This is a genomic window from Streptomyces sp. CA-210063, assembly GCF_024612015.1.
GTDB lineage: Bacteria > Actinomycetota > Actinomycetes > Streptomycetales > Streptomycetaceae > Streptomyces.
The window spans coordinates 8,273,674-8,388,003 of sequence record NZ_CP102512.1 but is presented as its reverse complement, the minus strand read 5'-3'; the positions used below and the strand labels follow the sequence as shown (position 1 = coordinate 8,388,003).

General features: G+C 70.3%; 104 protein-coding genes, 3 rRNA genes, 1 pseudogene and 1 riboswitch (2 of these 109 cut by a window edge). Of the genes and pseudogenes, 47 read left to right on the top strand and 61 right to left on the bottom strand.

Annotated features, from left to right (window positions below):
• The 3 genes in view from JIX56_RS36675 to JIX56_RS36665 are tightly spaced (at most 7 nt apart) and all read right to left on the bottom strand, a layout consistent with a single transcriptional unit that may run on beyond the window.
• Positions 1–665 carry the 5' portion of an NAD kinase gene (locus tag JIX56_RS36675; RefSeq protein ID WP_257547052.1) on the bottom strand. It extends 241 nt beyond the left edge of the window, so only the first 665 of its 906 coding nucleotides appear in the window; it begins with the start codon at positions 663–665; its stop codon lies beyond the left edge, outside the window.
• Positions 662–1,477 carry a TlyA family RNA methyltransferase gene (locus JIX56_RS36670; protein ID WP_257547050.1) on the bottom strand — a complete coding sequence of 272 codons (816 nt, stop codon included), beginning with the start codon at positions 1,475–1,477 and terminating at the stop codon, positions 662–664. Before JIX56_RS36670 ends, JIX56_RS36675 begins: the two co-directional genes overlap by 4 nt.
• 7 nt (positions 1,478–1,484) lie before the next feature.
• On the bottom strand, positions 1,485–1,877 hold the full coding sequence (locus tag JIX56_RS36665; RefSeq protein WP_257547048.1) for a hypothetical protein: 393 nt from the start codon (positions 1,875–1,877) through the stop codon (positions 1,485–1,487).
• A gap of 42 nt (positions 1,878–1,919) precedes the next feature.
• Here JIX56_RS36665 and JIX56_RS36660 point away from each other — a divergent pair, with 42 nt between their 5' ends.
• A complete protein-coding gene (locus JIX56_RS36660; protein ID WP_257547046.1) occupies positions 1,920–2,267 on the top strand; it encodes an SCP2 sterol-binding domain-containing protein in 348 nt (115 codons plus the stop codon).
• On the opposite strand, the gene JIX56_RS36655 is transcribed toward JIX56_RS36660, so the two are convergent.
• Positions 2,251–3,075: an ABC transporter ATP-binding protein gene (locus JIX56_RS36655; RefSeq protein WP_257547045.1), complete on the bottom strand. Its 825-nt coding sequence runs from the start codon at positions 3,073–3,075 to the stop codon at positions 2,251–2,253. The two genes, JIX56_RS36660 and JIX56_RS36655, sit on opposite strands and share 17 nt — an antisense overlap.
• Positions 3,076–3,085: 10 nt before the next feature.
• On the opposite strand from JIX56_RS36655, the gene JIX56_RS36650 reads away from it, so the two are divergent.
• The gene (locus JIX56_RS36650) at positions 3,086–3,229 is read left to right on the top strand and encodes a hypothetical protein (RefSeq protein ID WP_257547043.1); all 144 of its coding nucleotides are present in this window, start codon (positions 3,086–3,088) and stop codon (positions 3,227–3,229) included.
• Here the strand turns inward: JIX56_RS36650 and JIX56_RS36645 are convergent.
• The 3 genes from JIX56_RS36645 to JIX56_RS36635 form a co-directional block, all read right to left on the bottom strand.
• Positions 3,201–4,250 (bottom strand): FecCD family ABC transporter permease, encoded by a 1,050-nt coding sequence (locus JIX56_RS36645; RefSeq protein ID WP_257547041.1) that lies wholly within the window; start codon positions 4,248–4,250, stop codon positions 3,201–3,203. The genes JIX56_RS36650 and JIX56_RS36645 overlap by 29 nt on opposite strands.
• 47 nt (positions 4,251–4,297) lie before the next feature.
• Positions 4,298–5,341: a FecCD family ABC transporter permease gene (locus JIX56_RS36640; protein WP_257547039.1), complete on the bottom strand. Its 1,044-nt coding sequence runs from the start codon at positions 5,339–5,341 to the stop codon at positions 4,298–4,300.
• 142 nt (positions 5,342–5,483) lie between these two features.
• Positions 5,484–6,512, bottom strand: coding sequence for an HAD hydrolase-like protein (locus tag JIX56_RS36635; protein ID WP_257547037.1), 1,029 nt, complete (start codon positions 6,510–6,512; stop codon positions 5,484–5,486).
• A 92-nt stretch (positions 6,513–6,604) separates the two neighbouring features.
• On the opposite strand from JIX56_RS36635, the gene JIX56_RS36630 reads away from it, so the two are divergent.
• A complete protein-coding gene (locus JIX56_RS36630; RefSeq protein ID WP_257547035.1) occupies positions 6,605–7,897 on the top strand; it encodes a DUF1015 domain-containing protein in 1,293 nt (430 codons plus the stop codon).
• Positions 7,898–7,999: 102 nt separating this feature from the next.
• Here the strand turns inward: JIX56_RS36630 and JIX56_RS36625 are convergent, their stop codons facing one another.
• The 6 genes and pseudogenes from JIX56_RS36625 to JIX56_RS36600 form a co-directional block, all read right to left on the bottom strand.
• The gene (locus JIX56_RS36625) at positions 8,000–8,860 is read right to left on the bottom strand and encodes a hypothetical protein (protein ID WP_257551316.1); all 861 of its coding nucleotides are present in this window, start codon (positions 8,858–8,860) and stop codon (positions 8,000–8,002) included.
• A gap of 252 nt (positions 8,861–9,112) precedes the next feature.
• Positions 9,113–9,772, bottom strand: a pseudogene (locus JIX56_RS48160) (tetratricopeptide repeat protein); the annotation flags it as partial.
• Positions 9,773–10,306: 534 nt separating this feature from the next.
• Positions 10,307–10,423 (bottom strand): 5S ribosomal RNA (gene rrf / locus JIX56_RS36615).
• A gap of 105 nt (positions 10,424–10,528) precedes the next feature.
• Positions 10,529–13,653 (bottom strand): 23S ribosomal RNA (locus tag JIX56_RS36610).
• Positions 13,654–13,962: 309 nt separating this feature from the next.
• A 16S ribosomal RNA gene (locus JIX56_RS36605) occupies positions 13,963–15,488 on the bottom strand.
• Together the 16S, 23S and 5S rRNA genes form the textbook arrangement of a ribosomal RNA operon.
• A gap of 540 nt (positions 15,489–16,028) precedes the next feature.
• Positions 16,029–16,670 carry a DNA-3-methyladenine glycosylase gene (locus JIX56_RS36600; protein WP_257547033.1) on the bottom strand — a complete coding sequence of 214 codons (642 nt, stop codon included), beginning with the start codon at positions 16,668–16,670 and terminating at the stop codon, positions 16,029–16,031.
• Between the two features lie 209 nt (positions 16,671–16,879).
• Between JIX56_RS36600 and JIX56_RS36595 the strand changes: the two genes are divergently transcribed.
• The 3 genes from JIX56_RS36595 (at position 16,880) to JIX56_RS36585 (ending at position 18,917) form a co-directional block, all read left to right on the top strand.
• On the top strand, positions 16,880–17,662 hold the full coding sequence (locus JIX56_RS36595) for a sporulation protein (RefSeq protein ID WP_257547032.1): 783 nt from the start codon (positions 16,880–16,882) through the stop codon (positions 17,660–17,662).
• A gap of 52 nt (positions 17,663–17,714) precedes the next feature.
• Positions 17,715–18,254: a YbhB/YbcL family Raf kinase inhibitor-like protein gene (locus tag JIX56_RS36590; RefSeq protein WP_257547030.1), complete on the top strand. Its 540-nt coding sequence runs from the start codon at positions 17,715–17,717 to the stop codon at positions 18,252–18,254.
• A 153-nt stretch (positions 18,255–18,407) separates the two neighbouring features.
• The gene (locus JIX56_RS36585) at positions 18,408–18,917 is read left to right on the top strand and encodes an HNH endonuclease (protein ID WP_257547028.1); all 510 of its coding nucleotides are present in this window, start codon (positions 18,408–18,410) and stop codon (positions 18,915–18,917) included.
• 160 nt (positions 18,918–19,077) lie between these two features.
• On the opposite strand, the gene JIX56_RS36580 is transcribed toward JIX56_RS36585, so the two are convergent.
• The 3 genes from JIX56_RS36580 to JIX56_RS36570 form a co-directional block, all read right to left on the bottom strand.
• The gene (locus JIX56_RS36580) at positions 19,078–20,025 is read right to left on the bottom strand and encodes an SPFH domain-containing protein (RefSeq protein WP_257547026.1); all 948 of its coding nucleotides are present in this window, start codon (positions 20,023–20,025) and stop codon (positions 19,078–19,080) included.
• Positions 20,026–20,184: 159 nt separating this feature from the next.
• Complete coding sequence (locus JIX56_RS36575) at positions 20,185–20,616, bottom strand: NfeD family protein (protein WP_257547024.1); 432 nt, start codon at positions 20,614–20,616, stop codon at positions 20,185–20,187.
• A gap of 145 nt (positions 20,617–20,761) precedes the next feature.
• On the bottom strand, positions 20,762–21,553 hold the full coding sequence (locus JIX56_RS36570) for an ABC transporter ATP-binding protein (protein ID WP_257547022.1): 792 nt from the start codon (positions 21,551–21,553) through the stop codon (positions 20,762–20,764).
• 150 nt (positions 21,554–21,703) lie between these two features.
• Here JIX56_RS36570 and JIX56_RS36565 point away from each other — a divergent pair, with 150 nt between their 5' ends.
• Complete coding sequence (locus tag JIX56_RS36565) at positions 21,704–22,486, top strand: hypothetical protein (protein WP_257547021.1); 783 nt, start codon at positions 21,704–21,706, stop codon at positions 22,484–22,486.
• A gap of 409 nt (positions 22,487–22,895) precedes the next feature.
• Here JIX56_RS36565 and JIX56_RS36560 read toward each other — a convergent pair whose 3' ends face one another.
• The 4 genes from JIX56_RS36560 to JIX56_RS36545 form a co-directional block, all read right to left on the bottom strand.
• Positions 22,896–23,135, bottom strand: coding sequence for a chaplin (locus JIX56_RS36560; RefSeq protein WP_257547019.1), 240 nt, complete (start codon positions 23,133–23,135; stop codon positions 22,896–22,898).
• Between the two features lie 223 nt (positions 23,136–23,358).
• The gene (gene chpE / locus JIX56_RS36555; RefSeq protein WP_257547017.1) at positions 23,359–23,607 is read right to left on the bottom strand and encodes a chaplin ChpE; all 249 of its coding nucleotides are present in this window, start codon (positions 23,605–23,607) and stop codon (positions 23,359–23,361) included.
• Positions 23,608–23,764: 157 nt separating this feature from the next.
• Complete coding sequence (locus JIX56_RS36550; RefSeq protein WP_257547015.1) at positions 23,765–24,406, bottom strand: response regulator; 642 nt, start codon at positions 24,404–24,406, stop codon at positions 23,765–23,767.
• Positions 24,399–25,544 (bottom strand): GAF domain-containing sensor histidine kinase, encoded by a 1,146-nt coding sequence (locus JIX56_RS36545; protein WP_257547013.1) that lies wholly within the window; start codon positions 25,542–25,544, stop codon positions 24,399–24,401. The genes JIX56_RS36550 and JIX56_RS36545 overlap by 8 nt, the downstream gene beginning before the upstream one ends.
• Before the next feature lie 230 nt (positions 25,545–25,774).
• Here JIX56_RS36545 and JIX56_RS36540 point away from each other — a divergent pair, with 230 nt between their 5' ends.
• From JIX56_RS36540 to JIX56_RS36530, 3 genes are all read left to right on the top strand, one after another.
• Positions 25,775–26,470: an SDR family NAD(P)-dependent oxidoreductase gene (locus JIX56_RS36540; RefSeq protein ID WP_257547011.1), complete on the top strand. Its 696-nt coding sequence runs from the start codon at positions 25,775–25,777 to the stop codon at positions 26,468–26,470.
• Entirely contained in the window at positions 26,467–27,666 is a 1,200-nt protein-coding gene (locus JIX56_RS36535; RefSeq protein ID WP_257547009.1) for an S-adenosylmethionine:tRNA ribosyltransferase-isomerase, read from the top strand. Before JIX56_RS36540 ends, JIX56_RS36535 begins: the two co-directional genes overlap by 4 nt.
• A gap of 297 nt (positions 27,667–27,963) precedes the next feature.
• A complete protein-coding gene (locus JIX56_RS36530; RefSeq protein ID WP_257547007.1) occupies positions 27,964–28,641 on the top strand; it encodes a transglycosylase SLT domain-containing protein in 678 nt (225 codons plus the stop codon).
• A gap of 81 nt (positions 28,642–28,722) precedes the next feature.
• Here JIX56_RS36530 and JIX56_RS36525 read toward each other — a convergent pair whose 3' ends face one another.
• Positions 28,723–31,233, bottom strand: coding sequence for an ABC transporter ATP-binding protein/permease (locus JIX56_RS36525; protein WP_257547005.1), 2,511 nt, complete (start codon positions 31,231–31,233; stop codon positions 28,723–28,725).
• 240 nt (positions 31,234–31,473) lie between these two features.
• On the opposite strand from JIX56_RS36525, the gene JIX56_RS36520 reads away from it, so the two are divergent.
• Together JIX56_RS36520 and serB are read left to right on the top strand one after the other, a co-directional pair.
• The gene (locus JIX56_RS36520) at positions 31,474–33,384 is read left to right on the top strand and encodes a streptophobe family protein (protein WP_257547003.1); all 1,911 of its coding nucleotides are present in this window, start codon (positions 31,474–31,476) and stop codon (positions 33,382–33,384) included.
• A gap of 372 nt (positions 33,385–33,756) precedes the next feature.
• Positions 33,757–34,965, top strand: a complete 1,209-nt coding sequence (serB, locus tag JIX56_RS36515) for a phosphoserine phosphatase SerB (RefSeq protein ID WP_257547001.1) — start codon at positions 33,757–33,759, stop codon at positions 34,963–34,965.
• Between the two features lie 112 nt (positions 34,966–35,077).
• On the opposite strand, the gene JIX56_RS36510 is transcribed toward serB, so the two are convergent.
• The 4 genes from JIX56_RS36510 to JIX56_RS36495 form a co-directional block, all read right to left on the bottom strand.
• Positions 35,078–35,596: a SixA phosphatase family protein gene (locus tag JIX56_RS36510; RefSeq protein ID WP_257547000.1), complete on the bottom strand. Its 519-nt coding sequence runs from the start codon at positions 35,594–35,596 to the stop codon at positions 35,078–35,080.
• A 96-nt stretch (positions 35,597–35,692) separates the two neighbouring features.
• The gene (locus JIX56_RS36505) at positions 35,693–35,908 is read right to left on the bottom strand and encodes a hypothetical protein (protein ID WP_257546998.1); all 216 of its coding nucleotides are present in this window, start codon (positions 35,906–35,908) and stop codon (positions 35,693–35,695) included.
• A gap of 175 nt (positions 35,909–36,083) precedes the next feature.
• Entirely contained in the window at positions 36,084–36,200 is a 117-nt protein-coding gene (locus JIX56_RS36500) for an SGM_5486 family transporter-associated protein (protein WP_005477623.1), read from the bottom strand.
• Between the two features lie 49 nt (positions 36,201–36,249).
• A complete protein-coding gene (locus JIX56_RS36495) occupies positions 36,250–37,584 on the bottom strand; it encodes a CynX/NimT family MFS transporter (RefSeq protein WP_257546996.1) in 1,335 nt (444 codons plus the stop codon).
• Positions 37,585–37,654: 70 nt separating this feature from the next.
• Here JIX56_RS36495 and JIX56_RS36490 point away from each other — a divergent pair, with 70 nt between their 5' ends.
• Complete coding sequence (locus tag JIX56_RS36490) at positions 37,655–38,350, top strand: FadR/GntR family transcriptional regulator (protein ID WP_257546994.1); 696 nt, start codon at positions 37,655–37,657, stop codon at positions 38,348–38,350.
• On the opposite strand, the gene JIX56_RS36485 is transcribed toward JIX56_RS36490, so the two are convergent.
• From JIX56_RS36485 to fabG, 3 genes are all read right to left on the bottom strand, one after another.
• Positions 38,325–38,678 (bottom strand): hypothetical protein, encoded by a 354-nt coding sequence (locus JIX56_RS36485; RefSeq protein ID WP_257546992.1) that lies wholly within the window; start codon positions 38,676–38,678, stop codon positions 38,325–38,327. The genes JIX56_RS36490 and JIX56_RS36485 overlap by 26 nt on opposite strands.
• A 166-nt stretch (positions 38,679–38,844) precedes the next feature.
• Positions 38,845–39,612 carry an enoyl-ACP reductase FabI gene (fabI, locus tag JIX56_RS36480; RefSeq protein ID WP_257546990.1) on the bottom strand — a complete coding sequence of 256 codons (768 nt, stop codon included), beginning with the start codon at positions 39,610–39,612 and terminating at the stop codon, positions 38,845–38,847.
• Positions 39,613–39,615: 3 nt separating this feature from the next.
• A complete protein-coding gene (fabG, locus tag JIX56_RS36475) occupies positions 39,616–40,320 on the bottom strand; it encodes a 3-oxoacyl-[acyl-carrier-protein] reductase (RefSeq protein WP_257546988.1) in 705 nt (234 codons plus the stop codon).
• 251 nt (positions 40,321–40,571) lie between these two features.
• Here fabG and JIX56_RS36470 point away from each other — a divergent pair, with 251 nt between their 5' ends.
• The 3 genes from JIX56_RS36470 to tyrS all read left to right on the top strand — a co-directional run bounded on the left by JIX56_RS36470 (position 40,572) and on the right by tyrS (position 44,843).
• The gene (locus tag JIX56_RS36470; protein ID WP_257546986.1) at positions 40,572–42,095 is read left to right on the top strand and encodes a TldD/PmbA family protein; all 1,524 of its coding nucleotides are present in this window, start codon (positions 40,572–40,574) and stop codon (positions 42,093–42,095) included.
• Complete coding sequence (locus JIX56_RS36465; RefSeq protein WP_257546984.1) at positions 42,092–43,495, top strand: metallopeptidase TldD-related protein; 1,404 nt, start codon at positions 42,092–42,094, stop codon at positions 43,493–43,495. The genes JIX56_RS36470 and JIX56_RS36465 overlap by 4 nt, the downstream gene beginning before the upstream one ends.
• Before the next feature lie 79 nt (positions 43,496–43,574).
• Positions 43,575–44,843: a tyrosine--tRNA ligase gene (gene tyrS, locus JIX56_RS36460; protein WP_257546982.1), complete on the top strand. Its 1,269-nt coding sequence runs from the start codon at positions 43,575–43,577 to the stop codon at positions 44,841–44,843.
• A gap of 105 nt (positions 44,844–44,948) precedes the next feature.
• Here the strand turns inward: tyrS and JIX56_RS36455 are convergent, their stop codons facing one another.
• Positions 44,949–45,227: a GlsB/YeaQ/YmgE family stress response membrane protein gene (locus JIX56_RS36455; protein ID WP_257546980.1), complete on the bottom strand. Its 279-nt coding sequence runs from the start codon at positions 45,225–45,227 to the stop codon at positions 44,949–44,951.
• Between the two features lie 246 nt (positions 45,228–45,473).
• On the opposite strand from JIX56_RS36455, the gene JIX56_RS36450 reads away from it, so the two are divergent.
• Complete coding sequence (locus tag JIX56_RS36450) at positions 45,474–45,896, top strand: DUF3099 domain-containing protein (protein WP_257546978.1); 423 nt, start codon at positions 45,474–45,476, stop codon at positions 45,894–45,896.
• Between the two features lie 208 nt (positions 45,897–46,104).
• The gene (locus tag JIX56_RS36445; RefSeq protein WP_257546976.1) at positions 46,105–46,344 is read left to right on the top strand and encodes a hypothetical protein; all 240 of its coding nucleotides are present in this window, start codon (positions 46,105–46,107) and stop codon (positions 46,342–46,344) included.
• A gap of 79 nt (positions 46,345–46,423) precedes the next feature.
• On the opposite strand, the gene moaA is transcribed toward JIX56_RS36445, so the two are convergent.
• The 3 genes from moaA to JIX56_RS36430 all read right to left on the bottom strand — a co-directional run bounded on the left by moaA (position 46,424) and on the right by JIX56_RS36430 (position 49,588).
• Positions 46,424–47,413, bottom strand: coding sequence for a GTP 3',8-cyclase MoaA (moaA, locus tag JIX56_RS36440; RefSeq protein WP_257546974.1), 990 nt, complete (start codon positions 47,411–47,413; stop codon positions 46,424–46,426).
• 196 nt (positions 47,414–47,609) lie between these two features.
• A complete protein-coding gene (locus tag JIX56_RS36435; protein WP_257546972.1) occupies positions 47,610–49,235 on the bottom strand; it encodes a solute symporter family protein in 1,626 nt (541 codons plus the stop codon).
• On the bottom strand, positions 49,232–49,588 hold the full coding sequence (locus JIX56_RS36430; RefSeq protein WP_257546970.1) for a DUF485 domain-containing protein: 357 nt from the start codon (positions 49,586–49,588) through the stop codon (positions 49,232–49,234). Before JIX56_RS36430 ends, JIX56_RS36435 begins: the two co-directional genes overlap by 4 nt.
• A gap of 387 nt (positions 49,589–49,975) precedes the next feature.
• Between JIX56_RS36430 and JIX56_RS36425 the strand changes: the two genes are divergently transcribed.
• Together JIX56_RS36425 and JIX56_RS36420 are read left to right on the top strand one after the other, a co-directional pair.
• Positions 49,976–51,508: a S8 family peptidase gene (locus JIX56_RS36425; RefSeq protein ID WP_257546968.1), complete on the top strand. Its 1,533-nt coding sequence runs from the start codon at positions 49,976–49,978 to the stop codon at positions 51,506–51,508.
• Positions 51,509–51,775: 267 nt separating this feature from the next.
• Positions 51,776–52,819 carry a CopD family protein gene (locus tag JIX56_RS36420; protein ID WP_257546966.1) on the top strand — a complete coding sequence of 348 codons (1,044 nt, stop codon included), beginning with the start codon at positions 51,776–51,778 and terminating at the stop codon, positions 52,817–52,819.
• Positions 52,820–52,877: 58 nt separating this feature from the next.
• Here the strand turns inward: JIX56_RS36420 and JIX56_RS36415 are convergent, their stop codons facing one another.
• The 4 genes from JIX56_RS36415 to JIX56_RS36400 form a co-directional block, all read right to left on the bottom strand.
• Positions 52,878–53,591: a lysoplasmalogenase gene (locus JIX56_RS36415; RefSeq protein ID WP_257546964.1), complete on the bottom strand. Its 714-nt coding sequence runs from the start codon at positions 53,589–53,591 to the stop codon at positions 52,878–52,880.
• Positions 53,588–54,460 carry a sterol desaturase family protein gene (locus tag JIX56_RS36410; protein WP_257546962.1) on the bottom strand — a complete coding sequence of 291 codons (873 nt, stop codon included), beginning with the start codon at positions 54,458–54,460 and terminating at the stop codon, positions 53,588–53,590. The genes JIX56_RS36415 and JIX56_RS36410 overlap by 4 nt, the downstream gene beginning before the upstream one ends.
• A 117-nt stretch (positions 54,461–54,577) precedes the next feature.
• A complete protein-coding gene (locus JIX56_RS36405; RefSeq protein WP_257546961.1) occupies positions 54,578–55,192 on the bottom strand; it encodes a hypothetical protein in 615 nt (204 codons plus the stop codon).
• A 357-nt stretch (positions 55,193–55,549) separates the two neighbouring features.
• A complete protein-coding gene (locus JIX56_RS36400) occupies positions 55,550–60,814 on the bottom strand; it encodes an HD domain-containing protein (RefSeq protein WP_257546959.1) in 5,265 nt (1,754 codons plus the stop codon).
• Positions 60,815–60,963: 149 nt separating this feature from the next.
• Here JIX56_RS36400 and JIX56_RS36395 point away from each other — a divergent pair, with 149 nt between their 5' ends.
• From JIX56_RS36395 to JIX56_RS36385, 3 genes are all read left to right on the top strand, one after another.
• A complete protein-coding gene (locus JIX56_RS36395; RefSeq protein ID WP_257546957.1) occupies positions 60,964–61,959 on the top strand; it encodes a DEDDh family exonuclease in 996 nt (331 codons plus the stop codon).
• A gap of 136 nt (positions 61,960–62,095) precedes the next feature.
• Entirely contained in the window at positions 62,096–62,329 is a 234-nt protein-coding gene (locus JIX56_RS36390; RefSeq protein WP_257546955.1) for a hypothetical protein, read from the top strand.
• Between the two features lie 80 nt (positions 62,330–62,409).
• Positions 62,410–63,207 (top strand): SURF1 family cytochrome oxidase biogenesis protein, encoded by a 798-nt coding sequence (locus JIX56_RS36385; protein WP_257546953.1) that lies wholly within the window; start codon positions 62,410–62,412, stop codon positions 63,205–63,207.
• Positions 63,208–63,284: 77 nt separating this feature from the next.
• On the opposite strand, the gene JIX56_RS36380 is transcribed toward JIX56_RS36385, so the two are convergent.
• From JIX56_RS36380 to JIX56_RS36370, 3 genes are all read right to left on the bottom strand, one after another.
• Positions 63,285–63,482: a YbdD/YjiX family protein gene (locus JIX56_RS36380; RefSeq protein WP_257546952.1), complete on the bottom strand. Its 198-nt coding sequence runs from the start codon at positions 63,480–63,482 to the stop codon at positions 63,285–63,287.
• Positions 63,479–65,632: a carbon starvation CstA family protein gene (locus JIX56_RS36375; protein ID WP_257546950.1), complete on the bottom strand. Its 2,154-nt coding sequence runs from the start codon at positions 65,630–65,632 to the stop codon at positions 63,479–63,481. The genes JIX56_RS36380 and JIX56_RS36375 overlap by 4 nt, the downstream gene beginning before the upstream one ends.
• Positions 65,633–65,705: 73 nt before the next feature.
• The gene (locus tag JIX56_RS36370; RefSeq protein WP_257546948.1) at positions 65,706–65,933 is read right to left on the bottom strand and encodes a DUF3311 domain-containing protein; all 228 of its coding nucleotides are present in this window, start codon (positions 65,931–65,933) and stop codon (positions 65,706–65,708) included.
• A 186-nt stretch (positions 65,934–66,119) separates the two neighbouring features.
• On the opposite strand from JIX56_RS36370, the gene JIX56_RS36365 reads away from it, so the two are divergent.
• The 5 genes from JIX56_RS36365 to JIX56_RS36345 all read left to right on the top strand — a co-directional run bounded on the left by JIX56_RS36365 (position 66,120) and on the right by JIX56_RS36345 (position 71,413).
• Positions 66,120–67,676, top strand: coding sequence for a sodium:solute symporter family protein (locus tag JIX56_RS36365; RefSeq protein WP_257546946.1), 1,557 nt, complete (start codon positions 66,120–66,122; stop codon positions 67,674–67,676).
• Positions 67,677–67,690: 14 nt separating this feature from the next.
• A complete protein-coding gene (locus JIX56_RS36360; protein WP_257546944.1) occupies positions 67,691–68,314 on the top strand; it encodes a SigE family RNA polymerase sigma factor in 624 nt (207 codons plus the stop codon).
• Positions 68,311–68,604: a hypothetical protein gene (locus JIX56_RS36355; protein ID WP_257546942.1), complete on the top strand. Its 294-nt coding sequence runs from the start codon at positions 68,311–68,313 to the stop codon at positions 68,602–68,604. Before JIX56_RS36360 ends, JIX56_RS36355 begins: the two co-directional genes overlap by 4 nt.
• A 245-nt stretch (positions 68,605–68,849) precedes the next feature.
• Positions 68,850–70,652 carry a glycoside hydrolase family 15 protein gene (locus JIX56_RS36350; protein ID WP_257546940.1) on the top strand — a complete coding sequence of 601 codons (1,803 nt, stop codon included), beginning with the start codon at positions 68,850–68,852 and terminating at the stop codon, positions 70,650–70,652.
• A 5-nt stretch (positions 70,653–70,657) separates the two neighbouring features.
• A complete protein-coding gene (locus JIX56_RS36345) occupies positions 70,658–71,413 on the top strand; it encodes an SDR family oxidoreductase (RefSeq protein ID WP_257546938.1) in 756 nt (251 codons plus the stop codon).
• A gap of 73 nt (positions 71,414–71,486) precedes the next feature.
• On the opposite strand, the gene JIX56_RS36340 is transcribed toward JIX56_RS36345, so the two are convergent.
• Together JIX56_RS36340 and JIX56_RS36335 are read right to left on the bottom strand one after the other, a co-directional pair.
• Positions 71,487–72,551: a cobalamin-independent methionine synthase II family protein gene (locus tag JIX56_RS36340; RefSeq protein WP_257546936.1), complete on the bottom strand. Its 1,065-nt coding sequence runs from the start codon at positions 72,549–72,551 to the stop codon at positions 71,487–71,489.
• Between the two features lie 11 nt (positions 72,552–72,562).
• Entirely contained in the window at positions 72,563–73,102 is a 540-nt protein-coding gene (locus tag JIX56_RS36335) for a hypothetical protein (protein ID WP_257546935.1), read from the bottom strand.
• Positions 73,103–73,346: 244 nt separating this feature from the next.
• Here JIX56_RS36335 and JIX56_RS36330 point away from each other — a divergent pair, with 244 nt between their 5' ends.
• On the top strand, positions 73,347–73,856 hold the full coding sequence (locus JIX56_RS36330) for an EF-hand domain-containing protein (protein ID WP_257546933.1): 510 nt from the start codon (positions 73,347–73,349) through the stop codon (positions 73,854–73,856).
• Positions 73,857–74,041: 185 nt separating this feature from the next.
• Here JIX56_RS36330 and amaP read toward each other — a convergent pair whose 3' ends face one another.
• From amaP to JIX56_RS36305, 5 genes are all read right to left on the bottom strand, one after another.
• A complete protein-coding gene (gene amaP, locus JIX56_RS36325) occupies positions 74,042–74,620 on the bottom strand; it encodes an alkaline shock response membrane anchor protein AmaP (RefSeq protein WP_257546931.1) in 579 nt (192 codons plus the stop codon).
• 4 nt (positions 74,621–74,624) lie between these two features.
• Entirely contained in the window at positions 74,625–75,362 is a 738-nt protein-coding gene (locus tag JIX56_RS36320) for a DUF6286 domain-containing protein (RefSeq protein WP_257546929.1), read from the bottom strand.
• Positions 75,359–75,733, bottom strand: a complete 375-nt coding sequence (locus JIX56_RS36315; RefSeq protein ID WP_257546927.1) for an Asp23/Gls24 family envelope stress response protein — start codon at positions 75,731–75,733, stop codon at positions 75,359–75,361. The genes JIX56_RS36320 and JIX56_RS36315 overlap by 4 nt, the downstream gene beginning before the upstream one ends.
• A complete protein-coding gene (locus JIX56_RS36310) occupies positions 75,730–75,915 on the bottom strand; it encodes a hypothetical protein (protein WP_257546925.1) in 186 nt (61 codons plus the stop codon). Before JIX56_RS36310 ends, JIX56_RS36315 begins: the two co-directional genes overlap by 4 nt.
• A 104-nt stretch (positions 75,916–76,019) precedes the next feature.
• Positions 76,020–76,505, bottom strand: a complete 486-nt coding sequence (locus tag JIX56_RS36305; protein WP_257546923.1) for an Asp23/Gls24 family envelope stress response protein — start codon at positions 76,503–76,505, stop codon at positions 76,020–76,022.
• 89 nt (positions 76,506–76,594) lie between these two features.
• On the opposite strand from JIX56_RS36305, the gene JIX56_RS36300 reads away from it, so the two are divergent.
• Complete coding sequence (locus JIX56_RS36300; protein WP_257546921.1) at positions 76,595–77,338, top strand: nucleopolyhedrovirus P10 family protein; 744 nt, start codon at positions 76,595–76,597, stop codon at positions 77,336–77,338.
• Between the two features lie 46 nt (positions 77,339–77,384).
• Here the strand turns inward: JIX56_RS36300 and JIX56_RS36295 are convergent, their stop codons facing one another.
• From JIX56_RS36295 to JIX56_RS36280, 4 genes are all read right to left on the bottom strand, one after another.
• Positions 77,385–78,176: an enoyl-CoA hydratase/isomerase family protein gene (locus JIX56_RS36295; RefSeq protein ID WP_257546919.1), complete on the bottom strand. Its 792-nt coding sequence runs from the start codon at positions 78,174–78,176 to the stop codon at positions 77,385–77,387.
• Positions 78,177–78,300: 124 nt separating this feature from the next.
• Positions 78,301–78,522: a helix-turn-helix domain-containing protein gene (locus JIX56_RS36290; RefSeq protein ID WP_006123601.1), complete on the bottom strand. Its 222-nt coding sequence runs from the start codon at positions 78,520–78,522 to the stop codon at positions 78,301–78,303.
• Between the two features lie 376 nt (positions 78,523–78,898).
• The gene (locus JIX56_RS36285; RefSeq protein ID WP_257546918.1) at positions 78,899–80,497 is read right to left on the bottom strand and encodes an ABC-F family ATP-binding cassette domain-containing protein; all 1,599 of its coding nucleotides are present in this window, start codon (positions 80,495–80,497) and stop codon (positions 78,899–78,901) included.
• Positions 80,498–80,680: 183 nt separating this feature from the next.
• Positions 80,681–80,833 carry a hypothetical protein gene (locus JIX56_RS36280; protein ID WP_257546917.1) on the bottom strand — a complete coding sequence of 51 codons (153 nt, stop codon included), beginning with the start codon at positions 80,831–80,833 and terminating at the stop codon, positions 80,681–80,683.
• A 414-nt stretch (positions 80,834–81,247) separates the two neighbouring features.
• On the opposite strand from JIX56_RS36280, the gene JIX56_RS36275 reads away from it, so the two are divergent.
• Entirely contained in the window at positions 81,248–81,670 is a 423-nt protein-coding gene (locus tag JIX56_RS36275) for a VOC family protein (RefSeq protein ID WP_257546916.1), read from the top strand.
• A 49-nt stretch (positions 81,671–81,719) separates the two neighbouring features.
• On the opposite strand, the gene JIX56_RS36270 is transcribed toward JIX56_RS36275, so the two are convergent.
• From JIX56_RS36270 to JIX56_RS36260, 3 genes are all read right to left on the bottom strand, one after another.
• Complete coding sequence (locus tag JIX56_RS36270) at positions 81,720–83,117, bottom strand: hypothetical protein (RefSeq protein ID WP_257546915.1); 1,398 nt, start codon at positions 83,115–83,117, stop codon at positions 81,720–81,722.
• 230 nt (positions 83,118–83,347) lie between these two features.
• The gene (locus tag JIX56_RS36265) at positions 83,348–84,475 is read right to left on the bottom strand and encodes an alpha/beta hydrolase family protein (RefSeq protein ID WP_257546914.1); all 1,128 of its coding nucleotides are present in this window, start codon (positions 84,473–84,475) and stop codon (positions 83,348–83,350) included.
• Positions 84,476–84,630: 155 nt separating this feature from the next.
• A complete protein-coding gene (locus JIX56_RS36260; protein WP_257546913.1) occupies positions 84,631–85,419 on the bottom strand; it encodes a class II aldolase/adducin family protein in 789 nt (262 codons plus the stop codon).
• A gap of 198 nt (positions 85,420–85,617) precedes the next feature.
• On the opposite strand from JIX56_RS36260, the gene JIX56_RS36255 reads away from it, so the two are divergent.
• The 3 genes from JIX56_RS36255 to JIX56_RS36245 all read left to right on the top strand — a co-directional run bounded on the left by JIX56_RS36255 (position 85,618) and on the right by JIX56_RS36245 (position 88,071).
• Positions 85,618–86,367 carry a lysozyme gene (locus JIX56_RS36255; protein WP_257546912.1) on the top strand — a complete coding sequence of 250 codons (750 nt, stop codon included), beginning with the start codon at positions 85,618–85,620 and terminating at the stop codon, positions 86,365–86,367.
• Between the two features lie 191 nt (positions 86,368–86,558).
• A complete protein-coding gene (locus JIX56_RS36250; protein WP_257546911.1) occupies positions 86,559–87,818 on the top strand; it encodes an inorganic phosphate transporter in 1,260 nt (419 codons plus the stop codon).
• Between the two features lie 31 nt (positions 87,819–87,849).
• Positions 87,850–88,071: a hypothetical protein gene (locus JIX56_RS36245; protein ID WP_257546910.1), complete on the top strand. Its 222-nt coding sequence runs from the start codon at positions 87,850–87,852 to the stop codon at positions 88,069–88,071.
• 16 nt (positions 88,072–88,087) lie between these two features.
• Here JIX56_RS36245 and JIX56_RS36240 read toward each other — a convergent pair whose 3' ends face one another.
• Positions 88,088–88,264, bottom strand: a complete 177-nt coding sequence (locus tag JIX56_RS36240) for a hypothetical protein (RefSeq protein WP_257546909.1) — start codon at positions 88,262–88,264, stop codon at positions 88,088–88,090.
• 133 nt (positions 88,265–88,397) lie between these two features.
• A riboswitch (cobalamin riboswitch) is annotated at positions 88,398–88,541 on the top strand.
• A gap of 98 nt (positions 88,542–88,639) precedes the next feature.
• On the opposite strand from JIX56_RS36240, the gene JIX56_RS36235 reads away from it, so the two are divergent.
• From JIX56_RS36235 to cobI, 7 genes are read left to right on the top strand one after another with little or no spacing between them, the layout of a single operon-like run.
• Complete coding sequence (locus JIX56_RS36235) at positions 88,640–89,599, top strand: cobalamin biosynthesis protein (RefSeq protein WP_257546908.1); 960 nt, start codon at positions 88,640–88,642, stop codon at positions 89,597–89,599.
• A complete protein-coding gene (locus JIX56_RS36230; RefSeq protein ID WP_257546907.1) occupies positions 89,596–91,122 on the top strand; it encodes a cobyric acid synthase in 1,527 nt (508 codons plus the stop codon). The genes JIX56_RS36235 and JIX56_RS36230 overlap by 4 nt, the downstream gene beginning before the upstream one ends.
• Entirely contained in the window at positions 91,119–94,775 is a 3,657-nt protein-coding gene (cobN, locus tag JIX56_RS36225; protein ID WP_257546906.1) for a cobaltochelatase subunit CobN, read from the top strand. The genes JIX56_RS36230 and cobN overlap by 4 nt, the downstream gene beginning before the upstream one ends.
• The gene (locus JIX56_RS36220) at positions 94,772–96,790 is read left to right on the top strand and encodes a putative cobaltochelatase (RefSeq protein WP_257546905.1); all 2,019 of its coding nucleotides are present in this window, start codon (positions 94,772–94,774) and stop codon (positions 96,788–96,790) included. The genes cobN and JIX56_RS36220 overlap by 4 nt, the downstream gene beginning before the upstream one ends.
• Positions 96,790–97,389 (top strand): cob(I)yrinic acid a,c-diamide adenosyltransferase, encoded by a 600-nt coding sequence (gene cobO, locus JIX56_RS36215; RefSeq protein ID WP_257546904.1) that lies wholly within the window; start codon positions 96,790–96,792, stop codon positions 97,387–97,389. Before JIX56_RS36220 ends, cobO begins: the two co-directional genes overlap by 1 nt.
• A gap of 4 nt (positions 97,390–97,393) precedes the next feature.
• Positions 97,394–98,953, top strand: coding sequence for a cobyrinate a,c-diamide synthase (locus JIX56_RS36210; protein WP_257546903.1), 1,560 nt, complete (start codon positions 97,394–97,396; stop codon positions 98,951–98,953).
• The gene (gene cobI, locus JIX56_RS36205; protein ID WP_257546902.1) at positions 98,950–99,699 is read left to right on the top strand and encodes a precorrin-2 C(20)-methyltransferase; all 750 of its coding nucleotides are present in this window, start codon (positions 98,950–98,952) and stop codon (positions 99,697–99,699) included. The genes JIX56_RS36210 and cobI overlap by 4 nt, the downstream gene beginning before the upstream one ends.
• A 20-nt stretch (positions 99,700–99,719) precedes the next feature.
• Here the strand turns inward: cobI and JIX56_RS36200 are convergent, their stop codons facing one another.
• Positions 99,720–100,472: a ZIP family metal transporter gene (locus JIX56_RS36200; protein ID WP_257546901.1), complete on the bottom strand. Its 753-nt coding sequence runs from the start codon at positions 100,470–100,472 to the stop codon at positions 99,720–99,722.
• Between the two features lie 184 nt (positions 100,473–100,656).
• Between JIX56_RS36200 and cobM the strand changes: the two genes are divergently transcribed.
• Genes cobM through cobC form a run of 5 tightly spaced genes read left to right on the top strand, consistent with a single transcriptional unit; the run spans position 100,657 to position 105,517 of the window.
• Entirely contained in the window at positions 100,657–101,529 is an 873-nt protein-coding gene (cobM, locus tag JIX56_RS36195) for a precorrin-4 C(11)-methyltransferase (RefSeq protein ID WP_257546900.1), read from the top strand.
• Positions 101,526–103,328, top strand: coding sequence for a precorrin-3B C(17)-methyltransferase (gene cobJ, locus JIX56_RS36190; protein ID WP_257546899.1), 1,803 nt, complete (start codon positions 101,526–101,528; stop codon positions 103,326–103,328). Before cobM ends, cobJ begins: the two co-directional genes overlap by 4 nt.
• Complete coding sequence (locus JIX56_RS36185) at positions 103,325–103,525, top strand: hypothetical protein (protein ID WP_257546898.1); 201 nt, start codon at positions 103,325–103,327, stop codon at positions 103,523–103,525. Before cobJ ends, JIX56_RS36185 begins: the two co-directional genes overlap by 4 nt.
• A complete protein-coding gene (locus tag JIX56_RS36180; RefSeq protein WP_257546897.1) occupies positions 103,522–104,451 on the top strand; it encodes a sirohydrochlorin chelatase in 930 nt (309 codons plus the stop codon). The genes JIX56_RS36185 and JIX56_RS36180 overlap by 4 nt, the downstream gene beginning before the upstream one ends.
• Complete coding sequence (gene cobC, locus JIX56_RS36175; protein ID WP_257546896.1) at positions 104,441–105,517, top strand: Rv2231c family pyridoxal phosphate-dependent protein CobC; 1,077 nt, start codon at positions 104,441–104,443, stop codon at positions 105,515–105,517. Before JIX56_RS36180 ends, cobC begins: the two co-directional genes overlap by 11 nt.
• Positions 105,518–105,575: 58 nt before the next feature.
• Here cobC and JIX56_RS36170 read toward each other — a convergent pair whose 3' ends face one another.
• The 6 genes from JIX56_RS36170 to JIX56_RS36145 all read right to left on the bottom strand — a co-directional run bounded on the left by JIX56_RS36170 (position 105,576) and on the right by JIX56_RS36145 (position 112,963).
• Positions 105,576–106,232, bottom strand: coding sequence for a hypothetical protein (locus JIX56_RS36170; RefSeq protein ID WP_257546895.1), 657 nt, complete (start codon positions 106,230–106,232; stop codon positions 105,576–105,578).
• A 159-nt stretch (positions 106,233–106,391) separates the two neighbouring features.
• A complete protein-coding gene (locus JIX56_RS36165) occupies positions 106,392–108,275 on the bottom strand; it encodes a DUF2264 domain-containing protein (protein ID WP_257546894.1) in 1,884 nt (627 codons plus the stop codon).
• A 97-nt stretch (positions 108,276–108,372) separates the two neighbouring features.
• Positions 108,373–109,434: a LacI family DNA-binding transcriptional regulator gene (locus JIX56_RS36160; protein WP_257551314.1), complete on the bottom strand. Its 1,062-nt coding sequence runs from the start codon at positions 109,432–109,434 to the stop codon at positions 108,373–108,375.
• Positions 109,435–109,492: 58 nt separating this feature from the next.
• Positions 109,493–111,142, bottom strand: coding sequence for an extracellular solute-binding protein (locus JIX56_RS36155; protein ID WP_257546893.1), 1,650 nt, complete (start codon positions 111,140–111,142; stop codon positions 109,493–109,495).
• Positions 111,143–111,179: 37 nt separating this feature from the next.
• Positions 111,180–112,040: a carbohydrate ABC transporter permease gene (locus tag JIX56_RS36150; protein ID WP_257551312.1), complete on the bottom strand. Its 861-nt coding sequence runs from the start codon at positions 112,038–112,040 to the stop codon at positions 111,180–111,182.
• A gap of 68 nt (positions 112,041–112,108) precedes the next feature.
• Positions 112,109–112,963: an ABC transporter permease gene (locus JIX56_RS36145; protein WP_257546892.1), complete on the bottom strand. Its 855-nt coding sequence runs from the start codon at positions 112,961–112,963 to the stop codon at positions 112,109–112,111.
• Positions 112,964–113,396: 433 nt separating this feature from the next.
• Between JIX56_RS36145 and JIX56_RS36140 the strand changes: the two genes are divergently transcribed.
• A protein-coding gene (locus tag JIX56_RS36140; protein WP_257546891.1) for a golvesin C-terminal-like domain-containing protein crosses the window boundary here: on the top strand, positions 113,397–114,330 show its beginning. Its footprint extends 6,089 nt past the window's final position; the window shows 934 of its 7,023 coding nt (coding positions 1–934); its start codon is at positions 113,397–113,399; its stop codon lies off the right edge, out of view.

The window sequence follows — 114,330 nt, the reverse complement described above, 5'->3', positions numbered from 1 at the left end:
GCGAACAGCGCGTGCGCGCTGATCGGCACCATCAACAGAGCCTCGACCTCCGGCCACACCACAGGCCCACCCGCCGAGAACGCATACGCCGTGGACCCGGTAGGCGTGGACAGAACAATCCCGTCACACCCGAATCCCGTCACCGGCCGGCCATCGATCTCAAGGACGACCTCGAGCAGCTTCTCGGCGCCCGCCTTCTGCACGGCCGCCTCGTTCAGCGCCCAGTCCGTGTGGACGATGTTCCCGTTCTGATGAACGACGACATCGACGGTCATACGCTCTTCGACCTCGTAGGACTTGGTCACCACGCGGTCGACGACCTTGTCGAGGTCGTCACGCTCGGCCTCCGCGAGGAAGCCGACGCTGCCGAGGTTGACGCCGAGCATCGGCACCCCGGACGCCCGGGCGAACTCGGCTCCGCGCAGCAGCGTGCCGTCACCGCCGAGGACGATGAGCAGCTCGCACCCGTCGAGGCACTGCGGGGTGGCCTCCTTGACGAGTTCCACCTCCTCCGGCACCGGGATGTCCTCGGCCTCGTGCTCCAGGACCCGCACGCCGATGCCGTGGTGCAGCAGCCCCTTGACGACGAGTTCGGCGCTGCGGATCGCAGCCGGCCGCCCGGTGTGGGTGAGCAGGAAAACAGTTCGAACTCGGTCCTGAGTCAACGCGGCCCCTCCGCAACTGCTCGGTCGACGTCGGCCGGGTCCAGCACGGGTGCCCCGGCACGCAGCCACAGAAAGTACTCGACATTGCCCGAGGGCCCGGGCAGCGGACTGGCCGTCACACCCTTCACCCCGAGCCCCAGCTCCCCTGCCCGCCGGGCCACCCCGCGCACCGCCTCGGCGCGCAGCTCCGGACTCCGTACCACTCCCCCACTGCCCAGCCGCTCCTTACCCACCTCGAACTGCGGCTTGACCATCATCACCAGATCGGCGTCAGGCTTCACACACCGCACCAGGGCGGGCAGTACCAGGCCGAGCGGGATGAAGGACAGATCCCCCACGACAAGATCCACAGGCTCCCCATCGATCGCTTCGAGCGTCAACTCGCGTACGTTCGTACGGTCCTTGACGGTGACGCGTTCATCACTCCGCAGAGTCCACGCGAGTTGTCCGTATCCGACGTCCACGGCGACGACGTGCGCGACCCCGGCCCGCAGCAGTACGTCGGTGAAACCGCCGGTGGAGGCGCCGGCGTCCAGCGCCCGGCGGCCCTCGACGGCCAGCCCCTGCGGGACGAAGACCTCGAGGGCGCCCGCGAGCTTGTGGCCGCCTCTGGACACGTACTCCGGTTCACCGTCGTCGGTCGCGACCACGATCGCGGCCGCGGTCTCGACCTGCGTGGCGGACTTGGTCGCGACGGTCTTGCCGACGGTGACCCGCCCGGCGGCGATCAGCTGGCTCGCGTGCTCACGCGACCGCGCGAGCTTCCGCCGGACCAGTTCGGCGTCCAGACGGCGGCGTGCGACTCCTGCCACGGTGGGTTCAGCTCCTGCTCTCGTACGGCGATCGATAGGGGCGACCCGGAGGGTCTCCTTGAGGGGCGGTGGTCGGGTGACGGGTGGGAGCCGGAGGTCCCGGCCGGGCGTCGAGCGCGGTGAGCGCGTCGCGCAGCCCCTGGTGTACATCCTCGTACACCTCCACATGGCCGTCGGTGGCGAGGTGGTCGGCGTCGGCCAGCCGGTCGAGGGCGGCGTCGACGTCGGGGTGGCCGGTGGCGGTGCGGGGCACGTTCAGCGGGGCCGGGGCGGCGGGGTCGTACTCGGGTTCGACGACCGTGGGCTCCGGCTGCGGGCCGGGCTCGCCGGCCACCGTGGCCTCCCTCTCCGGAACCACTGCTTCCGCCCCAGCCTGGGCCTCGGGCAAAGAGTCGCTCATGCCCAGACGCTACCGCGAAGCTCTGGGGTACCGTCGATCGCGATGGCAACGATTGAGGAGTGCCGCGCCGCGCTCGAAAAGCTCTCGGACAACATGGCAGGCGCCGACGGACACGTGCGCGAGGCGACGACCCTCGACCGCTCGGTGAGCTGCCACATCAAGGACCTCGACGTCACCTTCGTGGGGCGCATGCGGGACGGCCGGATCGAGGTGCACGACACCCTCGAGGGGCCGCCGCCCGAGAAGGCCCAGATCAGGCTCGCCATGACGGGCGACGACCTGGTGGCCCTCGTGGGCGGCGAACTGAACTTCGCCAAGGCGTGGGGTTCGGGCCGGGTGAAGCTGGAGGCGGGCTTCCGGGACCTGCTCCAGCTCAGGAAACTTCTGTAGCCGCCACCTTCTCGATGCCCGTCCGCGCCTTGCGTGCCGCCGGCACCACCAGCGGTGTCCCCGTCTCCGGGTCGTCGATGATCTGGCAGCGCAGTCCGAAGACCTCCTCGACCAGCTCGGCCGTGACGATCTCGGAGGGCGCGCCCTCGGCGATCACCGAGCCGCCGCGCAGGGCGATGAGGTGGGTGGCGTAGCGGGCGGCGTGGTTGAGGTCGTGGAGCACAGCGACCAGCGTGCGGCCCTGCTCCTCGTGGAGTTCGGCGCACAGGTCGAGCACATCGATCTGGTGCTGGATGTCGAGGAAGGTGGTCGGCTCGTCGAGCAGCAGCAGCGGGGTCTGCTGGGCGAGCGCCATGGCGATCCAGACGCGCTGGCGCTGGCCGCCGGACAACTCGTCGACATAACGGTCGGCGAGCTCGGCGACCCCGGTCGACTCCATCGACTCCCGGACGATCCGCTCGTCCTCGGTCGACCACTGCCGCAGCAGCCCCTGGTGCGGGTACCGGCCCCGGCCCACGAGGTCGCCGACGGTGATCCCGTCGGGCGCGATCGACGACTGCGGCAGCAGACCGAGCGTCCGCGCGACCTTCTTGGCGGGCATCGACTGGATGACCTGCCCGTCGAGCAACACCCGCCCCTGGGACGGCTTCAGCATCCGTGAAAGGGCGCGCAGCAGCGTGGACTTGCCGCAGGCGTTGGGGCCGACGATCACGGTGAACGAGTTGTCGGGGATCTGGACCGACAACTGCTCGGCGATGACCCGCTGGTCATAGGCGAGGGTGACGTTCTCGGCGGACAGGCGGTTCACAGTGCTCCTCTTGTTGTTCTCGTTCGCCGACGCGCTCGTGCCCGGCCCTTCCGACTTCGACCCGCTCGGCTTCGACCCGCTCGGCTTCAGCCCGCTCGACCTCAGCCCGCTCGGCTCGGGGCGGCTCATATCCGCCCGGCTTTCCGCTCGGTGACCAGCAGCCACAGCAGATAGACGCCGCCGAGTACGCCGGTGACGACGCCGACGGGCAGCTGGTCGGCCCCGAAGGCCCGCTGCGAGGCCCAGTCGGCGACGATCAGCAGGGTCGCGCCCATGCACATGGAGGGGACCAGGTTCGGGCCGGGCGAGCGGGTCAGCCGCTTGGCGAGCTGGGGCGCGGTGAGGGCGACGAAGCTGACGGGTCCGGCGGCCGCGGTGGCCCCGGCCGTGAGCAGCACGGCCGACACCATCAGCAGCAGCCGTACGCGTTCGACGCGCACCCCGAGGGCGTACGACACGTCGTCGCCCATCTCCGTCATCCGCAGCCCGCGTGCGTTGCCGAGCACCAGCGGCACGAGGATCACGCACATGATCAGCAGCGGCCAGACCTGGGACCAGTCACGGCCGTTGAGGGAGCCGGTCATCCACACGACCGCACGGGCCGCGTCGACGAGGTCCGCCTTGGTGATCAGATAGCCGTTGACCGCCGTGACGATCGCGGAGACGCCGATGCCGACCAGCACGAGCCGGTAGCCGTGCACGCCCCGCTTCCAGGCCAGCACATAGATCGCGAGGCCGGTGACCAGGCCGCCGACGAGCGCCCCCAGGGCGACCTGGTTCGCGCTCCCGGAGAACAGCACGATCATGACCAGCGCCCCGGCGGTGGCGCCCTGCGAGAGGCCGAGCACATCCGGACTGCCCAGCGGATTGCGGGAGATGGACTGGAACAGCGCTCCGCCCAGCCCGAGCGAGGCCCCGACAAGCAGCCCGACGAGGACCCGTGGCAGCCGCAGCTCGTTGACGATGAACTCCTGGCCCGCGTCGCCGTCGCCGAGCAGCGTCTTGAGGACGTCGCCGGCCGGGATGGGGAAGTCACCGGTCCCGATCAGTACGACACTCGCGATCAGCGCCGCCAGCAGCAGCACGATGACGACGGTGAACGCCCGTACGTCCAGGCGGACCGACAGCCCACCGGGGGTGCGGACCGCGCGGTTGCGTACGGCGGGCTTGCTCATGACCGGCGTCTTCCCTGTGGCCTCTGTCTTCCTCATGACCTGCGTCTTCACAGCTGCGCCGTCCTCCGCCGTCGTACGAGAAAGATGAAGACCGGCCCGCCGAGGATCGCGGTGACGATGCCGACCTGAAGTTCCGCGGGCCGCGCCACCATCCGGCCGATGACATCGGCGCCGAGCAGCAGCACGGGCGACAGGACGGTCGCGTACGGCAGGATCCAGCGCAGATCGGGCCCGGTGAAGGACCGGACGACGTGCGGAACCATCAGCCCGACGAACACGATGGGCCCGCAGGCGGCGGTCGCGGCACCGCACAGCACGGTGGCGGCGGCCATCGAGAGGGCCCGGGTGCGGGCGAGGTTGGCGCCGAGCGCGCGGGCGGTGTCGTCGCCCATGGCCACCGCGTTCAGCGGCCGGGCGAGCAGCAGCGCGACGACGGTACCGACGGCGAGGAACGGCAGTACCTGCGTGATCGTCTCGTCGGTCGCCGAAGCCAGCGAACCGACCGTCCAGAAACGCATCTTGGAGAGCGCCGCGTCGTCCATGATCATCACGGCCTGGAGATAGCCGTAGAGCGCGGCGCTGATCGCCGTACCGGCGAGCGCGAGCCGCACCGGCGTCGCACCCCGGCTGCCGCCGAGGAACCACACCAGCGCCCCGACGACGGCCGCTCCGGCGAACGCGAACCACACATACCCGGTCAGCGAGGTGACGCCGAAGTAGGTGATGGCGGTGACGACGGCGGCGGACGCGCCCGCGTTGATGCCGAGCAGTCCTGGGTCGGCCAGCGGGTTCCGGGTGAGCGCCTGGAGGACGGCACCGGCCAGCCCGAGCGCGGCCCCCGCGAGCAGCCCGAGGAGGGTGCGGGAGATCCGCTCCCCGACGACGACGTCGCCGTACGTCCCCGTGTCCTCGAACAGGCCGTGCCAGACCTGCTCCAGAGACAGCTCTTTCGCACCGATCGCGATACTCGCCAGTGCCACCAGGGCGAGGAGCGCGAGGGACACGAGGAGCCCGACGGCTCGTATCGCCCGGCGGTTCGGGGGCGCGGGGGCGGTCTCCGCGCTCGGTTCAGGAGGACTGTCGACCAACACCCGGTTAGGTTAGCCTATCCTCTGCTTTTGGCTCGATCCCGTCTACGAACGCCGCACGGGCGTACGGTCCGTCCGGCACAACGCCCCTCCCCCAGGGGCACGGGCACCGCCCGGCCCACCGGAATCCCACAGGCCCGACCGCTCACAACCCCAGCCGTGCCAGCGCCTTCCCCCCGTCCAGCTCGCACAAGCCCTCCCCCGCCGCCGTCCAGGCCGCCGCGCACAGCGCCCGCAGCCCGTCCATGGCCTCACCCTCGCCGTCCAGTTCCAGCCGCTCACGATCGGCGGTCGCCGTCCAGCCACCGCAGCGGAAGCCCGCGCCCGCCTCCACGACCTCCGGCTGCCCGGTGAGCATCCCCCGCAGATCGGCGTCGACATACGTCGGCCGGTGCTGCGGCGGCGCGGCCAGGAGCTGCGCGCCGTCGGTCACCCCGGTCAGCACGAGCAGCGAGTCGACCTCCCCGTTGAACGCCCCCTCGATGTCCGTGTCCAGCCGGTCCCCGACCACCAGCGGCCGCTCGGCGCCCGTCCGCAGGATCGTCTCCCGGTGCATCGGTGGTAGCGGCTTGCCCGCCACCCGCGGCTCGGCCCCGGTCGCGATCCGGACGACCTGCACCGCCGCCCCGTTGCCGGGCGCGATCCCCCGCGCGCTCGGGATCGTCAGGTCCGTGTTGGACGCGAACCACGGCACCCCGCGCGCGATCGCGTAGCTGGCTTCCGCGAACCGCCCCCAGGGCAGCTCGGGACCGCCGTACCCCTGCACCACGGCCACCGGATCGTCGTCCGCCGACTCGACCGGCTCCAGCCCCCGCTCGCGCAGCGCCACCCGCAGCCCCTCACCACCGATGACCAGCACCCGCGCACCGGCGGGCACCTGCTCGCTGATCAGCCGGGCCACGGCCTGCGCCGAGGTGATGACGTCACCGGCCTCGGTCGGAATCCCGAGCGCCGTGAGATGCGCGGCCACCGTGTCGGGCGTCCGCAGCGCGTTGTTCGTGACGTACGCGAGGTGCATACCGCCCGCGCGGGCCGCACCCAGGGACTTCACGGCGTACGCGATCGCGCTGCCGCCCGCGTACACCACCCCGTCCAGATCGAGCAGCGCCGTGTCGTACGCCTCGCTCAGGGCCTGCCCACTCCCGTCGGGCCGCGTCCTGACTGCCTGGCTCATTGCACACCGCTCCTCGCTCGGTCGGTCAACAATCGGTTCGGATCGCTTTCTCCGATCATCCCTCACGGCACTGACACCCATACGATGCATCAATGAACTACGCAGGTCCCGCGGAGGAGATCCCGGCGCGCAGCGGCCTCGAACTGACCCCGTTCCGTGGCCTTCGCTACGACCCCGACCGGGTCGGCAGCCTGGCCGCCGTGACATCACCGCCGTACGACGTGGTCGTCCGGCCGGACGGTCTGCTCCACCTCGAATCCGCCGATCCGTACAACATCGTCCGCCTGATACTCCCCCAGGCCAGTACCCCCGCCGCCCGCGACGAACAGGCGGCCGACACCCTGCGCCGCTGGCTCGCCGACGGCGTCCTGGCCCCCGACTCCGAGCCCGGCCTCTACGTCTACGAGCAGGCGGACGGCACCATCCTCCAGCGCGGCCTGATAGGCGCCCTACGCCTCTCGGAACCCTCCGCCGGCGTGGTCCTCCCCCACGAGGACGTCATACCCCACGTCATCGCGGACCGCGCGGCCCTGATGCGCGCCACCTCCACCAACATGGAACCCCTGCTCCTGACCTACCGGGGCAACGGCGTCATGGCAGGCGCGACAGCCGTGGTCGAGCGCACCACCAAACGCGCCCCACTCCTCGCCACGACCACGGAGGACGGCTTCAGCCACCGCCTCTGGGCGGTCACCGACCCCGCCGACCTCGCCGAGATCCAGTCGGACCTCGCACACCACCAGGCCCTGATAGCCGACGGCCACCACCGCTGGGCGACCTACCTCCGGCTACGCGCGGAACACACTTCCCCCAGCCCCTGGGACTACGGCCTGGTCCTCCTGGTGGACACCGCCCGCTACCCCCTCCGCGTCCGCGCGATCCACCGTCTCCTCCACCAACTGCCGGTCCCCGACGCCCTGACCGCCCTGGACGGCCTGTTCCGCGTACGGCGCCTGGACATTCCGCTCCCCGATGCCCTGGAGGCCCTGGCGGAGGCGGCCAGCACCGGCAACGCCTTCCTCCTCGCGGGCGACGGCGCCTTCCACCTCGTCGACCGCCCGGACCCGGACCTCCTCGCCCGTACGATCCCCGCCGACCGCCCGGCCGCCTGGCGCACCCTCGACGCGACGGTCCTGCACGCCACCCTCCTCGACCACGTCTGGCAGATCCCGGAGGACTCCCCGGCGCACGTCGCGTACATCCACGACACGGCCGCCACGATCGAGAAGGCCCGGCGCGACGGCGGCACGGCCGTCCTGATGCACCCGGTCCGCGAGGAGGTCGTACGCGACCTGGCCCGCCAGGGCGTCACCATGCCCCGCAAGTCGACGTCCTTCGGCCCAAAGCCGGCGTCGGGGCTGGTGCTGCGCACACTGGAGCTCTGAGGACAAGGAAAAGGGCAAGGAAGAGGACAGGGGAAGAGGACATAGGAAAGGGCGGGATCCCATGTACGGAATCCCGCCCTTTACCGTCTTCTCTGCCGAACGTCAGTCCTTGTCGTCGTCGACGTCCGCGACGTCCGCGACGTCCTTGTCTTCTTCGACGTCGACGACGACGTCGTCGTCGTTCACGTCGGCCTCGCCGTCCTTGCTGTCCTCGACGGACGAGGCGCCCTGCGACGCCTCGTCACCCTCGTGCTGCTTCCCGTGGTCCTCGTCCTCGACGAGGGCGTCGACGAACTCGACACCGTCCATTTCCGCGAGCCGGTCCGACGCGTCCGTGCTGCCGTCCTTGTCGGCCTCGACGGCCTTGGCGAACCACTCCCGCGCCTCGCCCTCACGCCCGGCCGCGAGGAGCGCGTCGGCATACGCGTACCGCAGGCGCGCGGTCCACGGCTGTACGGAGTTGGAGGCCAGCTCGGGGCTCTGCAGCGTCACGATGGCCGCGTCGAGCTGGTCCATGTCACGCCGCGCGCCGGCCGCCACGAGCCGCATCTCGACCTGACCGGCCTTGTCCAGCTTGTGCACCTCGGGCGCCCCAGCCATGTCGAGCGCCTTCTCGGGCCGCCCGAGACCACGCTCACAGTCGGCCATGACGGGCCACAGGTCGACGTTGCCGGTCATCCGCCGGGCCGCCCGGAACTCCGCGAGCGCCTCGCTGAACTTCTGGTTCGCGTACGCGGCGAACCCGGCCGCCTCACGCACGGCCGCGACGCGCGACGCCAGCCGCAGGGCCACCCGCGAATAGCCGTACGCGCCCTCGGGGTCCTCGTCGATGAGCCGCGCGACCATCACCAGGTTCTTGGCGACATCGTCGGCGAGCGTCTTGGGCAGGCTCTGCAGCTCCTGCCGTACGTCCTTGTCGATCTCCTCGCCGGTGACGTCCTCGGCGATCGGCAGCCGCTTGATCGGCTCACGGTCCCGGTCCCGCTCGTCACGGAAACGCCCACCACCGCGCCGGTCGTCGCCACCCCGATGGTCGTCACGCCCACGGAAACCACCGGGCCGACCACCACGGTCGTCGTCCCGACGGAACGGCGGACGCCCACCACGGTCGTCCCCACGCCGGTCATCGCGTCGGTCGTCACGGCCGCGATCGTCCCGCCCACGGAACCCACCGCGGTCACCACCACGGGTGTCATCCCGACGGAACGGCGGACGCCCACCACGATCGTCATCACGCCGGAAGCCACCACGATCGTCATCACGCCGGTGCGAGGGGCGGTCGCCCTGACGACGGTCGCCACGGTCGTCCCGGCGGTCGTCGCGCCGGTCGTCGCGCCGGTCGTCACGTCGGTCATCGCGGCGGAAGGCCGGCCGGTCCCCGCCACGGCTGTCGTCCCGACGGAAGCCTCCACGGTCGTCGTCCCGACGGAACGGCGGACGCCCACCACGGTCGTCCCCACGCCGGTCATCGCGTCGGTCGTCACGGCCGCGATCGTCCCGCCCACGGAACCCACCGCGGTCACCACCACGGGTGTCATCCCGACGGAACGGCGGACGCCCACCACGATCGTCATCACGCCGGAAGCCACCACGATCGTCATCACGGCGGTGCGAGGGGCGGTCGCCCCGGTCGTCGCGACGGAAGGCCGGCCGGTCCCCGCCACGGTTGTCATCACGCCGGAAGCCACCACGATCGTCATCACGGCGGTGCGAGGGGCGGTCGCCCCGGTCGTCGCGACGGAAGGCCGGCCGGTCCCCGCCACGGTTGTCATCACGCCGGAAGCCGCCCCGGTCCCCGCTGTCGCGCCGGTCGTCCCTGCGATCGTCCCTACGGTCGTCGCGGCGGAACGCAGGACGGTCGTCACGCCGGTCATCGCGGCGATCATCACGGCGGAAGCCGGGGCGGTCCCCGTCACGCCGGACGCCACGATCCCGGTCTCGATCGCGGTCGTCTCGACGCGGCCCGCCAGGACGGTCGTCGCGTCGGAACGCGGGGCGAGGCCCACGGTCGCCCTCGCGCCGGTCGTCTCGTCCACGGAACCCACCGCCACCGCGCTGCTCACCACGGTTGTCATCACGACGGAAGCCCCCGCGGTCATCACCACGACGATTGTCGCTACGGCGGTCGTCAGGCCGGCCTTGGCCACCACGGTCGTTGTCGCGCCGGTCGTTGTCCCGACGCGGTGCCCCCCGGTAGCCGCCACGGTCACCACTGTCCCGTCGCCGCTGGTCGCGCTCCGGTCGATCGTCGGGAGAGTTGGTGGACATGGTGACTCCTGTCTTCGGTACTGCAAGTCATTCTCGCGCAGCCGGGTACCCGGCGCGCTCCGGGCTGTGCTTGTTCCAAGGCAACAAAAAAGGACCCCCAGTCCCAGCTGAACGCTGGTGACCAGGGGTCCTTCAAAGATTGTTCGGCGGCGTCCTACTCTCCCACAGGGTCCCCCCTGCAGTACCATCGGCGCTGTAAGGCTTAGCTTCCGGGTTCGAAATGTAACCGGGCGTTTCCCTCACGCTATGACCACCGAAACCCTATTGGTTTCGAGCGAACAAGCACACTCTTCAGTTAGATGCTCAGCTCAAAGCCGACAACTGTTCGTTGTCTCAGAACTAACACAGTGGACGCGAGCAACTGAGGACAAGCCCTCGGCCTATTAGTACCAGTCAACTCCAGCGGTTACCCGCCTTCCATATCTGGCCTATCAACCCAGTCGTCTACTGGGAGCCTTAACCCCTCAAAGGGGGTGGGAATACTCATCTCGAAGCAGGCTTCCCGCTTAGATGCTTTCAGCGGTTATCCCTCCCGAACGTAGCCAACCAGCCATGCCCTTGGCAGAACAACTGGCACACCAGAGGTTCGTCCGTCCCGGTCCTCTCGTACTAGGGACAGCCCTTCTCAATATTCCTGCGCGCGCAGCGGATAGGGACCGAACTGTCTCACGACGTTCTAAACCCAGCTCGCGTACCGCTTTAATGGGCGAACAGCCCAACCCTTGGGACCGACTCCAGCCCCAGGATGCGACGAGCCGACATCGAGGTGCCAAACCATCCCGTCGATATGGACTCTTGGGGAAGATCAGCCTGTTATCCCCGGGGTACCTTTTATCCGTTGAGCGACGGCGCTTCCACAAGCCACCGCCGGATCACTAGTCCCGACTTTCGTCCCTGCTCGACCCGTCGGTCTCACAGTCAAGCTCCCTTGTGCACTTACACTCACCACCTGATTGCCAACCAGGCTGAGGGAACCTTTGGGCGCCTCCGTTACTCTTTAGGAGGCAACCGCCCCAGTTAAACTACCCATCAGACACTGTCCCCGATCCGGATCACGGACCCGGGTTAGACATCCAGCACGACCAGACTGGTATTTCAACGACGACTCCACCCGAACTGGCGTCCGAGCTTCACAGTCTCCCAGCTATCCTACACAAGCCGAACCGAACACCAATATCAAACTGTAGTAAAGGTCCCGGGGTCTTTCCGTCCTGCTGCGCGAAACGAGCATCTTTACTCGTAGTGCAATTTCACCGGGCCTATGGTTGAGACAGTCGAGAAGTCGTTACGCCATTCGTGCAGGTCGGAACTTACCCGACAAGGAATTTCGCTACCTTAGGATGGTTATAGTTACCACCGCCGTTTACTGGCGCTTAAGTTCTCAGCTTCGCACGCCCGAAAGCGCACTAACCGGTCCCCTTAACGTTCCAGCACCGGGCAGGCGTCAGTCCGTATACATCGCCTTACGGCTTCGCACGGACCTGTGTTTTTAGTAAACAGTCGCTTCTCGCTGGTCTCTGCGGCCACCCCCAGCTCACCGAGTAAATCGGATCACCGGTGATGGCCCCCCTTCTCCCGAAGTTACGGGGGCATTTTGCCGAGTTCCTTAACCATAGTTCACCCGAACGCCTCGGTATTCTCTACCTGACCACCTGAGTCGGTTTAGGGTACGGGCCGCCATGAAACTCGCTAGAGGCTTTTCTCGACAGCATAGGATCATCCACTTCACCACAATCGGCTCGGCATCAGGTCTCAGACTATTGCCAGGCGGATTTACCTACCTGACGTCCTACACCCTTACCCCGGGACAACCACCGCCCGGGATGGACTACCTTCCTGCGTCACCCCATCACTCACCTACTACAGGTCTGGTCCGTCGGCTCCACCACTTTCCTTTCCCCGAAGGGTCCGGAACGGCTTCACGGACTTAGCATCGCCTGGTTCAATGTTTGACGCTTCACAGCGGGTACCGGAATATCAACCGGTTATCCATCGACTACGCCTGTCGGCCTCGCCTTAGGTCCCGACTTACCCTGGGCAGATCAGCTTGACCCAGGAACCCTTGGTCAATCGGCGCACACGTTTCTCACGTGTGTATCGCTACTCATGCCTGCATTCTCACTCGTCAACCGTCCACAACTCGCTTCCGCGGCTGCTTCACCCGGCAGACGACGCTCCCCTACCCATCCCAGCGGGCGTTGGCCCTCATGCTGAAATGACACGACTTCGGCGGTACGCTTGAGCCCCGCTACATTGTCGGCGCGGAATCACTAGACCAGTGAGCTATTACGCACTCTTTCAAGGGTGGCTGCTTCTAAGCCAACCTCCTGGTTGTCTGTGCGACTCCACATCCTTTCCCACTTAGCGTACGCTTAGGGGCCTTAGTCGATGCTCTGGGCTGTTTCCCTCTCGACCATGGAGCTTATCCCCCACAGTCTCACTGCCGCGCTCTCACTTACCGGCATTCGGAGTTTGGCTAAGGTCAGTAACCCGGTAGGGCCCATCGCCTATCCAGTGCTCTACCTCCGGCAAGAAACACACGACGCTGCACCTAAATGCATTTCGGGGAGAACCAGCTATCACGGAGTTTGATTGGCCTTTCACCCCTAACCACAGGTCATCCCCCAGGTTTTCAACCCTGGTGGGTTCGGTCCTCCACGAAGTCTTACCTCCGCTTCAACCTGCCCATGGCTAGATCACTCCGCTTCGGGTCTTGAGCGTGCTACTCAAACGCCCTATTCGGACTCGCTTTCGCTACGGCTACCCCACAACGGGTTAACCTCGCAACACACCGCAAACTCGCAGGCTCATTCTTCAAAAGGCACGCAGTCACGACGCACCGAGCAAAGCTCGATGCGCGACGCTCCCACGGCTTGTAGGCACACGGTTTCAGGTACTATTTCACTCCGCTCCCGCGGTACTTTTCACCATTCCCTCACGGTACTATCCGCTATCGGTCACCAGGGAATATTTAGGCTTAGCGGGTGGTCCCGCCAGATTCACACGGGATTTCTCGGGCCCCGTGCTACTTGGGTGTCTCTCAAACGAGCCGTTGACGTTTCAGCTACGGGGGTCTTACCCTCTACGCCGGACCTTTCGCATGTCCTTCGCCTACATCAACGGTTTCTGACTCGTCCTGTCGCCGGCAGACGACAGAAGAGAGATCCCACAACCCCGTATACGCAACCCCTGCCGGGTCTCACACGCATACGGTTTGGCCTCATCCGGTTTCGCTCGCCACTACTCCCGGAATCACGGTTGTTTTCTCTTCCTGCGGGTACTGAGATGTTTCACTTCCCCGCGTTCCCTCCACTTGCCCTATGTGTTCAGGCAAGGGTGACAGCCCATGACGACTGCCGGGTTTCCCCATTCGGACACCCCCGGATCAAAGCCTGGTTGACGACTCCCCGGGGCCTATCGTGGCCTCCCACGTCCTTCATCGGTTCCTGGTGCCAAGGCATCCACCGTGCGCCCTTAAAAACTTGGCCACAGATGCTCGCGTCCACTGTGCAGTTCTCAAACAACGACCAACCACCCATCACCCCCGGCAACAACCGGAGTTCACTGGGGCCGGCACTGAAGGCAGCCACACGGCCATACCCTCAGACACCCAACAGCGTGCCCGACACGATCCGTCGATGAGCTTCACGTTCCACGCCGAAGCAGTACTAGCGCTCTCATCCATACCGACCGTGCCGAATAATCAACGTTCCACCCTTGAGCAACCACCGCAGAACATTCGCCTGCGTTGTGGCCCTGGACCACCGAGCAAGCTCGACGGCCTAGATGCTCCTTAGAAAGGAGGTGATCCAGCCGCACCTTCCGGTACGGCTACCTTGTTACGACTTCGTCCCAATCGCCAGTCCCACCTTCGACAGCTCCCTCCCTCACGGGTTGGGCCACCGGCTTCGGGTGTTACCGACTTTCGTGACGTGACGGGCGGTGTGTACAAGGCCCGGGAACGTATTCACCGCAGCACTGCTGATCTGCGATTACTAGCAACTCCGACTTCATGGGGTCGAGTTGCAGACCCCAATCCGAACTGAGACAGGCTTTTTGAGATTCGCTCCGCCTCACGGCTTCGCAGCTCATTGTACCTGCCATTGTAGCACGTGTGCAGCCCAAGACATAAGGGGCATGATGACTTGACGTCGTCCCCACCTTCCTCCGAGTTGACCCCGGCAGTCTCCTGTGAGTCCCCATCACCCCGAAAGGCATGCTGGCAACACAGAACAAGGGTTGCGCTCGTTGCGGGACTTAACCCAACATCTCACGACACGAGCTGACGACAGCCATGCACCACCTGTACACCGACCACAAGGGGGCGACCATCTCTGGCCGTTTCCGGTGTATGTCAAGCCTTGGTAAGGTTCTTCGCGTTGCGTCGAATTAAGCCACATGCTCCGCTGCTTGTGCGGGCCCCCGTCAATTCCTTTGAGTTTTAGCCTTGCGGCCGTACTCCCCAGGCGGGGAACTTAATGCGTTAGCTGCGGCACCGACGACGTGGAATGTCGCCAACACCTAGTTCCCACCGTTTACGGCGTGGACTACCAGGGTATCTAATCCTGTTCGCTCCCCACGCTTTCGCTCCTCAGCGTCAGTAATGGCCCAGAGATCCGCCTTCGCCACCGGTGTTCCTCCTGATATCTGCGCATTTCACCGCTACACCAGGAATTCCGATCTCCCCTACCACACTCTAGTCTGCCCGTATCGAATGCAGACCCGGGGTTAAGCCCCGGGCTTTCACATCCGACGCGACAGACCGCCTACGAGCTCTTTACGCCCAATAATTCCGGACAACGCTCGCGCCCTACGTATTACCGCGGCTGCTGGCACGTAGTTAGCCGGCGCTTCTTCTGCAGGTACCGTCACTTTCGCTTCTTCCCTGCTGAAAGAGGTTTACAACCCGAAGGCCGTCATCCCTCACGCGGCGTCGCTGCATCAGGCTTTCGCCCATTGTGCAATATTCCCCACTGCTGCCTCCCGTAGGAGTCTGGGCCGTGTCTCAGTCCCAGTGTGGCCGGTCGCCCTCTCAGGCCGGCTACCCGTCGTCGCCTTGGTGAGCCGTTACCTCACCAACAAGCTGATAGGCCGCGGGCTCATCCTTCACCGCCGGAGCTTTCCACCACCAGGCCATGCGGCCGGTGGTTGTATCCGGTATTAGACCCCGTTTCCAGGGCTTGTCCCAGAGTGAAGGGCAGATTGCCCACGTGTTACTCACCCGTTCGCCACTAATCCCCACCGAAGTGGTTCATCGTTCGACTTGCATGTGTTAAGCACGCCGCCAGCGTTCGTCCTGAGCCAGGATCAAACTCTCCGTGAATGTTTACCCGTAATCGGGTGCACACATCACGAGAGCGGAACAACCAGGCGGAATAAGCCCGGCCGTTCACAGCGTCCTCGCTGTGTTTTTTCAAAGGAACCTCGCCCCAACCACATGGCCGGGAACGGGGTATCAACATATCTGGCGTTGATTTTTGGCACGCTGTTGAGTTCTCAAGGAACGGACGCTTCCTTTGTACTCACCCGAGCAACTTCTCGGACTTTCCTCCGGGCGCTTCCCTTCGGTCTTGCGTTTCCGACTCTATCAGATCGTTTTCCGATCCGATTCCCTGTCGGCGGGATTTGCCTTTCGGCTGCCTTTAGGCCTCGCGGTTTCCCTTGCGGCCTTTCGACATTCACTACGTTAGCCGATTCCCTCGGCAACTCATAATTGAGCGCTGCGGGCGGGAATTAGGGCATGGCTAATGCGCCCCCGCCGAGGGGATGTTGTAGGTAGTGGGTTGGCCGCTCTCGGCTGCTGGCTGATCGCCGTAACCGGTTCAAGCGGCTCGGGCTACCTTACGGATCGCCCAGAAGCGAGTCAAGTTGAGCGCCTACGGGGGACGTGGGCCCGATAGGGGCTGACTGTCGGGTCGTTGGCGATCCAGAAGCGCCATGGGTGGACGCCACCATCTCCGGAGACTCCGGTGCGGGGACCGTTGAGAACCTGGTCAGGGCTGACGGGGGTGCCGGTCAGGACCGTGAGGGGTGAGGTGTCGGGAGCGCAGGCGTCCTCGCCGTCGAGGGCGCGGTCCACATCCAGGGCCGTGGCCAGGCGGGCGGGCCCTCTGGCCAGTTCCTTGTCATTTCGGGCTGAGATTCGACGTTTGCGCGCGAGGTCGGCGCCCTCGGTGATCTCGCCGGCACGCAGCAGGACCGCGCTCGCCCGGCCCTCCGGACCGCACACCAGGTTCATGCAGTGCCACATGCCGTAGGTGAAGTAGACGTACACATGGCCGGGCGGACCGAACATCACGCCGTTGCGGGCGGTGCGTCCGCGATAGGCATGGGAGCCGGGGTCGTTCATACCGTCGTAGGCCTCGACCTCCGTGAGGCGGAGTTCGATCGGACCCTCCGGGGTGGTGCGGACGAGGACGCGTCCCAGGAGGTCCGGCGCCACCTCCAGTACGGGGCGGTCGAAGAACTCGCGGGCGAGGGGCGTACGGTCGGGGCTCGCGATCATGGCGTACGAGCCTAGTCCAGATGGGTGCGGGCCGACGGGTGGCGGAGGGGCGTCCTCCTTGGAAGGGTTCAAAGGGGCGGGACGCGGAACCGGTCGCCGTCGGTCTGCGTTTGTAGGGATCAAGGATCCAGGCCACACAGAGCGATCCACACCACAGAGAACACTGAGGCACGCAGATACACGGGCGTTGCCCGACGGGAGGAAGAGACATGGGGTTCAAGCGGCTGCTCGCGAGTCTGGGTGCCGGTGGCGCTTCGGTCGAGACGGTGCTGACCGAGGTCAATGTCGTGCCGGGTGGTGTCGTCCAGGGTGAGGTGCGGATCCAGGGCGGTTCCGTGGACCAGCAGATCGAGGCGCTGTCGGTCGGGCTGCAGGCCAAGGTCGAGGTCGAGGGCCAGGACGCGGAGTACAAGCAGGACATCGAGTTCACCAAGCAGCGGCTCGGTGGCGCCTTCGAGCTGAAGGCCGAGGCGGTCCATGTCGTGCCGTTCGGGCTGGAGATCCCGTGGGAGACGCCGGTCACCACGATCCAGGGGCAGACCCTGCCGGGCATGAACATCGGTGTGACCACCGAGCTGGAGATCGCGCGTGCGGTCGACTCCGGTGACCTGGACCCGATCAATGTGCACCCGCTGCCGGCGCAGCAGGCCATCCTGGACGCTTTCGTGCAGTTGGGCTTCCGTTTCAAGAACGCGGACCTGGAGCGCGGTCAGATCCGGGGTACGCGGCAGAAGCTGCCCTTCTACCAGGAGATCGAGTTCTTCCCGCCGCAGCAGTATCACGGCCTCAACCAGGTCGAGCTGAGCTTCGTCGCCGACGAGCGCGAGATGGACGTCGTGCTGGAGATGGACAAGAAGCCGGGTCTGTTCAGCGAGGGCAGCGACTCGTTCCGCGCGTTCAAGGTGGGGCTGCACGACTATCAGGGCACGGACTGGGCCGCCTATCTGAACCAGTGGCTGTCGGAGGTCGGCAGCAAGCGCAGCTGGTTCTAGGCTCGATACGTCTGGAACCCCACCGACACCAGAACCACCAGGAGGTACCGAGGTGACCGAGCCTAAGAGGCCGCCGCTCCCCCACGATTTCCACCCGGTCGTGCCGTCCTTCACGGTCGCGAGCGAGGACGTCGATGCGGGTACGACGCTCAAGGACGCTCAGGTGTACGCGGGCGGGAACACCTCGCCGCAGCTGCGCTGGGAGGGCTTCCCGCCGGAGACCAAGAGTTTCGCCGTGACGTGCTACGACCCGGACGCCCCCACGGGGAGCGGGTTCTGGCACTGGGTCGTGTTCGACATCCCGGCATCGGTGACGGAGTTGCCGACGGGTGCGGGCTCGGGAAAGTTCGAGGGGCTGCCCGAGGGCGCCGTCCAGGTGCGCAACGACTACGGCACGAAGGACTTCGGTGGGGCCGCGCCGCCGCCCGGGGATCCGGCGCACCGCTATGTGTTCACGGTGTACGCCGTGGATCAGGAGAAGCTCGGCCCGGATTCGGACGCTTCGCCCGCTGTGGTCGGATTCAACCTGCGATTCCATACTCTGGCGCGCGCTCAACTCATCGGTGAGTACGCCGCTGTGGCGGAAAAGTAAGGAAGCCGGACGTTCACGGAACGTTTGCCCGTCTCTGGTCTTGGAAGTGATCAGAGACGGGCATTTTTTATTGCGTTGTCCATCTCGGCGTGCCCGGCCAAAGTTGATCCAAGCCCGCCGAGGAGTGGGCTGGTGCACAGGAGGTGGGCTGGAATGCGGGACACGCTGGTACTGAACGCGAGCTTCGAGCCGCTGTCGACGGTGACGCTCAACAGAGCCGTCGTTCTCGTACTGCAGGACAAGGCCGTCGTCGAGCAGACCCACCCCGAACTGCGCATGCGCGGAGCCGCGGTCGATATACCGGCGCCCCGGGTGATCAGGCTCTGCAGGTATGTAAGAGTGCCGTTCCGAAGACAAGCACCGTGGTCGAGGCGGGGTGTCCTGGTACGGGACAGGCACAGGTGCGCGTACTGCGGCAGGCGGGCGACGACCGTCGACCATGTGGTGCCGAGGTCGCGGGGCGGTGGCGACACCTGGCTGAACACGGTCGCGTCGTGCGCCGAGGACAATCACCGCAAGGCCGACCGGACTCCGGAGCAGGCGGGTATGCCGCTGCTGCGGCAGCCGTTCGAGCCGACGCCGGCCGACGCGATGCTGCTGGCGCTGGGGCAGGACGACTTCGACGCGCTGCCTGCGTGGCTGGCGCAGCCGACGGCCGCGTAGGGCTCCGCCAGAGCGCCGTGGGGCCGCCGTTGTGGGTTGCCTGCGGGTGCGTTGTGGCTTGTCGCGCCCACGTGGCGGAGCCGCATGTCGACACAGCCCCGCGCCCCTAAAGGCATCCGGGCCCGCCTTCTCTTCGAAGGCGGGCCCATCGTTGTGTGCCTCAGTCGATGGACGGCTTCTCGCGGCGGTCGGAGCCGCCGCCGGAGTTGCCTCCGCCACCCGAACCTCCGCCCAGGTTGCCGAAGTTGCCCATGGCGCCGGAGAGGCCCTTGAGGGCGTCGCCGATTTCGCTGGGGACGATCCAGAGCTTGTTGGCGTCGCCCTCGGCGATCTTCGGGAGCATCTGGAGGTACTGGTAGGAGAGGAGCTTCTGGTCCGGGTCGCCTGCGTGGATGGCCTCGAAGACCGTACGGACGGCCTGGGCCTCGCCCTCGGCGCGCAGGGCGGCGGCCTTGGCCTCACCCTCGGCGCGGAGGATCTGGGACTGCTTCTCACCCTCGGCGGTGAGGATGGCCGCCTGGCGCGTACCTTCGGCGGTGAGGATCGCGGCGCGCTTGTCGCGGTCGGCGCGCATCTGCTTCTCCATCGAGTCCTGGATGGAGGTCGGCGGCTCGATCGCCTTCAGTTCGACGCGGTTGACGCGGATGCCCCACTTGCCGGTGGCCTCGTCGAGGACACCGCGCAGGGCCGCATTGATCTCCTCGCGGGAGGTCAGGGTCCGCTCCAGGTCCATGCCACCGATGATGTTGCGGAGGGTGGTGACGGTGAGCTGCTCGATCGCCTGGATGTAGCTGGCGACCTCGTAGGTGGCGGCTCGGGCGTCGGTGACCTGGTAGTAGATGACCGTGTCGATGTTCACGACCAGGTTGTCCTGGGTGATCACCGGCTGGGGCGGGAACGGCACGACCTGTTCGCGGAGGTCGATGCGGTTGCGGATGGAGTCGATGAACGGGACGACGATGTTGAGGCCCGCGTTGAGTGTGCGCGTGTAGCGGCCGAACCGCTCGACGATGGCCGCGCTGGCCTGTGGAATCACCTGGATGGTCTTGATCAGGGCGATGAAGACCAACACCACCAGAATGATCAGGACGATGATGATCGGTTCCATCGTTTGCTCCCCGTGCCCTTCTCTGCCGTGGCGCTTCCTGAAGATCTTATGTCTGTTCGGACCGTTGAAGATCTTGCTGGTCGAGTCTGGCAGAACACCGCCTGCCAGGTGGGCCGTTCAGGTCATAGCGTCATCGCCTCGTGACCACATCGTGCGAGGTCACATGACGATCGCCGTGGCTCCCTCGATCTCCACGACGTCCACTTCCTGACCCACCTCGAAGGCCTGGCCGGTGTCGAGCGCGCGGGCGGACCAGACTTCGCCGCCCAGCTTGATACGGCCGCCCGCGCCGTCGACCCGTTCCAGGACGACGGCGTGTTTGCCCTTCAACGCGTCGACCCCGGTCGCGAGTTGGGGCCGTTGCGATCTGTGCCGGGCCGCAATGGGCCGTACGACGGCGATGAGCGCGACGGAGACGATCGCGAAGACGACGACCTGGAGTACGACACCGCCGCCCAGCCCCGCGGTCACGGCGCCGGCGACGGCGCCCAGGGCGAGCATGCCCAACTCGGGCATCGCGGTCACGACGAGGGCGATCCCGAGCCCGGCCGCGCCGATCAGCCACCACACCCATGCGTCGATGCTGTCCACAACCGCAATGGTAGAACCGCGATCGTCCCGCCGAACAGAGCGCACGGTCAAAGATCGCGTACAGACGGCCGCCAAGTCGGGTGCGCCGAAGCCTGGTTGTGGACCCGGGGCGCCCGACCGGCGGAAGATCGGGAGAAGTTGGAGGTCAGGTGAGCGGCAGGCCCTGGGCGGTCCAGCGCTCGCCGTTCTGGGCGACGACGAGCGGGAGGCCGAAGCAGTGGGAGAGGTTGCGGGAGGTGAGCTCCAGCTCCAGCGGGCCCGCGGCGAGGACCTTGCCCTGACGGATCATCAGGACGTGGGTGAAGCCCGGGGGGATCTCCTCGACATGGTGCGTGACCATGATCATGGAGGGGGCGATCGGGTCGCGGGCGAGGCGGCCGAGACGGCGTACGAGGTCCTCGCGGCCGCCGAGGTCGAGGCCGGCGGCGGGCTCGTCGAGGAGCAGCAGCTCGGGGTCGGCCATCAGGGCGCGGGCGATGAGGGTGCGCTTGCGCTCGCCCTCGGAGAGGGTGCCGAACTTGCGGTCGACGTACTCGGTCATGCCGAGGCGGTCGAGGAACGCGCGGGCGCGCAGTTCGTCGATCTCCTCGTAGTCCTCGTTCCAGGTGGCCGTCATGCCGTAGGCGGCGGTCAGGACCGTCTGCAGGACGGTCTGGCGCCTGGGGAGCTTCTCCGCCATGGCGATGCCGGCCATGCCGATGCGGGGGCGCAGCTCGAAGACGTCGACCTTGCCGAGGGTGTCGCCGAGGATCGTGGCGGTGCCCGTGCTGGGGTAGAGGTAGCTGGACGCGATGTTCAGGAGGGTGGTCTTCCCGGCGCCGTTGGGGCCGAGGATGGCCCAGCGCTCGCCCTCCTTGACCGACCAGGAGACCTGGTCCACCAGAGCCCGGCCCTCGCGGACCACGGATACGTCCTCCAGCTCCAGAACATCGCTCATGAGCGCGCTGTCTCCCCTTGCAGTGTCGGCCTGTCTCGGCTGTCGCGTACGCCTGTGGTTGGAGCCACCGCCGGGTGGGCGCAGCCCTCAGGGAAATCTACGCCACCGGTCGGGCGGTCCATTCCATCGGTCGGTCCTTAGGGTGGGGGCATGCTCTCGGAACCACGCTCAGGGCGCCTCGCCTCATGGGGAAATGCCCTGCTTGCCGGACTTGTCTCGCCGGATGACGCGGTGCTCGCCATCGTCGGGGAGGACGCGGTGCACCGGGTGGAGGGGTTGCCCGGTGAGTCGGCGCCCGTCGGGCTGACGCTCGCGCTGGGACGGCTGCGGGCGCTCGGGGTGACCGGGCTGCGGGTCGCGCTGCCCGCGCCGGGGCATCCGCTGGGGCTGAGCGGGCCGCCGGAGTTCAACAAGCGGGCGCTGGAGGCGGAGGAGGCGGTCGTCTGCCACGGGGGTGCCCTGGGGCTGGTGCCGGAGGTGTACTCGGTGGGGCCCGCCGGTGATGTGCATGTCGAGGTGGTGTGGCACTGCCTGGAGGTGCGGGAGGCTCCGCCGGCCGATGTGCCGTCGCTCGGGGAGGCCGAGCGGGAGCTGGCGGAGGCGTTGCGGGACGCGACCGCGGTGTTGTCGCGGCTGGACGTCGCGGCGTCCGGGCCGGTGGCGGAGGCGGCGATCGACGCGTATCGGGCGCGGGCCGAGCGGGGGCGGGAGGTGCTGGCGCCCGGGTATCCGCCACGTGCGGTACGGGTGCTGGAGCTGGCGCAGCGGGTGGGGCTGCTGATCTCGGTGGCCCACGAGAACGGCCACGGCGGCGCTGTGAGCGCCTCCGAGATGGCCTCGCGGACGGCTGCGCTGCGGCCGGTGGAGCGGACGGCTCGGCGGGCGCAGGTGGCGGCGTACAACGCGTTCGTGGAGGAACGGGAGCGGGGGTGACCGCTGCGGTGGGGTCCGCTGAGCCTTTGTCACTGGCTGGCCGGCGACTGCGGTCGGGCTCGAGGCGGGATTTCGCTCACCGGCGCTCGCCGGGTGCCGCTGCGCCCACCCTCCCCCACTCTCGGCTTCGCTCGAGCGGGATGTGGCCCCCATCGCCCCAGCGGCACGACTGCCCGCAGCTACGACGGCAGGCTTGCTCCGGCACGACTGCCCGCTGGGCCGGCTATGGCAGCGGGGCCGCGGCCCTTAAGGGGCGCGGGGAACTGCGCGATCAGGCACGTACGACCCGCGGGCGCCGAACACACCCGTAGCCCCGAGCTATCGGGCGGTCCTGCACGAGCCCCGCAGCACAGCCGAGGGCCCCGCGAACCCGGGAGGTTTGCGGGGCCTCGGCACAGCGCGGTGTAGGTCAGCGGTTGGCCGTGATGTTGCCGAACGCGGGGTTCAGGGCGGCGATCAGGTTGGCGCTGAGGCCCTGGACGGTGAGGGGGACGTCGACCGGGACCTGGACGTCGAGGCCGGAGGCGACGCCCGGGGAGCCCACGGCAGCGCTGTTGGCGACCGAGTCGGCGACGGCGGCACCGGACGAGGCGCCCGCGGCGAGACCGGCGGCGGTGACGGTCAGGGCGGCCTTCTTGGCGATGTTCATGAGCTGCGTCCTCCTGCGTCGTACGTGTCCGACCCGCCCGCGGGCCGTGCGCTGATCAACGCCGGGCCGACGCACGGTGGCACGGACGGGCGGCGGGAACGGCCCGTTCGGCTCGTTGGGGCGACGGTACGAGGACAGGGGAAGCGGATGAGGCGAAAACCTGACCGGCCTCCCAGGGCACGCCTGGAAGGCCGGTGGTCACTGATGCTCCGGGGCGGGAACGTCAGTGGTTGACACCCAGGTTGCCGAAGGCCGGGTTCAGGATGCCGACGACGTTCACGCTGTTGCCGACCGCGTTCACGGGGATGCTGACCGGGGCCTGGATGACGTTGCCCGAGACGACACCCGGCGAGCCGATGGCCTTGCCGTCGGCGTGCGCCCCGCCGTCGGTGGCGGAGGCCATACCGGCACCGGCGGCGACGAGGCCACCGGCCACCATCGTGACAGCGGCGGCCTTCTTCAGGTTCTTCACTTTGAGCCCTTCCTTGCGATCACTGCGGCGGTCGCACGCAGCACGCACTGAAGAACGGCGGGGCTCGCCCGAGGATGCGCCATCCGGGGGACATACACCCGACGGTATGAATCTCAGCCCGGAGCGGAACCCTCCATGTTGCCGGACAATCCGACCGTCATCCGGTCGCACCATGGCGTACCGCCCACAGCGCGGCCTGCGTGCGGTCCGCCAGGTCGAGCTTCATGAGGATGTTCGAGACGTGCGTCTTGACCGTCTTCTCGGAGAGGACGAGCGCGCGGGCGATCTCACGGTTGGAGCGGCCGTCGGCTATCAGGCCGAGCACCTCGCGCTCCCGCTCAGTGAGTGAACCGCCTCTTCCCTGACCGGAGTTGGCCTCCTCCTGGGACAGGAGCACACCGGCGACCTCCGGCTGGAGGAGGATGTGTCCGGCGTGCACCGAGCGGATGGCGCCGGCCAGCGCGTCGGGGTCCACGTCCTTGTAGACGTACCCGGCGGCTCCGGCGCGCAGAGCCGGGACGACCGTGCGCTGCTCGGTGAAGCTGGTGACGATGAGCACGCGCGCTGGGTTGTCGAGTTCGCGGAGCTTGCGCAGCGCGTCCACGCCGTCCATGCCCGGCATCTTGACGTCCATGAGGACGACGTCGGGCCGGAGCTCCTCGGCGCGGGCGACTCCTTCGGCGCCGTCGGCGGCCTCCCCCACGACCTCTATGTCGTCCTGCACCTCCAGGAAGGTGCGCAGGCCGCGGCGGACCACCTGGTGGTCGTCGACGAGCAGCACCCTGATCGCGTCAGCCACCGGGGACCTCCATCTCGATCGTGGTGCCCTTTCCGGGCGCCGATTCCACGGTCAGCCGGCCGCCGACCCCGCCGGCCCGGTCGCGCATCGAGACCAGGCCGAGGTGGCGTCCGGCGCGGCGTACGGCCTGGGAGTCGAAGCCGGCGCCGTCGTCCGTGACGCGCAGGACGGCTCCGCCGCCGTGCCGGTCGAGGGTGACGTCGACGTGCTCGGCTCCCGAGTGCCGCAGGGCGTTGTGCAGGGCCTCCTGGGCGACGCGCAGCATGGCCTCCTCCTGGGCGGCGGGCAGTGCGCGGGCGCCGCGGCCGGAGAAGGTGACGCGGGCGCTGTGGGCGCGGTCCAGGACGTGTATCTGGGTGCGCAGGGTGGCGACCAGACCGTCCTCGTCGAGCCCCGCGGGGCGCAGTTCGACGACGGCGGCGCGCAGCTCGTCCGCGGCCTCGGCGGCGAGCGCGGCGACCTGCTGGAGTTCGCCCTTGGCGCGGGAGGGGTCACGGTCGACCAGGGCGGCCGCGGCCTGGGCGGTCAGGCGCAGGGAGAAGAGCTTCTGGCTGACGGCGTCGTGGAGCTCGTGGGCGAGCCGGGAGCGTTCCTCGGCGATGGTCAGCTCGCGGCTGCGTTCGTAGAGGCGGGCGTTGGTCAGGGCGAAAGCGGCGTGCTGGGCGAGGATCGCCAGCAGGTCCTCGTCCTCCTCGGTGAAGCCGCAGCCGCCCTCGGGTTTGGGGCACCGCTTGTTGGCGAGGAAGAGCGCGCCGATGACCTCGTCGCCGTCGCGGATGGGCAGGCCCAGGAAGTCGACCAGGTCGGGGTGGGCGCTCGGCCAGCCCTCGAAGCGGGGGTCCTTGCGGACGTCGGCCAGGCGCTCCGGGGTGGCCTCGTGGAGCATCGCGGCGAGGATGCCGTGCTGGCGCGGGAGGGGGCCGATGGCCTTCCACTGGGCGTCGCTGACGCCGTCGACGACGAACTGGGCGAAGCCGCCGTGGTCGTCGGGGACGCCGAGCGCCGCGTACTCCGCGTCGAGCAGCTCACGTGCGGAGGCGACGATCGTCTTGAGGACGTCGCGCACCTCCAGGTGCCTGCTCATGGCCAGCAGCGCGGAGCTCACCGCGGCGAGGCCGGACCGTGGACCTTGACTCATGACCTCACCGTACCGGCGGGGTCCGACATCGCGGATCAGCCTGCCGGAGTCCCTGCCCGGGGCCTGGGACCTAGGACCCGGGACCAGGTCTCAGGGTCCGGCCGACGGCCTAGGGCAAAGGGCCCCGGCGCTCTGCGGCCCGCGCACGAGGCGGCGGGGGCGGTCCGTTCCTACGTTGAGATCACCGCCGATCGGTTCGGGCGGCGGCCGAGGACGAGGGGACGGATGTCATGCCGGTAGCGATCATCACGGGGGCTTCGAAGGGGCTGGGCCGGGCACTCGGCACGGCGCTGGCGGAGCGCGGATGGGATCTGGTGCTGGACGCCAGGACCGCCGGGGTCCTGAAGGAGACGGCGGCGGAGCTGTCGGCGTACGGGACGCGGGTGGAGGCCCTGCCGGGGGATGTCACGGACGCCGGGCACCGGGCCGCGCTGGTGGCGGCGGCGCGCGGGCTGGGCGGGGTGGATCTGCTGGTGAACAACGCGAGTGCGCTGGGCGCCGAGCCGCTCGTACGGCTGGAGGGGCTGCCCCTGGACGGGCTGCGGCGGGCCCTGGAGGTCAATGTGGTCGCGGCGCTGGGGCTGGTCCAGGAGGCGCTGCCGCTGTTGCGGGCCGCCGGGGCGGGCGCGGTGATCGACGTCAGCTCGGACGCGGCGGCCGAGGCGTACGGGACGTGGGGCGGGTACGGGGCCTCGAAGGCGGCGCTGGACCAGTTGTCGGCGGTGCTGGCCGAGGAGGAGCCGGGTCTGCGGGTGTGGGCCGTCGATCCCGGTGACATGGGCACGGACCTGTACGCGGCGGCCGTACCGGACGACGACGATCCGCGGCCCGCCCCGGCCGATGTCGTGCCCGCCTTTCTGCGGCTGCTCGACGAGCGGCCGGCCAGTGGCCGCTACGGGGCGCCGTCCCTGTTGGAGGGGCGATGACGACGGCGACGGTGCGTGTTCCGGAGGGGCTGCACGCGCGCGTGCCGGCCGAGCAGCGCGGGCCGGGTCTCGACCGGGACGCCGTACGGATGCTGGTCTCGCGCGGTACGGAGGTGTCGCACCACGCGTTCGCGGAACTGCCGGGGCTGCTGAAGGCGGGCGATCTGTTGGTCGTCAACACCTCGCCGACGCTGGCGGCGGCCGTGGACGGGGCGGTCGGGCACGCGCGCGTGGTGGTGCATTTCTCCACACGGGGCGACGACGGACGGTGGGCCGTCGAGCTGCGGGATCCGGACGGACGCGGCACCACGCGCGCGCGTGCGGGCGTTCCCGCGGGGATGGAGGTGCGGCTCCCCGGGGGCGTACGGCTGGTCCTGGAGGAGCCGCTGAGCGAGCGGGGCGAGCGGCTGTGGTGGGCCCGGGCGGCGGCGGACCCCCTCGCCGAGCCGGGAGGACCGGCTGCCGACGTCCTCGCAGAGCCCGGAGGACCGGCTCCCGACACCCTCGCCGAGCCCGAAGGACCGGCTGTCGAAGGACCGGCTGTCGACGTCCTGGCGGTGTTGCGTGAGCACGGGCGGCCCATTCGTTACTCCTATACGGAGCGGGATCAGCCGCTGTCCGTGTATCAGACGGTGTTCGCGTTGCCGTCGGACGACGGGGCGGGGAGCGCGGAGATGCCGAGTGCGGGGCGGCCGTTCACGGCGCGGCTCGTGACGGAGCTGGTGAGCCGGGGTGTGCGGTTCGCGCCGGTCACGCTGCACACCGGGGTGGCGTCGGCGGAGGCGCACGAGCCGCCGTATCCGGAGCGGTTCGCGGTGCCGGAGGCGTCGGCACGGCTGGTCAACGCGGCGAGGGCCGGTGACGGGCGGGTCGTCGCGGTGGGGACGACGGCGGTGCGGGCCGTGGAGTCGGCCACCGGGTCCGACGGCGTCGTCCGGGCGCGGGAGGGCTGGACGGATCTGGTGGTGACCCCGGAGCGCGGGGTGCGGGTGGTCGACGGGCTGCTGACCGGGCTGCACGAGCCGGAGGCCTCGCATCTGCTGATGCTGGAGGCGATCGCGGGGCGGGCGGTGATCGACCGCGCGTACGAGGAGGCGGTCGGGGGGCTCTACCTGTGGCACGAGTTCGGGGATGTGCATCTCATCCTGCCGCCGAAGGCGCCTCACGCAGAGCATTGCGGCAGCAACTGCCGGTGAGCCCCTGTCCCGCGCGGTGTGAGGCCCCCCATAGGGCGCACGTCACGTACGAAGCTCCCTAGGAGATACATAAGGGCGGCATGAGCGGGAAAGACGTGCTGTTCTGTCCCGTTTTGCCGGTTCCGGTCCAACTACCCGGGATCGTACGTCACACCTTTGCCACGCGATTTTGCGGCCGCTAAGAATGGCAACCGTCGCTCGACGCCGCGGTCTCCCCGCGGCGTTTGTGCTGGAAGAGCTGTGTCCCCCACCCGGCACGAGAGCGACCTCCGCGCTATTCGAAGAGGTCCCTCACTCATGCTCAAGAACGCCAAGATCCCCGGCCGCAGTCTCGCGCTGACCAAGACCCACAAGCTCTCGTTCGCCGCAGCGGCCGCCTTCGGTGCCACCGCCCTCGCGTTCTCGCTGGTGCCGGCCGAGGCTCAGACCGCCACGCAGACGGTGTCCGCGGCTCCGGCGGCGTTCAGCCAGAACCCGGCCCAGACGGTCAAGGCGAGCGTCGTCGACCAGGCCGCCGACGCCGACAAGAAGGCCGAGGCGGCCGCAGCGGCCGCGGCGAAGAAGAAGGCCGAGCAGGAGCGCGCGAAGAAGGAGGCCGCGAGCCGGTCCGCCAAGCGCGCCGCCCCCCTCAAGGCCGCCGCCGCCAAGACGTACCCGGACAACCTCGACGGCTGGATCCGTGAGGCGCTCGACATCATGAAGAAGCACAAGATCCCGGGCACCTACAACGGCCTGCACAAGAACATCATCCGGGAGTCCTCGGGCAACCCGAACGCCATCAACAACTGGGACATCAACGCCCAGAACGGCGTTCCGTCGATCGGTCTGCTGCAGGTCATCAAGCCGACCTTCGACGCGTACCACGTCCCCGGCACGGCCTGGAGCCAGTACGACCCGGTCGCCAACCTGACGGCCGCCGCGAACTACGCCGCCGACCGCTACGGGTCGATCGACAACGTCAACAGCGCGTACTGAGGCCGACGCGGACCTCTGACACCTACGCCGAAGGGCGGCACCCCGGCCGGGGTGCCGCCCTTCGGCGTGTGCCGGTGGAGGCTACTTCCGCATGACCTCCGGCTCGTGGCGGCGCAGGAAGCGGGCCACGAGGACACCGCAGAGCACGCCGAGCACGATGAGGGCGATCATGTCGAGGCTGTAGGCGCCGACCGTGTGGTCCCACAGCGGGTCCGTGTCGCCGGCCTCCTTGGGCGGGCTGATGTTGTTGAAGTCCAGCGTGGCACCCGCGGCGGCGACCGCCCAGCGCGACGGCATCAGGTACGAGAACTCGTTGACGCCGGGGCTGCCGTGCAGAGCGAAGAGGCAGCCGGTGAACACGACCTGGATGATCGCGAACATGACCAGCAGCGGCATCGTCTTCTCGGCGGTCTTCACCAGCGAGGAGATGACCAGGCCGAACATCATGGACGTGAAGCCGAGTCCCATGATCGGGATGGAGAGTTCGAGCATGACGGCGAACTTGCCCTCGCCGAAGATCAGCGCCTCGTCGGGGATCGTCCGGCTGGAGAAGCCGATCGCGCCGACCATGGCGCCCTGGAACACGGTGACCGCGCCGAGGACGATGACCTTGGACATCAGGTACGCAGAACGCGACAGACCGGTCGCCCGCTCGCGCTCGTAGATCACCCGTTCCTTGATCAGCTCGCGGACGGAGTTGGCGGCGCCCGCGAAGCACGCGCCGACCGCGAGGATCAGCAGCACCGTGGTGGCCGTGCCGTTCGGGATGGGCATGCCCGTCGCCGGATTCAACTTCCTGACCAGCAGGTCCTTGTCCGGGTCGATGAGCAGGCTCACCGCGCCGAGCACGGCCGGCAGGATCACCGTGAGCGCCAGGAAGCCCTTGTCGGACACGATCACGGAGACATAGCGCCGGACCAGGGTGCCGAGCTGCGAGAACCAGCTCTGCGGCTTGGGCGGGCGCATCGACTGCGGCGGCGGCATGTGCACCGACTGCGGGGCGACGGCGTCGATGTCCGCGGCGTACATCTGGTAGTGCTGCGAGCCCTTCCAGCGGCCCGCCCAGTCGTAGTCGCGGTAGTTCTCGAAGGCGGAGAAGACGTCGGCCCAGGTCTCGTAGCCGAAGAAGTTCAGGGCCTCCTCGGGCGGACCGAAGTACGCCACCGAGCCGCCCGGGGCCATCACCAGCAGCTTGTCGCAGATCGCCAGCTCGGCCACCGAGTGGGTGACCACCAGGACCGTACGGCCGTCGTCGGCGAGACCGCGCAACAGCTGCATGACGTCGCGGTCCATACCCGGGTCGAGGCCGGAGGTCGGCTCGTCCAGGAAGATCAGCGACGGCTTGGTCAGCAGCTCCAGGGCGACCGAGACGCGCTTGCGCTGGCCGCCGGAGAGGGAGGTGACCTTCTTGTCCTTGTGGATGTCGAGCTTCAGCTCGCGCAGCACCTCGTCGATACGGGCGTCGCGCTCCTGAGCCGTGGTGTCGGCGGGGAAGCGCAGCTTGGCCGCGTACTTGAGGGCCTTCTTGACGGTCAGCTCCTTGTGCAGGATGTCGTCCTGCGGGACCAGACCGATGCGCTGGCGCAGCTCGGCGAACTGCTTGTACAGGTTCCGGTTGTCGTAGAGGACGTCGCCCTGGTTGGCGGGGCGGTAGCCCGTGAGCGCCTTCAGCAGGGTCGACTTGCCGGAACCGGAGGGGCCGATGACCGCGATGAGCGACTTCTCCGGAACGCCGAAGGAGACGTCCTTCAGGATCTGCTTGCCGCCGTCGACGGTGACTGTCAAGTGACGTGCGGAGAAGGAGACTTCACCGGTGTCGACGAACTCCTCGAGGCGGTCGCCGACGATACGGAACGTCGAGTGGCCGACGCCGACGATGTCGTTCGGGCCCAGGAGTGCCGTGCCGCCCTTGGCGATCGGCATACCGTTGACGAACGTGCCGTTGTGCGAGCCGAGGTCGCGGATCTCGAAGCGGCCGTCGGGGGTCGCGTGGAACTCGGCGTGGTTGCGCGACACCTGGAGGTCGGAGACGACCAGTTCGTTCTCCAGCGCACGACCGATGCGCATGACCCGACCGAGGGCCAGCTGGTGGAACGTGGTCGGGCTGCGGTCGCCGTAGACCGGCGGCGCCCCCGCGCCACCACCGGGGCCCTGCTGCGGGAAGCCCTGCTGATGCGGGACCTGTGCCTGCTGTGGCTGCTGCCAGCCCGCCTGCGGCGCCTGCTGCTGCGGGGCCTGCTGGGCGGCGTATCCGGCGCTCGCGCCCTGGGCGGCGAACGGCTGCTGCTGCGGCTGTGCGGCAGCGCCGGACAGGCCGAGTCTCGGACCGTCGGTCGCGTTGCCGAGGTGGACGGCCGAGCCGGGCCCGATCTCCAGTTGGTGGATCCGCTGGCCCTGCACGAAGGTGCCGTTGGTGCTGCCGTGGTCCTCGATCACCCAACTACGGCCGCTGAAGCTGATCGTGGCGTGACGCCAGGAGACCCTGGCGTCGTCGAACACGATGTCCCCCTGCGGATCACGTCCGAGGGTATATGCCCTGGACGGATCGAGCGTCCAGGTTTGTCCGTTCAATTCCAGTACGAGTTCCGGCACTCCAGCCCCACTGAGTTGTCCCCCGAGTTACCCCCATCACAGGGAGTCTAGGGATGTCGAACATCGGGGGGAACTATTTCAGGCTCGGCCCCCTGACCGAAAGTCGGGCCTTGTGAAGAGTACGTACGGGCCCGTCCGCCGGGCCCGTTGACGGGGTCGAAACCCGGCCGGAGAGTGGTAATCCCACGCGAGGGGGACATCAGCGGTGCAACGCCGCGATGCGGATCGGGGGGTCCGACCATGAGCAAGCAGACCGTTGGCCATGGCAGGAGCGTGCCGTGGGGGGACGTACTGTTCTCCGCGATCGCCGCCGTGAGCTGGGCGTTGATCGGGATGGCGGGCACGGCGGCACTCGGTCTGCATCTGTTGGAGGCCGACTCGGCGGGCGAACTGGGGCCCATGACGGCGGCGGTTGTGGCGCTCGGGGCGGGTGGTTCGGTGACGCCGTCCGGCGATGTATCCGTCTTTGGCCTGGAAGGAGCGCAGGCCACCACCGCCATCGAGATCACGCCACTGGGCGTGGGCCTGGTGGGGGCGCTCCTGCTGTCCTGGTTCTTCCTACGGTCCCTGCGCGGCACGGGAGTTGAGATCGCGCCCGGCGAACTCCTCGCGCGGGCGGGCACGGTGCTCGCGCTCTTCGTGGCCCTGATGGGTGGGCTGGCCTGGGCCGGGAACGCCGTCATCACCCTCGACGGCAGCCAACTGGGGATCGACTCACAACTGCCGGGCGGCGGCGACCTCGACAACGTGGAGATCCCCGGGCTCGGCGACATCGGGGACATCGGCGGCGGCCTGCTGCCGGACCGGCTCGGGGACCTGGCCGACGCGAACGCCGAGGTCGGCTTCACCGTCGACACCGTTCCCACCCTGCTCGGCGGCCTGCTCTGGTGCGCCGGAGTGCTGCTCATCGCCCTGCTGGCCTCGCGCCGCACGCCCCTGCCGGCCGGCCTCGCCGCCGTGCACCGGGTGGTACGGCCCGCCGTGTCCGCCGTGGTCGGCGTGCTCCTGGTGGCGGTCCTGGCCGGGCTCGCGGCGGCGGTGTACGCGGCGGTCGGCGACCCTCACCCCAAGCGGATCGCCGGCGCCGCCCTGCTCGGCGCGCCCAACGGCGTCTGGCTCGGCGTCCCCATCGGCCTCCTCGTCCCCTGGGACGGCAAGGCCACCGGCGCACTGGCCGACCTGCTGCCCGACCCCCTCGACGAGCTGCTGCGCGTCAGCGCCGACGAGTCCGTCACCCTCGGCCGCCTCGCCGAACTGGACGGCCGTGTCTGGCTGCTGGGCCTCGGGGCCGCGCTGATGATGTTGTACGCGGGGGTCCTGACCGCCGTCCGTACGCCTTTTGAACGGGAATCGGCTGCCGTCGCTGCCGGGGGCGGGGCCGGTGCGAATGTACGGGGCGGGGGTGCGCTCGGCTTCGCCGCACGCTGCGCGCTTCGGCTCGGGCTCGCGACGGCGGTGGCACTGCCGCTGCTCGTCCGGCTGACGGAGGTGTCGGTGGACGCCTCGCTGGCCGTGTTCGGCATCGACGCGTTCGACGCGGGGATCGAGCTACGCGGGCAGGCGGCGATGGCCTTGGTGCTGGGCGCGCTGTGGGGTGCGGGGGCGGGGGCCGCCGGGGCGCTGCTGGCGTGCGCGACCGGGGCCGCCGGGCGGCGGGCCTCGCCGCTGGCTCGGGGGGAGGCGAGGAGCGGCGGGACCGCGTCGACCACCGAGGCGTACGAGACCCGTGCGTCGGGCTCCTCGTCGGGGCCGTACACGCCGGGTACGCCGTACCGGCCGCCGAACCCGGACACCAATCCGTATCTGCGGCTGCCGGAGCAGCTGCGGAGGCCGCAGGAACCGCCGGGGTCGCGGGAGGCGCGGGAGCCCCGGGAGCACGGGCGGGGGGCTGTGGGGCGAGGCGGGGACGGGCGGGGGGCGGGAGGCGGTCCGGGGGCTTCCGGAAGCTCCGGAGGCCCGGGAGCGCAGCGGCCGCCCGACGTGTATGAGGCGCCCACGGTGGTGCGGCGGTTCCCGCCGCCGCCTCGGCGGCCGGGCTCGGGGGCGGGGTCCGGATCAGGGTCGGGGTCGGGTACCTGGCCGGCACCGCCGCCGCCCCCGGAGGAAGGGCCGCCACCGCCTCCTCCGCCACGGGGGCCCCGGGGGCGTTGAGGCAGCCGGGGAGGCGCTCACCGGCGCTCGGCGGGTGCCGCTGCGCCCACTCTCCCCCACTCCCGGCTTCACTCGATCGGGAGGTGTCCCCACCGCCCCAGCGGCACGACTGCCCGCAGCTGGGACAGCGGGAGACACGGGGCTGATGCCGGGAGACACGGGGCTGATGCCGGGAGACACGGGGCTGATGCCGGGAGACACGGGGCTGATGCCGGGTGACGCGGGGCTGATGCGGGGGTGATGCGGGAGGTCTCTCCCCGTGGCGTCGTACACGATCCGGGTGCGCTTCAATCGCTGGTAACCCAGTGTTCTCCGTCCGCTGGGCGGACCTCAGGGGCAAAGGCACGGGGCGCCGGATACGGTTGGTGCATCATGAGCGCTTCGCAGACCTCCTCTGACGTCCCCACTCTCCTCGTCAAGATCTTCGGCAAGGACCGGCCGGGCATCACCGCTGGATTGTTCGACACCCTCGGCGCGTACTCCGTCGACGTGGTCGACATCGAGCAGGTCGTCACCCGTGGCCGGATGGTGCTGTGCGCGCTCGTGACCGAGCCGCCCGCCGGACAGGAGGGCGACCTGCGGGCGACCGTCCACAGCTGGGCGGAGTCGATGAAGATGCAGGCGGAGATCATCTCCGGCCTGGGCGACAACCGGCCGCGTGGCCTCGGCCGCTCGCACGTCACCGTGCTCGGCCACCCGCTGACCGCCGAGTCCACCGCCCGCATCGCCGCCCGGATCACGGCGACCGGCGGCAACATCGACCGTATCTTCCGCCTCGCCAAGTACCCGGTGACGGCCGTGGAGTTCGCGGTGTCCGGTACGGAGCCGGAGACACTGCGGACCGCGCTGGTGACCGAGTCCGTCGCGCTGGGCGTGGACGTGGCCGTGGTCGCGGCGGGGCTGCACCGGCGGGCCCAGCGGCTGGTGGTCATGGATGTGGACTCCACGCTCATCCAGGACGAGGTGATCGAGCTCTTCGCCGCGCACGCCGGGTGCGAGAAGGAGGTCGCCGAGGTGACGGCGGCCGCGATGCGCGGGGAGCTGGACTTCGAGCAGTCGCTGCACGCGCGCGTGGCGCTGCTGGAGGGGCTCGACGCCTCGGTGGTCGACAAGGTGCGCAGCGAGGTGCGGCTCACGCCGGGGGCGCGCACGCTGATCCGTACGCTGAAGCGGCTCGGCTTCCAAGTCGGTGTCGTCTCGGGCGGGTTCACCCAGGTCACGGACGACCTCAGGGAGCGGCTGGGCCTCGACTTCGCACAGGCCAACACGCTGGAGATCGTCGACGGGAAGCTCACCGGCAAGGTCGTCGGCGAGATCGTCGACCGCGCGGGCAAGGCCCGGCTGCTGCGCCGGTTCGCCGCCGAGGCGGGGGTCCCGCTGGCCCAGACCGTGGCGATCGGCGACGGCGCCAACGACCTCGACATGCTCAACGCGGCCGGCCTGGGCGTCGCCTTCAACGCCAAGCCGGTCGTCCGCGAGGCAGCGCACACCGCGGTGAACTTCCCCTTCCTCGACACCGTCCTGTACCTCCTCGGGGTGACCCGGGAAGAGGTCGAGGCGGCGGACACGCACGACGAGTAGGCAAGCAGCTGCGCGAAGGCCCGGCACCGAGGTGGTGCCGGGCCTTCGTCGTGCCAGGTGGCGGGTGCCGGTGGGCCGTACCCCGCGTGCCGGCGGGGTCGCTCGGCCGGGGTTATTCCGTCGGCGTCCAGTAGTCGGCCAGCGTGGCCCCGCCCGGTTCCAGGCTCTTCCAGGGGCCGTCGAAGGAGAGCACGGCGAAGGCGGCGGCGGGGAAGCCGAGGCGGCTCATCCGCTCGCGGGCGTCGCCCTCGCCTTGGCCGGCGAGGATGTCGGCGAGGCCCTGGATTCCGGGGTTGTGGCCGATCAGAAGGACGTTCTGGGCGTCGTCCGGGGTTTCGTTGAGCAGGGCGATCAGCTCGCCGGGCGAGGCCTCGTAGATCCGCTCCTCGTAGACCGTTTTCGGCCGCTCGGGCAATTCATGAACGGCCAGCTTCCAGGTCTCACGGGTCCTGACGGCCGTGGAGCAGAGGGCAAGGTCGAAGGGGATGCCGGAGTCGGCCAGCTTGCGCCCGGCGACGGCGGCGTCCATACGGCCCCGGTCGGCGAGCGGCCGCTCGTGGTCGGAAACCTGGGGCCAGTCGGCCTTCGCATGCCGGAAGAGGACAATCCTGCGGGGTTCTGCGACGCTCATGCGTCCCAGCTTCGCACGAAACAGGCCATGGGGCGCAGGGAGTTGAAGTGCGGATACCCGACACCGGTACATGCGCTCCGGAGGGCCGAGGGCTCGTCACGGTGCGTGGTTCAGCAGGGCCTGCTGTATGCGCTCCAGGAGGTGGGCGATCATGGGGTCGCCGCTGGCCGCCCGGGCTTCCGCGGGGTTGAGGATCAGCAGCAGGAGCGTGACGAAACCGAGGGCGGGCAGGGCGACCGCCCACCAGGGGAGCCGGATGTCGACGCGGCTCGTGGTCGCCGGGTGGGGCCGGGTGTGCGTACGGGCCGACATGCCGCCTCCGTGGTCTCCGAGTCTCGTGGCCCGGTCCTCCGTGGGCCCTCTCGGGTCCCCTGCGGCCACATTTCGAAGTTACGGAATCCGCACGACACAACCCATCCGGTGATCCACCCACTTCACCCTGAGACTCGCCCCCTAGGGGATGGGGGGTTAACCCCACCCTCGACGGTCACGGCGACGCGATCGCCGCGATGATCCCGATGACGACGAAGATGGCGAGGAACGAGCCGAAGACCAGGAGCATCTTCTTCTGGCCGTTCTGGGGGTTCGGGTCGAGCACTGGCATACGCCCAGTTTCGCACCCCCGAACCGGGGCGGAGACGTCGGGGTGCGCCTCAGCGCACGGCTTCGTCCTCCACCACCCGGTCGCGGCCCGCCAGGACGCCCGCCGCGATCTGCGGGAGCATCAGGGCGGCCATGAGGGCGAGGGGCAGGCCCCAGCCGCCGCTGTGCTGGTAGAGGACGCCGACGAGGAGCGGGCCGGGGACGGAGATCAGATAGCCCGTGCTCTGGGCGAAGGCGGACAGCTTGACCACGCCCGCGCCGGTGCGGGCCCGCATGCCGACCATCGTGAGCGCCAGCGGGAAGGAGCAGTTGGCGATGCCGATCAGCAGCGCCCAGGCCCAGGCGCCGTCCGCCGGGGCGAGATGGAGGCCGCCGTACCCGAGGAGGCCGCAGACGCCCAGTACGGCCACGATCGGCCCCTGGTGGGGCAGCCGGGTGGCGAGCCGGGGGATCACGAAGGCCAGGGGTACGCCCATCACCATCGTGACGGCCAGCAGCAGGCCCGCCGTGCCCGCCGGGACCCCCGCGTCACGGAAGATCTGCGGCATCCACCCCATCGTGATGTACGCGGCGGTCGCCTGGAGCCCGAAGAACACGGCGAGCGCCCAGGCGGTCCGGCTCCGGGTGATCCGCAGCGCGGGACCCTCCGCGCGCGCGGGTGCCCGCCCTCCCCCGCGTACGGAGCCCCGCTGCTCGGGCGAGCGTGCGCCGCGATCCCGTACGAACGGCAGCCACGGAACCACGGCGACCACCGCGAGAACCGCCCAGGCCGCGAGCCCGGTCCGCCAACTCCCGCCCAGCGCCTCGGTCATGGGCACGGTGACGGCCGCGGCGGACGAGGTGCCGAGGGCGAGGGCCATGGAGTACAGGCCTGTCATGGAGCCGATCCGGTCCGGGAACCAGCGCTTGACGATGACCGGCATCAGGATGTTGCTGACGGCGATGCCCATCAGGGCGAGGGCGCTCGCGGCCAGGAAGCCGGCCGTGCCGCCGGCGTACGGCCGGAGCAGCAGGCCGGTGGCGATCGCGGCCATGCCGGCGCAGACGACGGCGGCCGGGCCGAAGCGGCGGGCGAGCCGGGGCGCCATCACGCCGAAGACGGCGAAGCAGAGCGGCGGTACGGAGGTGAGGAGCCCCGCGACGCTGCCGCTCATGCCGAGCCCGTCGCGCACCTCTTCGAGGAGGGCGCCGAGGCTGGTGATGGCGGGGCGGAGATTGAGGGCCGTCAGGACGATGCCCAGGATCATCAGCCGCGTCGTCCACGCGCGCGAGCCCCGCGCCGGAGGTTCGGGTGCGGCTCGTCGCGGAGTGGCTCGTTCGGATGCGGCTCGTTCGGGGGTGGACGTCGCCGTCAGGGTTTCCTCGCTCACCATGACGCCCATCATAGAATCATAGGATGATTGGTTGTCCATGGCCCGGCTGCTCCCGGTCGGCCCGTCCGTGCGAAGGTGTGCCATGCCGCTGAGCCATCCCCGCCGATCGGCGTTGTCCGAGCAGGTCATCGCCGCGCTGCGGCACCAGATCACCTCGGGCGAGTGGCCGGTCGGCTCCCGCATCCCCACCGAGCCGGAGCTGGTCGAGCAGCTGGGCGTCGCCCGGAACACGGTCCGCGAGGCCGTCCGCGCGCTCGCGCACAACGGTCTGCTCGACATCCGCCAGGGCTCCGGCACCTACGTCGTCGCGACCAGCGAACTCGCGGGCGTGATGCACCGCCGCTTCGCGGACGCCGACCCGAACCACATCGCCGAGCTGCGTTCCGCCCTGGAGTCGAGCGCCGCGAAGCTGGCCGCCGAGCGGCGCACCGAGAAGGACCTGAAGCAGCTGGACGCGCTGCTCCTGCGGCGTGAGGAGGCCTGGGCTTCGGGGGACGCGGAGGCCTTCGTGACCGCCGACGCGACCTTCCACCTGGCGGTCGTGGCCGCCTCTCACAACGACGTCGTCACGACGGTCTACGCGGACCTGGGAGAGGTGCTGCGGGACTGGCTGCGCGGTGACGTGGGCGAGGAGCTGACCCCGGAGACGTACATGGACCACGCCCGGCTCGTGGACGCGATCCGCGCGGGCGACGCGGAGACCGCCGCGGCGGAGGCGGCCGGCTATCCCTTCCACTGCCGTCCCGGACGGGTCAGTCCGCCGCCCGCTGGTGGCTGAACCACACCGAGCGGACTTCCTTCCAGCAGCGCCCGGTGAGCCGTACGGTCTGCGCCGGCCCCGTCTCGACCTGGGCGCCGTCGCTGTCGATGTCCCACCACCGCGCGCACTCGATGTGCAGCCGCACACGGTCGACGGCCACGTAGGGGTTGAAGCAGTGCGCGATCACCTGGGAGCCGATGACGGTGCTGCGGCAGGCCGCCCCGAAGGGATCGGGCTTGTCATCGTTTCCGTCCCTCACGCGCGCGTGCGGTGTCGCTTCGGACGGGAGGGCGAGTACGAGAGCCAGGGCGACGACAGCGGGGGCGATGCTGCGGGAGATGCGCACAAGGGGGACCTCCTCGGCCGAGTGGCTGGGCGGTGTACGTCCAGCCTGCGCGGCACCCGGCCCCGGCGGCCCGTCGGATGGGCCGAACGAGTGACGACGACCGACGGCTGGGCCCGCACCCGAGAGGGATGCGGGCCCAGCCGTCGGTCAGGCCCAGCGGCAGCGTTCACGCGCCGATCGCGTGCAGCCCGCCGTCCACGTGGATGATCTCGCCGGTGGTCTTGGGGAACCAGTCGCTGAGCAGCGCGACGACACCGCGGCCGGCCGGCTCGGGGTCCTTGAGGTCCCACTCCAGGGGCGCGCGGTCGTCCCACACGGCGGCCAGTTCGCCGAAGCCAGGGATGGACTTGGCGGCCATGGAGGCGAGGGGGCCGGCGGAGACGAGGTTGCAGCGGATGTTCTGCTTGCCCAGGTCGCGAGCGATGTAACGGCTGGTGGCCTCCAGGGCGGCCTTGGCCGGGCCCATCCAGTCGTACTGCGGCCAGGCGAACTTCGCGTCGAAGGTGAGGCCGACGACCGAGCCGCCGTTCTGCATCAGCGGCAGGCAGGCCATGGTGAGCGACTTCAGGGAGTACGCCGAGACGTGCATGGCGGTGGCGACGGACTCGAACGGCGTGTTGAGGAAGTTGCCGCCGAGGGCGTCCTGCGGGGCGAAGCCGATGGAGTGGACGACGCCGTCGAGGCCGCCGAGCTCCTCACCGACGATGTCGGCGAGGCGCCCGAGGTGCTCGTCGTTGGTGACGTCGAGCTCGATGACCTTGGTCGGCTTCGGGAGCTTCTTGGCGATGCGCTCGGTCAGCGTGGGCCGCGGGAACGCGGTCAGGATGATCTCGGCGCCCTGCTCCTGGGCCAGCTTGGCGGTGTGGAAGGCGATGGAGGACTCCATCAGCACACCGGTGATCAGGACGCGCTTGCCCTCGAGGATTCCGCTCATGGTTCAGTGACCCATTCCCAGTCCGCCGTCTACGGGGATGACGGCTCCAGTGATGTACGAGGCGTCGTCCGAGGCGAGGAACCGCACCGTCGCGGCGACCTCCTCGGGCTGCGCGTACCGGCCGAGCGGCACCTGCGACACGATGCCCGCGCGCTGCTCGTCGGTGAGCACCTTGGTCATGTCGGTGTCGACGAAGCCGGGGGCGACGACGTTGAAGGTGATGTTGCGCGAGCCGAGCTCACGGGCGAGGGAGCGCGCGAAGCCGACGAGGGCGGCCTTGGAGGCGGCGTAGTTGGCCTGACCCGGGGAGCCGTACAGGCCCACGACCGACGAGATGAGGACGACGCGGCCCTTCTTGGCGCGCAGCATCGCGCGATTGGCGCGCTTGACGACGCGGAAGGTGCCGGTGAGGTTGGTGTCGATGACCGAGGTGAAGTCCTCCTCGGTCATGCGCATCAGGAGCTGGTCCTTGGTGACGCCGGCGTTGGCGATCAGGACCTCGACCGGGCCGTGCACGGCCTCGATCTCCTTGTAGGCCTGCTCCACCTGCTCGGGGTCGGTGATGTCGCACCTGACGGCCAGGAAGCCGGCCGGCGGCTCACCCGAGCGGTACGTGATCGCGACCTTGTCGCCGTTGTCGGCGAACGCGCGGGCGATGGCGAGGCCGATGCCCCGGTTGCCTCCGGTGACGAGAACCGAGCGGCTCAACGGATCACCCTTTCCTTAGCGGTCTGAACACCCGCCCGAAAGCCTGGACGGCAGGTGCCTTCCTCGAAAACCTATCGGTACGGTCCGTCATGTGGGCATTGGGGCAGTGACAGTGGCGCGGGGGCCTCGCTGTGGGGTCCCTACAGAAAGCACGCCGACCGCAGCCGGAAAGAGGTGGTCCCCTCACCCGCGGGCGCGACATGATCGGACCCGACAGGCCACCACGACCGCTCGGCAACAGGGAGACATCGGTGCCCCATTCCATCGACGAAGCCTTCACGGCACTACCGCTAAGGGCCCTGGCCGACGCCGCGCTCGCCCGCGCCCGTGCTCTCGGCGCCGACCACGCGGACTTCCGGTTCGAGCGGGTGCGCAGTGCGTCCTGGCGGCTGCGGGACGCCAAGCCCGCCGGGTCGTCGGACACGACCGACCTCGGGTACGCGGTGCGGGTGGTGCACGGCGGGACCTGGGGGTTCGCGTCCGGTGTGGACCTGACGATGGACGCCGCCGCGAAGGTCGCCTCGCAGGCCGTGGCGATGGCCAAGCTGTCCGCGCAGGTCATCAAGGCCGCCGGGTCGGACGAGAGGGTCGAGCTGGCGGACGAGCCCGTGCACGCGGAGAAGACGTGGATCTCCTCGTACGAGATCGATCCCTTCGCCGTACCCGACGAGGAGAAGTCCGCGCTGCTGGCGGACTGGAGTGCGCGGCTGCTGGCGGCCGACGGGATCAACCATGTGGACGCCTCGCTGCTCACGGTGCACGAGAACAAGTTCTACGCGGACACCGCCGGGACCGTGACCACCCAGCAGCGCGTACGGCTGCATCCGTCGCTGACCGCCGTGTCGGTCGACGAGTCCAGCGGTGAGTTCGACTCGATGCGGACGCTGGCGCCGCCGGTCGGGCGCGGCTGGGAGTATCTGACGGGCACCGGCTGGGACTGGGACGACGAGCTGGCGCGGATCCCGGAGCTGCTCGCCGAGAAGATGCGGGCGCCGAGCGTCGAGGCGGGCGTCTACGACCTGGTCGTCGACCCGTCCAACCTGTGGCTGACCATCCACGAGTCCATCGGTCACGCCACCGAGCTGGACCGCGCGCTCGGTTACGAGGCCGCCTACGCCGGCACCTCCTTCGCCACCTTCGACAAGCTCGGCAAGCTGCGCTACGGCTCCGAGCTGATGAACGTCACCGGTGACCGCACCGCCGAGCACGGCCTGGCGACCATCGGTTACGACGACGAGGGGGTGGAGTGCCAGAGCTGGGATCTCGTCAGGGACGGGACCCTCGTCGGCTACCAGCTGGACCGGCGCATCGCCAGGCTGACCGACCTCGGTCGCTCCAACGGCTGCGCGTACGCCGACTCCCCCGGGCATGTGCCCGTGCAACGCATGGCCAATGTGTCGCTGAAGCCGGACCCGGCCGGGATGTCGACCGAGGATCTGATCGGCGGGGTCGAGCGGGGGGTCTATGTGGTCGGGGACCGGTCGTGGTCCATCGACATGCAGCGGTACAACTTCCAGTTCACCGGGCAGCGGTTCTTCAAGATCGAGAACGGGCGGATCACCGGGCAGCTGCGGGACGTCGCGTACCAGGCGACGACGACCGACTTCTGGGGGTCCATGGCGGCCGTCGGCGGGCCGCAGACGTACGTCCTGGGCGGTGCCTTCAACTGTGGGAAGGCCCAGCCGGGCCAGGTCGCCGCGGTGTCGCACGGCTGCCCGTCGGCCCTCTTCAAGGGCGTCAACATTCTGAACACCACGCAGGAGGCCGGTCGATGAGCGCGGGGAACAACAAGGCGCACAAGCCGCACGAGATCGTCGAGCGGGCTCTTGAGCTGTCGCGGTCCGACGGCTGTGTGGTGATCGCCGACGAGTACTCGACGGCGAACCTGCGCTGGGCGGGCAACGCGCTGACGACGAACGGGGTCACCCGTGGGCGGTCGGTGACCGTCGTCGCCACCGTCGACGGCAAGGAGGGCACCGCCTCCGGGGTCGTGTCGCGGTCCGCCGTGACCGCCGAGGAGCTGGAGCCGCTGGTACGCGCCGCCGAGGCCGCCGCGCGCGGCGGAGGACCCGCCGAGGACGCCCAGCCGCTGATCACGGGCGTGCAGCACTCCCCCGACTTCACGGACGCGCCCGCCGAGACCTCCTCCGCCGTGTTCGCCGACTTCGCGCCGGCGCTCGGCGAGTCGTTCGCACGCGCGCGTGCGGGCGGCCGCGAGCTGTACGGCTTCGCCAACCACGAGCTGGTGTCGAGTTACCTCGGTACGTCCACGGGGCTGCGGCTCCGCCATGATCAGCCGAACGGGACGCTGGAGCTGAACGCCAAGTCCCCGGACCGTACGCGTTCGGCCTGGGCGGGACGATCGACGCGCGACTTCAAGGACGTGGACCCGGCGACCCTGGACGCCGAGCTGGCCGTACGGCTGGGCTGGGCCGAGCGGCGGGTGCCGCTGCCCGCCGGACGGTACGAGACGCTGCTGCCGCCGACGGCCGTGGCGGACCTGCTGATCTACCAGATGTGGTCGGCGTCGGCGCGGGACGCGGCCGAGGGCCGGACGGTGTTCAGCAAGCCCGGCGGCGGTACACGGATCGGTGACCGGCTGACCGAGCTGCCGCTGGCCCTGCGCAGCGACCCGAACGAGCCGGGCCTGGAGTCCGCGCCCTTCGTGCTGGCCCACTCCTCCGGGGGCGACAGCTCGGTGTTCGACAACGGGCTGCCACTGAAGGCGACCGAGTGGATCAGCGGCGGCGAGATCACGAACCTCCCGACCACCCGGCACAGCGCGGGCCTGACCGGGCTGCCGGTGGTGCCGACGATCGGCAACCTGATCCTGGACGGCGGCGACGACCGCTCTCTGGCGGAGATGGTCGCGAACACGGAGCGCGGGCTGCTGCTGACGTGTCTGTGGTACATCCGCGAGGTCGACCCGGCGACGCTGTTGCTGACCGGGCTGACCCGGGACGGCGTCTATCTCGTGGAGAACGGAGAGGTCACCGGCGAGGTCAACAACTTCCGGTTCAACGAGTCGCCGGTGGACCTGCTCGGCCGGGCCACGGAGGCCGGGCGCACGGAGAAGACGCTGCCGCGCGAGTGGAGCGACTACTTCACCAGGGCCGCGATGCCCGCGCTGCGGGTGCCGGATTTCAATATGAGTTCTGTCAGTCAGGGCGTATAACCTCGTAGGCGTTCGTGGTCGGCTGTCACCCGACTGCCGGGCGAACACCTGCGAAGACCATCGAGGAGACACGAGAACCGTGACGGACATCGTCGACGAGCTGAAGTGGCGGGGGCTGTTCGCCCTGTCCACCGACGAGGACGCTTTGCGCAAGGCGCTCGCGGACGGTCCCGTCACGTTCTATTGCGGCTTCGACCCGACCGCGCCGTCCCTGCACGTCGGGCACCTGGTGCAGGTGCTCACCGTGCGTCGGCTCCAGCAGGCCGGACACCGGCCGCTGGCGCTGGTCGGCGGCGCGACGGGCCTGATCGGCGACCCCCGCCCGACGGCGGAGCGCACGCTGAACGACCCGGAGACCGTCGCCGGCTGGGTCGGCAGGCTGCGCGCCCAGATCGAGCCGTTCCTGTCCTTCGAGGGCGAGAACGCGGCCGTCATGGTCAACAACCTCGACTGGACCGAGGGCCTCTCCGCCATCGAGTTCCTGCGGGACATCGGCAAGCACTTCCGCGTCAACAAGATGCTGACGAAGGACTCCGTCGCCCGCCGGCTGGAGTCCGACCAGGGCATCAGCTACACCGAGTTCAGCTACCAGATCCTCCAGGGCATGGACTTCCTCCAGCTCTACCGGAGGTACGGCTGCACGCTCCAGCAGGGCGGCAGCGACCAGTGGGGCAACCTCACGGCCGGCCTGGACCTGATCCACCGGCTGGAGCCCGGCGTGGAGGCGCACGCGCTGGCCACTCCGCTGATGACCAAGGCGGACGGCACCAAGTTCGGCAAGACCGAGGGCGGCGCCGTCTGGCTCGACCCGGAGATGACGACGCCGTACGCGTTCTACCAGTTCTGGCTGAACGTGGACGACCGGGACATCACCCGGTACATGCGGATCCTGTCCTTCAAGTCCCGTGCGGAGCTTGAGGAGTTGGAGCAGCAGACGGAGGAGCGGCCGCAGGCGCGTGCCGCGCAGCGCGCGCTGGCGGAGGAGCTGACGACGCTGGTGCACGGCGCCGATCAGACCGCTGCCGTGATCGCCGCGTCCCGCGCCCTCTTCGGGCAGGGTGAGCTGGCGGAGCTGGACGAGCGGACGTTGGCTGCGGCCCTCTCGGAGGTGCCGCATGCCAAGGTTGCCGAGCTGGCCCCGGTTGTCGATCTGTTCGCCGAGGTCGGGCTGGTGCCGAGCAAGTCCGCGGGGCGACGGACGGTGAAGGAGGGCGGGGCGTACGTGAACAACGTCAAGATCACCGCCGAGGATGCGGTTCCGTCCCGGGAAGAGCTGATTCACGGGCGGTGGCTGGTGCTGCGGCGGGGGAAGAAGAATCTGGCCGCTGTCGAGGTGGCTGGGGCCTAGGCGCCGTAGGGGCGTGGGGGACTGGCGGGTGCCGCTGCGTCGTGGCTTGGCGCGCCCGCGCGGCGGAGCCGCATATCGAAACAGCCCCGCGCCCCTTTTCGGGGCTCAGGCTCGTTCTTTTCTCTTGCCCAGGGTTGCCGTGTAGGCCATGTCGCCCACGAAGACGATGACCACCGCGGCTGCCAGCTGGAGGGCGTGGCGGCCCCAGTCGATGCCTCGGGTCTCGTCGATGCCGAAGGCCCGGGCCAACGCGTTGCCGACGATCGCGCCGATGATGCCGAAGATCGTCGTCAGCCAGAGCGGGCTGTGCTGTTTACCCGGAATGATCGCCTTGGCCAGCAGGCCCAGGACGAATCCCACGATGATCGCCCACAACCAGCCCATGGCTGCCTCCTCGTACGGCTCTACGTGAGCATTACGCCCAGTGTCGGCCCGCCCGCGGTACGCCGCATGTCGGGCGCGGCCGTACGCGCTACGGCGCATTCCCTCCCCTCCTGGTGGAAGATGACCCGGTCTCGTAGGCGGCGCAGACGCGGCGTAACGTGGAGCTTGTCCGGACCCCGTTCCCCCGAACGGGCAGGGGCGGGGCACGGGCCGGGGAGCTCCGATACAGGCGGGTGGTGGAACGTGATGCGGAAGCATGGCGACGTCGAGGTCTTCCGGATCACAGGCGCCCGGCAGGGTCTCACCGACGACGTGCGCGGCCGACAGCGGCGCTACGTCATCTCGATGTCCGTCCGCACCCTCTCGGTGATCGCCGCCGCGACCCTCTGGAACGTCGAACGGCACGTCGCGGTCGTCGCACTGGTGCTGGGAGCGGTGCTGCCGTACATCGCCGTGGTGATCGCCAACGCGGGCCGTGAGAACGCGCCCTCGCTGCCGTCCACCTTCGTCACCGCTCCCATGCGTCCGATGATCGCCCCGGCCCCGGACACGGACGCCTCACGCTCGGGCGAATTCCAGGCCGAGGAACGCCTCGCGGAATCCTTCCCGGAGGACGTCGCGGACGATCCCGCGGGTGGTCGGCCGAGCGAGCCGCGCGAGCGGGCCTGAGCACCGGGAATCCAGCCGAAGCGGAAGCCGGCCACCCGCCAAGCTCAAGAAAAGCTCAGATCAATCATGTAGTTCCTGTGCCGGGCAGACGGTTACCCGTGACATACTTCGTACGCGCTCCGCATCCCCCGTCGGAGCGACAGACCGACGCCGGGCAGCTCCCCCCGTGGCTGCTCGGCGTCGCCTTTTCTGCGGCTAGGGTCGACGTGTGAACATCCTCCATGTCCCCGGCTCCGATCCCGCCTCCCCCATCTGTTCGGCCAAGGGCTGCCGTGCCGACGCGGTCTGGGTGCTCGCTTGGAACAACCCGAAGCTGCACACGCCGGAGCGGCGCAAGACGTGGCTCGCGTGCGACGAGCACCGGGAGCACCTGTCTCAGTTCTTGGGCGTGCGGGGGTTTCTGAAGGATGTCGTCACGCTGGAGGACTGGGAAGCGCCTCAGGGGTAGGGGCCATGGGTGGACCGGCGGCTGCGGGTTGTTCGTGGTTTCTCGCGCAGTTCCCCGCGCCCCTCAAGGGGCGCTTCCGTCAGCCTCCGATCGCCGACATCGGCCGGTCCGGCTGGACGAAGGACGGGTCGTCCAGGCCCGCGCCCGCCTTCTTGCCCCACATCGCCAGGCGCCAGATGCGGGCGATCTCCTCGTCGGGGGCGCCCGAGCGCAGCGCGGCCCTGAGGTCGGTTTCCTCGCGGGCGAAGAGGCAGGTGCGGACCTGGCCGTCGGCGGTGAGGCGGGTGCGGTCGCAGGCGGAGCAGAAGGGGCGGGTGACGGAGGCGATGACGCCCACGCGGTGGGGGCCGCCGTCGACGAGCCAGCGCTCGGCCGGGGCCGAGCCGCGTATCTCGGAGCCCTCGGGGGTGAGGTCGAAGCGGGTGCGCAGCGAGGTCAGGATGTCGCCCGCCGTCACCATGCCGTCGCGCTTCCAGCCGTGCTGGGCGTCCAGGGGCATCTGCTCGATGAAGCGCAGCTCGTAGTCGTGCTCGACGGCCCAGGCGAGGAGGTCCGGGGCCTCGTTCTCGTTCAGGCCCGGCATCAGGACGGAATTGACCTTGACGGGGGTGAGCCCCGCGTCGCGGGCGGCGGCCAGGCCTTCGAGGACGTCCTTGTGGCGGTCCCGGCGGGTCAGGGTCTTGAAGACGTCCGGGCGGATGGTGTCCAGCGAGACGTTCACCCGGTCCAGGCCGGCCGCCTTCAGGGCCGTCGCCGTGCGCTTGAGGCCGATGCCGTTGGTGGTGAGGGACATCTGGGGGCGGGGGGCGAGCGCCGCCACACGCTCCACTATGCCGACCAGGCCGGGGCGGAGCAGGGGCTCACCGCCGGTGAAGCGGACCTCGGTGATGCCCAGGGTCCGGACGGCTATGTCGATGAGGCGGACGATCTCGTCGTCCGTGAGCAGGTCGGGCTTGGCGAGCCACTGCAGGCCCTCCTCGGGCATGCAGTAGGTGCAGCGCAGATTGCACCGGTCGGTCAGCGAGACCCTCAGGTCGGTGGCCACTCGGCCGTAGGTGTCGATGAGCACGTGGGCCCCCTCCCTCGTTCTACGGATCACGAACGATTCTCGGTCCTCGCTCGCGGATCCCCGATTCTCCGACACCTGCGAGCCTACGTGACCGCACTGACAACAACACCGGCCCGTTCCCACAAGACGCGGCGCGGGGCCGCCGTAGGTCGCTACGACGGCCCCGCGCGAAGCCGGAATCAACAGGGCGCGGTGCTCAGTGGGCGCCGGTGCCCGTGAGGGACCGGACCTCCAGCTCGGCGTACTTTCCGGTGTCGGGCTCCTCCTTGGACAGGACGGTGCCCAGCCAGCCCATCAGGAAGCCGAACGGGATGGAGATGATGCCCGGGTTCTTCAGCGGGAACCAGGCGAAGTCGACGCCCGGGAACATCGCCTTCGGGTCGCCGGAGACGACGGGCGAGAACAGCACCAGGCCGACGGCGACGATCAGACCGCCGTAGATCGACCACAGCGCGCCCTGGGTGGTGAACTTCTTCCAGAAGAGGCTGTAGAGGATGGTCGGCAGGTTGGCGGAGGCCGCGACCGCGAAGGCGAGGGCGACCAGGCCGGCCACGTTCAGGTCGCGGGCGAGGCTGCCGAGCCCGATGGAGATGACGCCGATGAAGACGGTCGCCCAGCGGGCCGCGCGGACCTCCTCGGCGCCGGAGGCCTGCCCCTTGCGGATGACGTTGGCGTAGATGTCGTGCGCGAAGGAGGAGGACGAGGCCAGGGTGAGGCCCGCCACCACGGCGAGGATCGTCGCGAAGGCCACCGCCGAGATCGTGGCCAGCAGGATCGCGCCCCAGGCCGAGTCGACGCCGCCCAGGTGCAGGGCGAGCAGCGGGGCCGCCGTGTTGCCCGACGGGTTGGAGGCGATGATCTCTTCCTGGGAGATCAGCGCGGCGGCGCCGAAGCCGAGCGCGATGGTCATCAGGTAGAAGCCGCCGATGATGCCGATGGCCCAGTTCACGGACTTACGGGCGGCCTTGGCGTTGGGCACCGTGTAGAAGCGGATCAGGATGTGCGGCAGACCGGCGGTGCCGAGCACCAGGGCGATGCCGAGGGAGATGAAGTCCAGCTTGGAGGTGCCGGTCGCGCCGTACTGGAGGCCGGGCTCCAGGAAGGCCGCGCCCTTGCCGCTGTTCTCGGCGGCGGTGCCCAGCAGATCGGAGATGTTGAAGTTGAACTTCAGCAGCACCAGGAACGTAATGAGGATCGTGCCGCTGATCAGCAGCACGGCCTTCACCATCTGGACCCAGGTGGTGCCCTTCATACCGCCGATGGAGACATAGACGATCATCAGGATGCCGACGAGGGCGACGATGAGGATCTTGCCCGCGTCGGACGTGATGCCGAGGAGCAGCGAGACGAGGACGCCCGCGCCCGCCATCTGGGCCAGCAGATAGAAGATCGACACGACGATCGTGGAGGTGCCGGCCGCGGTGCGGACCGGGCGCTGGCGCATGCGGTACGCGAGGACGTCGCCCATGGTGTAGCGGCCGGAGTTCCTCAGTGGCTCGGCGACCAGGAGCAGGGCGACCAGCCAGGCGACCAGGAAGCCGATGGAGTACAGGAAGCCGTCGTAGCCGAAGAGGGCGATCGCGCCCGCGATGCCGAGGAACGACGCGGCGGACATGTAGTCGCCGGAGACCGCGAGACCGTTCTGGAAGGCGCTGAACTGCCGTCCGCCCGCGTAGAAGTCGGCGGCGTCCTTGGTCTGACGGCCGGCCCAGATGGTGATGGCGAGCGTCGCGAGGACGAACAGCCCGAACAGGGTGATGATCAGCGGCCGGTGCTCGCTGGCCTCGTTCGCGGCGAGGAATGTCTGCTGTACGGGGCTCATGCGCCGCCCTCCATCCGGGACTTGATCGCCTCGGCCTTGGGGTCGAGCTTCTCGGCGGCGTGCTTCGAGTACCACCAGGCGATGAGGAATGTGGTGACGAACTGGGCGACGCCGAGGACGAAGGCGACGTTGATGTTGCCGAAGAGCTTGGTGCCCATGAAGTCGCCCGCGTAGTTGGAGAGCAGGACGTACAGCAGGTACCAGGCGATGAAGCCCACGGTCAGCGGGAAGGCGAACGAGCGGTAGGAGCGGCGCAGTTCACCGAACTCAGCGCTCTCCTGGACCGCGGCGAACTCCTCGGTGGAAGGGAGATGGTGTTCTGCCTTCGAGGGGGGCGGTGCGTCGGTTGCCACGGAGTCTCCTCGCGTCTTTGCGGCGGTCGCGACGGTGGTTGGTGACGTTTTCGCCGTCGGATCTGGGGACGGGTTGGATACGGACATGGGGTCGGCTCTGTTCCTCACGGTGACGGGTGCACGATCGTGCTCGGGCTCCCTGCACAACGTCACGGCGGCGCGCGAGGACCGGTTCAACCGTGCGCGTCTCTTTCGAAAACCGATTCGGAAACCGTCGTGAGGTGCGGCGACTTCGAGGGTTACCCCTCTACTTCGGCCGCCCGGCCCCGAAGTCATTGCTGGCCAGCGAGGACGAGGGATAGCTTCGGGCTGCACCACCAACGTCATGTACCTGCCCAGGCGGACTCTGCCGGGCCGGTTCTCGTTTCCGGATGATGTGGAGACCCCATGGCTCAACTGCGCTCAAGACGACGGCTCGCGCTCGCGGTGCCGGTCGTCCTGTCGCTGACCGCCTCGCTCGGCTTCCTGCCGGGTGTCGCCTCGGCGGCCCCGCTCGCGGAGCCCACCGCCGCGACCGCGGAGGGCCCGAACCTCTCGTACGTCGTGAACACCAAGACCGACAAGCGCACGATCGCCTCCGTGCAGAAGGCGATAGCCGCGGCCGGCGGCACGGTCGTGATCACGTACGACAAGATCGGCGTGATCGTGGTCCACTCGACCAACCCGGAGTTCGGTGCGACGATCCGCGGCGCGCGCGGTGTGCAGTCCGCCGGCGCCACGCGGACCTCGCCGCTGACCCCGGCCGGTACGACGGACGAAGGTGCCGTCGACTACCTGACGGACGCGGAGGCCGCGAAGGTGAAGGCCGCCTCGGCGGACATCCCCGACGCCGAGCCCCTCGAGGCCGACCAGTGGGACCTGCGGTCGATCGGCGCCGACCAGGCCGCGAAGATCAACCCGGGCAGCAAGAAGGTCACCGTCGCCGTCATCGACACCGGCGTCGACGACACCCACCCGGATCTCGCGCCGAACTTCTCCGCCTCCCAGTCCGCCAACTGCAACGGCGGTGTGGCGGACACCAGTGAGGGCTCCTGGCGGCCGTACACCCCGCAGGACTACCACGGCACCCACGTGGCCGGTGAGATCGCCGCCGCCCGCAACGGCGTCGGTGTCGCCGGTGTCGCGCCGGGCGTGAAGGTCTCCAGCATCAATGTGACCGACCGCAGCAACGGCCTCTTCTACGCGGAGAGCGTCGTCTGCGCGTTCGTCTTCGCCGCCGACCGCGGCGTGGAGATCACGAACAACAGCTACTACGTGGACCCGTGGCTCTACAACTGCGTCGACGACCCGGACCAGAAGGCCATCGCCGACGCCGTCAACCGGGCCCAGAAGTACGCCACGAAGAAGGGCACCCTGCACCTGGCCGCCGCGGGCAACTCCAACCACGACCTCGCCTCCGACGCGATCGTGGACGCGTCCAGCCCCAATGACACCACTCCGGTCGAGCGCACCATCGACCCGAGCGAGTGCTTCAACGTGCCGACCCAGCTGCCGGGCATCGTCACGGTGAGCGCGACGGGCGTGAAGAACGAGAAGTCGTACTACTCCACGTACGGCAACGGCGTCATCGACATCGCGGCGCCGGGCGGTGACCGGCGCTACCAGCTCCCGGACACCCCGTCGAAGGACGGCCGCATCCTGTCCACCATGCCGAACGGTGAGTACGGCTTCCTCCAGGGCACGTCGATGGCGTCGCCGCACGCCGCCGGTGTCGCCGCGCTGCTGAAGTCCACGCACCCGTGGGCGAGCCCGGAGCAGCTGCAGTGGCTGCTGAAGGCCCAGGCGGACAAGCAGACCTGCCCGGAGTCGTACGACCAGAACGGCGACGGCACCCAGGACGCGGTGTGCGAGGGCAGCCCGCGCGTCAACGGCTTCTACGGGTTCGGCATCGTCAACGCCCTGAAGGCCGTCAAGAAGTAGCCCCGGCACCCGGGGAGTGAGAGTGCCTCACCAGCGCTCGCGCCGTCCGGTGGCCGACGGCACGATCGTGACGTCGTCGGACGCGCTGGACGCGGTGACCAAGTAAGGCGCTCTCCTACGGAGTTCGGGCCGGGCGGTGGCGCACCGCCCGGCCCTTCCCTGTATGAGACAAACACCCTCCCGACTCGTACACATGGGCGGAATGTCGAACTGCCAGTTGTTTTCCGGCACTTGCCCGGGTCTGGTGCGACTGGTGAACTTCTCGGGGTGACCCTGACGAGACGGACGGCGGAGGCGACGGGGGCGGCGGACGAGCCCGAGCGGCGGCTTGGGCGGCGACCTGGGCGGCCCGGCGGTGGTACCGGCCGGGCCGTCGTCGTGCTCGTCCTGGTGACTGTCGGTGCGCTGGTCCCGCTGTTCGGACCGCGGGTCGCGCTGGACGGCACGGGTGAGGCCGCGGCGCCCGGGTCGGGCGGGATCGCCCTGCTGCGGGCGGTGTTGCTGGCCGCGCTCTGCGTGCCGGCGGGTGAGCTGTTCGTGCTGTGGCTTGCGCGGCGGGTGCCGGGCGCGCCTCCGCAGACGCCGCGCAGTTGGGCGCCGTGGGCGGCGGGGGCCGGTTTAGTGGCCGCGTTGGGGCTGGCCTCGGTCGTGGCCACGGGCAACCTGGTGCCGGACTCCCCCGCCGACATCGACGTGGGCGGCCTCTACGAGACCCGGGACGGCAGACTCGCCCTCCTGGAGGTCAACGCGTTCGCGGCGGCCGGCCTGCTCGCGCTCTCCCGCCGGCCGGCCGCCCAGGCACTGCCCCTGGCCGCGATCGTCGTCGCGGAGGCCCTGCGTGCCCATCCCACCACCGAGTACGGCCCGCTCGTCGGCACCGGTCTGACCGTCGTGCACCTGACGTGCGCGGCGTTGTGGGCGGGCGGACTGCCGCACGTCCTGCGGACGCTGCGCACGCGCGCGTGGCGCACGACGGAGGCGGGCGCCACGCTGTTGGGCCTCTACGCGCGCGTGGCCGCCGTTCTGCTCGCCGCCGTCACCGCCACCGGTGTGTGGAGCACGCTGCGCCGGATGCCGCCGGACACGGTCCTCGACCAGCTGACGGAGACGGCGTACGGCCGCGCCCTGCTCGCCAAGGTGCTCCTCGTGACCGCCGTCGCCGCCCTCGCCCTGTGGGCCCGGCTACGGCTGCGCCACACGACCGACCCGCTCGGCGCCTGCGCTCCCGCCCGCGCGGAGGTGGCGGTGCTGGCGGTGGTCGTCGCGGTGTCGGCGCTGCTGACGGCGTTGCCGGTGCCGATCCGCTGGTGAGTGGCGAGTTGCCGTGCGACGGCACGTACGGGGGCGGTTCCTTCGCCGTTCGGCCTGGTCAGACCGTGTTCGTGGACACCTTGCCGTGCGTCGGGGTGTCCTCGGCCCGCGCGTGGAAGGTCCCGAGGGCCCCGTGGACCAGCAGGTACTGGGCCGTCAGATAGGTGAGCATGATCCACAGGTCGGGCCGCGGGAGCTGCGGCCACTCGGCGACACCGGTCGCGATGAGCAGGTCCGACACCACGAAGAGGGCGCCCCCGAGCCCCGTGACGGGCCCCAGCCGGGCGGCCGCCCACGCCATCGCCGTCAGCAGGGCGCTGTAGCCGGCGACGGGCAGCCGTAGATCAGCCGGAAGGCCGGGCCACAGGCTCGCGACGGCGGCGACCAGGGCGAAGCCGTACGCGACGCCGCAGACGACGGACATGCGGGCGGCACGCGCGCGTGGAGCACTCGTCCTGGGCCGCCCGAGCCGCCCGAGCCTCTCGAAGAGAACCAGATAGCAGAGGTGCCCCACCGCGAAGGAGCCCATCCCGGCGAGGAAGGCCGGCTCGGCGTCGGAGAGGAGCAGCACGTCTCCGCCCCAGCCGAGGAGAAGAGCGGCGGTCAGCGGCCGCGGGCCGCCACGCACGTACGCGCACGCCGCGAGCAACGGCATCAGCAGGGGCTTGGCGACCACATGTCCGGGGGTGAACCCGACGGCCAGGGACCCGAGATCGACGGCGGCGGCGAGCCCGAAGGCGACGAGGAGGAGAGGTCCCCTGTCTCGTCTCACGCGACGGTCTCCGTGGCCACGGCCGACTGCTTCTCGGTGGCCGCCGGCCCCCAGCCGGGCGACCGGAAGACCCGCCCCGCCCGCTCGCCCCAACTCCCCGCGAGCTTCAGGTCCTTGGCGATGGAGACGTACTCATGGGTGGCGACCCGTAGGGGGTTGTACGTGTCGATGTTCTTCGTCAGCCCGTACACCGGCCGCTCGGTCTCCTCGACGAACGACCCGAAGAGCCGGTCCCAGACGATGAGGATGCCGCCGAAGTTACGGTCGAGATAGCCGCCCTGGGAGGCGTGGTGCACCCGGTGGTGCGACGGCGTGTTGAACACGAACTCGAACGCCCGGGGCAGCTTCCCGATCCGCTCGGTGTGGATCCAGAACTGGTACACGAGGTTGACGGAGGAGCAGAACGCGAGCGCGGCCGGGTGCACGCCGAGGGCGATGAGCGGGACGTAGAAGGGCCAGACGGTCCAGGTGGTCCAGGGCTGCCGCAGGGCGGTCGTCAGGTTGAACTTCCGGCTGGAGTGGTGCACCACGTGGCAGGCCCACAGGATGCGGATCACATGGTGCCCACGGTGCGACCAGTAGGAGACGAAGTCCTGCGCGAGCAACATCAGCGGGATCGTCCACCACAGGACGGGCACGCGCAGTGGCGTCAGCTCGTGGACCGTCGTGTAGATCGCGACGATCGGGATCTTCCAGAGGAAGTCGAGGACGAGACTCCCGAGCCCCATCCCGACACTCGTCGCGGCGTCCTTCGCCTCGTACCCGGCGGCATCGTCGTCCGGATGGATCCGGACACTGATCACCTCGAGCACGGTGAGCAGCACGAAGGCGGGTATCGACCACAGCACGACATCGGGCAGGTTCGGCATGTGGGCACGGTAGAACCGCTGGTCGGCGGGGGGCTAGACGTTGTTACTGACAAGTATTACCCGTGGTACGCGCTTGCTTCTTGGCGTCCTCCACCAATGCCATGGTCCACGGCGTGCTCAGCATCGGTCCACCGGAGTGACGGACCGGACCTGCTCGGCGGGTACCCTGTGCGGCTTGCCCTTCTTGCCGGCCTTGATGGTCACCGCTTCGCGGTCGCTGATCACGAGTTCCCCGCACCGGACTTCCTTGCCCGTGGCCACGAGGACATACGCTCGTGCGGGCTTCGGCGTCGCCGACTCCTCAGCAGGCACCACCCAGGAAACGGCGACGGCCGCGACGATGAGGCAGAGTCCGGTCACCGACCGGCGCCGCGCCGAGGTCAGCGCGTCCTGGGTCCGTTCGACCTCGTCCAGGACGGCGGCGAACAGCAGATCACCGCTCAGCCAGGTCCGCTCCCCCAACTGCCCGTGCGCGGCTCGCACCGCGCGCAACGCCCCCGAGAGCAGCAGCAGGAACGCCAGCACAAGCAGCGCCGCCGTCGTCCAGCGCCAGATATCGGGCATGCCCGCGACGCTCTCCCTGCCCTTGAGCACGAACACCGCGCCCACCAACCCCGTGAGCCCGGTCAGGCCATTGCGCCACCCCTCCGCCTGCCGCCGTACGGTGCCGAGTTGGTCGTACTGGAGCTGCTGTCCGAGTTGGGCGAACCGCTTCCGGGCGAGGTCGGTCACGACGTCGCGCCCTGCGCCGGGGCAGGCACCGGTACGTCCCAGAACGCGCCGCAGCCTGTGTCGGGAGACTCCGGGGGCCGTTCCGCGTGGGGGTAGCCGCACTGGCAGTACATGGGAATGCTGCCGGTGAGCGGCTCCGGGCGACTTCTCCCTCGGCCCCGCCATCTCTTGGACGGGCCCAATACCCCGTACGCCACCCGGAAGACGGACGTCGCCCGACAAGTGGGGCATGGGCCGGTCACCGTGTACCAACGGCCGTCCTCGGACCGTACGACGGCAAAGGTGTCCTCCGTTCTGGCAGCCGTCTCGTGTTCGCGGAACTCGGTCGATTCATGTGCGGGCATGGGGCGGGACTCCTCACTCGGCAACGGCATCGGGCCGGTAGTACTCAGGGGCCGGCATCGAGGCCGGCTCGGCAGGACATTTCTGCGGCATTTCGAGGCCAAAGAGAGCGGCATACAGGCTGAGCCTGTCGTGAATCCAGCGGGTGGACCGCTGCAGCTCCCTGGCGGCCACCGCGATGCGCTCGGGTGTCACCTGGCCCGTCAGCGCGGGGGCGCTGCCCGTGTAGCGCTCGGTGAGCAGGATCAGGTCCTGCCAGACGGGGACGGCTTCGAACTCCGGGCGCTCGACGTCGAGTGCGAAGCCGAAGGGGCGGTAGAGCGCGAGGCGGTCCCAGGCGTCAGTGATGCGCCAGCCGAAGCGGGCGGCTACGCGGACGAGTTCGAGGGGGCCTGCCCGGAGGTCACCCACGAGGTCTTCCTTGAACAGGGCACTGTCGTGCGGCGTGGGCCGATGGTCGCGCCAGGAACCGTTGCCGCTCGTGTCGTCCGGTTCGGCCCACGGTGCGCCCAGGGACGCGTAGCGGCTCAGTACCTCGATGCTGTCGCCCAAGGTACGGTCGTCGGCCCGGGCATGGGTCACCAGGGCCTCGATGGTCGGCTGGGCCCAACGGAAATCTCTCTGTGACGTGTGACAACACGCTTCGACGTCCCGCTCGTCGGGACGGGCGTCGGCAGCGAAGATCTCCGGGGGAAGAGCCGACGACAAATCGACACCCAGGAGTGTGCCGAGGCGATGGACACGTGTGCACACCTCACCGACGGACAGTCCCGCGTACGCCGCGATCGAGAAAGCATGAGCGGGATGCAATCCGTCACTCGCGACCGAGCCGTCCGCCGTGTCGCTGTCGTGGCCGTGCTCCACGATCCGTCGGGCGAGATCCTTCGGAAAGAGGTCCCAGTCGCTGAACGAAATGGCACGCCATGACTCGACCAGGGCCGGTGCCTCGTTCGCCAGAAGCCCGAGAGCGGACAGTTCCTCGATCCGCTCGATCACCTTCTCCGTGCTCGCATCCGCCTCACGCACGGTGATGGCCGTGTCCAGCAAGGGAGCAGGGCACGTCCAGGAGAACGAGAACGGGTGCCCATGGCTCGTGACGCTCGAAGCGACTCTCAGCAAGTCACTGTCGAATCGGGTGAAGACACGGTCGGCGAGTTCCCCGAGAGCGGGAATCCGAAGGTCCTGCCGAGCGAATACGTCCGAGTACCGCTCAACCACGTCCGCAACGGACAAGGACAGCATCCCGGAGGCATGGGCCAGTTGGCGGAGCGACACCTCTCGGTCCCGATCCCGGGCGTGCATACCGAAGCACCGCCGGAACTCCTCCTGCCTCTCCTTGGTCCAGGCGCTCGACGACCCGTCTTCCGGTGGGCCGGAATCCGAAGGAACCCAAGGATCCAACCAGGGGGGGATGGGGGCAGGCATGCTCTCTTGAGGCAAGCCGGTCCAGCCGTACCGGTGGAGTACTTCCTCGTACTCCGCCTCTGTGGGCTGATCCGACATGAAGATCTGATGCTCGGGCGGCGTGATCAGGGGGTGCCACCTCAACACGTCGAGGTCCCGGTCGGACGCCACCGCGCCGGCAGGGGCTTCGCCGTCCATCTGGGGCATGACGAACGGGAGACCCGCGGCGACGAGGCGACGTACCCTCTTGAGGGTCTCGCCCAGCGTCAGGCCCGCGTTCACGCTCAAGCTCTGAAGGACGTCGATCAGGGGGCGCCACGGCGTTCTCTCCCCGTCGGCGTGGTTCCCTACTCTCGGGCCTCTCGGGTCTCTCGGGAGACCGCGCAAACAGATCTGGCTGTCCAGCGAGTCGAGTGCCATGCCGTACGCGCCCTCGAGATCCGTCAGCTCGGGGACGAGCGCTCCCGTGATGGCATAGCGCCGCAACCGCTGAAGCACATGGCCCAGCGTCAGTGTTTCACCGGGCAGACACGACAGGGCCGCGTGGTTCAGGCTGGACACGTCATCGAGCCGCACTTCCCATGCCTGCGGCTCCGGGTAGCCCTCGACCGTCTCCGGCGCCGCGAGATCGCGCAGGTTGTCATCCAACGGAACGCCCTCTGCCCGAAGGACACCGAGTCTCCAGGCCGCCAGACCGTCGCGGGGGTATGAATCATGCCCCAGGTGTCGCGATATCGACGCGTTCAGCGCAAGCTTCGCGTCCAGAGGGACACAACCGATGCGTCGAAACTCGATGACCGTCCTGTTCCAGTCGCCCTGGCTGACGATACGAGCGTCGGTGGCGAACAGATGTTGCGCCATCCGCATCGCGCCCGCGGGGTTCACCGTGGCGAAAGCCCACAACCACTCCACGGTGAGCCAGTCGGGCGCGTCGAAATCGTCACATGCCTCTCCGACCCGACTGTCGACCCACTGACGGTCGTAGGAGAGCATGCTGTTGCGATTCGTGCTGATGTCCGGTGCGTGGGACCCCCGAAGATCCACCACATAGCCAAAGGGCCGGTCGTTCTGCTCTCCCCACTCACGGCTGCCGTCGTCGTAGTGGTAGGAGTAGCGGCGGAAGGAGGGACCGCCGTCCGCCGCAAGCCAGCCACGCGCACTGCGATCGCCCAGGGATTGCAAGACCGATTGCTCCACCAACACGCCGTCCGCCAGCAGACACCCCTTCCCCTCGACCCACCACATGTCCTCCCCCGCCGCCACGGGCCCGGTGCGGTCACCGAAGTAATAGAGCGCCTTCGCCTCCCACGTACGGACGGCCTCTCCCTCCCGCTCCACTCTCATGTCGAATTCCGACCGCCAGATGTGCTTCCTCAGCTCCTCGGCCACGTCCACGTCGTCCGCCTGCAGATAGAGCCGTACCCGGGTCCCCCCGCCCGGCTGCGCTTCCGCCCCCTTCCGGATCCGGAACAGGCTCCCGCTGGACGCGATGTCCACACGCAGCCCACCCCCGGAGTCCGCGTGCCCGTACTCGTCGGTGGCCCGGGTCCAGATACTGATCTCGTCCGCCAGCATGAAGTAGCTGAAGACGCCGATGCCGAAACGGCTGTTGGGGTATATGCGGAGGCCGGGGTCGGCGCGCCGCCACTGGGCCTGTTCGCGGCGGTAGTCGCGGGACTGTTCGAAGCGGCGGCCGGCGCGGGCGAAGGTGCCACGGAGGGTTTCGTGGCCCATGCCGACGCCGTTGTCCTCGCACTCGACAAAAGCACGGCCGTCGTCGTCCGTTCCGTGGCGGAAGACGATCTCGCCGGTCCACTGGTACGGAATGTCCCGGGCGGCCTTTCCGTAACGGAATCGGGCCTGGCGGTAGCGGCAGGCGTCCAGGGCGTTCTGATAGAGCTCGCGCAGGGCGAGGGTGCGATCGCCGTAGAGACGATTGCCCATGAGGAGCTCGCGCATCTCGTCTTCGGCGAGACTGAAGCGCATGAGCGGCATCCCGTAGGCGCGGCTCCTGGTCTTGGGGTCGTACTGCGGTCGCAGCTTACGGCCGGTGACACGGACCGGCAGATAGGCCAGAAGACCTCCGGGCTCGTCGGGCGCGAGGCGCTGCCGGATGTTCTGGACGGCGTCATCCGCCCAGCCGGTGAGGGCTTCCAGGCCGGCGTGGATGGCGGGATGAGGGCAGTCGAGGGCCAGGTCCAGCGCCTTGCTCAGCCGATCCCGGGCCCAGTGCAGCCGCCGTACACTCGCGACGGCCTCGGCGGGCCGCAGCCCGTCGGTGATGCCGATGTTGTCGACGAGAACGCCGGGCAGTTGGCGCAGGTCCCCGCCGAGCAGGCCGGCCACGCCGATCAGCCAGGACAGCTCGCGCGGGCGCCAGCGTTCCGGGGTTCCCTCCGGGCGTTCGATTTCATCCAGACTCCAGCGCGAATCGGCCGACTCTCGCTCCCCCTGGTACGGCTCGGCGGGGGCGAGGGCGGTCTGTCGGCAGACGCTCACCAGTTCGTTGGTGAGTTCCCCGATCCGCGCGGGAGGCGCGTCGTCGCCGATCATCGCCTTGGCCAGCGGGGCGAGCAACTGGGGGGCGTACTCGTCCCACAGCTCCTCCTTGGCACTGACGTGGCGGCGCAGGAGCCAGGCCGCGACCGCGTTCGACTCCTCGTCCCTCCCCCGCCCGAGAAGTTCGCGGCCCTTGCGCCAGAGCAGGGCGTGTGCGGCGAACGTGTGCTCCAGGTCCACCCGTTCCGGATTCCGGCCGGCGTCGCCACTCGCCGGGTCGAGCTGGAAGGGGAAGACGGCGGACGCCCCTTTGATGCCCATGGCGTACACCGCCTCGCGTACGAACGGCGCGGCGGCGAGTGCCGCGAACTCGCCGGCGTCCAGCAGGGGGCCTCCCTGGGTTTGCGAGGGGGCCAACAAGGGCCGCAGGCCCTTCTTCAGCACACGTACGGGAAAGTCGTCGTCGGCCCAGGGATCGGGCACCCCGGCAAGCGCGGCGCCGCACCACTTGGCGCACTGGCCCGTCAACTCGGTGAGGGCTTGCTGGAGTTGGATACGACGCTCCTCGGTACAGGAAACCGAGTGCCACAGTTCGGCGTCGCGTACGGAGAGGGTCCACTCCTCCTGGAGGGTCCGCCCAGCGCAGAGTTCGACCTCTTCGATCGCCTGGGGGCCGCTCGGCGCGTAGTGCGGTGTGGGGGTCTGCTCCTCGCGGGCCGCTCGGGCGAACACGGCGGTCCTGCCGACGGTGTGGGCGATGACCTCGGGAAGTGTGCGGGGCGAGGAGTCCGCGTGCAGTGCCTCCGCGAGCGCGCGGGAGAAGTGGCTGCCCAGCTTCTCGTCCGAGCCACAGGTCTGGTCGGGGCCACAGCCGAAGAGGACGGCGACCCGGTCCCGGCCTGCGGGAAAGCTGGTGGCCGGACCGCCGAAGGAGGCGGCGTCATCCGCGTCACGGCAGGCGTCGACGGTGAACAGCACGGTGTCGGCGCGACAGCCTTTCAGGAGCTTGGCGAGATCGAGGCCTATCAGGCTGTCGACGTCGACTCGGGGCGGTGTCGTCGCCCACGTCAATTGGGCGTCCGAGGGGACGAGATAGTCCGCGCCGTCGACCGAGAGACCGTGTCCGGTGAAGTGGATGAGGACCGTGCCGTCCTCTGGCGCGGTCGCGCAGACACGGCTGATGGCGCTGCGGATCCGGGAGCCCAGGGCCGGCTCGTCCGCGGTGGCGCCGATGAGTTCGACACCGTATCCGGAGGAGCGCAGCGCGGCGGAGATCAGCTCCACGTCATGCCCGACGGTTTCCGTCAGATCCTCGAAGTGATCGGCGAGTTCGTACTTCGGAACGGCGATGATCAACGCCTGCCGGCTCTGTCCCATGGACGGCGGCCTCCCCCTCGACTCCGCTGCGACGCCGGTCAGGATGGCACAGCCCCGATCCGCGAGTGCCCTGTTCGGCACACAATTCCACTACGCCGGTGCGTAGTCCGAGTGAAGCCTGTCGGTCCCGGCCCGTATCCTCATTGACCATGCTCGAAGACCACACGACCGCAGCGTCGCAAGCGCCTTGGCCGGCCGCGTATCCGCAGGGGTACGCGGTCGTGGACGTGGAGACGACCGGGCTGGCCCGGGACGACCGGATAATTTCGGCGGCTGTGTACAGACTGGACGCGCGGGGTGAGGTCGAGGACCACTGGTACACGCTGGTGAATCCGGAGCGGGATCCGGGGCCGGTGTGGATCCACGGGCTGACGAGTGACGTGCTCGAAGGGGCGCCACTCTTCCGGGAGATCGCGGCGGAGTTCTCGTCGCGGCTCGCGGACCGCGTGCTCGTCGCGCACAACGCGGTGTTCGACTGGTCGATGATCGCCCGGGAGTACGCGCGCGCGGAGGCCGAGGCGCCGGTGCGGCAGCGGCTGTGCACGATCGCGCTGTCGAAGGAGCTGGGGCTGCCGCTGCCGAACCACAAGCTGGAGTCGCTGGCGGCGCACTTCGGGGTCGTACAGCAGCGGGCGCACCACGCCTTGGACGACGCGCGGGTGCTGGCGGAGGCGTTCCGGCCGAGTCTGCGGGTCGCTGCCGCGAGCGGTGTCCGGCTGCCCCTGCACGAGTGCCGGCCGCTGACCGAGTGGACGGACAGCGCCGCCGCGCCCCGGATCGGACAGCAGGCGGGCAGCGGCGGTTATGGCGGTTATCGGCCCACGAGTTGGCGGGCCTCCCGGAAGCGGCCCGCATGCCCCTATCCCAACCCCGGGCGTTACGAAGACGGCAAACCGCTCAAGCAGGGCATGCGTGTCGCCTTCTCCGGGGACACCTCGATCGAGCGCGACCTGCTGGAGGACCGCGCGATCGAGGCCGGGCTGCATGTCGCGACCAGCCTGTCCCGGGTGACCAGTCTGCTCGTCACCAACGACCCGGACTCCCACACGTCGAAAGTCGTCAAGGCCCGGCAGTACGGGACGCCGGTCGTGGACGAGGCGGCGTTCGGGCAGTTGCTCCGCGATGTCGAGCCCGCGGGCGAGTGACCCGCCTGTGACACGCCTGTACGGATCGCCCCCAGGCAGGCGGCCTAGACGGGTGGCCCGTACGGACGGGTGATTGCCGCGCGACTCGCCCGCCGCCCACTCGCCCGCGCGGCGGTGACGGCTCACCCTGTGGCGCATGGCGAGATGCGAAGTTTGCGGAAATGACTATGGAATGACCTTCGAGGTCCATGCCCAGGGCGCGGTGCACGTCTTCGACTGCTTCTCCTGCGCGATCCACCGCATGGCCCCCATCTGCGAGCACTGCCGGGTGCAGATCATCGGTCAGGGCGTCGAGGTCGAGGGCCACTGGTACTGCGGCGCCCACTGCGCGCGGGCCGAGGGGAAGGCGGGGATCATCGACAAGGTGTGACCCCGTCCCCACGACGACCCCCGGGGACCGGGCGCACACCCGCCCGAACGCGCCCCACGACCGAGTTGTACGGTCGTGGGGTGTACCGCTTCCTGTTGTCCCGGCAGTGGGTGATCCTCACGCTGCTCGCGCTGATCCTGATCCCGACGATGGTCAGGCTGGGCATCTGGCAGATGCATCGCTATGAGGAGCGCACCGCGCGGAACCAGCTCGTCGCCGACGCGCTGGCCGCGAAGCCGGTGCCCGTGGAGCGGCTGACCTCCCCCGGGCACACCGTCACCAGCGCCGAGCGCTACCGCACGGTGACCGCGAAGGGCCGCTTCGACACCGACGACGAGGTCGTCGTCCGCCGCCGTACCAACGCCGACGACGAGGTCGGCTTCCACGTCCTGACCCCGTTCGTGCTCGACGACGGCAAGGTCCTGCTCGTCAACCGCGGCTGGATCCCCGCGGACGGCCCGAGCCAGACCGCGTTCCCGAAGATCCCCGCACCGCCCGGTGGCGAGGTCACCGTCAGCGGGCGGCTGATGCCCGACGAGACGACCGAGGCGAGCGGCATCAAGGATCTCAAGGGTCTGCCGGACCGGCAGATCATGCTGGTCGACAGTGGGCGGGAGGCGGAGCGCCTCGGCGTCCAGGTGCTCGGTGGCTACCTCGCGCTGACCGAGCCCGAGCCTGAGGGCGACACCCCGGAACCGCTCGGCAGCCCCGGCGACGAGAACGCGGCGCTGAACTACGCGTACGCCCTCCAGTGGTGGCTCTTCGCCGCGGCCGTCCCCGTCGGCTATGTCATCCTCGTGCGCCGCGAGCGCCGCGACCGCGAGGAGGCCGCGGCCGCCGCGGAGGAGGAGAAGGAAGCGGCGCCCGCTCCGGCGTAGACACGCGGGTCGTCGAGCGGGCGGGCGAGCGACATCCCGCCCGCCCGCGCTCGCAGGGTGCCGCGGTCGCGTACGGCTCAGCAGCAGCGGCCCTCCGGATGCTCCTCCCGGTGCCGGGTGCGCAGCACGTCGTACTCCCGGCGGGTCGGTACCGGTGCGTGCGGGTGCCGGCTTCGGTGCCGCTCGCAGTAGCGGTCGTACTCCGCCTCCCCTGTCAGCTCCCGCAGGTACCAGCGCACGGTCCGCGCCCAGGACCGGGCGGTGCGGGCGGTCACCGGCGGGCCCCCACCAGCTCCTCGTCGGACCGCTCCGCCTCGTCGATGCGGGACTCGACGTACGGCGCCTCGGTCGTCGGCAGCGGGACCGGGGAGCGTACGGCGCGGACGCAGACCACGGTGCAGTTGATCAGGACCGTGAGGACCAGGAGCAGGAAGATCGCCATGATCACACCGTCGACCGTGTTGTTGAGCACGATGGTGTGCATGTCGTCCGTGTTCGTGGCGCCCGGGAGGAGTTCGCCCCTGTCGATGGCCGCCGCGTACTTGTCCCGCAGGGCGAAGAAGCCGATCGCCGGGTTGTCCGAGAAGATCTTCTGCCAGCCGGCGGTGAAGGTGACGGCCACGTCCCAGGCCAGCGGGATACCGGTGACCCAGGCCCAGCGCAGCTTGCCGGACTTGATCAGCACGGTGGTGGTGACGGCGAGGGCGACCGCGGCGAGCAGCTGGTTGGCGATGCCGAACAGCGGGAACAGCTGCTTGATGCCGCCCAGGGGGTCGGTGACACCGGCGTAGAGGAAGTAGCCCCAGGCGCCGACGACCACCGCGCTGGTGATCCAGATGCCCGGCTTCCAGGTGACGCGGCCGATCGGCTTCCAGACGTTGCCGAGCATGTCCTGGAGCATGAAGCGGCCGACGCGGGTGCCGGCGTCCACGGTGGTCAGGATGAACAGCGCCTCGAACATGATGGCGAAGTGGTACCAGAAGGCCTTCATCCCGGCGCCGCCGAAGACTCCGGCGAAGATCTCCGACATGCCCACGGCCAGGGTGGGGGCGCCTCCGGAGCGGCCGACCAGCGTCTCCTCCTCGACGGCCTTCGCCGCCGCGGTGAGCTGCTCCGGGGTGATGGTGAAGCCGAGGTTCTTGACCGCTTCGGCGGCGGTGTCGACGGTCGGGCCGAGCAGTGCGGCCGGGGAGTTCATGGCGTAGAAGAGGCCCGGTTCGAGGACGCAGGCGGCGATCAGGGCCATGACGGCGACGAAGGACTCCGTGAGCATGGAGCCGTAGCCGATCAGCCGGACCTGGGACTCCTTCTGGATCAGCTTCGGCGTGGTGCCGGAGGAGACCAGGGCGTGGAAGCCGGACAGAGCGCCGCAGGCGATGGTGATGAAGAGGAAGGGGAAGAGGGAGCCGGCGAAGACCGGTCCGGCGCCCGTGTGAGCGAACTCGGTGACCGGCTCGGCGCGGAGGTTCGGGGCGGCGATCACGACGCCGACGGCCATCAGGGCGATCGTGCCGACCTTCATGAAGGTGGAGAGGTAGTCACGCGGGGCCAGGAGCATCCACACGGGGAGCACGGAGGCGACGAAGCCGTAGCCGACCAGGCAGAAGACCAGGGTCTCGGGGCTCCAGACGAAGTACTCGGCGAGCGAGGAGTCCTGGATCCAGCCGCCGCCGAGGATGGCGAGCAGCAGCAGCGCGACTCCGATGAAGCTGGTCTCCACGACCCGGCCGGGGCGCAGGTAGCGCAGGTAGAAGCCCATGAAGAGGGCGATGGGGATGGTCATGGTGACCGAGAAGGTGCCCCAGGCGGACTCGGCGAGCGCGTTGACGACGACCATCGCCAGCACCGCGAGCAGGATGATCATGATGGCGAAGACGCCGATCAGCGCGGCGGCACCGCCGACCTTGCCGATCTCGTCGCGGGCCAGCTGGCCGAGGCTCTTGCCGTCCCGGCGCATGGACAGGAACAGGACGATCATGTCCTGCACGGCACCGGCGAAGATCACGCCCACGATGATCCAGACGGTGCCCGGCAGGTATCCCATCTGGGCGGCCAGGACCGGGCCGACCAGCGGGCCGGCACCGGCGATGGCCGCGAAGTGGTGGCCGAACAGCACCCTCTTGTCCGTGGGGTGGTAGTCGACTCCGTCCTCCAGCCGTTCGGCCGGGGTGGCCCGGGTGTCGTCGACCTGGAGGACCCGGCGGGCGATGAACCGCGAGTAGAAGCGGTAGGCGATCGCGTACGAGCCGAGGGCCGCGACGACCAGCCAGACGGCCGAGATCTCCTCACCGCGGGAGAGGGCGAGCACGGCCCAGCCGATCGCCCCGGCGAGAGCGACGGCCGCCCAGAGCGCGATCGATTTCGGAGACATACGGGACTTCTCCGGCGCCTCACGACCGGATTCGGGCATGGCTGATGTGGGCATGGCGGCTCCTGACCTCAACGGGTGTGCAGCAGAAGGGGGTGGAACAGGGAGGTGCGGTTCAGCGATGTCGGTCTCAGTCCCGCTGTCGGTCCCGATGGCGTTCCGTCAGCGCGTACGCGGCGAGCAGGCAGAGGCCGCATCCCGGCACCCAGGCGAGCTGGTACCAGTAGAAGAACGGCGTACCCGCGAGCCGTGGCCCGGCACCGGCGTACCAGGGGACCCACAGCAGGCCCGCCGCGGGGGCGAGGAGCAGTACGGCGATCGCGACGCGCCGTAGCCGGTGATGACCGGTCCGTGCCATGACCTGCGCTCCTCTCCCGCTTCCTGTGGGCCTGTGCAAGAGTTGCCCACCCGCCGGATGTGGTTGACAGCGAATTTCCAGAAGATTTCCCGCCGGTTCTCTGTCCTCCGAATCGACCATCCGCGCAACCAACAGGCGAGGGCCCAGGCACACCCGAGGGCCCAGGCACACCAAGGACGGTGACCCATGGCGGACGCTGCCATGACCGCGACGTTTCTCGCCGTGATCGGCGGAGCGTCGCTGCTCGCCGTCACCGCGCGCCGGCTGCGCCCCAGCGACCGGCTGCCGTCCCTGGAGGGCTGGGCGCTGGCCGACCGGAGCCTCGGGCCGGTGTGGACCTGGCTGCTGCTCGGCGGCACGATCTTCACCGCGTACACCTTCACCGCCGTACCCGGCCTGGCGTACGGCAACGGGGCGCCCGCCTTCTTCGCCGTGCCGTACACGGTGATCGTCTGCCCGCTGGCCTTCGTGCTGCTCACCCGGCTGTGGGAGGTCGCCCGGCGCCACGGATATGTGACGGCCGGGGACTTCGTGCGCGGCCGGTACGGTTCGGCGCCGCTCGCGCTGGTGGTGGCGCTGACCGGGATCCTCGCGACGATGCCGTATCTGGCGTTGCAACTGCTCGGCATAAGGGCGGTGCTGACGGCCGGGGGCGTGTACCCGAAGGGCGCGGCCGGTGATCTGGTGATGGTGGCGCTGTTCGCGGGGCTCGCCGTGGCGACGTACCGGCACGGGCTGCGGGCGCCCGCCGTGATCTCGGCGCTGAAGGCGGTGGCCGTCTTCGTGTCGCTGACCGCCGTGTGCTGGCTGGTGCTCAGGCGGTTCGGCGGTCCGGGCGCGGTCTTCGAAGGGGCGGCCCGGCGGCTCGGCGGGACCAGTGTCGAGCAGTCCGCCCTGCTGCTGGCCCCCGAGCAGCAGCCCGCCTACGCCACCCTCGCGCTCGGCTCGGCGCTGGCCCTGCTGATGTACCCGCACGTGCTGACCGCCGGGTTCGCCGCCGACGGGCCGCGTACGGTCCGCAAGGTCGCCGTGGCGCTGCCCGCCTGGACGGGCCTGCTGGCTCTCTTCGGCTTCCTCGGTGTCGCGGCGCTCGCGTCCGGGGTGCGGGCGCCCGAGGGCGGTGCCGAGGCGGCCGTACCGATGCTGGTGGACCGGCTGATGCCGGGGCCGCTGGCCGGACTGGTGTTCGGCGCGATCACCGTGGGAGCGCTGGTCCCGGCGGCGGTGATGTCGATCGCGGCCGCCACCGGCTTCGTCCGCAATGTGTACGTGGAGTACTTCCAGCCGACGGCCACGCCGAAGCGGCAGGTGCGCATCGCCAAGATGGTGTCGCTGACCGCGAAGGTGGGGGCGGTGGCGTTCGTGTTCGGGCTGCGCGACCAGGACGCCATCAATCTCCAACTGCTCGGCGGGGTGTGGATCCTGCAGATCTTCCCGGCGGTGGCGGTCGGCCTGTTCACCGGGCGGCTGCATCCGCGGGCGCTGCTCGCCGGATGGGGCGTGGGCATGCTGACCGGCACCCTCCTGGTGGTGCGCGAGGGGTTCTCGTCCATCGTGCTCCTGGGCGGCGGCTCGCTGGAGATCTACGCCGGTCTGCTCGCCCTCGTCCTCAATCTGACCGTCGCCGTGCTCGGCACCACGGTCCTCGAACGGCTCGGCGTCCCGCGCGGCGCCGACGCGACCGACCTACCGTCCCGCCTCACCGTCAGGCGGCGCCCCGAGACGGGAGCGAGCAACCCGTGAGACACAGACAGCACATGCGTGTGCCCGGCCGGCAGACGGCTTCGGCTCCGGCCGCCGCCGAGCCGCTGGGCCAGGTGCCGGCTCCGGCCGCCGAGCCGCTGGTGCCGAACCCCGCGCTGCCGCCGGGCGCCCTCGGCGATCCCGCCGACCTGGAGCGTGAGGCCGGTGTCGCCCGGTTGTTCGAGCTGCACTACTCCCCGATGCTGCGGCTCGCGGTGCTGCTGGGCGCCGACGACCCCGAGAACGTGGTGGCCGAGGCGTACTACCAGATCTACCGCAAGTGGCGGCGCCTACGGGACGCCGCGGCGGCGGAGGCGTACCTGCGTTCGACGGTCTGCAATCTGACCCGGATGCGGATACGGCACCTCCAGGTCGCCCGCAAGCATGTGGAGACGCCGCCGGACGAGCCGGTCGCGTCCGCCGAGAGCACGGCCCTGCTCCACGACGACCAACGGGTGCTGATCGGCGCGCTCCAGCAACTGCCCGCCCGGCAGCGGGAGGCGCTGGTGCTGCGCCACTGGCTCGGGCTGAAGGAGAGTGAGATCGCGGCCGCGATGGGCATCTCCTGCGGCTCGGTCAAGACCCACACCGCACGCGGCCTCGCCGCCCTGACCCAGGCGATGGAGGCCCGGCGATGAACGACACCACCGGCAACGACACCGGCCCGGGCCGCACCGAGCGGGAGCTGGCCGAGGCGCTCGCCGCGCTGGCCGGCGGTGTCCACGCCGCCCCCGACGCCTACCGCACGGCCCGCGGTGACTGGCTCCGCCGCGAACGGCGCCGCCGGCTGGTCCTGGCCGTCCTTGTCCTGCTCGTCTTCGCCCTCGCCACGCTGATGGGCCTGTGGGTGCTCAACCAGGCCCCGTCCGGGTCCGGGGTGATTTTCTCCGGGGTGGGCGGGACGACGGCGGGGACGGGGCCGGGCTGATCGGAGAAGGTGGGATCGCCAAGGGGAGGGGTAGCGATCGCCGATGGAAGGGGCGTGCGATCGCCGTACGCGGGTGCGGGCCGTCCGTGGCCGGTCGCGCAGTTCCCCGCGCCCCTGAAAGGGCTGCGCCCTTTCATCGCCCGCCCCAGCCCCGCCCAGCAAGCGCCGGCACCGCCGCCCGGCGACAGCCAAGGGCGCCAGGAAACCCCGGACTGATCATGCTTGGCTCCGGGAACCCGCCCCCCGTGCACCCCCACATCGAGGACTACGCGCTGATCGGCGATCACCAGACGGCCGCACTGGTGAGCCGCCACGGTTCCATCGACTGGCTCTGTCTGCCCCGGTTCGACTCGGCCGCGTGCTTCGCCGCGCTGCTCGGCGACGAGGAGAACGGGCACTGGCGGATGGCGCCCAGAGGAGAGGGGGCCTGCACGCGGCGGGCGTACCGGCGGGACTCACTCGTGCTGGACACCGAGTGGGAGACGGACGAGGGCGCGGTGCGGGTGACGGATCTGATGCCGCAGCGCGACCGCGCGCCCGACATCGTACGCATCGTCGAAGGCCTGCGCGGCCGGGTGACCATGCGCAGCACACTGCGTCTCCGCTTCGACTACGGCTCGGTCGTGCCGTGGATGCGCAGGACGGACGGCCACCGCGTGGCGGTCGCGGGCCCGGACGCGGTGTGGCTGCGCAGCGAACCCCGGGTGCGGTCGTGGAGCGAGAACCGGGCCACCTACGCGGAGTTCACGGTCGAACCGGGTGAGCGGATCGCGTTCGTGTTCACCTGGCACCCCTCGCACGAACCCCGCCCCCGCCTCGTCGACCCGTACGACTCGCTGCGGTCGAGCCTCCACGACTGGCAGGCCTGGGCGGCGCGCTGCCGGTACCACGGCCCGCACCGGGACGCCGTGGTCCGCTCCCTGATCACCCTCAAGGCCCTCACCTACGCCCCGACCGGCGGCATCGTCGCGGCCGCCACCACCTCCCTCCCCGAGGAGATCGGCGGCGTCCGCAACTGGGACTACCGCCACTGCTGGCTGCGCGACTCCACGCTCACCCTCGGCGCGCTGCTGTCCTGCGGCTACCAGGAGGAGGCCGAGGCCTGGCGTGACTGGCTGCTGCGCGCGGCCGCGGGCGACCCGGCCGACCTGCAGATCATGTACGGACTGGCCGGTGAGCGACGCATCCCCGAGTACGAACTGCCGTGGCTGTCCGGCTACGAGGGCTCGCGCCCGGTCCGGGTCGGCAACGACGCCGTACGGCAGTTGCAGCTGGACGTGTACGGCGAGGTCCTCGACTCCCTGTTCGTGTCCCGGCATTCGGGTCTGCCGGACAAGCCGGACATGTGGCGGATGCAGTGCGCGCTGATCGAGTATCTGCGGTCGGCCTGGCGGAAGCCGGACGAAGGACTGTGGGAGGTGCGCGGGCCGCGCCGGCATTTCACCCACTCCAAGGTGATGACCTGGGTCGCCGCCGACCGGACCATCCGCACGCTGGAGGACGACCCGAAGCTGACCGGCGGCGACCTCGACGGCTGGCGCGCCCTGCGCGACGAGATCCACCGCGAGGTCTGCGCACGCGGCTACGACGCCGAACGCAACACCTTCACCCAGTCCTACGGCTCCCGTGAACTCGACGCCGCGCTGCTGCTCATCCCCCGCATGGGCTTCCTGCCGCCGGACGACCCCCGCGTCGTCGGCACGGTCGACGCGATCCGCGAGGAGCTGAGCCACGAGGGGCTCGTGCGCCGCTACAGCACCGACCACCTCACGGCCAGGGCCGCCTCCGTCGACGGGCTGCCGGGCGGCGAGGGCACGTTCCTCGTCTGCTCGTTCTGGCTGGCGGACGCGCTGCACCTGACCGGCCGCACGCAGGAGGCCCGCGAGCTGTTCGAACGGCTGATGGGGCTGGTCAACGATGTGGGGCTGCTCGCGGAGGAGTACGACCCCGTCGCGGGCCGGCAGCTCGGGAACTTCCCGCAGGCGTTCAGCCATGTCGGTCTCGTGGGTACCGCCCTCGCCCTCTTCGACGGGGAGGAGGCAGGATAGGGGCCATGGATCTTGGGCTGAAGGACCGTGTCTACATCGTCACCGGGGCGACCCGCGGACTGGGCAACGCGGTTGCGAAGGAACTCGTCGCCGATGGCGCGAAGGTGGTCGTCACGGGCCGCGAGGAGGAGAGCGTGGGTGCGGCGGCGGCCGCGCTCGGGGCGAACGCGGTGGGGGTCGCCGCCGACAACGCCGACCCGGAGGCCGCCGGGCGGCTGATCGCCGCCGCCCGTGAGCACTTCGGAGGGTTCGACGGCATCCTCATCAGCGTGGGCGGGCCGGCCCCGGGGTTCGTCGCGGACAACACGGACGAGCAGTGGACCGCCGCGTTCGAGTCGGTGTTCCTGGGGGCGGTTCGCCTGGCGCGGGTCTCCGCCGAAGAACTCGGTGAGGGCGGTGTCATCGGGTTCGTGCTGTCCGGGTCCGTGCACGAGCCGATTCCGGGGCTGACCATCTCCAACGGGCTGCGGCCGGGGCTGGCCGGGTTCGCCAAGTCGCTGTCCGACGAGTTGGGGCCGCGGGGGATTCGGGTCGTGGGTCTGCTTCCGGCTCGTATCGACACGGATCGGGTGCGTGAGCTGGACGGGATGTCGGCGGATCCGGGGGCGACCCGGGCGGCGCACGAGTCGCGGATTCCGTTGCGGCGGTACGGGCGGCCGGAGGAGTTCGGGCGTACGGGGGCGTTCCTGCTGTCTCCGGCCGCGTCGTATCTGACGGGGATCATGGTGCCGGTCGATGGTGGGATGCGGCACGGGTTCTGAACTTGTCGCCCGGTGAACTCCCGTACTTCGCCGCGGAGTTCAGGAGCGAGCTGACGTGCTTTCGCCGGTGGGGTCAGCCAGTCAGCTCCCGGGCCGCCAGGGCGGTGCCCTCGATCCGGGCGCGGATCTTGGCGAAGGCGGTGTCGCGGGAGGTGGAGGTGTCGTCGGCGAAGGGTGAGAAGCCGCAGTCGTCGCAGGTGCCCAGGCGGTCGACGGGCACATGTCGGGCGGCGGCCAGAACCCGGTCGCGGACCTCCTCAGGGGTCTCGACGCGCGGGTCGATCGGGTCGGTGACTCCGATGAACACCCGGGTGTGGTCGGGCAGATGGTCGGCGAGGACGCCGAGAACCTTGTCCGGTTCCGGCTCACTGGCCAGCTGGAGGTAGAAGGTCCCGGCCTTGAGCCGCAGCAACCTGGGCAGCAGGGCCGCGTAGCCCACGTCGAGGCTGTGGGTGGAGTCCTGGTCGCCACCCGGGCAGGTGTGCACGCCGATCCTGGCCTGCTCGGCGGCCGAGAAGCGCTCCAGGACACGGTTGTTGAGCGCGACGAACTGCTCCAGCAGTCCCCCTGACGGGTCCAGTTTCAGCGCGAGGCGGGCCTCGGTGAAGTCGAGCTGGACGATGTGCGCGCCGGCGTCCAGGCAGCCGCGGATGTCGGCCTCGGCTCCGGCGGTGAGATCGTCGAGGAAGGCCTCACGGGGATAGCCGTCGATCCCTTCCGGCGGGTACAGCAGGCTGAGCGCCGAAGGGGCGATGACGGCCTGCTTGACCGGGACGGTCGCGTGCCGGCGGGCCGCCCGCAGATAACGGTCGGCGTGCACCGCGTAGCGCAGCGGTCCCGCCGTCAGGCGGGGAAGTTGCCGCTGGTGCCCGTCGGCGAAGGGGATGACGACGCCGTCGGGTGCCAGCCGGTCCAGTCCGGCGAGCGGGTAGGTGGCGAAGCCGGGCTTGGACTGTTCGCCGTCGGTGACGACCGGCGAGCCGATCTCCTCCAGGCGGAGGATGGTCTCGCGGACCGCCCGGTCCTGGGCGGTGGCGAGTTCGTCGTCGCCGATCCGGCCGGCGGCATGGTCCGCCACGGCCGCGAGGAGTTCGCAGGGGCGGGGAATGCTGCCGATGGGTTCCGTGGGGATCCCCACGCCGGCCGGGGTCACGGCTGGATCTCCAGCTGCGCCTGGCCGTTGCTCCCCCGGAGACCGGACAGGAGGCACTGCGTGGGCAGTTGGCCCGGCAGCGCGGCAACGGTCCGCTGCGCCGACTGACCCGCACCACGGCCCTCGCTGACCGAGCCGGACAACCTGATGACGAGAACACCGGCGACGCGGAGAGTGGTGCTCCTGTCGTAGCCGATCACTGACCGCCCACCGTCGGCGTACCGCACGGTTTCGTTGAGACGGGAGCTGGTCAGGGCGACACAGGACGCCGCCGGTGACACCCCTTCCAGGAAACCGGTGGCCGATACCGTCCGGCCGGGCCCGACCGTGCATGTGTACCGGGCCTGCGTGCGGACGTGGGTCTCGCGTGGCACCAGGGTCAGGGGCGGGTCGTACGTGCTGACACTGGCGCCCGCGCATCCGATGCTCCCTCCGTGTCCGACCGCGTCGGCCTGACCGGCCGGAGCCCACACCAGGGACGAACCCACCAGGACCAGCGAACTCAACGCCACTGCCGCACCACGCCTGCTGACCATGCACTCTCCAGGATTCCGGATCCGCCACCGGCCCGCTGACTACCCCGGGCACCCACCCCGCACCCCGGCTCTTCGCAGCGCATCAACGGCGCACCTTTCGCCCGCACGCGGGATCCGCACCACGCGCACCACGTCATCGTGGGGCGAGCCGTTCCGGCGGACGTACCGCCCGGCGCAACGGGTAAGGACAGCCGGACGAGATCGCAGCTCTCGCCGCCGAATCGACTTCGACAGAAGGTGCTCAGTGAACGAAACCGCCGCCAAGCGACTCGTCTTCGCCATGCTGGATGCCGACGGAGACGGGATCATCTCGAAGGACGAATACTTCGCACGGGCCGAGCGTGTGACCCTGGCGACGGGACGCACTCACGACGATCCCCTTGTCGTCGCCGCACGCGGGGCCGGTGAGCGAGCGTGGGCATCGATGGACGCGGACGGCGACGGAGGGGTGACCTTCGACGAGTACGCGGCCTGGGCCGGTGCCGACGCGTTCGACACCGTCTGCGAGCCTGTGCTCGGCGCACTGTTCGACCTCGTCGACACCGACAAGGACGGAGCTCTGGACCTCCCGGAATTCACGACACTGCGTACGGCGCTGGGGAACCCGGTCAGCAATATCAAAAGCGCCTTCGCCGCACTGGACACCGACGGCGATGGACACATCAGCCGTGACGACTACCTCGCCTCGGTCCGCGCACACATCACCGGAGATGCCTCACCGATGGGCGAAGCCCTGTACGACGCCGAGTCGTGAAGGAGACGCCCTCCTCGCGGAGCGCCGAGGCCCAGGAGTGGACTCCCGTGGTGCCCTCTGCGGCTGGGCCCGGCGAGGTCCTGGTTCCGCGCCGATCGCCGCCGACCGGCGCAGGTCCTGGGACGGCGGAGCCGCATGTCGGGACAGCCCCGCGCTCCTTGGGGAGTCAGGGCGCGGTTGGGCTGTCAGCTCACCCTTTCCGCACGGTGTTTGGCTCCCCGCAGTCTTACCTCCGCCGGTAGTGCCGCCAGGCCCGCCGAGTTCTGGGCGTGGGCCACCGCCTCCGTGGTCAGGGTGTGGAGGGCGTCGCCCGGGTTCACATGGGGCTGGAGGAGGAGGCGGACTCGGGCTTCGGGGGCGCTGCGGCGGCCCGTCAGGCGGGCGTGGGCGCGTTCGACGCCGTCCGACCGGGTGGCCTCGGTGGTCAGTACGCCCTCCAGCGCGCGCCCTCGAAGCAGTGCGCCCTCGCCGTCGCCGGTGTCGACGAGCACCTCGGCGAGCCGGTGGCGGCGCAGGACGGCGGTCAGCCACCACAGGGCGAGCAGGACGAGGAGGGCGAGTACGGCGATGACGGTGGGCCACCACCAGCCGGCGTCTCGCCATCGGGTCCGCTCGGTGTCGCTGAGCAGCACATCGTTCTGGTCGTCGTGCGGCCACCAGGAGGGTGGGTCCACGCCCAGTCCGACGGCGAGGACGGCGCCGCCGGCCACGACCAGGACGAGCCCGACCAGTCCGAGGAGCACCCGGTTGACGATCCTCAGCATCACGTCACCCCTTCCGGCCGGGCCGGCGTACGTGCACCGCCAGGGCGGGGGGCCGGGACAGGCCCAGCCCCCGGATGCCGTCGGCGAGCGTGAGGTCCAGGTCGGCCCGTACGTCGTCGAGTTCCCGGAAGTGCGACACCGCGCGGACGTCGACCTTCTTCCGGCCCACCCGGACCCGTACGGACTGCACGCCGGAGACCTCCATGGCCCGGTCGCGCAGGGCCAGCGCGGCGGCGCCCCGGTGCAGTCCGGCCCGTACGTGGGGGTGGACGCGCCGCATCGGCAGGACGTCGCGCAGCCCGGGGGTCGCGGCGAGCAGGAGCAGCCAGAGGCCCAGGAGTACGGCGACGCCTGCGCCGGCTAGCACCCAGACGTCGTCGAGGGGGCGCTCGGCGAGTTCCCTGGCCAGTGAACGGCGCCACTCCATGCCGGGCCGGTCGGCGCGGACGGCGGCGACGTCGTACAGGAAGAGGCCCGCGCCCGCGAGGAGCAGCACCGCGAGGATGCCCGCGGGGACTCTGCGCGCGGACCAGAAGCGCTTCTCCCTGCCGTCCTCGCCGTCGAGGACGGGCAACGGATCGTAAGCGGCGGCGGACGCCGACTGACCGGGCTGGTCCCCTTGGTCCGGTTGGTCCGGCTCGCGGTCGGTCGCCGTCCCGGCCGCCGTCCCACCGGCCGTCTCGTCGGCCTTCTCGATGACGGGTAGTCGTTGAGTGGTGCCTTCGCGCTGGGGTTCGCTCATCGCGTCCTCCCCTGTGCCGCGTCGTGTGCGTACGCCAGGTGCAGCCGTTCCACTTGGACGGCCACCTCCGATACGTGCATTCCCGCCAACGTCCCTACCCGCTGAGCGACATGACGACGCACCGCAGCGCATTGGCCACCGATGTCCGAGGGGTAAGGGAGTTCGAGACTCACGCGGATGCGCGCCGTCTCGTGATGCACGACGACGGTGGCGTGCGGGGGCGCGGAGTCCGGCACCGGTGACTCCAGTGCTTCGCGCGCCGCCTGCGAGGCGATCTTCGCGACCACCCGGTCGGCGATCGTGGTCGCCCCGCGCTCACCGGGCGCGACGGCCTTCGCCTCCCTGGGACGGCCGCTGTCCACGGGGTTCATCGGCGCCGGTCGTCACGCGAGCGGAAGAAGTCGCCCAGGTCCAGGTCGCCCTCCAGGAACCGGCCGACGACGAAGCCGACGGCGCCCAGCGCGGCGACCAGCAGAAAGGCGCCGAATCCGCCGAAGTACCCGGCGAAACCCAGGGCCATTCCGGCGATCATGCCGATCACGGCCAAGCTCATGCGGTGCTCCTAGAGGCTCGGACACTCCTGTCGCATTTCCGTCATCTCGGTCGTTTCTTTCATTTTGGTCAATTTCGTCGCATTTCGCCGAAGCCGGGCTCCGCTCATTGCAGCCGGGACTCCTGCTCCTCGTCCTCCTCGTCCGGCAGCTTCACATCGCTCACCGCGATGTTGACCTCGACGACCTCCAGGCCGGTCATCCGCTCGACGGCCGCGACGACGTTCTCGCGCACGTCACGGGCCACATCGCCGATGGACACTCCGTAGTCGACGACGATCTCCAGATCCAGCGCGGTCTGCACCTCGCCGACCTCGACCTTCACACCCCGGGTCACCGACCTCGTCCCACCGGGGACCCGGTCCCGCACGGCCCCGAAGGTCCGGGAGAGCCCGCTGCCCATGGCGTGCACGCCCATCACTTCCCGCGCGGCGAGTCCGGCGATCTTCTCGACAACGCCGTCGGCGATGGTCGTACGCCCCCGGGTGGCCGGATCACCGCCGCCGCGCCGGGTGGGCTTGCGCCCGACCTGCGTCGGCTCCTTGGTGGTGTCGGGTCCTTCCGTCCGGTTCCGCTCCGTCATGTCAGTCATGCCGTACGTCCCTTCCGGTCGTGCCCCCTCAAACCCACAGTAAGCGCGGTTGCAGCGCCGCGCGCCGGGGGATGCGGCAGGCTGGAGCAATGACGGCGGACGATTGGACGACGGCGGTACGACGGCAGCTCGGGCTCGGCCGCGTCCTCCCCCTGGGCGGCGCGCACGACGGAGCGTGGATCACGGAGAGTGCGGCCGAAGCGGCACTGCGCCGCGCGGCAGCGCCCCTGCGCGGGGTCGCGCTCGGCCCCCTCCGCATCTCACTGGCCGCCCCGGAGGCCTCGCCCGATGCCTCCGCGTACGAGACGGCCGTACCCCCACCCCCGAGCGCCCTCCCACCCGGCCCGCTCCGCATCACCGCCGACTTCGCGGCCTCGGCGGCTCCGACCGCCGAGCCCTTCCCGGCGACGGCGACCCGCCTCCGCACGGCCCTGTCCACCATCGCCGCGGAACGCCTCGGTCTGACGGTGACGGAGGTGGACCTGCGGGTGACGGCCCTCCTGGAAGACGAGGAGGAACCCGCGACGCCGGCCCCTGAGCCCCCGCCCGCCTCGCCGCCCCCGCCCGCCGGCGACGACGAGGAGTCCCGCGCGGCCGCCGCGGCCCTCGCGATCCCCGGCGTCGCCCACCTGACCGGCGCCCTCGGCGGCCTGGGCCGCGCCATCCACATCGCCACAGGGCCCGTCCTCCCCCGCCGCCATGTCCGCGTGGAACTGGCGGTGACGGAGGAAAGACGGGCCCTGGACGTGGCACGCGACGTACGGGCGGCGGTGAGCGAGGCCCTACCGGATCACCCGTCGGTGGCGGTACTCATCACGGCCGTCGTCTCGTAACGGCCGTGTTGCAGCGGCTGTCTTGTAGCGGCCGCGGCTGCGCCGACTACTCCCCCACCCCCGCGAGGTCCCGCAGCCGCCGAGCCTGCGCAGCCCGCTCCGCCGCCCTCTGCTCCTCGTACGACCGGTCCTGCGCCCCGCGCAACAGCCCCTTCGTCTCGATCACGGCATCCCGCGGCGCGGCCACCAACGCGGCCGCCAGGTCCCGCACCGCATCGTCGAGTTGATCCGCAGGCACGCCGAGGTTCGCCAGGCCGATCCGCTGGGCCTCGTCCGCCTGGACGAAGCGCCCGGTGAGGCAGATCTCCAGCGCGCGCCCGTACCCGACGAGGTGCACCAGCGGATGCGTCCCCGTGAGGTCGGGAACGAGCCCGAGGCTGGTTTCGAGCATGGCGAACTGCACGTCGTCGGCGACGACGCGCAGATCACAGGCGAGGGCAAGCTGGAAGCCCGCACCGACGGCGTGCCCCTGCACGGCGGCGATGGACACGATGTCGCTGCGCCGCCACCAGGTGAACGCCTCCTGGTACTCGGAGATGGTCGAGTCGAGCTCGGCGTCGTCACGGCGCGCGAGATCGATGAACGACGGCTCCCCCTCGATGCCTTCGGGCGTGAACATCTGCCGGTTGAGCCCGGCGGAGAACGATTTGCCCTCGGCGCGCAGCACGACCACACGGACGGAGCCCGGCAGCAGCCGCCCGGCCTCGGTGAGCGCCCGCCACAGAGCGGGGCTCTGCGCGTTGCGCTTGGCCGGATTGGCCAGCGTCACCGTGGCGATCGCGTCGTCGACGGTGAGCCGTACGCCGTCCTTGTCGAGCAGCGGTTCGAGCGAAGCCATGGGGCGCCTCCGATGAGTGCGGTCACAGAGCGATGGAGCGATGCTAAGTGACTGCACAGTAACCACCCGGTCGATCAGCCGACCGACCGGGTGGCCACCGTCGAAGCCGATGGGCCGCCCGGCGTCAGGCCGAAGCGGCCTTCTTGCCCCGCGTCGCCCCGCCACGCCCTCGAAGCGTGACGCCCGACTCGCTGAGCATCCGGTGTACGAAGCCATACGAGCGGCCGGTTTCCTCGGCCAGCGCCCGAATGCTCGCACCGGAGTCGTACTTCTTCTTCAGGTCTGCCGCGAGCTTGTCGCGCGCGGCGCCGGTAACCCGGCTGCCCTTCTTCAGAGTCTCGGCCACCCGGTCCTCCTCATGGGAAGTGCGCTCTGGTTCTCCTCATGATCACCCCTCCGGGGCGCGATGGCCACCCATTCGGCAAGGTCCGTGAGACAAGGTTTTGACGACAGGAGCGCGTCCCCACGAGTGGAATCTGTAATTCCGCCCAGCGGCGTCCGTGCGGCCGAACGGGTTGTCCTGCGAAGTACCAGGTCAGAGACGTGCGACGGCCGAGCCCTTCGCCAGGAAGGGCTCGGCCGTGAAATCGATGTAGGACACACCTCGGTACGAGGAGATCTCACACAGATGATGGATCACGGATGGGCCGAATGATCCATAGGCAGTTGATCAACCCATTTGATCAACCTGTTTGATCAAGCGGTCTGATCAAGCGGTCTGATCAAGCGAGCGCGACGAGGTCGGCATAGTCCGCGCCCCACAGGTCCTCGACGCCGTCCGGCAGCAGGATGATCCGCTCCGGCTGGAGCGCCTCGACCGCGCCCTCGTCGTGGGTGACGAGGACGACCGCGCCCTTGTAGGTGCGCAGCGCGCCAAGGATCTCCTCACGGCTGGCGGGGTCGAGGTTGTTCGTCGGCTCGTCGAGCAGGAGGACGTTCGCGGACGACACCACGAGGGTCGCGAGCGCGAGACGGGTCTTCTCGCCGCCGGAGAGGACCCCGGCCGGCTTGTCCACGTCGTCGCCGGAGAACAGGAATGAGCCGAGCGTCTTGCGGATCTCGACCAGGTCCAGGTCGGGGGAGGCGGAGCGCATGTTCTCCAGGACGGTGCGCTCCGGGTCGAGGGTCTCGTGCTCCTGCGCGTAGTAGCCGAGCTTGAGGCCGTGGCCCTCGATCACCTGGCCGGTGTCGGGCTTCTCCACGCCGCCCAGGAGGCGGAGCAGGGTCGTCTTGCCGGCGCCGTTGAGGCCGAGGATGACGACCCGGGAGCCCTTGTCGATGGCCAGGTCGACGTCGGTGAAGATCTCCAGCGAGCCGTACGACTTCGACAGGCCCTCGGCGGTGAGCGGCGTCTTGCCGCAGGGCGCGGGCTCGGGGAAGCGCAGCTTGGCGACCTTGTCGGAGACCCGTACCGCGTCGAGGCCGGCGAGCAGCCGGTCGGCGCGCTTGGCCATGTTCTGCGCGGCGACGGTCTTGGTGGCCTTGGCGCGCATCTTGTCGGCCTGCGAGTGCAGCGCGGCGGCCTTCTTCTCGGCGTTCTGCCGCTCGCGCTTGCGGCGCTTCTCGTCGGCCTCGCGCTGCTGCTGGTAGAGCTTCCAGCCCATGTTGTAGACGTCGATCTCGGCGCGGTTGGCGTCCAGGTAGAACACCTTGTTGACGACTGTCTCGACCAGGTCGACGTCGTGGGAGATCACGATGAAGCCGCCGCGGTAGGTCTTGAGGTAGTCGCGCAGCCAGATGATCGAGTCGGCGTCGAGGTGGTTCGTCGGCTCGTCCAGGAGCAGGGTGTCGGCGTCGGAGAAGAGGATCCGGGCCAGCTCGATACGGCGGCGCTGACCGCCGGAGAGGGTGTGCAGCGGCTGGCCGAGCACCCGGTCGGGCAGATTCAGCGCGGCGGCGATGGTGGCGGCCTCGGCTTCGGCGGAGTACCCGCCCTTGGTGAGGAACTCCGTCTCCTGGCGCTCGTACTGCTTGAGCGCCTTCTCGCGGGTGGCGCCCGAGCCGTTGGCGATGCGCTGCTCGTTGTCGCGCATCTTGCGGATCAGTACGTCGAGGCCGCGCGCGGAGAGGATGCGGTCACGGGCGAGGACGTCGAGGTCGCCGGTGCGGGGGTCCTGCGGGAGATAGCCGACCTCGCCGGAGCGGGTGATGGTGCCGCCGGCCGGCATGCCCTCGCCGGCCAGGCACTTGGTGAGGGTGGTCTTGCCGGCGCCGTTGCGGCCGACCAGGCCGATGCGGTCGCCCTTGGCGACACGGAAGGTGGCGGACTCGATGAGGACGCGGGCACCGGCGCGCAGCTCGATACCGGAGGCGGAGATCACGGACAGACTCCAGAGCGGATGGGGGAGGCGGGTGGGCGGCTGAGGACGTTCCCGCCGTCTAATGCGCGAGGAGAATGGCCATGGGCCGATTCTAACTGGGGGCGGCAAGCGGTTTTCCGCCCGTACCACAAGGGATCACGTGGTCTCGGTCACCGGCTCGCGCCGGACATCGGTCCCCTCGGGCTACGGGAGTTCGTTGCCGAGCGGTCTGCGGTCCGGGGTGATGCGGCCGAGGTCGTCGACGGCGACCATCTGGGACGTCCAGGGCGCGTCCGGGTCCGGGGTCCCGTCGGTGGTGCAGGGCTGGGCGATGAGCAGCGCCGTGCCGCGCCGCACCGCCCGCCCGCCCGGGCTCGAACGCGCAGCCCTCGTCGGCGGGCAGCACCCAGCGGAGGTCACCGTCCGCGAGGCGGTGGGCGGTGACGCGGCCGGGGGTGACCACGGCGAGCATGCGGGGGCTGAGGAGTCTCAGGGTCCCGTTTCCGCCCCCGGCCCGGAGCGGGTGGGCCGCGCCCGGCACGGCCCGGTGCCGGCGGACGCCCTCGCCGCCGGTGTCGGTGACCAGCCCGTCGTCCCACAGCTCGATGACGTGCCCGCGCGCCGGGAACACTTTTCGCGGCGCATCCCCCGACCGGCCGCTCAGCCGCCCGCCCGGTCAACCGTCTGTTCTCTCTCGCTCGCTCGGCAGGGCGTTGTCAGTGGTGGGTGCAAAACTGAGCAGCAAGTCGTATTCCGGACGACGGAGGGGTCGTGATCGGTATGGCAGGCAGGAGCGACGGGCGTCCGAGCGTCTATCCGACGCTGCTGTACGCGGACGCCAAGGCGGCCATCAGGCAGCTCACGGAGGCGCTGGGCTTCACCGAGCTGTCGGTGTACGAGGGCGAGGACGGGGTGGTGCGGCACGCCGAGCTGACGCAGGGGAACGGCGCGGTGATGGTCGGCTCCAAGGGCAGCGGCAGCGTCTTCGACGGCGCGATGAAAGGCGCGGGGCCCGCCGGGGTGTACATCGTCGTGGACGACGTGGACGCCCATCACCTGAGGGCCGTCGAGCACGGCGTGGAGATCCTGATGCCCCCGACGGACCAGGAGTACGGGTCGCGCGACTACATGGCCCGGGACGCCGAGGGCAATGTGTGGAGCTTCGGCACGTACGCCCCCGAGATAGGCGGCTGACGCCCACGCGACCGGCCCGTCCCGCGCGGTCCGGCGCGGGCCGGCCCGGTCAGCTGCCTCCGGTGTGCACCTGGAAGGCGGCGCGGCGGACGGCCTTGGCGAGAGCCGGGTCGGGGTGGGCGGCGGCGAGGGCGACCAGGACCTGGACGGTGCGGGGATGGCCGACCGCGCGGACCTCGTCGAGCAGCGCGGGGACCGTGGCCTGCACCGCGGACTCCAGGTGGCGTACGAGCAGCGGGGCCTCGCCGTGGTCGGCGACGGCCGCGGCGGTGTCCACCCAGAGCCAGGTGGCCTCCTCACGGGTGAGCACCTCGTGGGCGTCCTCGGGGTCGGCGCCGTCATGCTCGGCGAGCCAGAGCAGGGCGTAGGGGCGCAGCGGGGTCTCGTCCGCGACGGTGCGTACGTCCGGCTCGGCGGGGGTGCCGACGACGCGCAGGGCCTCGAAGGCGAGGCCGCGGATGAGGGCGTCCTCGCCTCGGGCGGCGTCGATGAGTTCGGTGACGGCGCCGCCGACGGGGCGGGCGGCGAGCCAGGCGCGGTACTCGGCGCGGGCCGCGTTCGGGCGGAGCTGGGCGCAGCCGCGGAGCATGTCCTCGGCGGAGACCTCGATGTTCCCGGCGGGGCTCTGCGCGGCGACGCAGATCTGCTCCAGCTTGACCCAGACCGCCCAGCTGCCGAGCGGGGTGAGGGTGGCCTGGCCGTCGCCGTAGGTGAGGGCGCCGACGGAGGCGAGGGCGCGCAGGGACCAGTCGAGCAGCGGGGCGAGGGGGGTGTCCTCGGTGCTGGGCTCCACGCTCGCCTCGGCCTGCGGGCCATAGGGGACCTCGCAGCGCTCGGTGCGCAGTTCGGTGACCCGCTGGTCGAGGAGGTCGAGGAGCTGTTCCACGGGGACGGGCCCGGCGGAGAGCTGGAGGAAGGAGAGCACCTGCGGCATGGCCGAGACGACCTCGGCGACGGCGGCGGGCTCTCGGTCCGCGGGCTCGGGGTGGGCGATGGACCAGGCGTCGAAGAACGCCACCCAGCCGCGCAGTACGGCGCTGTCGTCGCGGTTCCAGGCGCGCAGCCGCCAGCCGGGGCGCGCGCTGTCGCCGTGCACCTCGACGAGGCCGGCCAGACGAGCCGTGTCCCAGTCGTGGTGCACCTGATCCGGGGTCAACCCCAGGTCGGTGGCGGCCCGTTCGGCGGTCGCGGCAGAGAGAGTGCCGGTGCCGTCGGAGCCCGCGCCCTCGCGGCCGGGGCGCAGGGCGGCATCGGCCCAGCGGGCGACGCGGGCCGCGTCCGCCAGGACGGCGCGGGCCATGCGGGCGAGTTCCGCGGGCGGCGGGGTGCCCTCCGGGGGCCGGGGAGCCGGTCGGCGGCGCTGGGTCACTGCTGCTCGGGGAGCGGCGGCCAGGGTTCGCGGGCTGACGAGTCGGAGCCTGGAGTCGCGCGGATTACGGGACGTCACGGGGGCAGTCTTCCGGTTGACGGTCCGAAAACCCAAACGGAATGTCACAGCGGGCGACAGGGGTGGCCAACGCACGGGTTCCCCAGGGGGTCGACACCGAGGAGGATCGCCCTGGTTCGACGCTAAACGGAATGTGGCGTACCTCTCTGTGGCGGGGCGGTTCCCGGCCCTGCCGACAGGGTTCCGACAACGTGTGGGGCGCGGCACGACCGGTCGGGCTCCCCTGCTCCCTACATCAGGGGCGTGAGGAAGCGGCGCAGGGTCTCTTCGTAGGCCTGGGGGTCGGCGTTCCACATGGCGCCGTGCGGGGCGTGGGGGACGGTGCGGAGGGTGACCCGGCCGGGGTGGCGGGCGGCGAGGGCGCGGGAGGGGCCCCAGGGGGCGACGGCGTCGTCGGGGCCGTGGAAGAGCAGGGTGGGGGTCCTGAGTTCCGCTGGGACGGCGGCCTGGCCGACGGGGGCGGCGCGCAGTCCCGTGCGGCCCTGGGCGGCGCGGACCGCGAGGGGCAGCAGGGCGCCGGGGGTGCGGCGGGCGGCGGCGAGGGCGCGCAGGGTGGCCGTCCAGTCGAGGACCGGTGAGTCCAGGACGAGTCCGGCGACGCGGTCGCGGAGCGGGGAGTGCGTGGCGGCGCGCAGGGCCATGGTGGCGCCGGTGGACCAGCCGTGCAGGACGACCTGTTCGGCGCCGAACCGCACGGCGTACCGGATGGCCGCGTCCACGTCGCGCCACTCGGTCTCGCCGAGGTGGTTCAGGCCGTCCGGGGAGCGGGGCGCGCCCGGGTCGCCGCGGTAGGCGAGGGCGAGCACCGGGAAGTGGTGGCGGTGCAGGAACTCCATGACGTTCATGGCGTGTTCGCGGGTCGCGCCCAGGCCGTGCACGGCGATCACCCAGGTGTCCCGGTCCGCGGGCACCAACCAGGCGGGCAGGGTGCCGAGTTCGCCGGGGACGTCGACGTCGTCGTGGTCGAGGCCGAGCGCGGTGCGGGGGTCGCCGATGTGGGTGTTCGGGGTGAGCCACACCTTGTCGCCGGGCTCCAGGGTGCCGTGGGTGACGCGTTCCAGGCGGCGTACGACCGTGTCGGGGGCGTGCGGGGCGCCGTTCAGGACAGTGCCGACGACCGCGTGGGAGCCGTGGCCGGTGAGGCCGTAGGTGCCGGGGCGTTGGGAGGCGAAGGCCCGGGTCAGGGCGATACGGCCCGCGGCGGTGGAGTGCACGGTCAGCCGGGGTTCCGTGGGCAGCGGTCCGCCCGGCGGCGCCTTCAGCGCGGCGTCACTCGCCAGCCGGCCCACGGCGACACTGGCCGCGCCGGCCGCGAACACGACCCCGAGGGCCGAGGCTGCCGCTTTGACTGCACGCACGGCTCCAGTGTCCTGGCGGACCCCGTCCTGGGCCAGTGGGCGCGGATGACGGGTGAACGGGGTGACGAGCGCGCGGATGGCCGGGCGGGCATGACGAGCGATGGTCCAAAGGCCCCTGGCTCCGCCGCGGAGCTCTGTTTCCGCCGCGACGCCGATCAGCCCGGACGCTTCCGCCCGGCGGTGCCCGGCGCTCCGGGCCCGCCGGCGGTCCCCTGTCCCGGCTGCCCATAGCCCCGCAGCCGCTCCCCCACCTCCGCCACCTGTGCGTGGGTGAGCAGGTTCGGGGTGAGGCCCGGTACGGAGGATGCCGTCAGCCAGACCTGGCACATCCATTCGAGTTGGGCCGTGCGGTCGTAGGCCTCGGAGAGGGTGTCTCCGTAGGTGATCGTGCCGTGGTTCTGGAGGAGGCAAGCGGTGCGGTCCGTCAAAGCGCGGAGCATGTTCTCGGCCAACTCCGGGGTGCCGTAGGTCGCATAGGGGGCGACCCGGACGGGTCCGCCGAGGGCGGCGGACATGTAGTGGATCAGCGGCAGCTCGCTCACGAGGGTGGAGACGGCGGTCGCGTGGACGGCGTGGGTGTGCACGACGGCGCGGGCGTCGGTGGTGGTGTGGATCGCCAGGTGCATGGGGAGTTCGCTCGTCGGGCGGAGCGTGCCGAGGACCTGCCGGCCCAAGAGGTCGACGCCCGTCACGTCGTCCGGGGTCAGGCGGTCGTACGGCACGCCCGTCGGTGTGACCAGGACGGTGTCGCCCACGCGTACGGACACATTGCCGGAGGTGCCGACGACCAGCCCCTCGGTCACCGTCCGGCGGGCCGTCGCGACGAGTTCGTCCCACGCGCGCGCCACGTCGTCCGGCACACCCCGTCGCCGTACGTTGCGCGCATCCTGTGCGTCCTCACCCGTGCCCCGCTCGTCCCGGGCGGTGCGCCGCTGCTCAGCCATGCCGTGATCCTGCCAGGCGGACGGCGAGGAAGGGTCCCGGGCGCGGGCACTGCAGGGCGGAGGACGGGCCTTCGGAAGAGCTCATATACGCATACATCACCCGGTGTTGGTGATTGGCCGGTGATCGACCGCGTTTCGGGGATCTTCCAGTAATCTCCGGTTGTTTTGTCGCACAATTCGCCATTCCGGGGGGAAAACATGGCCCGTGATCTCAAGCCGTCCCGTCGTCGCAACCGCGTGTTCGCGGCCTCCGTCGCCGCGCTCGCCCTAGGGGGGACAGCTCTCGTCGAGATCCCTGTCTCGGCCGCCGCCAAGCCCGAGGGGCACGACGTCTCCTCGCACCAGAAGAAGGTCAACTGGTCGAGCGCGAAGTCGAAGGGCGCCCGGTTCGTCTACGTCAAGGCGACCGAGTCCACCACCTACCGCAACCCGTACTTCGGCCAGCAGTACAACGGTTCGCGGAACGCGGGCCTGGTCCGCGGCGCCTACCACTTCGCGGTGCCGAACAGGTCGTCCGGCAAGGCCCAGGCCCGCTACTTCGTGAACAACGGCGGCGGCTGGCGCGCGGACGGCTGGACGCTGCCGCCGGCGCTCGACATCGAGTACAACCCGTACGACAGGAAGAAGAAGTGCTACGGCCTGAGCAACAGCAGGATGGTCGGCTGGATCAAGTCGTTCAGCGACGAGGTCAAGCGCCTCACCGGCCGTCGTCCGGTGATCTACACGACCACCCACTGGTGGAAGACCTGCACCGGCAACAGCGCGGCCTTCGGCGGGAACCACGCGCTGTGGCTGGCCCGGTACAACTCCGCGGGGGCGGGAGAACTGCCCGCGGGGTGGAAGTTCTGGACGATCTGGCAGTACGACAACGGCAGCGGGCGCCTGCCGGGTGACCAGAATCTCTTCAACGGGTCCATGGGCCGGCTGAAGGAGTTCGCCAAGGGGTAGCGGACCTCGGTATTCCACCTCAGTTCGAACACGGGGGCTGTCGCTCCGCCGGGCTCGCCGCCTGCGTCGGCGCACAGGCGGAGCGGCGGCACCTCATTCACTACACCCGCAAGCCTGTCCTAGTTCATCTTCCGTTCATCCAGGTTGCCTACGGTCCACGTGCCACTGACGTCCAAAAGAAGCCCGGGTAAATGGAAAACTTCTCGCTGATCCTCGCGATCGTAGTGATCACTGCGCTCGCGTTCGATTTTACGAACGGTTTCCACGACACCGCCAACGCGATGGCCACCACCATCTCGACCGGCGCCATGAAGCCCAAGGTCGCGGTCGCCATGTCCGCCGTGCTCAACCTTGTCGGCGCGTTCCTTTCCATAGAGGTCGCCAACACCATCTCCAAGGGGCTCGTCGACGAGTCCGGCATACAGCCAGAGGTCATATTCGCGGCGCTCGTCGGCGCCATCCTCTGGAACCTGCTGACCTGGCTCGTCGGGCTCCCCTCCAGTTCCTCGCACGCCCTGATGGGCGGTCTCATCGGCGCCACCATCGCCTCGGCCGGCGCGGGCGCGGTGCACGGTGACGTCCTCGTCACCAAGGTGCTGATCCCCGCCGTCGCGGCCCCGCTGGTCGCCGGCATCGCGGCGATGTTCGCCACCCGGCTGACGTACGGGCTCGGGAAGCACACGAGCGAGAAGGCCTCCGGCAAGGGCTACCGCGCCGGTCAGATCGCCTCCGCGGGCCTGGTCTCGCTGGCCCACGGTACGAACGACGCCCAGAAGACGATGGGCATCATCACCCTGGCCCTGGTCGCCGGCGGCGCCCTCGCACCCGACTCCGACCCGCCGGTGTGGGTCATCGTCTCCGCCGGTATGGCCATCGCGCTCGGCACCTACCTGGGCGGCTGGCGCATCATCCGCACGATGGGCAAGGGTCTGACCGACCTCCAGCCGCAGCAGGGCTTCGCCGCCCAGACCAGCGCGGCCACGGTCATCCTGGCCTCCTCGCACCTCGGCTTCTCCCTCTCCACCACGCACTCGGTCTCCGGTGCCGTGATGGGCGCGGGCCTCGGCCGCAAGGGCGGTGTGGTCCGCTGGTCGACCGCGACCCGGATGTTCGTCGCCTGGGGGCTGACCCTGCCGGCCGCCGCGCTGGTCGCCGCGCTCGCCGAGTGGGTCACGTCCTTCGGCACCTGGGGCACGGCCGTCGTCGCGGTCTTCCTCATCGCCTCCAGCGCCGCCATCTGGGTGCTCTCGCGCCGCGAGGTGGTCGACCACACCAATGTGAACGACGCCGAGGAGACGCCCGGAGTGGTGACCACGGCGATGGCAGCGGTGACGCCGCCGGCCGGCCCGGTGGTCGCGGACCTCACGGCGACCATTCCGGCCCCCGCGGCCGCGACCGCCGCCGAGACCACGGCCTCGACGAACCCGCCCACGCCGACGCCCGCCGTCTGAGCCCCGCGACTCCCTGAGGAAGATCACCACCATGCACATCGACTGGGCAGCCCTCGGCTCCGTCTTCGGAGTCAGCCTCGTGGTCACCGTGGCCCTCGTCGGCCTCTTCACCCTGGGCATCGTCGGCCTCTCCAAGCGGGAGGAAGCGTCAACCCGGGGCGACTCGGTGGCGCTCGCGACCACCGGGGCGTACGTGTGCTTCGCGCTGTGCGCGGCGGCCGTGGCGTACGGAATTTCCCTGATCATGACCTGAGACCGGAAACCCCACGTCAGCGGTGGTGCGGGCGCTGGGGCCGAGCCTCCCCCAGCGCCCGGTTCAGGACCCGGAGCCGTTCCGTGACCGGGGTCGGCCCCCACCACAGGCCGGCCCCGGCGGCGCCGAGTACGGTCACCACCAGCCAGACGAGACCGTGTATTTCACCACTCGGTACGAGAAGCGCGGCCAAGGCGCCCACCCCCGACGGAAAGCACCCCCAACTTCACGATCCGCCCGCTCCGCCGATTCGGGCGTCTGACGGGATTTCAGCGGGTGTGGGGCTCAGCACACCGTTCCACCGCAGGTCAACAGCAAGTTGACGGGTCTTCCAAGGGCGTGGTGGACTGCCGGGGCCATGTACGACGGCAGGAGAGGAAGCCGGTGCGATTCCGGCGCGGTCCCGCCACTGTCACCGGGGAAGAACCATCCCGGGAGCCAGGAACTCTCGCCGTCGGTCTCGTCGAACCAGGGCGTGGACACCCTGAGTGAGGACATATCGCCATGCGCGGCTGCCACTTGAGTTTCAGCACCTGGTCCCTGCCCGACCCCGCGATCGGCTGAACCCGTGCGTGCCGATCGCGTCTTCGCGTGCGGCGCCGCCGCCGGGCTCCTCGGTGATCTGCTGCTCGGTGATCCGCGCCGGGGGCATCCGGTCGCCGCGTTCGGGCGGGCGGCGGGTGCCGTGGAGCGGGTGCTGTGGCGGGACCACCGGGGGTGGGGCGCGCTGCACACCGTCGTGTGCGCCGGTGGCGCTGCGGCGCTCGGTGCCGTCGCCGCGTCCGCCGTACGGCCGTCGCGTGCCGCCTCCGTGGCGTTGACCGGTGCCGCCACCTGGGCCGTCGTCGGGGGGACTTCGCTCGTGCGGGAGGCCCGGGCCGTGGGGCGGTTCCTCGAAGCCGGGGACATCGAGGGCGCGCGGGCCCGGCTGCCTCATCTGTGCGGGCGGGACCCTCAGGCGCTCGACTCGGACGGGATCGCGCGGGCTGTCGTGGAGTCCGTCGCCGAGAACACGTCGGACGCGGTGGTGGGGGCGCTCGTGTGGGGCGCCGTCGGTGGGGTGCCGGGGCTTGTGGGGTTCCGGGCCGTCAACACGCTGGATGCCATGGTCGGGCACAAGTCGTCGCGTTATCGGCGGTACGGGTGGGCTTCGGCTCGGCTGGACGATGTGGCGGGGTGGCCCGGGGCTCGGCTCACCGCGGTGTTGGCCGCGGCCGCGGGTGGGGATACGCGGGGGGCCGTTCGGGCTTGGCGGGCGGATGCGGGGAAGCATCCGAGTCCCAATGCGGGGCCTGTGGAGGCGTCGTTCGCGGGGGCGCTCGGTGTGCGGTTGGGGGGCACGTTGTCGTATGGGGGGCGGGTTGAGCATCGGCCTGTGCTGAATGGGGAGGGGCGGGCCGTGGCCGTGGGGGACATCGAGCGGGCTGCTCGGTTGTCCCGGCGGGTGAGTTGGCTGGCGTTGGGGGTCAGTGCGGGTGCGGCGGTGCTGCGGGGGCGGTTCGCGAAGCCGGCGGAGGGGGACTCATGAGCGGCAGTCGTTCCACCGGCGGTGGACTGCTCGTCGCCGGGACCACCTCCGATGCCGGGAAGAGTGTCGTCACCGCCGGGATCTGTCGGTGGCTGGTGCGGCGGGGGGTCAAGGTCGCGCCGTTCAAGGCGCAGAACATGTCGCTGAACTCCTTCGTGACGAGGGAAGGCGCCGAGATCGGGCGGGCGCAGGCGATGCAGGCGCAGGCTTGTCGGGTCGAGCCGACGGCGTTGATGAATCCCGTGCTGCTGAAGCCGGGGGGCGACCAGAGCAGTCAGGTCGTGCTCATGGGCAAACCGGTGGGCGAGATGAGCGCGCGTGGGTATCACGGCGGGCGGCAGCAGCGGCTGCTCGGGACCGTGCTGGACTGTCTCGCCGAGTTGCGGGGCACGTATGACGCGGTGATCTGTGAGGGGGCGGGCAGTCCTGCCGAGATCAATCTCCGGCGGACCGACATCGTCAACATGGGGATCGCCCGGAATGCCGGGCTTCCCGTGCTCGTCGTGGGCGACATCGATCGTGGTGGGGTTTTCGCGTCCTTCTTCGGGACCCTCGCGCTGCTGTCCCCCGAGGACCAGGCGCTCATCGCCGGGTTCCTCGTCAACAAGTTCCGGGGGGACGTCTCCCTGCTGGAGCCGGGGCTCGACATGCTGCACGGGCTCACCGGGCGGCACACGTACGGCGTGCTGCCCTTCCGGCACGGGCTCGGGATCGACGAGGAGGACGGACTTCGGGTCTCGCTGCGGGGGACGGTCCGGGAGTCGAATGTCGCGCCGCCCGTCGGGGAGGACGTGCTGCGGGTCGCGGTGTGCGCGATTCCGCTGATGTCCAACTTCACCGATGTGGACGCGCTCGCCGCCGAACCCGGTGTCGTCGTCCGGTTCGTGGACCGGGCCGAGGAGCTGGCCGACGCCGACCTCGTCGTCGTGCCGGGGACCCGGGGGACGGTCAGGGCGCTGGAGTGGCTGCGGGAGCGGGGGCTCGCCGACGCCCTCCTGCGCAGGGCCGCGGAGGGGCGGCCGACTCTCGGCATCTGCGGTGGGTTCCAGGTGCTCGGCGAGCACATCGAGGACGAGGTCGAGAGCCGCCGAGGCCATGTCGAAGGGCTCGGACTCCTTCCCGTCCGCGTGCGGTTCGCGCGGGAGAAGACGCTGACGCGGCCCGTCGGGGAGGCCCTCGGGGAGCGGGTCGACGGCTACGAGATCCATCACGGGGTCGCCGAAGTCGTCGGCGGTGACCCCTTCTTGGACGGGTGCCGGGTCGGGCAGACCTGGGGCACGCACTGGCACGGGTCGCTGGAGTCGGACGGGTTCCGGCGGGCCTTTCTGCGCGAGGTGGCGGCCGCCGCCGGGCGGCGTTTCGTGCCAGCCGCCGACACGTCGTTCGCCGCACTGCGCGAGGAGCAGTTGGACCGGCTCGGCGATCTGATCGAGGAACACGCGGACACGGACGCGCTCTGGCGGCTCATCGAGTCGGGCACGCCCACAGGACTGCCTTTCATTCCACCGGGAGCGCCCGCATGAGCACAGTGTTGTTGTTGTCGACCGCCGACACGGACCTGTTGGCGGCCAGGGCCGCGGTCGGCGCCTCGTACCGGATCGGGAATCCGACCCGGGTGGATGTGACGGACGAACTGCCGGGTCTCGTCGAGGGTGCGGACATCGCCGTCGTACGGCTGCTGGGGGGCAAGCGGGCCTGGGAGGACGGGCTCGCCGAGCTGAAGGCGTCGGGGATTCCGACCGTCCTGCTCGGTGGCGAGGCCGTGCCCGACGCCGAGTTGATGGCCGAGTCGTCCGTGCCCGCCGGTGTCGTGGCGGAGGCGCTGCGGTATCTGGTCGAGGGCGGGCCCGACAACCTCACCGAGCTGGCGCGGTTCCTGTCCGACACCGTGCTGCTGACGGGTGAGGGATTCGTCGAGCCACGGAAGATGCCGGAGTACGGCGTCCACGGCGAGCGTCCGTTCGTCGAGGGCCGCCCGACCGTCGGCGTGCTGTTCTACCGGGCCCATGAACTGAGCGGCAACACCGCCTTCGTGGACACCCTGTGTGACGCGATCGAGGCGCGGGGCGCCAACGCCCTTCCGGTGTACTGCGGTTCGCTGCGCGGAGCCGACGCCGGGCTGTACGAGACCCTGGCGAAGGCGGACACGCTGGTCGCCACCGTGCTCGCCGCCGGTGGCACGCATGCCTCGCAGGCATCGGCCGGCGGTGACGAGGAGGCCTGGGACATCGGGGCGCTCGCCGACCTCGACGTGCCTGTGCTGCAGGGGCTCTGCCTCACGTCGTCCAGGCAGGCCTGGGACGCGTCCGACGCCGCCCTCTCCCCCATGGACGCGGCGATGCAGGTCGCGATCCCGGAGTTCGACGGGCGGCTGATCACCGTGCCGTTCTCGTTCAAGGAGCAGGGGCCGGACGACGTCCCGGTGTACGTCGCCGACCCCGAGCGGGCCACCCGGGTCGCCGGAATCGCCGTACGGCACGCGCGGCTCAAGCACAAGCCGAACGCGGAGAAGAAACTCGCGCTCGTCTTCACCGCGTATCCGACCAAGCACTCGCGGGTCGGCAACGCGGTGGGGCTGGACACGCCCGCCTCGGCGGTGCGGGTGCTGGACGCGCTGAAGGACGCCGGGTACGGCGTCAGCGAATACCCCTCCCACGGCGACGAGTTGATCCACCGACTCATCAACGCCGGTGGTCACGACGTCGAGTGGCTCACCGAGGAGCAGCTTGCCGCCGCGCCCGCACGCGTGCCGCTCGCCGACTATCAGGTGTGGTTCGACACACTCGACCCGGGACTCCGGCAGGCCATGCTGGACGCGTGGGGCGAGCCGCCGGGCTCGCTGTACGTCGACGGGGACGACATCGTGCTCGCCTCGCTCCAGTTCGGGAACGTCGTCGTGATGATCCAGCCGCCGCGCGGCTTCGGCGAGAACCCGATCGCGATCTACCACGACCCGGACATGCCACCGTCGCACCACTACATGGCGGCGTACCGGTGGTTGGAGAACTCCTTCGGCGCGGACGCCGTCGTGCACATGGGCAAGCACGGGACCATGGAGTGGCTGCCGGGCAAGGGGCTGGGGCTCAGCGGCGGGTGCGCCCCGGACGCCGTCCTCGGTGAACTCCCCCTCGTCTACCCCTTCATCGTCAACGACCCCGGCGAGGGCACCCAGGCCAAGCGGCGCGGGCACGCCACCGTCGTCGACCATCTCGTACCGCCGATGGCGCGCGCGGACACGTACGGCGATCTGGCGAAACTGGAGCAGCTGCTCGACGAGTACGCGCTGGTCTCCGATCTGGACCCGGGGAAGGCGCCGGCCGTGCGGGCGCAGATCTGGACGCTGGTCAAGGCGGCCGAGCTGCACCACGACCTGCGTGTCGACGAGCAGCCGGACGACGAGGCGTTCGACGAGTTCGTCATGCACATCGACGGCTATCTGTGCGAGATCAAGGACGTGCAGATCCGGGACGGACTGCACATCCTCGGTGGCGGGCCCGTCGGCGAGCCGCGCGTCAATCTCGTGCTCGCCGTGCTGCGCGCCTCGCAGGTGTGGGGCGGCAGGGCGAACGCGCTGCCGGGGCTCCGGGCCTCCTTCGCGGCCCATTTCGGGCTCGTGGAGAAGGAGTTGCTGGCCGAGCCGGGGGCGCCGGTGAAGGTGCCGGCGGAGCTGACGCGGCTCGTCGAGGGGCCGTCGCGTACGGCCGCCGACGCGATCGATCTGCTGGAGCAGCTGTGCCGACGGGCCGCCGAGGGCCTGGAGGCACGGGAGTGGGACGTGGCGGCCGTGCCGGCGCTCGTCCGTGCGGTGCTGGGCACCGAACTCCCGGACGCCGTCGCGGTGTTGGAGTTCGCCTGCGAGGAGGTCGTGCCCCGTCTGGAGCGGACCACGGACGAGATCGGCCACATCCTCAAGGCGCTCGACGGCGGTTATGTCCCGGCGGGTCCGTCCGGTTCGCCGACGCGCGGGCTGGTCAATGTGCTCCCGACCGGCCGTAACTTCTACTCCGTGGACCCCAAGGCCATTCCGTCCCGGCTGAGTTGGGAGGTCGGGCAGTCGCTCGCCGACTCACTCGTGCAGCGGTATCTGACCGACACCGGGGCGTATCCGAAGTCCGTCGGGCTCACGGTGTGGGGGACGTCCGCGATGCGCACGCAGGGCGACGACATCGCGGAGATCCTGGCGCTGCTGGGGTGCCGTCCGGTGTGGGACGACGCGTCGCGCCGGGTGACCGGGTTCGAGGTGGTGCCGCTCGCGGAGCTGGGGCGGCCGCGCATCGACGTCACCGTGCGGATCTCGGGGTTCTTCCGGGACGCCTTCCCGCACGTGGTCGCGCTGATCGACGACGCCGTACGGGCCGTGGCCGAGCTGGACGAGCCCGCCGACTCCAACTACGTACGGGCGCATGTGGACGAGGACACCGCCGGGCACGGCGACCGGCGGCGGGCGACGGCCCGTGTCTTCGGGTCGAAGCCGGGAGCGTACGGGGCCGGGCTGCTGCCGCTGATCGACGCGCGCAACTGGCGGTCGGACGCGGATCTGGCCGAGGTGTACGCCGTCTGGGGCGGTTACGCCTACGGGCGCGGGCTCGACGGGCGGGCGGCGCGGGGGGACATGGAGACGGCGTTCAGGCGGATCGCCGTCGCCGCGAAGAACGTGGACACACGGGAGCACGACCTCGTCGACGCGGACGACTACTTCCAGTACCACGGCGGCATGGTCGCCATGGTGCGGCATCTGACGGGGACGAGCCCCGAGGCGTACGTCGGTGACTCGGCCGTACCCGACCAGGTGAAGACGCGGACGCTGGGCGAGGAGACGCACCGGGTGTTCCGGGCGCGGGTCGTCAACCCGCGCTGGATGGCGGCCATGCGGCGCCACGGCTACAAGGGCGCCTTCGAGATGGCGGCGACCGTCGACTACCTCTTCGGGTACGACGCGACGGCCGGGGTCGTGGACGACTGGATGTACGAGAAGCTCAGCGCGGAGTACGTCTTCGACGCGGAGAACCGTGACTTCATGAAGAAGTCCAACCCGTGGGCGCTCAGGGGCATCACCGAGCGTCTGCTGGAGGCCGCCGAGCGCGGTCTGTGGGCCGAGCCGGACGCCGACACGATCGAGCGGCTGCGGGCCACGTATCTGGAGCTTGAGGGCGATCTGGAAGGCGACGAAAAGTGAGTGTTCCGTTTCCGTTCACGGCGGTCGTCGGTCAGGACGACCTGCGGCTCGCGCTGCTGCTGAACGCCGTGTCGCCGGCCGTCGGCGGTGTGCTCGTGCGTGGCGAGAAGGGCACCGCCAAGTCCACCGCCGTGCGGGCGCTCTCGGCGTTGCTGCCGGAGGTGGAGGTCGTCGCCGGGTGCCGTTTCTCGTGCGACCCCGCGAAGCCGGACCCCGCGTGCCCGGACGGGCCGCACGAGCCGGCGTTCGAGACGCGGCCGTCGCGCATGGTCGAGCTGCCGGTCGGGGCCTCCGAGGACCGGCTCGTGGGCGCGCTGGACATCGAGCGGGCGCTCTCCGAGGGCGTGAAGGCGTTCGAGCCGGGGCTGCTCGCGGACGCGCACCGGGGGATCCTCTACGTCGACGAGGTGAACCTGCTCCACGACCACCTCGTCGACCTGCTGTTGGACGCCGCCGCGATGGGCGCCTCATATGTGGAGCGCGAGGGCGTCTCCGTACGGCATGCCTCGCGGTTCCTGCTCGTCGGGACGATGAACCCCGAAGAGGGCGAGCTGCGGCCGCAGTTGCTCGACCGGTTCGGCCTGACCGTCGAGGTCGCGGCCTCGCGGGAGCCGGACCAGCGGGTGGAGGTCGTACGGCGACGGCTCGCCTACGACGACGATCCGGACGGCTTCGCCGAGCGGTGGGCCGGTGAGGAGAGCGCCGTACGTCAACGCATCGTCGCCGCACGGGAGTTGCTGCCGTCGGTGGTCCTCGGTGACGGGGCGCTGCGGCAGATCGCGGCGACCTGCGCCGCCTTCGAGGTGGACGGTATGCGGGCCGACATCGTGATGGCCCGGACGGCCGGCGCGCTGGCCGCGTGGGCCGGGCGGACCGAGGTGCTGGCGGAGGACGTCCGGCAGGCGGCGCTGCTCGCGCTGCCGCACCGGCGGCGGCGGAACCCCTTCGACGCACCGGGCCTCGACGAGGACAAGCTCGACGAGACGCTGGAGGAGTTCGGCGGATCGTCGCAGGACGAGGATCCGGATCCCGGCCCCGACGGGCCCGGTGGTGGCGGGCAGCCGCCGTCCTCGGAGCCCGACGGGCCGCAGGGCGGTGACACCGGTGCGCAGCCGGAGGCCGGGGAGGGCGGGGAGCCGCAGCCCGCCGGGGCCGGTGCGGGTGAGCAGGCCGCGGCCAGGGCCGCCGAGCCCTTTCGTACGAAGGTGCTGAGTGTGCCGGGGCTCGGTGAGGGCGCCGCCGGGCGGCGTTCGCGGGCACGGACCGAGCACGGGCGCACGACCGGGGCGCGCCGGCCGCGCGGCACGCTGACCAAGCTGCATCTGGCGGCGACCGTGCAGGCCGCCGCGCCGCATCAGCGGGCGCGGGGGCGGTCCGGGCCGGGGCTGGTCGTCCGCCGTGACGATCTGCGGCAGGCGACCCGGGAGGGGCGTGAGGGAAACCTCGTGCTGTTCGTGGTCGACGCCTCCGGATCGATGGCCGCGCGGCAGCGGATGAGTGCCGTGAAGGGTGCGGTGCTGTCGCTGTTGCTGGACGCCTATCAGCGGCGGGACAAGGTGGGGCTGGTGACCTTCCGGGGGTCGGCCGCCGAGGTGGCGTTGCCGCCGACCTCGTCCGTGGACGCGGCGGCGGTCCGGCTGGAGTCGTTGCCCACCGGTGGCCGTACGCCGCTCGGCGCCGGGCTGCTCAAGGCGCACGACGTGCTGCGGGTGGAGCGGTTGCGGGATCCCGCGCGGCGGGCGTTGGTCGTGGTCGTGACGGACGGGCGTGCCACCGGAGGGCCCGAGCCGGTCGCGCTGGGCGCGCGGGCGGCCCGGCTGTTCGCCGCCGAGGGCATCGCCTCCGTGGTCGTCGACTGCGAGTCGGGGCCCGTGCGGCTGGGCCTCGCCGGGCAGCTCGCGGGTGAACTGGGGGGTACGGCGGTGACGTTGGACGAGCTTCGGGCGGACTCCATCGCCGGGCTGGTACGGGATGTACAGGGAACTTCGCACAGGACTTCTGGGAGGGCGGCGTAATGCCTCAGGGACAGCCGAGTGTCGTACCGGACGACGGACTGACGACGCGTCAGCGGCGCAATCGTCCGCTGGTCTTCGTGCACACGGGCATCGGGAAGGGCAAGTCCACCGCCGCGTTCGGGCTCGCCCTGCGTGCCTGGAACCAGGGGTGGCCGATCGGGGTGTTCCAGTTCGTCAAGTCGGCGAAGTGGAAGGTCGGCGAGGAGAACGCGCTGCGGGTGCTCGGCGCCAGCGGTGAGGGCGGGTCCGTCGACTGGCACAAGATGGGCGAGGGCTGGTCGTGGGTGCAGCGCGACGGTCAGATGGACAACGAGGAGAAGGCCCGGGAGGGCTGGGAGCAGGTCAAGCGGGACCTGGCGGCGGAGACGTACAAGCTGTATGTCCTCGACGAGTTCGCGTACCCGATGCACTGGGGGTGGGTGGACACGGACGAGGTCGTGGACGTGCTGCGGAACCGGCCGGGCACCCAGCATGTCGTCATCACCGGGCGGAACGCGCCCGAGAAGCTCGTCGACTTCGCGGACCTCGTGACCGACATGTCGAAGGTCAAGCACCCCATGGACGCGGGCCAGAAGGGCCAGCGGGGCATCGAGTGGTGACGTCGTGATCTCCTCCTCCCCGTCCTTCGCCTCGTCCTCCGTGCCCCGGCTGGTCGTCGCCGCGCCCTCATCGGGCAGCGGCAAGACCACCGTGGCCACGGGGCTGATGGCCGCGCTCACCGCGCGGGGGCTCGTCGTGTCCCCGCACAAGGTGGGGCCGGACTACATCGATCCCGGGTATCACGCGCTCGCGAGCGGGCGGGTGGGGCGGAACCTCGACGCGTATCTGTGCGGGCCGGAACTGGTCGCGCCGCTGTTCGCGCACGGGGCACGCGGGTGCGACATCGCCGTCGTCGAGGGTGTGATGGGGATGTACGACGGGGCCGCGGGGGAAGGGGAGTTGGCGTCCACCGCGCATGTGGCGAAGCTGCTGCGTGCGCCGGTGGTGCTCGTCGTGGACGCGTCGTCGCAGTCGCGGTCCGTGGCGGCGCTGGTGCACGGGTTCGTCTCCTGGGATCCGGAGGTGCGGGTCGGGGGCGTCATCCTCAACAAGGTCGCGTCGGACCGGCACGAGGAGTTGCTGCGGGACGCGTTGGACTCGGCCGGGGTGCCGGTCCTCGGGGTGCTGCGGCGGGCTCCTCAGGTGGACACGCCGTCCAGGCATCTGGGGCTGGTGCCGGTGGCCGAGCGGCAGGCGGCGGCGGTGGAGGCCGTGGGGGCGATGGCGGCGCAGGTGAGTGCGGGATGCGATCTGGCGGCGTTGGTCGCGCTGGCCCGGAGTGCGGGAGCGTTGTCGGGTGCGGCCTGGGATGCGGCTGAGGCGGTGGCTTCCTCGCCCCCGCCGCCCCTTCCCGTCCCAACCCTGGGGGCTGCGCCCCCAGACCCCCGCCATCGGCCTGAACGGCCTCGTCCTCAAACGCCGGACGGGCTGAGACTGCCTGCGCCGGCGCCGAACAGCGAAGCCCACAGCGGGTGGGTGGGGGGCCCGGATGGCGCTGCTCCTCGTCCAACGCTGGGCGGGGCGCCGGTGATCGCCGTTGCCGGTGGGGCGGCTTTTACGTTCTCCTATGCGGAACACATCGAGCTGCTGGCCGCCGCCGGTGCCGAAGTCGTCACCTTCGATCCGCTTCGGGACGAGCAACTGCCCGAGGGGACACGGGGGTTGGTCATCGGGGGTGGGTTTCCGGAGGTCTACGCCGCCGAGCTGTCCGCCAATGAGCCGTTGCGGAAGGCCGTCGCCGAGTTGGCGCTGAGCGGGGCGCCTGTCGCCGCCGAGTGTGCGGGGCTGCTGTATCTCTGTCGGGAGCTGGACGGGCAGCCCATGTGCGGGGTGCTCGACGCCACGGCCCGGATGGATACGCGGCTCACCCTCGGGTATCGGGACGCGGTGGCCATCGGCGACAGTGTGCTGGCGGTGGCGGGGACGCGGATGCGGGGGCACGAGTTCCACCGGACGGTCGTCGAGCCGGGGGCCGGGCCGGCTCCCGCCTGGGGGGTACGGACCCCTCGGCGGCGGGTCGAAGGTTTCGTACAGCGCGGTGTGCACGCGAGTTATCTGCACACGCACTGGGCGTCCGAGCCCGGTGTCGCCCGTCGGTTCGTGGAGAGGTGCCGGACGTCATGAGCAGCAGGCTGATCGGAGTCGGGGTCGGGCCCGGTGACCCGGAGCTGGTGACCGTGAAGGGCGTCAACGCGCTGCGGGCCGCCGATGTCGTCGTCGTACCGGTGATGGCCGCACCTGATGGAAAGGATGGCGGGGAGCGCGGGCGTGCCGAGGCGACCGTGCTGCAGTACGTGGGCGAGGAGAAGGTCGTCCGGGTCGTGTTCGCTCTGAACGAGCGGAGCGACCGGGCGCGGCGCGAGGCCGCCTGGGACGCCGCCGGGGAGCGCGTCGCCCAGTTGCTCAAGGAGCATACGAGCGTCGCGTTCGCCACGATCGGCGACCCCAACGTGTACTCCACCTTCACCTATCTCGCCCAGACCATCGGGGAGCTGGTGCCGGGGACCGTCGTCGAGACCGTGCCCGGTATCACCGCGATGCAGGACCTCGCCGCGCGCTCCGGTGCCGTCCTGACCGAGGGGACCGAACCGCTCACGCTCGTGCCGGTCACCGCGGGGGCGGCCGTGCTGAAGGACGCCCTGAACGGGCCGGGGACCGTGGTGGCGTACAAGTTCGGGCGGCAGGCGCAGGCCGTCGTCGAGGCGCTGCGGGAGACCGGGCGGATCGAGGACGCCGTGTGGGGGTCCGCGCTGGGGCTGGCCGAGGAGTCCATCCAGGCCGCCGGCGAACTGGACGGCCGGCCCCTCCCCTACCTCTCCACCCTCATCGCGCCCGCCCGGCGCGACGGCGGACGCGGCGGGAAGCTGTGACCGGTTTCCCGGACATCCGCTCACTCCGCCACGCCCACCACCAGCCAGATGAAGGCCACCCCGGCGATCGTGCACAGCAGGGTGGAGCGGGCCGGGTGTTCGTGGTGGGCCTCGGGGAGGATCTCGGCGGCGGCGAGGTGGAGCAGCGCGCCGCCGAAGAAGCCGAGGTAGCAGCCGAGGGGGCCCTCCGGGATCGTGAACAGAAGGGTGGACGCGGCTCCCGCCACCGGGACGGCCGCGTCCGCGAACAGCATCGCGAGCGCGCGGCGGCGGGCGTTGCCGTACACGCTCGTCAGCGTGTACGTGTTGAAGCCGTCCGCGAAGTCGTGGGCGATCACCGCGAGCGCGACGGCGATGCCCATGCCCTCGCCGATCTGGAAGGCCGCGCCCATGGCCACGGCGTCCATGGCGCTGTGCCCGACCATCGCGGCCGCGGCCGTCAGACCGACCTGGGGCGTACGGCCGTTGTGCTCCTGCGCGCCGTGCGCCGCCTGTCGTGCGGCCAGCAGGCGTTCCACCAGGTGGGCCAGGAGGAAGCCGGCGACGAACAGCAGGAGGGCGGCGGGTACGCCGCATACGTCCTCGCTGCCGTCGGCGGCCTCCAACGCCTCCGGCAGGAGGTCGAGGCCGACCACGCCCAGCATCAGGCCGCCGGCGAGGCCCGGCACGAGGTGACGGCGGTCCGTCACGCATTGGGCCGTCCAGCCGCCGAGCAGCGTCATGAGGGGCCTTCCCGCCCCCGCGAACGCGCCGAGTGCCACGAAGGCAGCCATGGGTCTTTGCTGCCGGAAGAGCTGGGCCTCTTGGGTGCGGCGCCCCCAGGCTGCGGCTCGCTTGTGAGACCGGCTGTCGGCTGCCGGTCCGTTGTGGCTTGTCGCACCCACGCGGCGGAGCCGCATATGTCACAGCCCCGCGCCCCTTTGGGGCGCTACACCCCCCAGAGAGGACCGATCCCCCATGGCTGCTGACACCGGCAAAGTCACCTTCGTCGGGGCCGGGCCCGGGGCCGCTGATCTGTTGACGTTCCGGGCCGCGCGGGCGATCGCGGAGGCGGATGTCGTGATCTGGGCGGCGAGTCTGGTGCAGGCGGAGGTGCTCGATCACGCGCGGGAGGGGGCGGAGATCCTCGACTCGGCGGTCATGTCGCTGGAGGACGTCGTCGCCGTGTACGAGCGGGCCGTCGAGGAAGGGCTGAAGGTCGCCCGTATCCACTCCGGGGATCCGGCGCTGTGGGGCGGTACGCAGGAGCAGCTGGACCGGTGTCGTGCCGTCGGGATCGCGACCGAGGTGATTCCCGGGGTGTCCTCCTTCTCCGCCGTCGCCGCGCTCGCGCAGCGCGAGTTGACGATTCCGGAGGTCGCGCAGTCCGTGATCCTCACCCGGCTCGGCGGCGGAAAGACGCCCATGCCGCCGGGCGAGGAGGTACGGGAGTTCGCGCGGCACGGTACGACCATGGCGGTGTTCCTGTCCGCCGCGCGCAGCGGGCAGTTGGTGCGGGAGCTGCTGGAGGGCGGCTATCCGACGTCGACGCCCGTGGTCGTCGCGTATCAGGCGACCTGGCCCGAGGAACTGGTCGTGAAGTGCACGATCGGCACGCTGGAGGAGACCGTCAAGGAGCACAGGCTCTGGAAGCACACCCTCTTCCTGGTCGGCCCGGCCCTCGACGCCCAGGGCACCCGCTCGCACCTCTACCACCCGGGCCACTTCCACGGGTACCGCAAGGCCGATCCGGCCGCCCGCAAGGCCCTGCGCGAGGCGACCCGCGAGGCGCGTCGCGCGACGGCTTCGGAGGCGACGCCCGAGACACGGAACGAAGGAGTTGCTCAGTGATCGGCCTCATTTCCGCCACCGCGGCGGGGGCGGCCGCGCGGGACCGGCTGGCCGCCGCGTGGCCGGGCCGGGTGCGCGTGTACGACGGCCCCGTCGGCGACTCCGTACGGGCCGCGTTCGCCGAGTGCGGGCAACTCGTGTGCTTCCTCGCCACGGGGGCCGTGGTGCGGCTGGTCGCGCCGCTGTTGGGGGACAAGGAGTCCGACCCGGGTGTGGTCTGCGTCGACGAGGGCGGGCGGTTCGCCGTCTCGCTGGTCGGCGGGCATGCGGGTGGGGCCAATGAACTCGCCCTGGAGGTGGGCGAGTTGCTGGGGGCGCAGCCTGTGGTGACCACCGCCACGGATGCGGTGGGGGTGCCTGGGCTGGACACGCTTGGGCTGCCTGTGGAGGGGGATGTCGCCGGGGTTGCTCGGGCCGTGCTCGATGGGGAGGCCGTTGAGCTGGACTTGGAGGTGGGCTGGCCTCTGCCCGCGTTGCCGTCGAATGTGAGGCGGCGCCCGGCGCTCGACGCGGTGCCGACCCCCAGCCCCACCCCGCGCAGCGGACCGGCGATCCACGTGACCGACCGCCTGCTCGACACCGATCGCCCGCACGACACCGACGGCTCACTCGACACCGACCGCCTGCCCGAGGCCGGCGAAGCCCGGGTCGTCCTCCGTCCGCCGTCCCTCGTCGTCGGCGTCGGTGCCTCCAAGGGAGCCCCGGTCGACGAGATCCTCGACCTCGTCCGCCGTACCCTCCATGACGCCGGCCTCTCCCCCCAGTCCCTCGGCGAGCTCGCCACCGTCGACGCCAAGGCCGACGAACCCGGTGTCGTCGAGGCGGCCGGCCGGCTCGGTGTGCCCCTGGTGACCTACTCCGCCGAGGAGTTGGCGGCGGTCGAGGTGCCCAACCCCTCCGACGCTCCCCTCGCCGCCGTGGGCACCCCCTCCGTCGCCGAGGCCGCCGCGCTCGTACGCGGCGGTGAACTGCTCGTGCCCAAGCGGAAGTCGGAGCGGGCGGACGGGCGGCCGGCGATGGCGACGTGCGCTGTCGTGCGGCGGCCGGCGCGGGGGCGGCTCGCGGTGGTCGGGCTGGGGCCCGGCGCCCGGGATCTGCTGACGCCGCGTGCCAGGGCCGAACTCCGGCGCGCCTCCGTACTGGTGGGGCTCGACCAGTACGTGGACCAGATCCGCGATCTGCTGCGGCCCGGCACCCGGATCCTGGAGTCCGGGCTCGGCGCGGAGGAGGAACGGGCGCGGACGGCGGTGGAGGAGGCCCGGAAGGGGCAGGCCGTCGCGCTGATCGGGAGCGGGGACGCGGGGGTGTACGCCATGGCGTCGCCCGCGCTCGCCGAGGCCTCCGACGACATCGACGTGATCGGCGTGCCCGGTGTCACGGCCGCGCTCGCCGCCGCCGCGATCCTCGGCGCACCCCTCGGGCACGACCATGTCTCGATCAGCCTGTCCGATCTGCACACGCCGTGGGAGGTCATCGAGCGGCGGGTGCGGGCGGCGGCCGAGGCGGACATCGTGGTGACGTTCTACAACCCGCGCAGCCGGGGCCGGGACTGGCAGCTGCCGAAGGCGCTCTCGATCCTGGCCGAGCACCGGGAGCCGACGACGCCCGTCGGTGTCGTACGCAACGCCTCACGGCCGGACGGAACGAGCCGGCTGACGACCCTGGCCTCGCTGGATCCGGCGACGGTCGACATGATGACCGTCGTGACCGTGGGCAACACGGCGACCCGGGAGATCGCGGGGCGCATGGTGACGCCGCGCGGCTACCGCTGGCAGGAGAACCCGGAGGGCGCCCGGTGAACCGTGAGGACCGCTCGACCGCCGTCGGCGGCGTGTCCGGGGCGGGTGTGGCGGCGGTGGTCGCCGCCACACTCGACGCCCTGCCGCACGCCCCTGTTCCCTACTTCGATGTTCCCTACTTCGATGTTCCCTGCTCCGACGTTCGCTGCTCCGATGTTCGCTGCTCCGATGTTCCATATGCCGAGGAGAAATCGTGACCACCCCGCCGCCCGCCCTGCTCATCGCCGGTCATGGCACCCGGGACGATGCCGGGGCCGAGGCGTTCCGCGACTTCGTACGGGAGCTGGGGCGCCGCCATCCCGAGCTGCCCGTCGCGGGCGGTTTCATCGAGCTGTCGCCGCCGCCGCTGGGCGAGGCCGTGACCGAGCTGGTGGAGCGGGGGGTGCGGCGGTTCGCCGCCGTCCCGCTGATGCTGGTGTCCGCCGGGCACGCCAAGGGGGACATCCCGGCCGCGCTGGCCCGGGAGAAGGAGCGGCACCCGGGGATCTCGTACACCTATGGCCGTCCGCTGGGCCCGCACCCGGCGCTGCTCCGTGTGCTGGAGCGGCGGCTGGACGAGGCGCTCGGCGGAGACGGCCGTACCCCGGGCGACCGGGCAGATGTGACCGTGCTGCTCGTCGGACGCGGGTCCACCGACCCCGACGCCAACGCCGAGGTGCACAAGGCGGCCCGGCTGCTGTGGGAAGGGCGCGGGTACGCGGGTGTGGAGACGGCGTTCGTGTCGCTGGCGGCGCCGGACGTGCCGAGCGGCCTCGACCGGTGTGTGAAGCTGGGTGCCCGGCGGATCGTGGTGCTGCCGTACTTCCTGTTCACCGGAATCCTGCCGGACCGGGTGCGGAACCAGACCGAGGGCTGGGCTGCCGCGCATCCGGAGATCGAGGTACGGTCGGCCGATGTCATCGGACCGGAACCGGAGTTGCTCGATCTGGTCATGGAGCGGTACCGGGAGGCGCTGGCGGGCGATCTGCGCATGAACTGCGACTCCTGCGTCTACCGCGTCGCCCTGCCCGGCTTCGAGGACAAGGTGGGGCTGCCGCAGCAGCCGCACTTCCACCCGGACGACGACGGGCACCACGGCCACCACCATCACCACGGGGGACACGCGCACTCCCATGCACACTGAACCGGACACCGCGAGCGGCCACGACCTACGGCATCACGGCGATGCCGAGGTCCGGGACGACGGGGCGAGACTCATCGATCTCGCCGTGAACGTCCGGGCCGACACACCGCCCGCCTGGCTGCGGGAGCGGATCGCCGAGTCGCTGACCGGACTGGCCGCCTACCCGGACGGGCGCGTCGCCCGGGCGGCGGTGGCGGCCCGGCACGGGCTGCCGACGGAGCGCGTGCTGCTCACGGCGGGTGCCGCCGAGGCCTTCGTGCTGCTCGCGCGCGCCCTCAAAGTCCACCAACCGGTGGTCGTGCACCCGCAGTTCACGGAACCGGAGGCCGCGCTGCGGGACGCCGGGCACACCGTGGACCGGGTGCTGCTGCGGGAGTCTGACGGCTTCCGCCTGGACCCGGCGGCCGTGCCGGAGGACGCGGACCTGGTCGTCATCGGCAACCCGACCAATCCGACGTCGGTACTGCACCCGGCGGCGTCCATCGCCCGACTCGCCAGGCCGGGGCGGATGCTGGTGGTCGACGAGGCGTTCATGGACGCGGTGCCGGGTGAGCGCGAGGCGCTGGCCGGACGGACGGACGTGCCCGGCCTCGTCGTGCTGCGCAGCCTCACCAAGACATGGGGGCTGGCCGGTCTGCGGATCGGCTACGTCCTCGCCGCGCCCGAGACGATAGCCGAGCTGGAGCGTGCCCAGCCCCTGTGGCCGGTGTCCACGCCCGCTCTCGCGGCGGCCGAGGCGTGTGTGTCGGACCGGGCCCTGGCGGAGGCGTCCGCCGCGGCCGACCGGATCGCCGCCGACCGTGCCCATCTGGTCGCCGGGCTCCAGGAGTTCGGCCCCGACGGACTCGTCGTGGCCGAGCCCGCCGAGGGCCCGTTCGTCCTGGTCCGCCTGCCCCGCGCGGCGGCCGTACGACGCCATCTGCGCAACCTCGGCTTCGCCGTCCGTCGCGGCGACACCTTCCCGGGGCTGGACGAGGAATGGCTGCGCCTGGCGGTCCGCGACCGGACCACGGTCAACGGCTTCCTCCAGGCACTGGACCAAGCCATGACACTGGCGGACCGCTGAGCGGAGGGGCTCAGCGGTCCGCCGGGGACCAGGTGGGTCAGGCGTCAGGCGTCAGGCGTCAGCAGGAAGAGCTGTGCCTGCAGGCGATCTTCACGCCCATCTTGTGGTTGAAGTCCTGCCATTTGCCGCGCGCGAACGACTTGTTGACGCCGTCCGGAACGCTCGGCTTCGCGACGTAGGCCCAGACGTGGAGCTTCAGGTAGCCGGTCTTCGCATCGTTGTAGAACTGGAAGTAGACCTTGGAGCCCGCGCCGTCGAAGTGGCCCTTCTGCGCGACGAAGTACCAGCCGTTCTTCATGCCCTTCGTGTAGAACTTGACCGGTGCGTTCTTACAGCCGAAGGAGCCGGCCGCGCACGCCTTCAGCTTGATCAGCTGCCCCTCCTTGGGGTACTTCTTCGGCGCGTTCTTGACGGGGAACGTGCAGTTGAAGCACTTCTTCAGCTCCTGCATCGGCTCCTTGGCACTCCAGGGCCGGCCGATGTACTTGGCGTTGTTGGGCTTCACGTGGAAGCGCCAGTCGTAGAGCTTGCGCAGCTTCGGGCCGGCCGCGGCGGCCGTGGCCTCCTGCTCCGCGACCGCCGTCTGGGTCTTCTTGGCGACCGTGGCATGGGCGTTGGCGGACGCCGCGCCGGCCGGGGCGAGGACCGCGAGCATGGCGGCCCCCGCGACCGCCAGGGTCGACAGTTTGCGGGTGAGGAACGAACGGTTGAGCACGAAGGTCTCCTTGGGGTGGACGCACACTGAGGCGGATGTGCGGTGCGCAACCAAGGTAGGGATCTCACAGGTTTCCCAAAATTGTCCCTTCGGCCACTGCCCCTAAGGGAGCGTCAACTCCTGGGACAACTCCTGGGACATCTACGGCGTTTCATCGCATCACACGTGCTCCCGGGTGCCGTCCGGGAAGCGGACGTCCACGGTTCCGTCGATGTCGACGGCCGCACTCGCCCCCGTGTACGACACGTGCGGGTCGCCGCTGAGGATGACGAGCGTGACCAGGAGCGGAGCGGCGTTCCCCTCGAGCACGGGCGTCGCCGAGTGGCGACCGTACGCGTTGGCGTCGCGGGCCCGAACGACGGCACCGGGCCCGCTCCAGCCGTGCAGGCCCACGATCACGCTGGTCAGGCCGTCCGCGCGACGGGCCGACGCCCGGGGCCCCGGCCCGGCCTCCCCCACGGGCGGCGCCGCGTCGTCGGCCACGGCCCACCCCCCTTCCCGTACGGCCGTCCCGGACGGTACGTCGAGACGGTGCACCCGCACCTCCCACGGGCCGTGCACCACACTGACCGTCTCGACGCGGTGCCCCAGGGCTTCGTGCCAGGAGGCGGCTCGGCGGCCGTCGACGCCGAGCGGGTGGATACGGCCGCGCGGGGAAGGTGTGCCGTCCGGGGCGAAAAGGGCGAGGTGGTTGTCGGGGCCGGTCGGGGTCTCGGGCGCGGTGCCGCTGGAGTAGGCGAACTTGGCATAGTGCGGGCTGTCGTCGGCCGTCGCGGGCGGGGGCGGTAACCGGTCGCTGCCGTGGTTGACGAGCCGTACGAGCCCGTCGGCGGCGGTGGAGTGCAGCAGCCAGCCGGGGCCGGGCAGGGCCAGCGTCGTGTCGGCCGTGTCGACGGGCGCGGGCTCCTCCGGCGCCGTCCACACGGGGTGGCTCTCGGGGAGGAGGAGGCCGAGGAAGGCCTTGCTCGCCCAGTACGGGGAGGCGGGCCCCGAGTAGCGCTGGGTGACGGGGAGGAAGGGCCGGTACCAGCCCAGCGTGAGCAGGCCCCGCTCGTCGGGCGCACCGCGTTCCGCGAAGTGCCTCAGGGCACCGGAGGCGAGCCGGCGGGTACGGCCGGGCGGCAGGGGCGTGGCGTCGGCGAGGGCACCCGCCCACAGCGGGGCGGTGGTCGCGAAGCGGTAGGTGAGCGAACGGCCCTGGTGCAGTGGTGCCCCGTCGGCGCCGAAGAAGTGCTGGTGGGCGGCGAGGAATTCACGCAGCCGCGCACGGTGGCGTGCCACCCGCCCGGGGTCCGCCCTCGGCCCCGCGATCCGCGCCCACAGCACCGGATACAGATGCAGCGCCCACCCGTTGTAGTAGTCGAACTTCCGCCCGTCGCCGTCGGTGTACCAGCCGCCGCCCCGGTACCAGTCCTCCAGCCGGGCGAGCCCCGATTCGATCTCGTCCCGGCTGTGCGGGGCGCCGACCGAGGCGAGGAACTCCTCGGTGATCACCTGGAAGAGCCGCCAGTTGGAGTCGTTGACGTCCGCCCCGACGAAGCCGCCGAGCCAGTCGGTCACCCGGCCGCGTACGGCGTCGTCGAGGTGGTCCCACAGCCACGGGCGGGTCTCATGCAGCGCGATCGCGATCGACGCGGCCTCCACCATGGGCTGCGCCCGGTCGGTGATGGCTGGCCACCGCTCCTCCCCGCCGCACGGATCGGTCCCGGCGGCTAGCCCGGCCGCGTACCGCTCGATCAGGGCAGGCCCGACCCGCCCTTCCGATCCCGCGATCCGGAAGGCGGCGAGCAGGAAGGAACGGGCGAAGCCCTCCAGCCCGTCGGACAAGGGCCCGGAGTGACTGGCCCGCCCCGGCAGCCGGTACTGGGCCAGCCCCGGCGACGCGTACGGCACCAGCCCGTCCAGCAGCCGATCGGCGACGGCCTCCCAGTGGGCGCGGGTCCAGCCGGTGAGGGGGGAGAGGGCGTGGTCGGGTGGGGGCAGGGAGGGGAGGTTGGTCAGGAAGGTCGGATCATCGGGAAGCGACACAAAGGGCGCGGTCATACGGGGGTGGGTCCTCCGGTGAGTTGTGGTCAAGGGCGGGCAGCGCCCCGATAGGGGCGCGGGGAACTGCGCGACCAGCCACACACGACCCGCACTGTCACGACGGCTCTCCTGGGGGAGCGACACTGCGGCGTACGACTATGTGTGTGCCCAACAGATGGTGGCTCCCCGCGGCATGCTCCGGATCACGCAGAGCGATCCGCACAGCCGCCCGCCCCAGCTCCTCCGCAGGCGTGCGAACCGTGGTCAGCGGCGGGTTGAAGTCCTCGGCCAAGGGGATGTCGTTGTACCCGACGACCGACACGTCCTCGGGGACACGAAACCCCGCGTCGGCGATCGCGCGGAGCGCCCCCGCCGCGACCATGTCGTCCCCCGCGAACACGGCCGTGAACTCCCTTGTTTCTTTGAGGAGTTCGGTCATCGCACGCAGCCCGGCAGCGCGACCGAGGCCGCAGTCCACCACCCGCGCGGCCGCCGGAGGCAACCCGTGCTCGGCCAGCGCGGCCCGGTACCCCGCGACGCGGGCGTCGAGCGCGGTGTTCCCGGGCAGCCCGCCGAGGAAGACGATCCGGCGGTGCCCGGCCGACAGCAGATGCCCGGTGATCGCCCGCGCCCCGGCCTCGTTGTCGAACTCGACGACCAGCGCCGGGATATCGGGATCCGGGGCCGGCCGCCCGCACAGCACCAGCCGGGCGCCGGAGGAGTCCAGGGCCTGCGCGTACTGGGCCACGCGTGAGCGGTACGCGTCGTCCTCGACGACCCCGCCGACGAGGATCACCAGGCGTGCCCCCTCCTCCCGCATGAGCCGCACGAAGTCCATCTCCCGCTGCGGATCACCGCCCGTGGCGCCGACCACGCACAGCCAGCCCCGGTCGGCGGCCTCCGCCTCCACGCCCTCGGCGACCTGGGCGTAGAAGGGGCTGGTGACCTGGCGGACGACGACGGCGGCCATCTTGCGGCCGCCGCCGACCAGGGCGCGGGCGTGCGCGTTGGCGACGTAGTCGAGCTCGCGGGCGGCGCGCAGGACGCGGGCCCGGGTGGCGGCGGGCACCGGATGGTTGCCGCTGAGCGCGCGGGAGGCGGTGGCCATCGACACCCCGGCCCGCTCGGCGACCTCCCGGATCGTGACCCGCCCCTTGGACACCTTGTCGTTCCCCATCCCCCGCAACTGCCTTTCCAGGAAAGTCCGTTCCATGCCGACCGGCGGCCGGCCGCGCTCACGTGTTGGCCGCGTGGTCCTTCGCGAACTCCTCGGCCATTCTGTCGCCGCCCCGCTGGCGCCACTTCTTCACGGTCGCGTCCCACTCGGAGAGCGGGAGGCGCCCGGCGATGATGCCGGTGACCGTGTCGTCGACGAGAGCCTTGAGTGTGGTGCCCTGGGAGTTCTTCGTGGCGGACTGGAGACCGAAGGAGGCGTTGCGGATGGCGTGCGGCACGACCTTCCGCTGCCAGGTGTGCAGGGCCCGTACGGCGTCCGGCATGCCCGGCACGAACAGCACCTGGGGGCCCTCGGCGAGGTACTTCAGCGGCAGGTTGGTGTTGTTCTCGACCTCGCCGAGCTTGGTGGCCTGCGGGGAGCCGTCCGCGCCACGGGTGAAGTGGGTGCCCTCGACGCCGTAGTGGACGAGTTCCCACTCCTCGCTGCCGAAGGGGGCGGCGAGGTAGTCGAGGATGCGCAGCAGCAGCTCGATCCGTTCCTTCTTGGCCTTCTTCAGCACGGTGTAGCCGAAGGAGCGGCGGGCGGCGTTGATGCCACCGGGCTCACCGCCGACGCTGTACGGGAGGGCCGCCGCCGGGGTCAACTTGCCTTTGCTCTCGCGGTACTTGGGGAGGTACGCGCCGAAGCCGTCCTGCATGGAGCCGACCGTGCCGTTGTAGTACAGGGTGGTCAGGTCGATCTGGGAGACGGACGTGGCGTCGGGGTGGTACGAGCCGTCCTCGCGCAGCCGGGTCTGGAAGGCGATCGCCGCCTTGTAGCGTTCGTCGGCCCAGGCCGGCTGGAAGGTGCCGTCCTTGGTGACGGCCCACTCCTGGGGTGCGTTGTGGGCGGCGCCGTGGAAGGCGTTGCCGAAGTTGGAGGCCGCGGCGGCGCCGAGGGCGTAGGTGCGGCCACCGGTGGCGCGCTTGGCGACGGCCGCGAAGTCGTCGGCGGTCCACCCCTCCTTCATGCCGGCGTCGGTGAACATGCCCTGGTTGAGCCAGAGCGTGGAGCCGGGCAGCGGGCGCTCCAGCGGGATGCCGTAGATGAGGCCGCCGATGCGGCCCATGTCGCGCCAGGCGTGGGTGGGGATGTTCGCGAGGTTCGGGTAGTCGGCGATCGCGTTCCCGGAGAGGAACGGGGTCAGGTCCTCGGCCCGGCGCCGTACGAACTCGGGCTCGCGGGGCAAGACGAAGCCGGAGAAGATGTTCATGATGTCCGGCAGGGTGTCGGCGTCGCCCGCCATCACCGTCGCCATCTTCTTCTGGTAGTCGGCCTGGGAGATGATCGTGTACTCGATCTTCACCCCGAGGGCCTTCTCCACCGCCGCCCAGAACCGATTGGCCGAGGCGGGCTTGGGCGGCGTACCGAACGACACCGACATGACCTTGACCGTGGAGCCGTCGCCCGGCGTGCGGGAGACCGACTTGGCCAGGTCGGCGGGGTAGGCGGTGTAGCCCGCCTGGACGCCGGCCTCGGTGGGCGCGAGGTCGGGCTTCGGGCCGCGCGCGGGAGCGTACGTCGGCCAGGGCGCGAGCTTCTTGCCGGCGCTGGAGACGTCGCTGTCGCCCGAGCCGGTGGAGCAGGCGGTCAGCAGGGAGGGGGCGGCGGCTGCGGCGCCGCCGACGGCCATGGAGCGGAGCAGGGTGCGGCGGGACATGCGGGGCATGGGTGGATCACCTCGTGTCGGCTCGTGTCGGCTGGTGTCAGCTCTTGATGGCGCCGGTGAGCACGCCCTTCGTGAAGTACTTCTGCAGGAACGGGTAGACGAGCAGGATCGGTACGGTGGCGATCACCAGGACCGCCATCTGCACGGTCTGCGGCGCGGTGACGGTGGCCTCGCCGGTCGTCGCGTCGGTGAGGCCCGAGCCGGCCACCACATAGGTGCGGAGGACCTGTTGGAGGGGCCAGTGGTCGCTCTCCAGGTACAGCGAGGCGTAGAACCAGGAGTTCCAGTACCCCACCGCGTAGAACAGTCCGACGACGGCGAGCGCGGCCTTGGACAGGGGCAGTACGACCGAGAAGAGCACCCGCCAGTCCCCCGCCCCGTCGAGCCGCGCGGCCTCGTACAGCTCCTCGGGGATGCCCTGGAAGAAGCCGCGCAGGACGACCAGGTTGAAGACGTTCACGAGGACGGGCAGGACCAGCGAGGCGTAACTGTCCAGCAGGCCCAGCTCCTTGACCAGCAGGAAGCTCGGGATCATGCCGGGCGGGAAGAGGAAGGTGAACAGGATGAGCAGCAGCACCGGCTTGCCGCCGAAGACGCCGGGGCGGGAGAGCGCGTAGGCGAGGGTCACCGTGCAGGCGAGGCTGAGCAGGGTGCCCACGAGGGTGACTCCGGCGCTGACGCCGAGGGCGTGGGTGACGATCCCGCCGTCGAGGATGTCGCGGTACGCGTCCAGGCTCGGCTCGGTCGGCCACAGCACCCAGCCGCCGTTGGCCACGACCTCGTCCGTCGAGGCCAGGGACGTGGACACGATGACGAGGAACGGCACGCACACCAGCAGGACGACGGCCACGAGGGCCAGGGCCTTGGCCGCCTGGGTGACGGGCTTCGGCTTCTCCAGCCAGCCGGGGCGGGCGTGTCGGGTCTCCCGGAGGGGTCGAGCGGGCCGGACCGGCCCGGGGTGGGCGCTCACTTGTAGACCCCCTGTTCGCCGAGGCGGTGGGCGACCTTGTTGGCGGCGTAGACGAGAAGGGCGCCGATGACGCCCTTGAACAGGCCCGCGGCGGCGGCGAATCCGTAGTCGCCGCCGACGATGCCCTGGTAGTAGACGAAGGTGTCGATGATCTCGGCGGCCTCCGGGCCGACCGCGTCGCGCTGGAGCAGCATCTGCTCGAAGCCGACGGAGAGGATGTCGCCGAGCCGCATGATGAGCAGCAGCACGATCACCGGGCGGATGGCGGGCAGGGTGACGTGCCAGAAGCGGCGCCAGGGGCCCGCCCCGTCGATCGCGGCGGCCTCGTACTGCTGCTCGTCGACCTGGGCGAGGGCGGCGAGGAAGATGATCGTGCCCCAGCCGGCGTCCTTCCAGATGACCTGGGCGACGGTGAGCGGCCGGAAGGCGTCCGGGTTGCCGATGATGTCGACGGTGCTCAACCCCATGCCGTCCAGCGAGGAGTTGAGCAGTCCGGTGTCGCCGAGCAGCTGCTGGAACAGGGCGACGACGATCACCCAGGAGATGAAGTGCGGCAGATACGCCACCGACTGCACGAAGCGGCGGACGCTGCTCCGGGTGAGGCTGTGCAGCAGCAGGGCGAGGGCGAGCGGCACCGGGAAGTAGAAGACGATCTGGAGGACGGCGATCCAGAGCGTGTTGAGGACGGCCGCCCAGAACGCCCCGTCCTCGAACATCCGTCGGAAGTTGCCGGTGCCGACCCAGGGACTGCCCCAGATGCCGTCGAACGGCACGTACTCCTTGAACGCGATGAGGTTGCCGGCCAGCGCGCCGTAGTGGAACAGCAGGAAGTAGGCCAGGCCGGGGAGCATGAGCAGCAGGAGTGCCAGGGAACTCCGGTTTCGCGTCCGACTCTGAAAACCTTTTCGTTGCGGTGGCGCGCCGTCCGCTCGACGATGCGCCGGTTCAACTCCCTCATTACCTGTGCGTTCCCGTAGTACCACGCCCACGGGTCCCCCTCACGTCTCGTAGTCGGAGTGAGGGGAAGTTAAAACGTTTTCATCAGCCGGTCAACACTCCTGACACACAACGGGTGTTGGTCTCGTGACCGATTCCGGTCGTCCTGCTCCTGCGGCTTCACAGCGCCTCACACATCTGTACAGGACTTCTCCGCATCGTTCGCAGTCCGAAACTCGCCCTTCCATTTGACATGCCCATTGACGCGCTGTTGGGGGGTCTTGGTACACAGATGCGCCCGGCGATTCCTGTGCGACCCCTGTGCCCACGGGGGACAAGGAGCCCTTCATGGCAGCCTTAGACCACACCCGCGTCCGTATCCGACTCCGCCGCCTCCGTCTTCGCCGTTTCCGCCTCCGTGCCGCCCTGGTCGGCGCCGTGGCGACGGCCCTGATCATCGGCAACGCGCCCGCCACCCCCGCCAGAACCAGCGAGGCGAGACCCGCGGCCGCGGTCGAAGCCGACACCAGCGATCCCCGCGACGGCTGGAGACCCGCCAGCGAACTCGCCGAGGACAAGGACGACCCAGGCTTCCTGGACCGCCTCTTCGGTGACGACGAGGACAGTGACGAGGCCGACCGGGGCGACGAGTACAAGCCGCCCCGGATCGGCCTCGACCGCTCCCGGGGCTCCGCCTCCCTCACCCATCGGGGCATCACGGGCGACGCCGACGGCGTCCGTATCGCGGCCCCCCGCACCACGCACGCCACCGGCGCCGACCTCACCTGGAGCGCGTACCGGGGCAAGGGCCTGCGGGAGTACGAGGTCCACCGCTCCACGAAGAAGGACTTCACCCCCACCGACGAGACCCTGGTCGCTCCCGTCGACCGCGGCACCCGGACCTTCGCCGACCGCACCGCGCCCCCGGCGCTCGACGACGCCGGTGAGGGCCGCACGTACCACTACCGGATCGTCGTCCGCACCCAGCAGGGCACGCTGCTGGCCGGCCCGGCGCGCACGGTCGAACTGCCCGCCGTGGGCAAGATGGCCGAGGGCGGGAAGCTGCTCGCCGCCCCCGAGGGCGAGACCTACTTCCTGCCGTACACGCCGGCGCGGATGATCCCCGGCGAGAAGGCCACCGTCGAGGCGACGCTCACCAACACCACCGATGCGGTGTGGAAGAAGGGCGAGCGCGTCCTGTCGTACCGCTGGACGCTGGACGGCAAGGACGTCACCAACCTCCTCAACAAGGACGCGACGCCGCTGCCGAAGGACGTGGCGC

Bases quoted from the DNA above. Each gene is read 5' to 3' on its own strand.
- JIX56_RS36335 (WP_257546935.1), bottom strand. From the start codon at position 73,102: ATGGTCAGCAGGCGTGGTGCGGCAGTGGCGTTGAGTTCGCTGGTCCTG.
- JIX56_RS36300 (WP_257546921.1), top strand. From the start codon at position 76,595: ATGACGGCGGACGATTGGACGACGGCGGTACGACGGCAGCTCGGGCTC.
- JIX56_RS36295 (WP_257546919.1), bottom strand. From the start codon at position 78,176: ATGGCTTCGCTCGAACCGCTGCTCGACAAGGACGGCGTACGGCTCACC.
- JIX56_RS36360 (WP_257546944.1), top strand. From the start codon at position 67,691: ATGCGTGTGCCCGGCCGGCAGACGGCTTCGGCTCCGGCCGCCGCCGAG.
- JIX56_RS36600 (WP_257547033.1), bottom strand. From the start codon at position 16,670: ATGATCGCGAGCCCCGACCGTACGCCCCTCGCCCGCGAGTTCTTCGAC.
- JIX56_RS36365 (WP_257546946.1), top strand. From the start codon at position 66,120: ATGGCGGACGCTGCCATGACCGCGACGTTTCTCGCCGTGATCGGCGGA.
- JIX56_RS36490 (WP_257546994.1), top strand. From the start codon at position 37,655: ATGCCGCTGAGCCATCCCCGCCGATCGGCGTTGTCCGAGCAGGTCATC.
- JIX56_RS36320 (WP_257546929.1), bottom strand. From the start codon at position 75,362: ATGAGCGAACCCCAGCGCGAAGGCACCACTCAACGACTACCCGTCATC.
- cobO (WP_257546904.1), top strand. From the start codon at position 96,790: ATGCCTCAGGGACAGCCGAGTGTCGTACCGGACGACGGACTGACGACG.
- JIX56_RS36665 (WP_257547048.1), bottom strand. From the start codon at position 1,877: ATGAGCGACTCTTTGCCCGAGGCCCAGGCTGGGGCGGAAGCAGTGGTT.
- JIX56_RS36660 (WP_257547046.1), top strand. From the start codon at position 1,920: ATGGCAACGATTGAGGAGTGCCGCGCCGCGCTCGAAAAGCTCTCGGAC.
- cobN (WP_257546906.1), top strand. From the start codon at position 91,119: ATGAGCACAGTGTTGTTGTTGTCGACCGCCGACACGGACCTGTTGGCG.
- JIX56_RS36500 (WP_005477623.1), bottom strand. From the start codon at position 36,200: ATGCCAGTGCTCGACCCGAACCCCCAGAACGGCCAGAAGAAGATGCTC.
- JIX56_RS36425 (WP_257546968.1), top strand. From the start codon at position 49,976: ATGGCTCAACTGCGCTCAAGACGACGGCTCGCGCTCGCGGTGCCGGTC.
- JIX56_RS36310 (WP_257546925.1), bottom strand. From the start codon at position 75,915: ATGAGCTTGGCCGTGATCGGCATGATCGCCGGAATGGCCCTGGGTTTC.
- JIX56_RS36585 (WP_257547028.1), top strand. From the start codon at position 18,408: ATGCGGGACACGCTGGTACTGAACGCGAGCTTCGAGCCGCTGTCGACG.
- JIX56_RS36145 (WP_257546892.1), bottom strand. From the start codon at position 112,963: ATGCTCCCCGGCCTGGCCTACTTCCTGCTGTTCCACTACGGCGCGCTG.
- JIX56_RS36200 (WP_257546901.1), bottom strand. From the start codon at position 100,472: ATGGCTGCCTTCGTGGCACTCGGCGCGTTCGCGGGGGCGGGAAGGCCC.
- JIX56_RS36495 (WP_257546996.1), bottom strand. From the start codon at position 37,584: ATGATGGGCGTCATGGTGAGCGAGGAAACCCTGACGGCGACGTCCACC.
- JIX56_RS36315 (WP_257546927.1), bottom strand. From the start codon at position 75,733: ATGAACCCCGTGGACAGCGGCCGTCCCAGGGAGGCGAAGGCCGTCGCG.
- cobC (WP_257546896.1), top strand. From the start codon at position 104,441: ATGCACACTGAACCGGACACCGCGAGCGGCCACGACCTACGGCATCAC.
- JIX56_RS36345 (WP_257546938.1), top strand. From the start codon at position 70,658: ATGGATCTTGGGCTGAAGGACCGTGTCTACATCGTCACCGGGGCGACC.
- JIX56_RS36230 (WP_257546907.1), top strand. From the start codon at position 89,596: ATGAGCGGCAGTCGTTCCACCGGCGGTGGACTGCTCGTCGCCGGGACC.
- JIX56_RS36535 (WP_257547009.1), top strand. From the start codon at position 26,467: ATGACGACGGCGACGGTGCGTGTTCCGGAGGGGCTGCACGCGCGCGTG.
- JIX56_RS36465 (WP_257546984.1), top strand. From the start codon at position 42,092: ATGAGCGCGGGGAACAACAAGGCGCACAAGCCGCACGAGATCGTCGAG.
- JIX56_RS36410 (WP_257546962.1), bottom strand. From the start codon at position 54,460: ATGCCGAACCTGCCCGATGTCGTGCTGTGGTCGATACCCGCCTTCGTG.
- JIX56_RS36395 (WP_257546957.1), top strand. From the start codon at position 60,964: ATGCTCGAAGACCACACGACCGCAGCGTCGCAAGCGCCTTGGCCGGCC.
- JIX56_RS36370 (WP_257546948.1), bottom strand. From the start codon at position 65,933: ATGGCACGGACCGGTCATCACCGGCTACGGCGCGTCGCGATCGCCGTA.
- JIX56_RS36305 (WP_257546923.1), bottom strand. From the start codon at position 76,505: ATGACTGACATGACGGAGCGGAACCGGACGGAAGGACCCGACACCACC.
- JIX56_RS36635 (WP_257547037.1), bottom strand. From the start codon at position 6,512: ATGAGCCAGGCAGTCAGGACGCGGCCCGACGGGAGTGGGCAGGCCCTG.
- JIX56_RS36645 (WP_257547041.1), bottom strand. From the start codon at position 4,250: ATGAGCAAGCCCGCCGTACGCAACCGCGCGGTCCGCACCCCCGGTGGG.
- JIX56_RS36160 (WP_257551314.1), bottom strand. From the start codon at position 109,434: ATGGGGAACGACAAGGTGTCCAAGGGGCGGGTCACGATCCGGGAGGTC.
- JIX56_RS36390 (WP_257546955.1), top strand. From the start codon at position 62,096: ATGGCGAGATGCGAAGTTTGCGGAAATGACTATGGAATGACCTTCGAG.
- JIX56_RS36570 (WP_257547022.1), bottom strand. From the start codon at position 21,553: ATGAGCGATGTTCTGGAGCTGGAGGACGTATCCGTGGTCCGCGAGGGC.
- JIX56_RS36545 (WP_257547013.1), bottom strand. From the start codon at position 25,544: ATGAGTCAAGGTCCACGGTCCGGCCTCGCCGCGGTGAGCTCCGCGCTG.
- JIX56_RS36630 (WP_257547035.1), top strand. From the start codon at position 6,605: ATGAACTACGCAGGTCCCGCGGAGGAGATCCCGGCGCGCAGCGGCCTC.
- JIX56_RS36530 (WP_257547007.1), top strand. From the start codon at position 27,964: ATGCTCAAGAACGCCAAGATCCCCGGCCGCAGTCTCGCGCTGACCAAG.
- JIX56_RS36455 (WP_257546980.1), bottom strand. From the start codon at position 45,227: ATGGGCTGGTTGTGGGCGATCATCGTGGGATTCGTCCTGGGCCTGCTG.
- JIX56_RS36355 (WP_257546942.1), top strand. From the start codon at position 68,311: ATGAACGACACCACCGGCAACGACACCGGCCCGGGCCGCACCGAGCGG.
- JIX56_RS36595 (WP_257547032.1), top strand. From the start codon at position 16,880: ATGGGGTTCAAGCGGCTGCTCGCGAGTCTGGGTGCCGGTGGCGCTTCG.
- JIX56_RS36565 (WP_257547021.1), top strand. From the start codon at position 21,704: ATGCTCTCGGAACCACGCTCAGGGCGCCTCGCCTCATGGGGAAATGCC.
- JIX56_RS36450 (WP_257546978.1), top strand. From the start codon at position 45,474: ATGCGGAAGCATGGCGACGTCGAGGTCTTCCGGATCACAGGCGCCCGG.
- JIX56_RS36540 (WP_257547011.1), top strand. From the start codon at position 25,775: ATGCCGGTAGCGATCATCACGGGGGCTTCGAAGGGGCTGGGCCGGGCA.
- JIX56_RS36435 (WP_257546972.1), bottom strand. From the start codon at position 49,235: ATGAGCCCCGTACAGCAGACATTCCTCGCCGCGAACGAGGCCAGCGAG.
- JIX56_RS36255 (WP_257546912.1), top strand. From the start codon at position 85,618: ATGGCCCGTGATCTCAAGCCGTCCCGTCGTCGCAACCGCGTGTTCGCG.
- JIX56_RS36510 (WP_257547000.1), bottom strand. From the start codon at position 35,596: ATGAGCGTCGCAGAACCCCGCAGGATTGTCCTCTTCCGGCATGCGAAG.
- JIX56_RS36165 (WP_257546894.1), bottom strand. From the start codon at position 108,275: ATGACCGCGCCCTTTGTGTCGCTTCCCGATGATCCGACCTTCCTGACC.
- JIX56_RS36245 (WP_257546910.1), top strand. From the start codon at position 87,850: ATGCACATCGACTGGGCAGCCCTCGGCTCCGTCTTCGGAGTCAGCCTC.
- JIX56_RS36505 (WP_257546998.1), bottom strand. From the start codon at position 35,908: ATGTCGGCCCGTACGCACACCCGGCCCCACCCGGCGACCACGAGCCGC.
- serB (WP_257547001.1), top strand. From the start codon at position 33,757: ATGAGCGCTTCGCAGACCTCCTCTGACGTCCCCACTCTCCTCGTCAAG.
- JIX56_RS36250 (WP_257546911.1), top strand. From the start codon at position 86,559: ATGGAAAACTTCTCGCTGATCCTCGCGATCGTAGTGATCACTGCGCTC.
- JIX56_RS36375 (WP_257546950.1), bottom strand. From the start codon at position 65,632: ATGCCCACATCAGCCATGCCCGAATCCGGTCGTGAGGCGCCGGAGAAG.
- cobM (WP_257546900.1), top strand. From the start codon at position 100,657: ATGGCTGCTGACACCGGCAAAGTCACCTTCGTCGGGGCCGGGCCCGGG.
- fabI (WP_257546990.1), bottom strand. From the start codon at position 39,612: ATGAGCGGAATCCTCGAGGGCAAGCGCGTCCTGATCACCGGTGTGCTG.
- amaP (WP_257546931.1), bottom strand. From the start codon at position 74,620: ATGCTGAGGATCGTCAACCGGGTGCTCCTCGGACTGGTCGGGCTCGTC.
- JIX56_RS36260 (WP_257546913.1), bottom strand. From the start codon at position 85,419: ATGGCTGAGCAGCGGCGCACCGCCCGGGACGAGCGGGGCACGGGTGAG.
- cobI (WP_257546902.1), top strand. From the start codon at position 98,950: ATGAGCAGCAGGCTGATCGGAGTCGGGGTCGGGCCCGGTGACCCGGAG.
- JIX56_RS36155 (WP_257546893.1), bottom strand. From the start codon at position 111,142: ATGCCCCGCATGTCCCGCCGCACCCTGCTCCGCTCCATGGCCGTCGGC.
- JIX56_RS36580 (WP_257547026.1), bottom strand. From the start codon at position 20,025: ATGGAACCGATCATCATCGTCCTGATCATTCTGGTGGTGTTGGTCTTC.
- JIX56_RS36520 (WP_257547003.1), top strand. From the start codon at position 31,474: ATGAGCAAGCAGACCGTTGGCCATGGCAGGAGCGTGCCGTGGGGGGAC.
- JIX56_RS36560 (WP_257547019.1), bottom strand. From the start codon at position 23,135: ATGAACATCGCCAAGAAGGCCGCCCTGACCGTCACCGCCGCCGGTCTC.
- JIX56_RS36400 (WP_257546959.1), bottom strand. From the start codon at position 60,814: ATGGGACAGAGCCGGCAGGCGTTGATCATCGCCGTTCCGAAGTACGAA.